The following is a 115,009-nucleotide window of genomic DNA, read 5'->3' on the forward strand; positions in this document are numbered from 1 at the left end:
TAGAAACCTAAGGGTTATTTCCGAGGAGTTGACAGAGTCTGCTGGCGCAACAGGGGAGTTTTACAAGATAATGCGACTTGTAATTGACGTCATAGCTTTGACGTGTCTTTGGCTTCCCCTTACATGAAGTGCAGTGGAGTGCATTTGTGCCTCCGCTCAGAGCCGGCTGTGAGCGTCAGCGGCTCGGCAGAACCTTGATATCGAACCGAAGAAACACCTTTGCAGGAGGCTTGGATGCACAACGACGGGAATGTAGTGCCTTTGCACAAGGTCGCTACAGATCAAGCGACGACCTCGCCGCTCGCCCGCCTGCCGGTGATTCTGCTTCAGGTTCGTGACAAGGCTGCCCAACAATTGCGCCACGGCCTGCAGGAGTTGTTCGATAACGCCGACGATACCCTGTTCGAGATGGCCGACCGGGCGCAGAACAATGTCGAGCAGAACATCCTGTTCGAGGCCATGCGCGACCTGCGGTTGAAGCGCAAGAGCATCGAGCGCGGCTTCCTCGAGAAGTTCTTCGAGGCCTTTGCTTGCCTGGTCCAGTACGACCCGGCCCAGGTCATCGCCCATGCCGCCTCCTATGACCCGAACCTGCAGCCGAGCCATGACGACCTGGAAAAAACCGTGGCCGTGGATGCCATGGTGGCCAAGGTGCTCAACCGCAGCGGTTTTGCCCTGGGCCACCTGAGTGCACGCCTGGGGATGCTGGTGGGGCGGCGTCTGGCCGACGCTGAAAACCCCTTGGGGCCCGCCATGCTCTGCGACTACTTCCTGCAGGCCGGACGCAACCTGGGGGTGGGGATCAAGGTCAAGCTGATCATCCTTAAGCTTTTCGAGCGCTACGTGCTCAGCGATGCCGAACAACTCTATGCCGAGGCCAATCAACTGCTGATCGCCACCGGCATTCTCCCGGACCTGCTTCCTGCTCCCGCCCGCCGGGCCTCGGACCGTGCCCGGGCCGAGATCCAGAGCGAGGCCGGGCCAGGCGGGCCAGGCAAGGCCGGGCAGCATCCCTTCGACGAGAGTGTCCAGGAAGTCTTCGCCGCCTTGCAGACGTTGCTGCTCCACGTGCGCGGTAGCGTGGCGCCGACCCTGGAGGCCAGCGCCGAAACCCAGCCGATCTCCACCCGCGACCTGCTGCGGCTGTTGTCGCATCTGCAGCAGTACGTGCCGGCCCCCAGCGTCCAGGATGACTTCGACCTGCGTAACCAGCTCGAGCAGCTGCTGACCCGGGTCAGCGTCAAGAGCGGTAAATCCCGGGTCGTGGATGTGGCCGACGAAGATGTGATCAACCTGATCGCCATGCTGTTCGAGTTCATCCTCGATGATCGCAACCTGCCGGATTCGCTCAAGGCGTTGATCGGGCGCTTGCAGATCCCCATGCTCAAGGTGGCGGTACTGGACAAGAGTTTCTTCAGTCGCGGCAGCCACCCGGCCCGGCGGTTGCTCAATGAGATTGCCGCTGCCGCCATGGGCTGGGGCAGTTGCGATGACCATCAGCGCGACAGCCTGTACCTGCGTATCGAGCAGGTGGTGCAGCGCCTGTTGAGCGAGTTCACCGACGATCCGGCGATCTTTTCCGAGCTGCTGGCCGACTTCCTGGCCTTTACCGCCGACGAGCGACGTCGAGCCGAACTGCTGGAGCAGCGCACCCGCGACGCCGAAGAAGGTCGCGCCAAGGCGGAGCTGGCCCGGCGCCGGGTGGAGCAGGCGCTCAATACCGCGTTGCTGGGCAAGGTACTGCCACAGGCAGTGGTGGACTTCGTCCGGGATACCTGGAGCCAGGTACTGCTGCTCAGCTACCTCAAGCACGGTGACGAGTCGCAGGAGTGGCGGGCTGGCGAACACACCATGGAGCAGTTGATCTGGAGCGTGCAGCGCCATGCCCAGCCGGACACCGCCATGCGCTTGCTGGCGGTGGTGCCGGGTTTGCTCAAGGGCCTGCGCGAGGGCTTGAGCGGCGCGGCGTTCGATCCGTTTGCCGCCAGCGAATTCTTCGCGCAGCTGGAGCTGCTGCACCTGCAGGCCTTCGAGCATCAAGCCCGGGAGGTGCAGCCACAGGTGTCCAGCCTGGCGCCCACAGGCACGGGAATGGTCGAAGTGGCCCAGGAGATCGTCCTGCCCAGTGCCGAGGAAGGCCCGCTGGAGGCCGCTCCCCTGGCGCTGCCGGCCAATGACGCCAGCCTGCAGGTGGTGGATCAGTTGCGCCTGGGGGCCTGGGTCGAGTTCCAGGAGGATGAAGACAGCGTCCTGCGTTGCAAGTTGGCGGCGGTCGTCCCCCATCCCGTGGCCAAGTATGTGTTCGTCAATCGCACCGGGATGAAGGTGCTGGAGCGCACGCGCATGGGCCTGGCCCTGGAATTTCAGCGTGGTGCGGTACGTACCCTGGACGACACCCTGTTGTTCGATCGCGCCTTGGAGTCGGTGATTGGCAATCTGCGGCGACTCAATCACGGCAAGTGATCGCAACCAGGGTAGGGATCGCGGCATACTGGGCTTCTCAAGGCTTTAGTTGAAGGAATCGGTATGCGGCTGGACCCTGCCACGGGTTGGTGTCATGGCGTACGTCACTGCCCGTCACCCAATTTCAATGAGCGTCCGGCAGGCGAGATCTCGCTGCTGGTGATTCATAACATCAGCCTGCCGCCGGGGCAGTTCGGCACCGGTAAGGTGCAGGAATTCTTCCAGAATCGCCTCGATGTCACGGAGCATCCGTATTTTGCCGGGATCGCCGACTTGCGCGTGTCCGCGCATTTTCTGATCGAGCGTGACGGCGCAGTCACCCAGTTTGTCTCCTGCCTGGACCGGGCCTGGCATGCCGGGGTGTCGAGTTTCGAAGGGCGCGAGACCTGCAATGACTTTTCCCTGGGCATCGAGCTCGAAGGCACCGACGAGTTGCCATTCACCGATGCCCAATACCAGGCGTTGAGCCTGTTGACCGGACAATTGCAGGCGGCGTTCAGCGCCATCACGCCACACAGGATTTGTGGCCATAGCGACATAGCGCCCGGACGCAAGACTGATCCGGGCCAGGCTTTCGATTGGGCGCGCTATCGTGTCGCCCTGGAAGAGGGGGAAGGACCATGAGTTTTCTGGTGTTGCTGCTGGCGGTGTGGATCGAGAAGTTCTCGGCCCTGCGCCAGAAAGTGCAGCGCGACGGCTGGTGGCTGACGCGCCTGGCACGATTGGAGTCGAGCCCGCGCACGGCCGGGCATCCCTGGGGGCAACTGGCGTTGCTGGTGCTGCTGCCGGCGGTGGTGCTCGGCCTGTTGTTGCTGGTATTGCAACCGCTGGCCTATGGCCTGTTGGCGCTGCCGGTGCACCTGCTGGTGGTGATCTATGCCCTGGGGCGGGGCGACCTGCTGGGTGGCTTGGGTCCCTTCCGCGATGCCTGGCGACGTGAAGACCTGCAAGCGGCGCTGCATGTGGCCAAGCGCGACCTGGACATCTGCGCCGACTCCGGCGAGCAGTTGCTGGAACGGGTCCAGGGCCACCTGCTGTGGCAGGCCTACCAGAGTTTCTTCGCGGTGATCTTCTGGTACTTCCTGCTGGGTCCGGTGGCGGCCCTGAGCTATCGCCTGCTGGCGCTGGCCGCCGAACATGGCAAGAGCCCGGCCCTGGTGGAGCGTGCCGCGCAGCTGCGGCATGCCTTCGACTGGCTGCCGGTGCGCCTGTTGGCGGCGAGTTTCGCCCTGGTGGGCAACTTCGTCGCCGTGGGCCGAGTGATGCTCCACGAGCTGCTCAACTGGCATATCAGTGCCGCACAACTGGTGGAAAAGGTCGGCCTGGTGGCCGGGGAAATCCCGGCACCGGTCACCGGCCCCGAGGGCATCAACAGCCTGGATCGCATCTGGGAGCTGCTGCTGCGCGCCGCCGTGCTCTGGTATGCCGGCTTTGCCCTGTACACCGTTCTGCTCTGAGGCACCTGGCGAGGGAATCCTCCCTCGCCACTCCCAACGGGCTTGGTCCCGGCGCGGTTAACTTTAAGTTACAAAACCTCCCCCGAAATTACGCTATACAGACGGAGCGCCGAATAGTGGCTATCTGCTGCCTTCGCCTGCCTGCCAATAAAAATAAAAGAAAGGGAGAATTCTTTGTGAAGAGCTTGCTCTATCCCTCCATAGCGCTGATGAATCGCCTGAGCTTCGGCATGAAGTTCAGCCTGATCAGCGTGCTGTTCTTTGTGCCCATGCTGGTGACCAATTTTTACCTGGTACGCGACTCCTATCGCGAATTCCAGGGCACCCGGATCGAACTGCAAAGCCTCGATCTATTGGGCAGTAGCCTGGCCCTGCGCCGCGATCTGGAAACCCTCAACAACCTGGTGCAGATCAACGCCGGCCTCGGCCAGTCCGGCAAGGCAGGGGATCTGGAGGGTAGGATCGTCGCCCTGGAACAATCCGTGCTCCAGCGCCTGCAAGCCATGCAGGCCGTGACTGCCGACCCCCAGCAGGTGGAGGTCTTCAACGCCAAGCGCGAGGAGCTGGTCGCAGCCTTCAAGGCCCAGCAAGTGGAGAATTCGCTGCTGAACAAGAGCGGGCTGATCGGCAAGCTGCTGAGCAGTGCACAGTTGTTCAGCCAGATCATTGCCAGCCAGTCGGGCCTCAGCCGTGACGGCCAGGGCGATATCCGCCAGCTCAGCGAACTGATCACCAGCATCACCCCACAGGTCACCCAGACCCTGGGCGAGGGGCGGGCCATGGGTGCCTTCTCCCTGGGCCAGGGTTTTCTCAATTCGTCTTCCAGCACCCGTTTCGATGAATTGCTGGTGCAGATCGAAAAACTCCAGGCCGAGTACGGCCTCAAGTTGCAGGATGCCCTGGGCTCCAGCCGTGCCGCCCACGATGCCCTCGACGGCGCGGCCAATGCCAGCAAGGCAAGCCTCAAGCAGGCCAGCGAGCTGTTCGAAGAGCAGGTGGTGATGGCCGAGACCCTGGAGGCGCCCTGGCCGGCGTTCTATGACCAGGCCAGCACGCTGATGGCCCAGACCTACCAGCTCAACGAAAGCACCCTGAAATTCCTCGATGTCGAACTGCAAAAGCGCCTGGCGCAGAACCGCAGCCACATGATGCTGCTGGTGGCGGCCCTGGCCCTGGTGTTCCTGTCGATCGTCTACTTGTATGGCGGTTTCTACGCCTCGACCCGCACCACCCTGCGTCGCCTGGGCGTGATGATGGACAAGGTCGCGGCCGGCGACATGACCGTCACCTTCACCGCCCACAGCCGCGACGAGTTGGGCGACCTGGGCAGCCTGTTCAACGGCACGGTGCTGAAGATCCACGATTTGATCGAGCGGGTCGGGCATACCGTCAGCGAGGTCGAGCGCCAGGCCGGGCAAGTGGAAAACGTCTCGGCCCAGAGCAACCAGGCAGTGGCTGGCCAGCGCAGCCAGATCGAGCAGGTGGCTACGGCAATGAACCAGATGTCCGCCACCTCCCAGGAAGTGGCCCGCAGCGCCGCGGCAGCGGTCAGCAGTGCCCATAGCGTCAACGACGAGACCATCAATGGCCGGGGCCTGGTGGAGTCGCAGCAGGGCAGCATTGCCCGACTGGCCAGCGAGATCGACCAGTCGGTGCGGGTGATCAACCAACTGGCCAGCGACAGCCAGTCCATCAGCCGGGTATTGGAGGTGATCAAGAGCATCGCCGAACAGACCAACCTCCTGGCCCTGAACGCCGCCATCGAGGCGGCGCGGGCCGGCGAGCAGGGGCGCGGGTTCGCGGTGGTGGCCGATGAAGTGCGCACCCTGGCCAAGCGCACCCAGCAGTCCACCGAAGAAATCGAAGACATGATCGGCAAGCTGCACGGCGGGGTCAGTGCGGCGGTCAAGGCCATGGGCAGCAGCCATGCCATGGCCAATGGCACGGTCGATCAGTCGGAGAAGGTCCAGCAGGCCCTGGAGAACATCCTCGGTGCGGTGGGCATGATCGTTGACCAGAACCAGCAGATCGCCGCAGCGGTAGAGCAACAGACGGCGGTGGCCCACGACATCGACCAGAACATCGTCGAGATCAATCGCGCTGGCGAGCGCACTGCTGAAGGCGCACACCAGACCGAGGATGCCAGTCGCCAGCTCTCGGCCCAGGTGGTCCAGCTCAAGCAGTTGATCGGCGCGTTCCGGGTCTGAGCCAGCCCTGCAGTGCAGCCCTGCCCAGGCCGGGCTGCCACAAGCTGTAGTAATTAATCGCTTTGTCTGGGGTGTTTTTCCTGCTTTCCTGCGCGTTTTTTCCGGGCGCCGCCTGCGCCCGGCCAGTCAGCCATGGCGTGTCCGTGGCCCTGAGGAAATACGCCGATGACCGTTTCTTCCGGAGTCCTGGGACGCTGCGCCCACTGCCAGGCTCTGCTCGATCTCGAACCCTGGCAACTCAACGCCATGGCCATGCAGGAACCCTTCGCCTGCAAGCACTGCCACAAGCCGCTCAAGCTCGACTGTCCGGAGCAGATCAAGCGCCTCAAGACCTTGGGCTCGTTCGCCACCCTGCGGGCGCTGTTGATCGTGCTCTGTGCCACGGTGCTGCTGGTGAGCCTGACATTGCAGTGGATCGGGCTGCTGGAGCGGAGCCTGCAACTGGGCATCTCGGCACTGGTGCTGGTGGGGTACCTGCTGGTGATGACCATCGCCCGGCGCCGGCAGCGCCGGCCCTTGCTGCTACAGGCCGGCTGAGGGCCAGCCGAACACTGCGCAGGCGTTACGGGTGCTGGTGCTGGCCAGGTGCTCGGCACTGACGCCGATGATTTCGGCCAGGGCTGCGCAGATCTCCGGCAGGTGCTGGGGGCTGTTGCGCTGATGGGGGTACATCGCTGGGGCCATGTCCGGCGCGTCGGTCTCCAGCACCAGGGCTTCCAGCGGCAGTTCGGCGAGTACCTTGCGCAGGCGCAGGGCCTGGGGCCAGGTCGCGGCGCCGCCCAGGCCCAGCTTGAAACCCAGCTTGAGGTATTCCCGGGCCTCCTCGCGGCTGCCAGCGAAGGCGTGGATGATCCCGCCGCGCTGGAGCTTGAAGCGCTTCAGGGTGGCGATCACCGCCGCATGGCTGCGCCGCACATGCAACAGCGCTGGCAGTTGGAAGTCCGCCGCCAGCTGCAGCTGGGCCTCGAACAGCGCCTGCTGGCGCTCGCGGTCCAGGTGCTGGAGAAAGTAGTCCAGGCCAATCTCGCCCACTGCGCACAATTGTGGATGCCCGGACAGGCGCGCCAGCCAATCGCCCAGGTGCTGCAGGTCGGCAGGCTGGTGATCGTCCAGGTACACCGGGTGCAGGCCGAAGGCCGCGTAGAGCTGCGGGTCGCCTTGCACCAGGTCCCAGACCCGCTGCCAGTTACCCTGGTAGACCCCCAGCACCACCATCCGGCCGACGCCCCGGGCGCGGCTGTCGGCCAGCAGCGCCCCACGATCGGCGTCGAAATCCGGAAAGTCCAGGTGGGTGTGGCTGTCGATCAGCTCCACGGTTCAGCCCTGCTGGATACGCTGTTTGAAGGTCCGCGGGATGGCCTGTACGCCGGGCTGGTACTGGCCTTCTTCAATGGCCGCCAGGGCCAGTTGCAGGGCGGTGTCGGCGATCAGCTGATGTTGCTGGGCCATGGCGTTGACCGGCAGCGGCAGGAAGTCCAGCAGCTGGGTGTCGCCGAAGGTCCCCAGGCGCAGTGGCCGGGACTTGAGCGGGAAGTCGTGCAAGGCATCGAACACCCCTTGCAGCAGCACATAGGAGGTGGTCACCAGGGCATCGGGCAGATGGCCCAGGCGCTGCAGCAACTCTTCCATCAACTGCCGGCCGCAATCGCGGCTGAAGGCCTCGCCGTGCTCGATCACCACGTCGCCGCCGAACCCCTCCAGGGCCTGGCGGAAACCCGCGGCCCGCTCCTGGCTGATACTCAGCTCCGGGCGGGCGCCGAGCAGCACGATCTGTCGGGGCTCGGGTTGCAGCAGGCTCTGGGTCAGGTGCAGGCTGGCTTGCAGGTCGTCGCTGATCACCGAGCAGAACTGCCCGGCCGGCATCATCCGGTCGATGGCGATGATCGGCAGCCCCTGGGCCTGCAATTGCTGGTAGCTGTCGTCTTCCGGTGGCAGGCAACTGGCGACGATCAAGGCATCGCAGCGGCGCGCGCGAAACAGCTGCAGCAGTTGCCGTTCGCTGTCCGGCGCATCGTCGGAGCTGGCGATCAGCAACTGGTAGCCCCGGGCCCGCGCGCCTTGCTCGAGCAACTTGGCGATCCGCGCGTAGCTGGGGTTCTCCAGGTCCGGGAGAATGAAGCCCAGGGTCCGGGTATGGCGGCTGCGCAGGCCGGCCGCCTGGGGATTGGGAGTGAAGCCGTGCTCTTCGACCACCGCCCGCACCCGTTCCACGGTGGCGTTGCTGATGCGCTGCTGTTCGGCCTTGCCGTTGATGACGTAACTGGCGGTGGTGACGGACACACCCGCCAGTCGAGCGATATCACTGAGTTTCAACCCGGGATTTCCTTATTTTTGGTGCTTGCCCCGACATTTTCGCCAATCCTACCTGATCTGGGCACGCGACCAACGTCGGAACCGGCAATCGACCAGCAGGACTTCAAGAGGCGAAGATTATCGAGTAACTTGCCGATCCTGCTAGATTAAACGTTTCAGCAGGCGTATTTTCTGGGCCAAAGCGTAAACGTTGAAGCACTTGCGCCCGCTGGCCAGTCCCATTTTTGGCCATGACAGCGCCTACGCTGCTGACTTAAAACAATACCTAGCGCTGCCCCCGCGCTAAATAGGAGAACCCATGCTCGAACTCACCGTAGAGCAGATATCCATGGGCCAGACGGCTGTGGATAAGTCCGCAGCATTGCGCTTGCTGGCCGACAAACTGGTGGCTGACGGCCTGGTGGCTGCGGGTTACCTGAGCGGCCTCGAACAGCGCGAGGCCCAGGGCTCGACCTTCCTCGGCCAAGGCATCGCCATTCCCCACGGCACCCCTGAAACTCGCGACCAGGTCTTCGCCACCGGCGTGCGCCTGCTGCAGTTTCCCGAAGGCGTGGACTGGGGCGACGGGCAGATCGTCTACCTGGCCATCGGCATCGCCGCCAAGTCCGACGAGCACCTGCGCCTGCTGCAACTGCTGACCCGCGCCCTGGGCGAGACCGACCTGGGCCAGGCCCTGCGTCGCGTCAGCTCGCCGCAGGCGTTGCTCAAGCTGTTGCAGGGCGCGCCCCAGGAACTGGCGCTGGATGCGCAGATGATTGGCCTCGGGGTGGCGGCGGAAGATTTCGAAGAGCTGGTGTGGCGCGGCGCACGCCTGCTGCGCCAGGCCGAGTGCGTGAGCAACGGCTTTGCCGCCGTACTGCAGCAGGTCGAGGCGCTGCCCCTGGGGGATGGCCTGTGGTGGCTGCACAGCGAACAGACCGTGTTGCGTCCGGGCCTGGCCTTCGTCACCCCGGACAAACCCATCCGTTACCTGGGCCAGCCGTTGAGTGGCCTCTTCTGCCTGGCCAGCCTCGGTGAAGCCCACCAGGCCCTGCTCGAACGCCTGTGCGCCCTGTTGATCGATGGGCGTGGCCAGGAGTTGTGGCGCGCCACCAGCACCCGCGCGGTGCTCGAAGTACTGGGCGGCGAATTGCCGGCGGACTGGCCCAGTGCCCGGATAGCCCTGGCCAACGCCCATGGCCTGCACGCGCGCCCGGCCAAGGAGCTGGCGCAACTGGCCAAGGGGTTTGACGGCGAGATCCGCATTCGTCTCGCCGACGGTCAGGAACCAGCGGTGTCGCTGAAGAGCCTGAGCAAGCTGCTCAGCCTCGGCGCCCGGCGTGGCCAGGTGCTGGAACTGATCGCCGAGCCGAGCATCGCCACCGAGGCCTTGCCGGTATTGCTGGCGGCCATCGAGCAAGGGCTGGGCGAAGAGGTCGAGCCCTTGCCGACCGTTGCGGCGCCCGTGGATGTACCGCAAGAACTCGCCGCCCCGTTCAGCGCCCCAGCTGCCGGTAGCCTGGTCCAGGCCGTACCGGCGGCCCCCGGGATCGCCATCGGCCCGGCCCATGTGCAGGTCCAGCAGGCCATCGACTATCCGCTGCGTGGTGAGTCCGCCGCCATCGAGCGCCAGCGCCTGCAGCAGGCCCTGGGCGAGGTGCGCGAGGACATCCAGGGCCTGATCCAGCGCAGCCAGGCCAAGGCCATCCGCGAAATTTTCATCACCCACCTGGAAATGCTCGACGACCCCGAGTTGGTGGATGAGGTACAGGCCCGTCTCAAGCAGGGCGAAAGCGCCGAGGCCGCGTGGATGAGCGTGATCGAAAGCGCCGCCCGGCAACAGGAGTCCTTGCAGGATGCGCTGCTGGCCGAACGCGCCGCCGACTTGCGCGACATCGGCCGCCGGGTGCTGGCCCAGCTGTGTGGTGTGCTGGCGCCGGTGGAGCCGGAGCAACCCTACATCCTGGTGATGGATGAGGTCGGCCCCTCGGACGTAGCTCGCCTGGACCCAGCCCGGGTGGCCGGGATTCTCACCGCCCGTGGCGGCGCCACGGCCCACAGCGCCATCGTCGCCCGGGCCCTGGGCATCCCGGCACTGGTGGGGGCCGGCGCCGGGGTACTGCTGATGGCCTCCGGCACCGCCTTGCTGCTGGATGGCCAGCGCGGCCGGCTGCATGTCGCCCCGGACCCGGCGACCCTGCAGCGGGCGGTCGAGGAACGCGATAATCGCGAACAGCGGCTCCAGGCCGCCGCCGAACAGCGCCACCTGCCGGCCCAGACCCGCGACGGTCACGCGGTGGAAGTGTTCGCCAACGTCGGGGAAAGCGCCGGCGTCGCCGCAGTGGTGGAGCAGGGCGCCGAAGGCATTGGCCTGCTGCGCACCGAACTGATCTTCATGGCCCATCCCCAGGCCCCGGACGAAGTCACCCAGGAAGCCGAATACCGCCGCGTGCTCGATGACCTGGGCGGGCGGCCGCTGGTGGTGCGCACCCTCGATGTGGGCGGCGATAAACCGCTGCCCTACTGGCCGATCGCCCAGGAGGAAAACCCCTTCTTAGGCGTGCGCGGCATCCGCCTGACCCTGCAACGCCCGCAGATCATGGAAGCGCAGTTGCGGGCGCTGCTGCGCTCGGCGGACAACCGGCCGCTGCGGATCATGTTCCCCATGGTCGGCAGCGTCGAGGAATGGCGCCAGGCCCGGGACATGACCGAGCGCCTGCGCCGGGAAATCCCCGTGGCCGACCTGCAACTGGGAATCATGGTCGAGGTGCCCTCGGCGGCCCTGCTGGCCCCGGTACTGGCCAAGGAAGTGGACTTCTTCAGCGTCGGCACCAACGACCTCACCCAGTACACCCTGGCCATCGATCGCGGCCATCCGACCCTTTCGGCCCAGGCCGATGGCCTGCACCCGGCGGTGCTGCAACTGATCGACATCACCGTGCGCGCCGCCCATGCCCAGGGCAAGTGGGTCGGCGTCTGCGGCGAGCTGGCGGCCGACCCGCTGGCGGTGCCGGTGCTGGTGGGCCTGGGCGTGGATGAACTGAGCGTCTCCGGACGCAGCATCGCCGAGGTCAAGGCGCGCATTCGCGAACTCAGCCTGGCCCAGGCCCGAACCCTTGCTCAACAGGCCCTGGCCGTCGGCAGCGCCAACGATGTGCGCGCCTTAGTGGAGGCCATGTAATGGCGAAGATTCTCACCCTGACCCTCAACCCGGCGCTGGACCTGACCGTGCCCCTGGCGCGCCTCGAGGTGGGGCAGGTCAACCGTAGCGAGGCCCTGCACGTGCATGCCGCCGGCAAGGGGGTGAACGTGGCCCAGGTCCTGGCCGACCTGGGCCATCGCCTGACCGTCAGCGGCTTTCTCGGGGCCGGCAATCCCCAGGCTTTCGATGAGTTGTTCGCCCGCCGTGGGTTCGTCGATGCCTTCGTTCGCGTGCCGGGGGAAACCCGCAGCAACATCAAGCTGGCCGAGGCCGATGGACGGGTTACCGACTTCAACGGCCCGGGCCCGCTGGTCGACGCCGTCGCCCAGCAAGCGCTGCTGGCGCGCCTGGAGCAGATCGCCCCCGGGCATGACGCGGTGGTGGTCGCCGGCAGCCTGCCCCAGGGCGTGAGCCCGCAATGGTTCCAGGCCTTGTTGCTGCGCCTGAAGGTCATGGGCCTGAAGCTGGCCCTGGACACCAGCGGCGCCGCCTTGCGTGCCGGGCTGGCGGCCGGGCCCTGGCTGGTCAAGCCCAATGGCGAGGAACTGGCCGATGCCCTGGGCCGGCCGGTGGCCACGCCGGACGACCAAGCCGCCGCTGCGCGCCAGTTGCAGGCCCAGGGTGTCGAGCATGTGGTGGTCTCCCACGGCGCCGAGGGCGTCCACTGGTTCGCCGCTGGCCAAGCCTTGCAGGCGCTGCCGCCCAAGGTCGCGGTGGTCAGCACCGTGGGCGCCGGCGACTCGTTGCTGGCCGGGGTGCTGCACGGCCTGCTCGCCGGCCAGGACGCCGCCCAGGCCCTGCGCACGGCCACGGCCATCGCCGCCATGGCGGTGACCCAGATCGGTTTCGGCATCGGCGACCGGGCACAACTGGCCCGGCTGGAACAGGGGGTGCGCGTGCAGCCCCTGGCAGAACAATAAGAGAGGTGCCCATGAAGTTAGCCATCGTTACCGCCTGCCCCAACGGCATGGTCACCAGCGTGCTCTGCGCACGCCTGCTGGACGCCGCGGCCCAGCGCCAGGGCTGGAGCACCAGCGTCGAGGTCCACGACCCGGCCCGTCCCGAGCGCCAGCTGTCGGCCGCGACCCTGGCGGCGGCCGAGTGGGTGCTGGTGGTCAGCAGCGGGCCTGTGGATCTGTCGCGTTTCGTCGGCAAGCGGGTCTATCGCAGCAGCCCGTCCCAGGCCCTGCAGGATGTGGATGCCTTGCTGCGCCGGGGCGCCGAAGACGCCCAGGTGCTGATGGCCGCGCAAGAGCCGGGTGAGCCCGCGCCCAGCATCGAACAATCAATGCCACGGTTGGTGGCGATCACCGCTTGCCCCACTGGGGTGGCCCACACCTTCATGGCCGCCGAGGCCTTGCAGCAGGCGGCCAAGCGCCTGGGTTACCAGCTGCAAGTGGAAACCCAGGGTTCGGTGGGCGCGCGCAATCCGCTGAGCGCCGAGGCCATCGAGCAAGCCGATGTGGTGCTGCTGGCGGCGGACATCGAAGTGGCCACCGAACGCTTTGCCGGCAAGCGCATCTATCGCTGCGGCACGGGGGTGGCGCTGAAGCAGGCCGAGGCGACCCTGCACAAGGCGCTGGCCGAAGGCCGGCCGGAGTCCGTGGCCAGTGGCGCCCAGGCACCGGCCAAGCCAGACAAGGCCGGGGTCTACAAGCACCTGCTGACCGGGGTTTCGTTCATGCTGCCGATGGTGGTGGCTGGCGGCTTGATGATCGCCCTGTCCTTCGTCTTCGGCATCACGGCCTACAAGGAGGAGGGCACCCTGGCTGCGGCCTTGATGCAGATCGGTGGTGATACCGCCTTCAAGCTGATGGTGCCGTTGCTGGCTGGCTACATCGCCTACTCCATCGCCGACCGGCCGGGGCTGGCCCCGGGGATGATCGGTGGCCTGCTGGCCAGCACCCTGGGCGCGGGGTTCATCGGCGGTATCGTCGCCGGGTTCCTGGCCGGGTACGCGGCCAAGCTGATCAACCGCTACCTGCAATTGCCCCAGGGCCTGGAGGCTCTGAAGCCGATCCTGATCATCCCGTTGCTGGCCAGCCTGTTCACCGGCCTGGTGATGATCTACGTGGTGGGCAAGCCGGTGGCGGGCATGCTCGGGGCCCTGACGCATTTCCTCGACAGCATGGGCACCACCAACGCGATCCTGCTGGGGGTGTTGCTGGGGGCGATGATGTGCGTGGACCTGGGCGGGCCGATCAACAAGGCGGCCTATGCGTTTTCGGTGGGGCTGCTGGCGTCCCAGAGTTATGCGCCGATGGCCGCGGCCATGGCGGCGGGGATGGTGCCGCCCATTGGCCTGGGCATTGCGACCTTCATCGCTCGGCGCAAGTTCGCCCAGACCGAGCGGGAGGCGGGCAAGGCGGCCCTGGTGCTGGGGTTGTGCTTTATCTCCGAGGGGGCGATTCCGTTCGCGGCCAAGGATCCGTTGCGGGTGATCCCGGCGAGCATTGCCGGTGGGGCGTTGACCGGGGCCTTGTCGATGTATTTTGGCTGCAAGTTGATGGCGCCCCATGGGGGGTTGTTCGTGATGTTGATTCCGAATGCGATCAATCATGGGGTGTTGTATTTGCTGGCGATTGTGGCGGGGAGTTTGTTGACGGCGGGGGTGTATGCGGTGGTGAGGCGGGGGGATATGGGGGGGGAGCCTGAGCCTGGGGCGGGGCAGGTGGGCGGGGCGGCCTGAGAGCCGGCCCGGGCTCTTGGGGTTTTGGGTACATATCCGTTGCTGCGGGTGTGGCGGCTGGCGGTTTCGCCCTTACGGCGAGTCCCTTTTGTCAGTCGACACAAAAGGAACCAAAAGGTCTTGCCCCCACGTCCGGCCACTCGCTGCGCTCGGGTTCCCTCGTTCCGGTACTTCTCAGGGGGCATCGCTTCCAGCGATGTCCTCGACTGCGTCGAGGGGCGCTGCGCGCCATTCCCCTGATAAGCACCTGCACTCGGCCTTCCCAGGGGGCGGGTGAATCAAGATCACCAGCGTACGGCGCGCCCTACCGGGCGGCGCATCGCGGGTGGGGTGTGCGTGTTTGGCATCGCTTTGTGTAGCCGCTGCCGCAGGCTGCGCACGGGCGCGCAGCGGCCGCTGGATCTTGAATCCGTCGAAGATTTTGTGGCCTTTTCATAACCTTCGACAGGCTCAACACCCATCCAAATCTCTTTCTTTTGTAAGGGGTTTCCGAGAGACTCCAGTGCGCTTGTGCCTGAAGAATCTGCTGGCTAGTCTCCGGTCGTCACTGATCATCAGTGACCGGGTTTAGCAGCCCGACCAAACTCAGGCACGCCAAGCTCCATCTCCATCCGACCAGCATGCGAATGCTGGTCAATGCGTTATGGCAGCTGTACGCGGGGCACCTTCGGGTGCGCTGGGCTTGCCTGACTGCCTGGTCTGCTAACCCGCGTCCAGCTGCCACCCTCCGTTTAGCAGCGATGGGTGAAAGCTCCATAGTCAGGAGTGCCACCATGAAAAAGCTCGTCCCCGATCCACCCGTTTTCTCTTCTGTTTCACGTCGCAACCCGGAGCATGACCGGGCCAACGAGGTGATTCTCCATGCGCTGGTGAACACCCGTACCGGCTCGCTGATCCGGACGCTTAAGCCCACGGTCGCCGCGCCGGTGGGGCGCGATTCATTGTTCGACGTTCGCTCCGGCATCAGCGCCGAGGAGGCGCTGGTCCATGTGTCCATGCTGCTCAAGGCCGCCGAGGAGGTGTCCGATGAGATCACCGAGCAGGCCAGCGGCGTCGAGCGTGGGTTGATCTGGTCCCTGGTGCATTCGGTGGAGATGGCGCGCGGCGTGGTGGATGCCTTGCTCGATGGCCATCGCCTTTCCCCTGACTGAATACGCATCACCTGTGGCGAGGGAGCGTGCTCCCGCTGGGGCGCATAGCGCCCCTAAACCTGATAGAGGCGGTCGCCTCGATTGCTCGGGTGGAGTTCAGCATCCTCGCCGCAGCTACAAACCGTATCAGGCATAGGCCTAGCGCTAAATTGCCGCTTATCGTTGTTGGAAAAGAACCACTAACCTAATGATGCCAAGACCACTAGAGCGCTATAACTACCCACATGGCGCCGACCCTCTTTTTGAGGTGCTGGGATACGCCTTGTAAAATCAATAAGTTACAAGCACCCACAAAAAGAGGGTTTAACACGCTGTAGAGTCGTATCTTTCTTTAAAATCTTGGGGTTAGAGTAGAAGTGCTCTAGTTCACTGCCGCATAGGCAGCTAAGAAACGGATCGGGACCAACTATGGCGCAGGGGATGGGTTCACTGCCGCATAGGCAGCTAAGAAAACCGGTATACGCCAGATTTGGCACCCATCAGTGTTCACTGCCGCATAGGCAGCTAAGAAAAACGCCGGTACGGTCGGACGTAACGTCACGCGGTTCACTGCCGCATAGGCAGCTAAGAAACTCAAGGCCGGCAAGCTGTTCCTCGACTACGAGTTCACTGCCGCATAGGCAGCTAAGAAAAGTGGGACGCCCTCATGAGCTTCACCTACAACGTTCACTGCCGCATAGGCAGCTAAGAAAGTGTGGCCGCCGAGCAGCGCGCAGAGCAGGAAGTTCACTGCCGCATAGGCAGCTAAGAAAAGTACCCCAGGACGCCGCCCAGGGTAACCAGGGTTCACTGCCGCATAGGCAGCTAAGAAATATGCCCGGTGGATCAACTCCAGCGGCGACTGGTTCACTGCCGCATAGGCAGCTAAGAAAAGCCGACCGTCCAACCTGCGGGGCCGTCAGGGGTTCACTGCCGCATAGGCAGCTAAGAAAGGCCAGACCTGCCTAAATATAGAGCGCTGGAAGTTCACTGCCGCATAGGCAGCTAAGAAAAGGATGGTTTTGTGCGAACGCTCAATCACGCCGTTCACTGCCGCATAGGCAGCTAAGAAACTGCTCTACCTCGCATGGAACATCTACAGGGGGTTCACTGCCGCATAGGCAGCTACACAGCCCTCAACGGGAATCTAGCCCCAGACACCAGATCAGAGAGGCAATTGCCCCCTACACCTCAGTTGCACGTCACTGGAAGGTACGTATGAATCACTCCCTCCTCTTGTCCTTCTGAGGCTATGCCTGGCTCCGAACTAGTCATGTGATAAATCTGAACTTCCAGTACGACATAGACGAACATCCGGACATTGCTTATAACCCTTACCGCCCAATGGACGACACAGCAGGCGGTTCTCTCTCATGGAAGACATCCGGTCCGCAGATCTAAAAACGATTCTTCATTCCAAGCGTGCCAATATCTATTACCTGCAGCACTGTCGGGTACTGGTTAATGGTGGCCGGGTCGAATATGTAACCGATGCCGGCAAACAGTCGTTGTACTGGAATATCCCGATCGCCAATACCACGACCGTACTACTGGGTACTGGCACGTCAGTCACTCAGGCAGCCATGCGCGAACTGGCCAAGGCGGGCGTGCTGGTGGGGTTTTGCGGGGGCGGTGGTACGCCGTTGTTCAGCGCCAATGAGATCGATATCGAAGTCGCTTGGTTTTCCCCGCAAAGCGAATATCGCCCCACTGAGTATCTGCAACGCTGGGTGCGGTTCTGGTTCGATGAGCAACTACGTCTAGAGGCGGCCAAGGCTTTCCAGAGGTTGCGTCTGGACTGCATTCGGCAACATTGGCGGTCGCAGTGGCCTCTGGCAAAAGCCGGTTTTGACGTCGACTCTTCGGCGCTGGAGTCCGCCTTGGCGCAGTCGTTGAAATCATTGAACGCGGCTCCGGACGTGACTTACCTGCTGACCGAAGAGGCTCGCCTGACCAAGCGCCTGTTCAAGTTGGCCGCTACGGCAACCGCTTATGGCGATTTCGTCCGGGCCAAAGGTGGCAGTGGCGTAGACCCAGCCAATCGATTTCTCGATCACGGTAACTACCTTGCCTATGGGTTGGCTGCGACGGCGACCTGGGTATTGGGCTTGCCCCATGGTTTGGCGGTACTGCATGGCAAGACTCGCCGTGGGGGCCTGGTTTTTGATGTGGCTGATTTGGTGAAGGATGCGCTGGTGTTGCCTCAGGCCTTTCTGTCGGCCAAGCGAGGCGACGACGAGCAGGCCTTTCGCCAGGCTTGCATTGACAACCTGACCCGTGGCGAAGCCCTGGATTTCATGATCGATAGTCTCAAGGCTGTCGCTCAGCAAATGGAGCAGCGGGCGTTATGAACGTCATGCTGATCTGTCAGTGCGATAAAATGGCCTTGGTGCAAAGCCGGCGAATTCTCGATCAGTTTGCCGAGCGACGTGGCGAGCGTACTTGGCAAACACCCATCACGCAGGCCGGCCTGGATACCCTTAGGCGCCTGCTCAAGAAAAGCGCCCGTCGCAATACTGCGGTGGCCTGCCACTGGATTCGCGGGCTGGATCACAGTGAGTTGCTGTGGATCGTCGGTGACGCCAAGCGTTTCAATGAACAGGGTGCGGTACCAACTCATACCACTGCGCGCAATGTGCTGCGCAAAGACGATGAAAATGATTGGCATTGTGCTGAAGACATCTCGCTGCTGACGCAGATGGCGGCGCTGCTGCACGACTTGGGCAAGGCCAGCATTGCCTTTCAGAAAAAACTACGCGTGCGCAGTCTGGAAAGGAATCTGTATCGCCACGAGTGGGTATCACTGCGTTTGTTCCTGGCGTTCGTTGGTTCTGATGATGATCCCAGCTGGTTGCGGCGGCTGGCGGCGCCCACTGACGAGGATGACCGCAGTTGGCTGGCGGCAGGCCGTTATCAGCGCGATGGGCTCGATGCCGCGACGACCCCGCCCTTCAAACAGCTTGCGCCGTTGGCGGCTGCCATTGCCTGGCTTGTGGTCAGTCACCACCGTTTGCCCACACTGCCCAGTTGGGATGAGAGCAACAACGCAGAACAGCAATGGCTGGGCAAGAAGTCTGTCCGCTTCAATCCGTCGATGCTGGACAACCTGATCGAGAGCATCACCCACGAGTGGAATGAGTGCAGCCGCCCAGCCGCTATCGAGGAGGTCGAGGTTTTTTGGCAGTTCGAACATGGGCTGCCGGTGACTTGGCCCAAATGGCGGGCGCAGGCTGCCAAGCTCGCCAATCGCCTGCTGACACTGCAAGCCAAGCCCGGTCGTGGTGATTGGCTGAACAACCCCTATGTCATGCATCTGGCTCGCATGAGCCTGATGTTGAGCGATCACTACTACTCCAGTTTGCCGCCCGAGTCGGGCCAACGGGTAAAGGGTGATGGTCAGCATCCTTCTTTGTTTGCCAACACGCACACCGATGGCCAACTCAAACAGCCCCTGGACGAACACTTGCTCGGGGTGGCGCGCATGGCCCGCAGCGTTGTTCACGGTTTGCCCGGTTTCGAGCGTCATTTACCCCGCTTGGCCCGTCATCCAGGTTTGCGCAAACGCAGCGGTGCCCCTCGTTTCAGTTGGCAGGATAAGGCTGCGGATGCCGCAACAAGCCTGCGTGCGGAGGCACAACAGCACGGCGCCTTTATCATCAATATGGCCTCTACCGGATGCGGCAAGACCCTGGCCAATGCACGGATCATGTACGCCCTGGCCGACCCACAGATCGGGATGCGTTGTACCTTCGCCCTGGGCTTACGCACCCTGACCCTGCAAACCGGTCACAGCTACCGCGAGGATCTGAACCTGGGTGAAGACGACCTGGCCATCAGGGTCGGAGGTTCTGCAAGCCGGGCCTTATTCGACTACCACCAAGCCGAGGCCGAAGCCTGCGGGTCGGCCTCTACCCAAGCCCTGATTGAAGAAGACAGCCATGTGCGTTATGAGGGCGCTATGGAAGCCCACGGCCTGTTGTCCAAAGTAATGAATAACCCCCAGATCACGGCTCTGCTCAATGCGCCGATGCTGGTGTGCACCATCGACCACCTGATGCCCGCGACCGAAGCACAGAGAGCCGGCCGGCAGATAGCGCCAATGTTGCGTCTGCTGAGCAGTGACCTGGTTCTCGATGAGCTGGATGACTTCGACCTCGTCGACTTGCCTGCTCTAACGCGCCTGGTGTATTGGGCCGGCCTGTTGGGCACCCGGGTGCTGCTATCGTCGGCGACCCTTCCTCCGGCTCTGTTGGAGGGGATGTTCCAGGCTTATCGTGCTGGCCGTCTGCATTACCGACGCAATCGAGGGGAACCGGGTTCTCCCGTCAGCGAAATCCCTTGCCTGTGGGTCGATGAGTTCGGTGCCCACAAGGGCACTTGCAACAGCGCCGAGAGCTTTGTTCAGCAACACCGCGTATTCGTTGGGCGCCGTGTACAGGCGCTTGAGGGTATCGAGCCACGCCGGCGCGGCGAGCTCATTCCTCTGAAGATCGATACGCAGCCCGTGGGTGCCATGCGTCGGGCTTTTGCTGAACACGTTCAGGCGGCGATGCTGCAAGCGCACGCACGCCATGCCGAGGCATGTCCGCACAGTGGCAAGAAAATCAGCGTTGGCCTGGTGCGCATGGCGAACATCGAACCCTTGTTCGACGTTGCCCAAGCCCTATTCGCATTGGGGGTTCCTGTGGGGCAGCGCATTCACTTGTGCGTTTATCACTCGCGTTTTCCGCTGCTGTTGCGTTCGGCCATCGAAGCTCAGTTGGACAGTTGCCTGAACCGTAGGCAGCCGAATGCACTGTATGCCCATCCGCAGATACGCCAGTTGATCGATCAGTACCCCGAGCAGGACCAGTTATTTGTGGTGCTGGGGTCGCCGGTCACTGAAGTAGGGCGCGACCATGACTACGACTGGGCAGTGGTCGAGCCCTCATCGATGCGTTCATTGATCCAGCTCGCCGGTCGTGTCCAGCGCCATCGTGATCGTCCCTGCCAGAGCGCCAATGTGTTGGTGTTCGATAGCAATCTGCGACATTTCGAGCAGCCAGGAGCCGCGGCCTTTGTCCGACCTGGATTCGAGAGTGAAAGTGGCCAGCGCGAGCACCCTTGGCGCTTGGCCAGCCATCGCCTTGCTCAACTGCTGGATCAGGCCGATTACCAGTGCATCAGTGCCCGTCCTCGAATCCAGCCCGGGGCCACCGAGACTTGGCGCCCAAGGCACAACCTGGTGGATCTGGAGCATGCGCGGATCAGTGCGCAGATGTTGCCCAAGGATCGGAGCAGCCTGGGCAAACCGACGCCACGCGGGGTCAAGCCTGGCTCCTTCGAACTGGATGCGGCCTGTGCGTGGCAGTACCCCCAGGCAGCCCTGACCTGGGCTCTGCCACAGCAGCAACCTTTCCGCGAAAGCTCCGTCAGGGAAATCGAGGTGCTCTGGTTGCCGGACGAGGATGAAGAAAACCTGGTGTTGCACCGCATCCATGAAAAATACGCCCCAGGATCAACCGGGGCGTATGTTCCCGTGACGAATCTGCTGGACGAGATCGATCTGGATAGCCTCTCAGGCCCGCGCATCGCCCCCTGGGGCCAGCACGACCTGATGCAACTGCTGACTCGACAGGCCGAGGTGCAGGGTATTTCGCTGCGGGCCTGTGCCGAGCGGTTTACCACCGCCAAGCTGATCGACAGCACCCAGGGCTGGCATTTTCATCCGGTGCTGGGGTTTGGCAGAAAACACTGACCTATGACGTATGTTCACGAGTAACAAGTTTCTTGAAGGATGATGGGCAGATTGTTAAAAGTGTGATAGCCAAGTGCTATCTCGAACCGTTACGGGCTTGCCATCGGCAAGTTCTCTCTGCAGGGAAGGGACATGAACGAAGGATCGAATCAAGCGGCACGCTCCACGCTTTTTCGCAACACAATCACCACGTTCATCAATGAGCGGCGCGACGCAAAACTCAAAGGTGATGAAGCAGGTGATGCAACGAAGTACGAATACAGCACCTGGCTCGCCGACGCCGCCCGCCGGGTAGCGCAAATCCAGGCCGTCACCCATGTCCTCAAAGCCACCCACCCCGATGCTCGCGGTAGCAGCCTTCATGCCGCTCCGCAAACGCTGACGCAACATCAGGAGATTGGTACCCATGTACTGGCCAGCGACTACGTTGAAGACATCGTAGGTAATGCCGCGGCGTTGGATGTGTACAAGTTTCTCAAGCTGGAGGTAGAAGGGCGCCGGTTGCTGGACTGGCTTCAGCAGGACGACGTCGATCTGTTGGCCGCCCTGAGCCCGGATCCGACCTTGGCCCAAAGCTGGGCCGGGGCCTTCAAGGGGTTGATTCGCTCGAACGAAACCCTGGTTTCCCACAGCTTGGCCAAGCAGGTTTTCTGGTGTGTTTCGGGCGAGCCAAGCGACGATGCCGGCTTTGAGTTACTGCAACCGATGTTTCCCAGCAGCCTGGTGCATGCCGTACACGCGGATATCAACGAGCGCCGCTTTGGCGAGGCCAACAAGGCAGCACGCCAGGCTCGGCGCAATCGCCAGCCCTACACAGGAACCTACGGCGATTACCCGCAACTGGTGGTGCGCAAACTCGGGGGCACCAAGCCGCAGAACATCAGCCAGCTCAACAGTGAGCGTGGGGGCGTGAATTATCTATTGGCTTCTCTTCCGCCGCTTTGGAAGCAGCAGCACCCCGGCAGCGCTCTGCACCTGGATTCGGCCTTCACCCGCCTGCGGCGTTTTGAGGACGTGGATGAGTTGGTCGAAGCCCTTTGCATACTGCTCCAGGCCGACTCTCCTCCCACCATGCACACCCGCCTGCGACGTGAGCGTATAGAACGCGCGTTGGGGCGTGCCCTGGCGGCCTTTGGCCTGAGCTTTCGTGCCTCTCTACCCGCCGGCTGGAGCCGTGATAACCAATGCCGGCTAGCGCTGTGCGAACAGCTTTGGCTCGATCCGCAACGGGCTCAATTGCCGCCGCGTGAGGAGTACATGGAAGCAGACCAGGCCTTTACTGCAGCCTTCGCCCGACAGGCCTGGGCGGAAGAGGTTGCCCACCGCTTTGGTAACTGGCTGAACGGTATTTTGCTGCAACGCGGCTTGCCGGTAGGCGATACCGAACAGGCGCATTGGGCCAGACAGGCGGTTATCGAAGCCGAAACATCACAGTCCTGGGTAGTTGATGAAACCGCTGTGGAGGTGATGCATGGCTGAGTGTCCACACTTTGAACACCTGCTGGTTATCCCTCATCTGTGGGTGCAAAACGCCAACAGCCTCTCCAGCCCCCTGACCCATGGTTTTCCCTCTATTACGGCTTTCCTGGGGTTGATGTGGGCACTGGAAAGGAAAACTCATGCAGCGGGCCTGGACTTGCAATTCAACGCTGTCAGCGTGGTTGCCCATCATCACGAAGAACAAGTGACCCAGGGCGACTTCGTCAACACCCTGCACCTGACCCGTAACCCACTCAACAGGGATGGCAGCACCGCGGCAATCGTTGAGGAAGGTCGGATCCACCTGCAGATCAGCCTGGTGTTTGCCGTACAAAGCCAAGCGCTCAATGACCAGAGCGATGGCAGAGCCATCGCGCATCAGGTACGTGAACTGTTGATGCAGATGCGCATCGCCGGAGGCAGTGTGCTCCCTTCGACTGCCCCGCATCGCAAGCAGCAGCCTTATGCCATTCCCATGACCGGTGATGAAGAGGCGCGTGAGCGACTGTTCTATCAGACCAAGCTGCGCCTGCTGCCTGGGTTTGTGCTGGTAGAGCGGCAAGACCTTCTGCAGCAGCGTCATCAAGACCTGCAAGCCAGCCAGCCCCAGGCCACGTTACTGGATGCCTGGCTGTCGCTGTCACGGATCAACTGGTCCAGCGTCACCCTCACGAGCGAATGCGAATCCCCACGCCACACTGAATGGACCAACGATCGCAAGGGCCTGGGGTGGATAGTGCCCATCCCTGTGGGTTATGGCGCGCTGACTCCACTTCAGGAAGCCGGTTCGGTTGCTCGCGCACGTGATGCCCAGATCCCGTTCCGTTTCGTAGAAAGCCTGTATGGCGTGGGCCAGTGGATCAGCCCCCATCGCCTGCAATCGGTGCAGCAGTTGCTCTGGTACGCCGACTACCAAAGTGACGAAGGTCTGTACCGCTGCCGCAACGACTACCGTGCGCAATTAGTGTCCCACTTCGACTGATAGCCCTTTTGAGCAAAGGAATACGAACATGAGCAATGACGCCCTGAAAACCGCTTCGGTCCTGGCCTTCGAGCGCAAGCTCGACCCATCCGATGCGCTGTTCCATGCCGGCGACTGGCAGTCGCGCAGTCAGTGGGAGCCGGTGGTGGTGCGGGAAAAATCCGTACGCGGAACCATTTCCAACCGACTCAAGGCCAAGGAGCTGGACCCAGCCAAGCTGGATGCCGCCATCGAGCATCCCAATCTGCAAACCGTGGACGTGGCCGCCCTGCCGCACGATGCCGATACCCTGCGGGTCTGCTTCACCCTGCGGGTGCTGGCCGGTACTGGCCAGCCTTCGGCCTGCAACGATTTCGCCTACCGGCAGAAACTGCTGGAGACTGTACAGGGGTATGTCCAGGCCAATGGCTTTGGCGAATTGGCCCGTCGTTACGCCCATAACCTGGCTAACGGCCGCTTCCTATGGCGCAACCGCATTGGCGCCGAGCAGGTCGAGGTGGAGGTCGAGCATCTGGTGGAGGGCCAGGCGGCGACTCAATGGCGCTTCGACAGCCTGAGCCTGTCCTTGCGCCAATTCGACGCTGCCGGTGAGCACGGCGAGGCCTTGCAGTCGTTGGCTGGCTTGATTGCCCGGGGCCTGGCCGGCGAACAGCATGTCTTGTTGCGCATCACTGCCTACGCGCGCATGGGCGCCGGACAGGAAGTGTTCCCGTCCCAGGAGCTGATCCTGGACCGTGGGCGCGGTGACAAGAGCAAGACGTTGTACAGCGTGGGCAACATCGCCGGCATCCACTCGCAGAAAGTCGGCAATGCCTTGCGCAGCATCGACACCTGGTACCAGGGCGCCGACAGCAACGGGCCGATCGCCGTGGAACCCTATGGTTCGGTGACCACCCAGGGCAAGGCTTATCGCCAGCCCCGCGGCAGCCAGGACGATTTCTACACCCTGCTGGACAGCTGGGTGCTCAAGGATCGAGTACCCGCGCTGGAACAGCAGCACTTCGTGATCGCCACCCTAATTCGCGGCGGTGTGTTCGGCGAGGCAGGCTGAGCCATGGACCATTACCTGGATTTGAAACTGCTGCCGGACCCTGAGTTTCCCGAGCCGCAGTTGATGAGCGCCTTGCTCAGTAAATTCCATCGGGCCCTGCATGACCTGCGGCGCAACGATATCGGCATCAGCTTTCCCGATACCCGGCGGCCGATCAGGCACCTGGGGTCGCACCTGCGCATCCACGGCAATCGCCAGGCCCTGGATCAGTTGCTGGCCATCGATTGGCTGACCGGCATGCGTGACCATGTACAGATCGGCCAGCCCTGCTCGGTGCCGACACCGGTGCAGCATCGCCATGTCAGCCGGGTACAGGTCGACAGCAGCCCGGCACGCCTGCGCCGCCGCCTGATCAAGCGCCATGGGCTGACCGAGGACCAAGCCCGCCAGCGCCTGCCCGACAGTGCGGCGAAACGTTGCGACCTGCCGTTCGCGGTGATGCGCAGCCATACCAGCCATCAGCTGTTCAACCTGTTCATCCGCCACGGCCCGTTGCTTGAACAACCACAGCCCGGCACGTTCAACGGCTATGGCCTGAGCTCCAGTGCGACAGTGCCCTGGTTCTGACCCTTTTTTCCGGGTGCTGTGGAGCGCTTTGTAAAATCAATGACTTACAAGGCGCTTCAAAAAAAGGGTGTACAGCAACTTTTAACGGCCTTTCTTTTGAAATTCAGGAGGTTATAGAGAAAGTGCTCTAGTTCACTGCCGTATAGGCAGCTAAGAAATGGAACATCTACAGGGGGCCAAGGCCATGAGCGTTCACTGCCGTATAGGCAGCTAAGAAAAGGTGGAGCCACCACGGCAGACAACAAATCAGGTTCACTGCCGTATAGGCAGCTAAGAAAATGAGTACGTTCGCAGTCTTCGGCATGACAGCGTTCACTGCCGTATAGGCAGCTAAGAAAAGAAGCAAGGCCGGCGTTCAGCTCTACACGCTGTTCACTGCCGTATAGGCAGCTAAGAAATGGGAGTCTTTCCCGCCGGAATGATTCGATACGTTCACTGCCGTATAGGCAGCTAAGAAAACTGACCGAGCGCGTCGTCGTGCGCACCGATGGTTCACTGCCGTATAGGCAGCTAAGAAAGCAACCCCGGCGACCATCGTGGCCAACGGGACGTTCACTGCCGTATAGGCAGCTAAGAAACATGGGTGCGGTGCTGACCAAGGCAATGACTGGTTCACTGCCGTATAGGCAGCTAAGAAACTTGGAACAGTCGGCTAACAGCGCCAGGACATGTTCACTGCCGTATAGGCAGCTAAGAAATACGGGATCACGTCCAACCCGCACCCCGGCGCGTTCACTGCCGTATAGGCAGCTAAGAAAAGCAACTGATGCTGGGCCTGGATGGGCAGAAGGTTCACTGCCGTATAGGCAGCTAAGAAATGGGAGATCTGTCGGCAGCCACTTCGGTGACTGTTCACTGCCGCACAGGCAGCTAAGAAACCAGGCCTTCAGCGTTCATCGGTGCTGTTCATCTCGATTGCCGAACAGGCAGGTAAAACACAATCCATCATCAATCCATCGGCACCCGTTACTGCCGTAAAGGCAGCTTGAGAGACTTGATGCACTAATCGCTGGCTGGCCTGGGACTCCCGGGCCAGGGCGCGGCTTTGTCACATCCCCTTCATCGGCGCTGGCTAAGGTGGCCTCTTTTGACCATGTCAGGGAGTCACCATGAGCGAGTTCAACCTCGGCCGTCGACGGATCATGCAAATCGCCGGGGCGGGGATGTTGATGCCCAGCCTGGCGCCGGCGGTGATCGCCTCGGTCAAGGATCGGCCCAAGCTCACCGATGGCGTGCAGTCCGGGGACTTGCAGGGCGATCGGGCGATTATCTGGAGCCGCAGCGACCGCCCGGCGCGGATGGTGGTGGAGTGGGACACCCGCAGCATGTTCACCAACCCGCGGCGCCTGGTCTCGCCGCTGGCCGATGCCCGCACCGACTTCACCGCCCGGGTGGACCTGAGCGGGCTGCCGGTCAACCAGGCGATCTTCTATCGGGTGACCTTCGAGGACGCTCGCACCGGGGTGGCCAGCGAACCCTGGTTCGGCCATTTGCGCAGTGCCCCGAGCCAGCGCCGGGATATTCGTTTCGTCTGGAGCGGCGACACCGTCGGCCAGGGTTTCGGCATCAACCCGGACATCGGCGGCATGCGCATCTACGAGGCAATGCGCCTGCGCCTGCCGGACTTTTTTATCCACAGCGGCGACACCATTTACGCCGACGGCCCGGTGCCGGCTCAATTGACCACCGAGGGTGGGCGCATCTGGCGCAATATCACCACCGAGGCCAAGAGCAAGGTGGCCGAGACCCTGGACGAGTATCGCGGCAACTACCGCTACAACCTGCTGGACGAGAACCTGCGCCGGTTCAACGCCGAGGTACCGCAGATCTGGCAGTGGGACGATCACGAGGTGGTCAACAACTGGTCGCCGAGCAAGCAGCTGGACGAGCGCTACATGGTCAAGGACATCCAGACCCTGGTGGGCCGTGCGCGCCAGGCCTGGCTGGAGTACGCGCCGATGCGCCGGCAGAGCGCCGATGGTGGCGGGCGGATCTATCGCAAGCTCAGCTACGGGCCGCTGCTGGATGTGTTCGTGCTGGACATGCGCAGCTACCGCGGGCCCAACGACGACAACCTCGGCGGCGAGAAGCCGTTCCTCGGCCGTGAACAGCTGGACTGGCTCAAGCGTGAGCTCAAGGACTCCCAGGCGCAGTGGAAGGTGGTGGCGGCGGACATGCCCATCGGCCTGGGTGTGCCCGACGGCGAGGTCAGCCCCGGCGTGGCGCGCTGGGAGGCCATCGCCAACGGCGACCCGGGCCCGGCCCAGGGTCGCGAGCTGGAGATCGCCGAGTTGCTGGCCTACCTGCGCAAGCACCGGGTGCGCAACCATGTGTGGCTGACCGCCGACGTGCATTACTGCGCGGCCCACCACTACCACCCGGACCGGGCAGCGTTCCAGGATTTCGAGCCGTTCTGGGAATTCGTCGCCGGCCCGTTGAATGCCGGCAGCTTCGGGCCCAACGTGCTGGACAAGACCTTCGGCCCCGAGGTGGTGTTCCAGAAGGCGCCGCCGACCCAGAACGCCTCGCCGTTCGCCGGGTTCCAGTTCTTTGGCGAGGTGCAGATCGATGGCCAGACGACGGAGATGAGCGTGATCCTGCGTGATCTCGATGGCGTGGCGGTGTTCGAGCGCAAGCTGCAACCGGCCTGATACACGCCTATGGCCCAGGGGTAGGTCAGTAGACGTCGCGGCGGTAGCGGCCTTGTTCGATCAGGCGCTCGACCTGTTCGGCGCCCAGCAGCTCGTTGAGCACCTGGTCCACCCCTGAGGCCATGCCTTGCAGGCTGCCGCAGATGTAGAGCGCGGCGCCGTCGTCGAGCCACTGTTGCAAGGTCCCGGCGGCTTCGCGCAGGCGATCCTGGACGTAGATCTTGTGTTCCTGATCGCGGGAGAAGGCCAGGTCCAGGCGGCTCAGGTCGCCCCGGGTCAGCCATTCCTGCAGCTCGTCCTTGCAGTAGAAATCATGCTCGGCATTGCGCTCGCCAAAGAGCAGCCAGTTGCGTTGCTGGCCCTCGGCGATCCGCGCCTTGAGCAGGCTGCGCAGCCCAGCCAGGCCGGTGCCGTTACCCAGCAGGATCAGCGGGCAGGGCTCGGCCGGCAGGTGGAAGCCGCTGTTGCGGCGCACCCGCAGGCTGATGCTCGCGCCTACCTGGACGTGCTCGGTAAGCCAGCCGGAGCCGATGCCCAGGCTGCCGTCGGCGTGGCGTTCCTGGCGCACCAGCAGTTCCAGGCAGCCGTCGGCGGCGATCGAGGCGATGGAGTATTCGCGCGGGGTCAGCGGCACCAGCGCATCCACCAGGGCCTGGGCATGCAGGCCCACCAGGTGGGCGCGGTTCTCCGGTAGCTGGCGGCTGCCCAGGGCCTGTTCCAGGCTCTCTTCCAGGCCGTCGAGCTGCACCGGGGTCTCGCCGGAAAGCCCCAGGCCTTCGAGGAAGTGCTCCACCAGCCACGGGCAGTTGCGCGGCATGACTTCCACCAGGTCGCCGGCCAGCCAGCTGCTGGTGCCGGGCGGTTGCAGTTGCAGCAAATAGACCCCGGAGCCGCTGCTCTCGGGGTTGAGCAGGCGGCGCTGGCTCAAGGTCCAGCTGGCGAAGGCCGGGGCTTGCCACAGGTCCACCGGGGCATGGCCGGTGAGTTGGCCCAGTTGTTGTTGCCAGTGGCGCAGGGCGTAGCTGTCGCCACTGTCGACTTCCACCGGGGTGAACAGGCTGCTGGCGCCCTGGCTCGACAGCCAGGTGTGCAGGCGCCGGGCGAAACCGCAGAACTGCGGGTACTGGCGGTCGCCCAGGCCCAGCACCGCATATTCCAGGCCGTCGAGGGCCAGTTCGCGGCCCAGCAGCTTGCGCTCGAAGCCCCGGGCGCTGTCCGGGGCCTCGCCATCGCCGAAGGTGCTGACCACGAACAACGCCCGCTGGGCACTGCGCAGGTCCTGCTCGCCAAGGCTCGCCAGCGGGCGGACCCGGGCGCCGATGCCGGCGGCCTGCAATTGCCCGGCGGTCTGCCAGGCCAGTTGTTCGGCGAAACCGCTCTGGCTGGCAAAGCCGATCAGCCAGCCGTTGGTATCGTCGGTGGCCTGTTCCAGGCCTTGGCGGGCGTCCTTGATCTGGCGTTTCTTGCGCCGCCGATCCAGGTACAGCAGCCAGCCGGTGATGAAGAACAGCGGCATGCACAGCGAGGCCAGGGTCAGCACGATGCGCCCCACCAGGCCGAAGTAGCTGCCCACGTGCAGGGCGTAGACGCTGGTCAGCAATTGCGCCTTGAAGCTCTTGTCGGCGTAGCGCTCATGCCGGCTGATGACGCCGGTGGCCGGGTCCAGGGTGATCTGGTTCAGGGCGCGCTCGTGGGGCGAGTCCTTGAGCAGGTAGAACACCGTCGCCGGCTGCCCGGCCACGGGCGGCATGCGCACGTTGTAGGCGCTAAGGTCCTTGCCGGCGGCGCTGTAGATGCTGCTCCACATGGCGTTGTAGTCGGCCACCGGGGCCGGGCCCTTGGCCGGCGGGCCGCCACGTCCGCCCCGGGCGCGCTCGCTGTGTGGCGAGTCGGACAGCAAACGGGTCAGGCCCTTGCTGTACCACTCGTACGACCAGTACAGGCCGGTAAGGGCGAACAAGAGGTAGAACAGCAAACACCAGGTGCCGAACACCGCGTGCAGGTCCCAGTTGAAGGCCCGGCCTTTCTTGGCCCAGTCCAGGGTCAGCCAGGCGCGCCAGCTGGCGACCTGGCGCGGCCAGCGCAGGTACAACCCGGACAGGCAGAAGAAGATCAGGATCAGGGTGCAGGCGCCGGTGATCTGCCGGCCGCTGTCGCCCATGGCCAGGAACCGGTGCAGTTGCAGCATGAAGCCGAAGAAGCCCTGGCCCACGGCCTCGCCGGTGAACTGGCCGGTGTAGGGGTCGAAGTAGCGCATCTGCCCACGGCGTTCCCCGGGCGGCGGGGTGTAGAACACCCGCGCGGCATTGCCGCTGTCGGTCTCGACCCAGAGCATGGACACGTCCTTGCCCTCGGCCGCCTGGAGCTTGGCCACCAGCTCGGCCGGCGGCAGGGTGCCGGCGGGCAGCTTGTCGACCTGCAGCACCGAGGGGTTGAGCGCGCGCAGGATCTCGTCCTCGAACGATACCGTGGCCCCGGTGATGCCCATCAGGGCCAGGACCAGCCCGGCGCTGATGCCGAAGAACCAGTGCAGCTGGAACAGGGTTTTCTTCAACACATCGACCGCCTTGTTCGTCCGAAGAGGTGAAACACGGCGCGCATTATGCCGTGTGTGAGCGAGAAGCATTCTTCTTTACATGCAAAAGCCCCAGGCAGCGGATGCATGGGGCTTGGGCACCTGTGGCCGGGACCACAGGGTGTTGCGATGGATCAGAAGTGGAAGTTGGCACTCATCAGGGCGGTACGGCCTGGGGCCTGGTTGGCGAAATGCGCCGCGTAGGCCTTGTCGTAGTAGGTCTTGTCCGTCAGGTTCTGCACGTTCAGTTGCAGGTCGACGTTCTTGGTCAGCTTGTAGCTGGCCATGGCGTCGTAGCGGGTGTAGGACGGTACATAGACAGTGTTCGCGGGGTCGCCATACACGTCGTCGACATAGAAGGCGCCGCCACCGACGGTGAACTTCGAGGTGACGTCGTAGGTTGTCCACAGGCTGAAGCTGTTCTTCGGCGTGTTGGGCATCTGGTTGCCTTTGTTCGAACCGGCGCTCACCACGCCGTTACGTCCGTTCAGGCCTGCATCCACCAGTTCGCTTTTCAAGTAGCTGTAACCGGCGAAGACCTGCCACTTGTCGGTGATCTTGCCGCTGGCGCCCAGTTCGATACCGTCGACGCGGGACTCACCAGCGTTCTGATAGGTCAGAGAGTCCACCAGGATGCGGGTGTTCTTTTTCTCGGTACGGAACACCGCGGCAGTCAGCGAGAGGCGGTTGTTGAGTACGTCCCACTTGGTGCCCAACTCGTAGTTGACTGTTTCCTCGGGTTTCAGGTCGCTGGTGGCCAGGCCTGCCGACAATGGGTTGTCGGCGGCGCCATCCAGTACACCACCGGCGGGGTTGGCCGAGGTGGCGTAGGAGGCGTAGATGCTGCCGTTATCAGCTGGTTTCCAAACCAGGCCGGCCTGCCAGTTCCAGAACTGGCTATCGCTTTTGAGTTTGGTCCGGCCGCTGGCGGCATTGGTGTTGGCTTCGGTGTCGAAGGTGTCGTAGCGCACACCCAGGTTCAACAGCCATTGCGGATCCAGCTCGATGGTATCGAAGGCATAGGCGGCACGGCTGGTGGCCTTGGTATTGGTGCCGTAGTAGTTGCGCGCGATGGAGCCGGTCCAGTCGTCATTCGGGTTTGGATTGCCCAGGGACGTACAGCTACCACCACTCGCCTTGCCAGGGGTGCAGGTGGGGTTGGAGTTGGGAGAAACGGTGTAGCTGCTGACCCGAGTTTCTTCGCCGGTGAACTCAAGACCGGTGGAGTAGTTGTGTTTGAAGCCCAGTGCATGGAATTCACCAAACAGATCGGTCTGGTTGGTGGTGGTTTCCGTGGTCGATACCCGGCTGTTGGCTCGACGCCAGACGGTGCCGTATTTGTTGACGTTGAACTTGCTGTCGTCCGGCTGGGTGAGGATGTAGTCCTGGCCGGTGTTGCCATGACGCAGGGTGTTTTTCAGCGTCATGTTGTCGTTCAGGTCATGCTCGATGGAGATAGTACTGATGTCAGCGCGGGTCTTGCGGAAGTCCCGATGCTTGAGACCATAGAAGTTGTTGCTGTCGCCGCCGTCAGTGGGTTTGTCGTGACCGTGGGCGGTGGCGGTTGCCGAGCTGTAGCCGTAGGGAATGCCCGAGTCCGGCAGGTCGTCGCTTTCCATATGGTAGTAGCTGAGGTTGACCCGGGTAGGGCTGCCCAGGCCGAAGGTCAGGGAAGGTGCGACACCCCAGCGGTCGTAGTTGATGGAATCACGACCCGCGACGTTCTGCTCGTGGCTCATCAGGTTCAGGCGGAACGCTGCGCCTTCGAGGAACTGGCGGTTGACGTCGAGGGTGTAGCGGCGAGTCTGGTCGGAACCGTAGGTGAAACCACCGTTGAGGAAGTCCTGCTGCTTGGGCAGCTTGCTCACCAGGTTCAGGCTGCCACCCGCCGAGCCGCGGCCACCGAACGAGGAGTTCGGGCCCTTGCTGACTTCCACCGATTCGATATCGAAGATTTCGCGGCTTTGGCCGCCAGCGTCACGCACGCCATCCAGGAAGGTGTCGCTCTGGGCATCAAAACCACGAATGAACGGGCGATCGCCCTGGGGGTTGCCACCTTCGCCAGCACCAAAGGTGATGCCGGGTACGGTGCGCAGCGCATCTTGCAATGAGGTCGCCGCCGTGTCCTTGAGAACTTGCTGGGGAATGACAGTCACCGAACGAGGAGTATCCACCAGCGGCGCGGTGTACTTCTGCGAGGAAGCCTTTTCCACCTGATAGGACGTCGCGTCCTGGGCTTCACCGGTGATGCTGGTGGCTTCCAGGGCAATCGCTCCCGAGGCTTTCTTGCCGGTGTCCTCGGCAGCCTGGACCATGTGCGCAGCAGAGCCGGCGGTGATGGCGACGCCGATGGCGGATGCCAGCAGGCGTGGCGAACTGACAGCGGATAGTGGTTGTTGGCGTGTCATGTTTTTTCCCCTCCCCGAGGATTTGAGGCCGCGGAATATAGGTGAAAGAAACATTCGTTATCAATTGCGAAACATTACTATTCGCAGTGAATTTACATTCTTTACAATTTCTCTTTACGGTTTTTGCGTTCTCGTTCGTCCCCGGCGTTTTACATGGGCAATAAGAATCAATACCATTGCCGGTCTTTCGCTTCCCAGGTACCTGGCCATGTTGCTGCACATTCCCGGCGTGTTCACCCGTGATGAAGTAGGGCGCATTCGCGAAGCCCTGGAGCAGGTGGATTGGGCCGATGGCAAGATCACCGCCGGTTACCAGTCGGCCAAGGCCAAGCACAACCTGCAACTGCCCGAGAGCCACCCGCTGGCCCGGGAGATCGGCGAGGCGATGCTCGAACGCCTCTGGCAGAACCCACTGTTCATGTCCGCCGCCTTGCCGCACAAGGTGTTCCCGCCACTGTTCAACTGCTACACCGCAGGGGGCAGTTTCGACTTCCATATCGACAATGCCGTACGCCAGCCCAAGGGCAGCGCCGAGCGGGTGCGCACCGACCTGTCCTCGACCCTGTTCTTCAGCGACCCGGAGGACTACGACGGCGGCGAGCTGGAGATCCAGGACACCTACGGCGTGCAGCGGGTCAAGCTGCCGGCTGGCGACCTGGTGCTGTACCCCGGCACCAGCCTGCACAAGGTCAACCCGGTGACCCGGGGTGCCCGCTACGCTTCGTTCTTCTGGACCCAGAGCCTGGTGCGCGAAGACAGCCAGCGGGCGCTGTTGTTCGAGATGGACGGGGCGATCCAGGAGCTGACCCGGGACCTGCCCGAACACCCCTCGCTGATCCGCCTGACCGGCACCTACCACAACCTGCTGCGTCGCTGGGTCGAGGTGTAGAGCGTGACTTTTCAACTACGCCGCGAGGAAAGCCTCGATGGCGGGCAACTGAGCGCCATGCTCGAAGAGAGCCCGGCCCGCGCGGCCCAGGCAATCCTGCTGGCTGCTGGCGAAGGCCTGGTGGATGCCCAGGCGCTGCTGGGGCAAATCCTCCTCGACGGCCGGGGTATCGAGCAGGACCAGGCCCTGGCCCTGCGCTGGTTCGGCATCGCCGCCCAGCGCGGCCACCTGATGGCGCGCAACATGCTCGGCCGCTGCCATGAACACGGCTGGGGCTGCCCGGCGGACGCCGGCATCGCCGCCGGGCATTACCACCAGGCCGCCACAGCCGGGCTGGACTGGGCCCTGTACAACTACGCCAACCTGCTGGCCACCGGTCGTGGCGTGGAGCAGAACCATGCCCAGGCCCTGGCCTGCTACCGCCGTGCGGCGCAGCTGGGCCATGCCAAGTCGATGAACCTGCTGGGGCGTTACCTGGAAGAGGGGCTGGTGTGCCCGGCCGATCCCGAAGCGGCGCGAGACTGGTATCGGCGTTCAGCCGAGGGTGGAGATTTCCGCGGACAGTTCAGCTATGCCGCGGTACTGGCCGATGCCGGGCGGATCGACGAGGCGGTGGATTGGCTGAAACAGGCCCTGGTGGGCGGCAATCTGAATTTCCTGCGAGTGGCTTGCGCCGAGTTGCTCAATGCCACGCATCCCGAGATTCGCCAACTGGCCCAGGCTTATCATCAGCGCGCCGCGCAATTGGGTGATGAACGGGATGCAGAGCGGCTTGCTGTGTTGGATTAAATCACTATGATTCAAAGCTAATCGCTTTTAATCATTCTGATGCAGGTCTGCCTCATGCCCGCGACAAAAGTACTGACCGCCCACATTCCCTTGGATCTGGCGGATAAGGTCGATCAACTGGCTTCTCGCCTGGAGCGCTCCCGTGCCTGGATCGTGAAGCAAGCATTGGTAGCCTGGGTTGACCAGGAAGAAGAGCGCCGCCGACTGACGCTTGAGGCCTTGGCAGATGTCGATGCTGGAAGGGTTGTCGATCATCAGTCCGTGCTGGCTTGGGCAGAGAGTCTGTCTGGCGACAACCCTCTGCCTTTACCAAAATGAGACAGCTGAAATGGACGAGCAAGGCGCTATCCGATCTGGCTCGGCTTTTTGAATTTCTCGCTCAGGTTAATCGCTCGGCTGCTGCTCGGACCGTGCAATCTCTCGTGCGGGCTCCAGATGCGCTGCTATCTAACCCTCGATTGGGAGAGCAGTTGGAGGAGTTCAAGCCGAAGGATGTTCGACGGTTGCTGGTGGGGCATTACGAGGTGCGTTATGAGATTCAAGGCATGGTCTTGTCCATCCTGCGTATTTGGCATATCCGGGAAGATCGTTGAGCCACTGAATCGCACGCATAAAAAAGCCCATGACAGGTCATGGGCTTTTTCTTGCCGCTTGTCGCTAGCAGCTGCCTTTAAACGTAGTAGGCCTTCAGCGGTGGGAAACCGTTGAACTCCACGGCGCTGTAGCTGGTGGTGTAGGCACCGGTGGACAGCCAGTACAGGCGGTCGCCGATGGCCAGGTTCAGCGGCAGGCCGTACTTGTAGTTCTCGTACATGATGTCGGCGCTGTCACAGGTAGGGCCTGCGATCACCACTTCTTCGGTCTCGCCTTTCTTCTCGGTCCAGATCGGGAACTTGATGGACTCGTCCATGGTTTCGATCAGGCCGGAGAACTTGCCCACGTCGGTGTAGATCCAGCGCTCCACCGCGGTACGCGACTTGCGGGCCACCAGGACCACTTCGCTGACCAGGATGCCGGCGTTGGCGATCAGTGAACGGCCCGGCTCGAGGATGATTTCCGGCAGGTCGTCACCGAAGTCTTCCTTGAGGAAGCGGATGATTTCCTCGGCGTAGGTTTCCAGGCTGTTGGTGCGGGTGATGTAGTTGGCCGGGAAGCCACCGCCCATGTTGATCAGCTTCAGTTCGATGCCGTCTTCTTCTTTAAGACGCTCGAAGATCACCTTGACCTTGGCGATGGCCGCGTCCCAGACGCTGATGTCGCGCTGCTGGGAGCCGACGTGGAACGACACGCCGTAAGGCACCAGGCCCAGGTCGCGGGCCAGGATCAGGAGGTCCATGGCCATGTCGGTCTGGCAGCCGAACTTGCGCGACAGCGGCCAGTCGGCGGTGGTGGAGCCTTCGGTGAGGATGCGCACGTAGACTTTGGAACCCGGGGCGGCCTTGGCGATGTTGCGCAGGTCGGCTTCGGAGTCGGTGGCATACAGGCGCACGCCCTTCTCATAGAAGTAGCGGATGTCCTTGGACTTCTTGATGGTGTTGCCGTAGCTGATATTGGCCGGGTTGACGCCGCGCCCCAGCACCTTGTCCAGCTCATAGATCGAGGCGATGTCGAAGCTCGAACCTTTTTCGTGCAGCAGGTCGATGATTTCCACGGCCGGGTTGGCCTTGACCGCGTAGTAGACCTTGGCGAACTCGAACCCGGCGCGCAGGTCGTCATAGGCCTGGGCGATCATCTGGGTATCGATCATCACGAACGGGGTTTCTTTCTGGTCGGCGAACGCCTTCATTTTCTGAAAGGTTTCGCGCGCGAAATAGTCTTCGACGTTAATCGACATGCGTGGAAGCTCCTGATGGCAAACGTTGGTAATCAATGGGTGGCAGGCAATGCCAGGGTCGACACCGCCTTGTGAACGTCCTCCGTATCCCCACTTTGGTTCGCCTACTTCCCAAGGCATTGCCGCCGAAAGCAAAAAGGCCATGCAGATCGCTTAAGAGCTGCTGCGCTTGGCAATACTGCGTTGGGAAGAGGCTCAGAATGCTCATTTACAGCTGTAAACTCCGCTTCTTCGCCTCTTCCCGCCTGGTATTGCCTGCGCTCGCTACGCTCTCAAGCGATCTGGGAATATTGCCCTTGGCCTTGCTGTCTCGTCGTCAGTACTTGAGCCGGATGGATCGTTTCCAGCATGGACGTTCGGCGCGAACTTTAGGCGGTGAGGGGGCTTAGATCAACAAAAAATGTCGCGTTTTTGCACTTGTCTGACGTGCGTCGCAGACGCCTCTCTTTGTAGCCGACACAGATGACGGACAGATGTTCCCGAAGAATTCCCAGGTGTTAAAAATACCTGCACGTTCGACTCTTTTGCCTGCCAAGTGGCTGGTAAGTATGAAGGCGTCAACATCGGCGACGTTAGCGGCGAGAGGGCGGTGCAAGGGGGATTTTGACTGTTTCGCAACCGCTCGCTGGAGGGCTGCCATAGGCGCGAGTGTTGATATTTTTTTTCGGCACGTGGGAGCGCCAAAAATAGGTTGGCGAGGGTGCTGGTTTTCGCTGGACCGCGCAGCGGTTCCCTTCCTTTATGAAAAGAAGGGTCGCTGCATGGTCCAGCGCGAGCAGGCCACCGCGCCATAGGGGCGCTGTTGGTTGTTTATTGATCAGGAGGCCGCTATTTCAGCCGGCGAGACGATATGGGTCTTCATCCCCCGGGAGCGGCCCGAGCTGAGGTAGGCGGCAATGGATTCCTGGGTCACTTCGCCGAGGAACACCCGCTCGGCGTCCATCACCGGCAGCCACGAGCGGTTGAACTCGTACATGCGTGACAGAAGAATCCGTAGATGCTCGTCGTAGACGGCGGTGGCATTGAATTCCCGCAGGAATTGGCCGCAGGTGCCGTTCTGACGGTGCAGGTCACGGCGTCGTACATAACCCAAGGCTTTGTTCTCGGTGCAGGTCACCACCACGTAGCGTCGGTCGTGCTCGTCCATCAGCTCCAGGGCCTCGGCCACCGGGGTGTCCGGGCTCACCGACGGCGCGTTGTCGGCCGCGTCCTCGGCCTTGACCAGCAGCAGGCGCTTGAGGGTGCTGTCCTGGCCGACGAAGTGGCTGACGAAGTCGTCCGCCGGGTGGGCCAGCAGGGTATCCGGGTGGTCGATCTGCAGCAGTTTGCCGGCGCGGAAGATGGCGATCTTGTCCCCCAGCTTGATGGCCTCGTCGATGTCGTGGCTGACCATGATCACGGTCTTGTTCAGTGCCCGCTGCATCTCGAAGAACTCGTTCTGGATCATCTCGCGGTTGATCGGGTCCACTGCACCGAAAGGCTCGTCCATCAGCAGCAGCGGAGCCTCGGCGGCCAGGGCGCGGATCACCCCGATCCGCTGTTGCTGGCCGCCAGACAGCTCGCGTGGGTAGCGATGCAGGTACTGCTTGGGTTCGAGCTTGATCATGCTCATCAGCTCGCGGGCGCGGTCGTGGCACTTCTGCTTGTCCCAGCCCAGCAGGCGTGGCACCACGGTGATGTTTTCCTCGATGGTCATGTTGGGAAACAGGCCGATCTGCTGGATCACGTAGCCGATGTTGCGGCGCAAGGTCACTTCGTCCAGGCCGGTGGTGTCCTCGCCGTTGATCAGCACCTTGCCCGAGGTGGGCATGATCAGGCGGTTGATCATCTTCAGCGTAGTGCTCTTGCCGCAGCCGGAGGGGCCGAGGAATACGCAGATCTCGCCTTCGTTGACGGTCAGGCTGACCGAGTCGACGGCTTTGACATCCTTGCCGTTGCTGCGAAAGGTCTTGCTCAGGTTCTGTAGTTCGATCATTTCAGGGCTCCTAGTGGGCTCAATCCTTTTGGCGTCAGCGAACGTTGCAGCCATTGCAGAAGCAGGTCGGCAAAGATGGCCAGGAGGCTGACCAGCACGGCGCCGACGATCAGCATCGACATGTCGCTGCGGCTGATGGAGGCCAGGATCAGCACCCCCAGGCCGCCGGCGCCGATGGTGGCGGCGATGGTCATGACGCCGATGTTCATCACCACCGCGGTGCGTACTCCGGCGAGGATCACCGGCACCGCGATGGGCAGCTCGACCATGCGCAGGCGCTGGCCGAAGGTCATGCCGATGCCCCGGGCGGCCTCGCGGATGCCCGGTTCGACGCCGGTCAGCGCCAGGTAGGTGTTGCGCATGATCGGCAACAGGGAATAAAGGAACACGGCGGTGATCGCCGGCAGCGGCCCCAGGCCCTGGCCGAACGTGGAGTAGAACGGCAGCAGCAGGCCGAACAGGGCGATGGACGGGATGGTCAGCAACACCGTGGCGCTGGCCTGCAAGGGCCCGGCGAGGCTGGGAAAGCGGGTCATCAGCACGCCCAGGGGCACGCCAAAGACGATGGCCAGGGTGACGGCGATGCCCACCAGGGTGATGTGTTGCCAGGTCAGGTGCAGCACCTGGGCCCAATCGAGATGGGAAAAGGCGTTCAAGAATTCCATGTCTTCTCCTCTTTAGTTGATCGGGTGCTGGCGCAGGAAATCTGCGGCCACGGCGGAGGGGCTTTCATGGTCGACGTCGACCCGCGCGTTCAGCTGGCGCATGGTTTCGTCGTCGAACAGCGCCGCCAGCGGCTCCAGTTCGGCGGCCAGTTGCGGGTGAGCTTCGAGGTAGGCCTGGCGCACCACGGGAGCGGCGGTGTAGTCCGGGAAGTAGTGCTTGTCGTCCTCCAGCAATTTGAGCTTGAAGGCGCTAAGACGCCCGTCGGTGGTGTAGACCAGGCCGGCAAACACCTGGCCATTGCGCAAGGCGGTGTAGACCAGGCCGGCGTCCATCTGCCGGGTGTTCTTGCGGGTCAGGGCCATGTCATACAGCTTGACCATCCCGGCCATGCCGTCGGAACGGTTGGCGAACTCGGTGTCCAGGGCTACCAGGCGGTTTTCCCGGGTGTTTTCGGCCAGGGCCCGGGTCAGGTCGCTGATGCTGTTGATTTGTGGATGTTCCTTGGCCACGTTTTCCGGCAGCGCCAGGGCATAGGTGTTGCTGAACTTGGACGGCGACAACCAGACCAGGCCTTTTTTCGCGTCGAGTGCTTTCACCCGGGCGTACGACTGCTGCTTGTCGAGCTTTTCGTCGATGTGGTTGTAGGCCACCAGCGACACCCCGGTGTATTCCCAGATCAGGTCCAGCTGGCCGCTTTCCTGGGCACTGCGGGCCAGGTTGCTGCCCAGGCCGCCGGTGACCCGGGTGTCGTAGCCCTTGCTGCGCAGGTACTGGGAGGTGATTTCCGCCAGCAGGGTCTGTTCGGTGAAGACCCGGGCGCCGATGCGGATCAGCGGTTTTTCCGCGGCGTGGGCCAGGCTGGCAAACAGCAGGACGCAGCCGAGTAACAGGCTTGTTTTCTTCATGTTCACTCCAAGGCTCGTGCTGGTCAGGACGGACGCAGGCCGCGTTCCAGCCAGAGGCGGCTGGCCAGGGTCACCAGGCCGTCCAGAAGCAGCGCCAGCAGCGCGGTGCAGGCGGCGCCGAGCAGCAGTTGCGGCTGGTTGTTCAGGGCGATGCCGGGGAAGATCAGGCTGCCCAGGCTGTTGGCGCCGATCAGGAAAGCCAGGGGCGCGGTGCCGACGTTGATCGCCAGGGCTACCCGCACGCCGCCGACGATGATCGGCACGGCATTGGGCAATTCGACTTTCCACAGCACCTGGCGCGGGGTCATGCCGATGCCGATAGCGGCTTCCTTGAGCGAGCCCTGGACGTTCTTCAGGCCTTCATAGGTATTGCGCACGATGGGCAGGAGGGAGGCGAGGAACAGGGCGAAGATCGCCGGTCCGCTGCCGATGCCGAGGACCCCGAGGGCGATGGCCAGGACGGCCAGGGGAGGCACGGTGTTACCGATGTTGAACACTTGCATGAAGCGCTCGGCGCGCCTGGCCATGGCAGGGCGGCTGAGGAGGATGCCGGCGGGAATGCCGACCAGCAGGGCGGCGCACATGGACGCCAGGACCAGGAACAGATGAGCTTGCAGGTAGAACAGTAGATCGTCGCGGTAGTGTTCGATCGTCTTGATGCCGATCCAGTGGACCAGCAGGGCCAGGAGGGCAATGACCGCAACCCCTCCTATCAGCCCTTTGCCATAGCGAATAGCCACGGGCGGACTCCTTCTTCTTATCGGTCGGCGGGCGCTTTCCCCTGTGGCAGGGCCGTGGCCGACTGCCGGGAAAATCCCCGCGAAAAGCAGTTCGTCGAGTGCCGGCAGGGCGGCGGCGAACGAACCATGAGCGCAGCTTCGTCAAGCTAACTTGCTGATATTCCAGGCATCTGATGAGCACCTGGCAGGGAAGTGGACGTCTCCACCTTTTAAAAGGTTCCATAGTTAACGGCGTTTGGCCACCCTTGTGGCCGCTACCTTGCGGCGCGAGGCGGTGATCCAGGGGAGGGATGGCCGGGTTGCGGGCGCTGCGCGCCGGGTCGCAGTCTGCGCTAGCGCTAGACAGCGGCTACAGGGGGGGGCGGGGCTGAACGGTGGTTCGGGGAGTGTGCTTTGCGCTATACTCGCCGCCCTTTTTTGATCACCGCCAGGCGATTTCCCATGACCCAACAGGCCGCCGAAGTCGCGAAACGCCGCACTTTCGCCATTATTTCCCACCCGGATGCGGGTAAGACCACCATCACCGAAAAGCTGTTGCTGATGGGCAAGGCCATTGCGGTGGCGGGTACCGTCAAGTCGCGTAAGTCCGACCGCCACGCCACCTCCGACTGGATGGAGATGGAGAAGCAGCGCGGCATTTCCATCACGACGTCGGTCATGCAGTTCCCCTATCGCGAACACATGATCAACCTGCTGGACACCCCCGGCCACGAAGACTTCTCGGAAGACACCTACCGCACCCTGACCGCGGTGGACTCGGCGCTGATGGTGCTCGACGGCGGTAAGGGCGTAGAGCCGCGGACCATTGCCCTGATGGACGTCTGCCGCCTGCGGGATACGCCGATCGTCAGCTTCATCAACAAGCTGGACCGCGACATCCGCGACCCGATCGAACTGCTGGACGAAATCGAGGCGGTACTGAAGATCAAGGCCGCGCCGATTACCTGGCCGATCGGTTGCTACCGCGACTTCAAGGGCGTGTACCACCTGGCGGGCGACTACATCATCGTCTACACCCCGGGCCACGGCCACGAGCGCACCGAGACCAAGATCATCGAGAAGCTCGACTCCGCCGAAGCCCGTGCCCACCTGGGCGACGAGTACGAGCGTTTCCTCGAGCAGCTGGAACTGGTGCAGGGCGCCTGCCACGAGTTCGACCAGCAGGAGTTCCTCGACGGCCACCTGACCCCGGTGTTCTTCGGCACCGCCCTGGGCAACTTCGGGGTCGACCATGTGCTCGACGCCGTAGTGGACTGGGCCCCGCTGCCGCTGCCACGGGCGGCCAACGAGCGCAGCGTGGCGCCCCAGGAAGAGAAGTTCTCGGGCTTTGTGTTCAAGATCCAGGCGAACATGGACCCCAAGCACCGCGACCGCATCGCCTTCATGCGCATCTGCTCGGGCAAGTACGAGAAGGGCATGAAGATGCGCCACGTGCGCACCGGCAAGGACGTGCGCATCGGCGACGCCCTGACCTTCTTCTCCTCCGAGCGTGAGCAACTGGAAGAAGCCTATGCCGGCGACATCATCGGCCTGCACAACCACGGCACCATCCAGATCGGCGACACCTTCACCGAAGGCGAGGCCCTGGGTTTCACCGGTATCCCGCACTTCGCCCCGGAACTGTTCCGCCGTGTGCGCCTGAAGGACCCGCTCAAGTCCAAGCAACTGCGCCAGGGCCTGCAACAGCTGGCCGAAGAGGGTGCGACCCAGGTGTTCTTCCCCGAGCGCAGCAACGACATCATCCTCGGCGCCGTCGGTGTGCTGCAGTTCGATGTGGTGGCCAGCCGCCTGAAGGAGGAATACAAGGTCGAATGCGCCTACGAGCCGATCACCGTGTGGTCCGCTCGCTGGATCAGCTGCGACGACAAGAAGAAGCTGGAGGAGTTTTCCAACAAGGCGGTGGAAAACCTGGCGCTGGACGGCGGCGGTCACCTGACCTACCTGGCGCCGACCCGGGTCAACCTGGCGCTGATGGAAGAGCGCTGGCCGGACGTGAAATTCCGCGCGACCCGCGAACACCACTAAGTTCGCCTGCCACACCCCAAGCCCCGCGGTGCAGACCGCGGGGCTTTTTTGTGCCTGCTGGCAAGCTCATGGCACCCCTCACCGTTAGTCGGGCGGGGGCTCCTGGCGAGGGGATCGATAGCTGGCTATCTGGAAAGTCCCGGGTATCGCGACTAGGTTTCAGGTTGTGCTGTGGCCGTTGCAAGGCACGGTTTGCAGCCTTCGATGATTCACCTTTGAAGGGATGGAATCGGCTATGAGAATTTTTCAACGCGTGGTGTTGCTGATCAAAGTGCTGGTGCTGCTATCGCTGGGCATGTCGGCGGCCTGGGCCAACAACCTGTTGCAGGTCAAGGAGCCCGGATACTCGTCGAGCCAGGGCACGCCCGTGCAGATGCTGGCCAAGTCCGAGTCGGAGCCGGGGGATGAAGGGCAGGGCGGCAGCTCGGGCGATGACGACCAGACCACCGACGACGGCGAGCCTGACCAGGGCTGAAAAAAAGCCCCTCGCAACGGATCGATGCGCAATCCGTCGGGAGGGGCCGGTGCAACAAGGTTCAGGCGCTCCCGCAGGTTCCGGGGGGCGCCTTTTTCATGCTCGTTACAAGAACTGCTCGGCGTAGTGGCAGGCCACCTGGCGGCTGTCGAGCTGGCGCAAGGCCGGCTCTTCGGTGCTGCAACGCTCGGTGGCGTACGGGCAGCGCTTGTGGAAGGCGCAGCCGGGCGGCGGGTTCAGAGGGTTGGGCAGCTCGCCGGCGATCTTGATCTTCGGCTTGTCCGGGTCCGGATGGATGGCCGGGGTGGCCGAGAGCAGGGCCTGGGTGTAGGGGTGCAGGGGACGGGTGTAGATGTCCTCCTTGGGGCCCATTTCCACTGGCCGGCCCAGGTACATCACCAGCACCTGGTCAGCGACGTGGCGCACCACCGCCAGGTTGTGCGAGATGAACACGTAGGCAGTATTGAATTCCTGCTGCAGGTCCATGAACAGGTTCAGCACCTGGGCCTGGATCGATACGTCCAGGGCCGAGGTCGGTTCATCCGCCACCAGCACTTTGGGTTGCAGCATCATCGCCCGGGCCAGGGCGATACGCTGGCGCTGGCCGCCGGAGAACATATGCGGGTAGCGCTGGTAATGCTCGGGGCGCAGGCCCACCTGCTTCATCATCGCCTGGACTTTCTCGCGGCGCTCGGTGGCCGACAGCTTGGTGTTGATCAGCAATGGCTCGGCCAGCTGGTCACCGATCTTCTGCCGTGGGTTGAGCGAGGCGTAGGGGCTCTGGAACACCATCTGCACGTCGCGGCGCAGTTGCTTGCGCTGCTCCTTGGTGGCGCCCTTGACCTCATGGCCGGCGATCTGCAGCGAGCCCGAAGATGGCTCCTCGATCAGGGTCAGGGCCCGGGCCAGGGTGGACTTGCCGCAACCGGATTCGCCCACCACGGCCAGGGTCTTGCCGGCCTCGAGTTCGAAGGACACGCCATTGAGTGCGCGAACGGTGGCGTGGCCCTTGAACAGGCCCCGGGACACTTCGTAGTGACGGGTCAGGTCGCGGGCGGTTAGAACGACGGCCATCACGCCACCTCCTGGTTCAGCGGGTAGAAGCAGCGCACCAGGCTGGCGGCTTGCGGATCGAGACTAGGCCGCTGCTGGCGGCAGTTTTCCTGGACGTAGGGGCAGCGTGGCGACAGCAGGCAGCCTTGGGGCCGGTCGTAGCGACCGGGAACGATGCCCGGCAGGGTCGAGAGCCGCGAGGCGCCCAGGCTGTGCTCGGGAATCGCCGCCAGCAGGGCTTCGCTGTAAGGGTGCGCGGGGATGTCGAACAGCTCCGGCACCTTGCCCACTTCCACCGTCTGGCCGGCGTACATCACGCAGACGCGCTGGGCGGTCTCGGCCACCACGGCCAGGTCGTGGGTGATCAGCACCAGGCCCATGTTCTGCTCTTTCTGCAGGCTCAGCAGCAGGTCCATGATCTGTGCCTGGATGGTCACGTCCAGGGCGGTGGTGGGTTCGTCGGCGATCAGCAGCTTGGGTTCGCCGGCGATGGCCATGGCGATTGCCACGCGCTGGCTCATGCCCCCGGACAGCTGGTGCGGGTAGGCGTCCATGCGGCTGGCGGCGCCGGGGATCTCGACCTTCTCCAACAGTTCGATGGCGCGCTTGCGGGCGGCCTTGCCGGACATCTTCAGGTGCAGGCGCAGCACTTCCTCGATCTGGAAGCCCACGGTGTAGCTGGGGTTCAGCGCGGTCATCGGGTCCTGGAAGACCATGGCCAGGTCCTTGCCGACGATCTGCCGGCGCTGGCGGGCGCTGAGCTTGAGCATGTCCTTGCCGTCGAAGTTCATGGCGTCGGCGGTGACGATGCCGGGGTGCTCGATCAGGCCCATCAGGGCCATCATGGTCACCGACTTGCCGGAGCCGGACTCGCCGACGATGGCCAGTACTTCGCCCTTATCGACCTTGAGGTCCAGGCCGTCCACCACGGGAACAGCCTTGGCGTCGCCAAAACGGACATTGAGATTCTTGATTTCTAACAGTGACATGGGAATCTCCTCAGGCGGCATTCTTGAGTTTCGGGTCCAGCGCATCGCGCAGGCCGTCGCCCATCAGGTTGATTGCCAGCACGCTGAGCAAAATGGTCAGGCCGGGCAGGCTCACTACCCACCAGGCGCGTTCGATGTAGTCGCGGGCCGAGGCCAGCATGGTGCCCCACTCAGGGGTAGGCGGCTGCACGCCGAGGCCGAGGAAGCCCAGGGCGGCGGCGTCGAGGATCGCCGAAGAGAAGCTCAAGGTGGCCTGGACGATCAGTGGTGCCATGCAGTTGGGCAGCACGGTGATGAACATCAGGCGCGGCAGGCCGGCACCGGCCAGGCGTGCGGCGGTCACGTAGTCGCGGTTGAGTTCGCCCATCACCGCGGCGCGGGTCAGGCGCACGTAGGACGGCAGCGAGACCACGGCAATGGCGATCACGGTGTTGATCAGGCCTGGGCCGAGGATGGCGACGATGGCCACGGCCAGCAGCAGCGAAGGCAGGGCCAGCATGATGTCCATCAGGCGCATGATGCTTGGGCCCAGCAGGCGCGGGAAGAAGCCGGCGAACAGGCCCAGCAGGATCCCCGGGATCAGCGACATCACCACCGACGACAGGCCGATCAGCAGCGACAGGCGCGAACCCTGGATCAGGCGCGAGAGCAGGTCGCGGCCCAGCTCGTCGGTGCCCAGTAGGAACTGCAACTGCCCGCCTTCGAGCCAGGCCGGTGGGGTCAGCAGGAAGTCGCGGTATTGCTCGCTGGGGTCATGGGGGGCCACCCAGGGTGCGAAGATCGCGCAGAACACGATCAGCAGCATGAACATCAGGCCGGCGACGGCGCCCTTGTTGTGGGAGAAGTGTTGCCAGAATTCTTTGTAGACGGACGGATAGAGCAGGCTTTGATCGACTGCTACCGAGGAAGTTGGAGTACTCATGTGTCTTGGCCTCAGCGCTGATGACGGATGCGTGGGTTGGCAAAGCCGTAGAGGATGTCCACCACGAAGTTGACCATGATCACCAGGCAGGCGATCAACAGGATGCCGTTCTGCACCACGGGATAGTCCCGGGCGCCGATGGCTTCGATCAGCCATTTACCGATGCCGGGCCAGGAAAAGATGGTTTCGGTCAGGACCGCACCGGCCAGCAGGGTGCCGACTTGCAGGCCGACCACGGTCAGTACCGGGATCAGCGCGTTGCGCAGGCCATGGACGAAGACCACCCGGTTGGGCGACAGGCCCTTGGCCTTGGCGGTACGGATGTAGTCCTCGCGCAGCACTTCGAGCATCGAGGAGCGGGTCATCCGCGCGATCACCGCCAGGGGGATGGTACCCAGCACGATGGAAGGCAGGATCAGGTGCTTCAGTGCGTCGAAGAAGGCACTGGTGTCGCCGGCCAGCAGGGTGTCGACCAGCATGAAGCCGGTCTTGGGCTCGATGTCGTAGAGCAGGTCGATACGTCCGGAAACCGGGGTCCAGCCCAGGCTCACCGAGAAGAACATGATCAGGATCAGGCCCCACCAGAAGATCGGCATCGAGTAGCCGGCGAGGGAAATCCCCATCACCCCGTGGTCGAACAGCGAGCCGCGCCTGAGGGCGGCGATGACCCCGGCCAGCAGGCCGATGACGCCGGCGAACAGCAGGGCGGACATGGCCAGCTCCAGGGTCGCGGGGAACAGCGAGGAGAACTCGCTCCATACGCTGGTACGGGTACGCAGGGATTCGCCCAGGTCACCGTAGGCCAGCTTGCCGATGTAGTCCAGGTACTGGGCGTACAGCGGTTTGTTCAATCCAAGGCGTTCCATTGCCTGGGCATGCATCTCGGGGTCGACCCGACGTTCGCCCATCATGACTTCCACGGGATCGCCGGGGATCATGCGTATCAAGGCGAATGTCAGCAAGGTGATGCCGAAAAATGTGGGGATCAGCAACCCCACACGGCGGGCAATAAAACTAAACATCTTCTGAAGTACCTCAGTCAGCCGGTTAGGCGTTTCCGCCGCCCCTGGGTCAGGGACGGCGGGCGTTTCTTATTACTTCACCTGGGTGGTAGCGAAGTTATTGGTGGTCAGGGGGCTCTGGTGATACCCCTCGACGTTCTTGCGCATGGCGGTGAACATTTTCGGATAGGCCATGGGGATCCAGGGTTGATCCTGCTCAAAGACCAGCAGGGCCTTTTCATAGAGTTCGGCGCGCTTGGCCGAGTCGGCGTCGGAGCGAGCCTGGTCGATCAGGTCCTGGAAGGTCTTGTTGCACCAGCGGGCATAGTTTTCGCCGTTTTTCGCCGCGTCACAACTCAGGTTCGGCGTCAGGAAGTTATCCGGGTCACCGTTATCCCCGGCCCAGCCGGCCGAGACCATGTCGTGCTCGCCGTTCTTGGCGCGCTTGAGCATCTCGCCCCATTCCATCACGCGAATATCCAGCTTCAGGCCGATCTTGGCCAGGTCGGCCTGCATCATCTGGGCCCCGAGCAGCGGGTTGGGGTTGGTCGGGCCGCCGCCGTTGCGGGTGAACAGGGTGATCACGGTGCCTTCGGGCACGCCGGCTTCCTTGAGCAGGGCGCGGGCCTTGTCCAGGTCCCGTGGCGGGTTCTTCAGGCTGGTGTTGAAGCCCAGCAGGGTCGGTGGGTACGGGCCGGTGCCGACCAGGGCGTTGCCCGGGCCATACAGGCTGTTGACGTAGGCTTCCTTGTCGAAGGCGATATTGATCGCCTTGCGTACCCGCACGTCGCTCATGTACTTGCGGGTGGTGTTCATGGCGATGTAGCCGGTGGTCATGGCCGCCAGCTCATGCACCTGCAGGTTCGGGTCGGCCTTGATGCTGGGGATGTCATCGGGCTTGGGATACAGGGCGACCTGGCACTCGTTGGCCTTGAGCTTTTGCAGGCGCACGTTGTTGTCGGTGGTGATCGCCAGGATCAGTGTTTCGGCTGGAGGCTTGCCGCGGAAGTAGTCCGGGTTGGCCTTGAAGCGCACCTGGGCGTCCTTGGCATAGCGGGTGAAGATGAACGGACCGGTGCCGATCGGCTTGCTGTTGAGCTCAGAGGTCTTGCCTTCCTTGAGCAGCTTGTCGGCGTATTCGGCCGGGAAGATCGAGGAGAAGGCCATGGCCACGTCGGCCAGGAACGGAGCTTCGCGGCGGGTCAGTGTGAAGACCACGGTGTGGTCGTCGACTTTCTCTACGCTCTTGAGCAGTTCCTTGAAGCCCATGCTTTCGAAATAGGGGAAACCCACGCTGGACTTGTCATGCCAGGGGTGTTTCGGGTCCAACTGGCGCTGGAAACTCCAGAGCACGTCGTCGGCGTTCAGGTCGCGGGTCGGGGTGAAGTAGTCGGTGCTGTGGAACTTGACGCCCTTGCGCAGGTGGAAGGTGTATTGCAAGCCGTCTGGGCTGATGTCCCAGGATTCGGCCAGGGCTGGCTCGATGTCCGTGGTCCCCGGCTTGAAGTCCACCAGCCGGTTGAAAATGGTTTCCGCCACTGCGTCGGCAGTGACCGCGGTCGTGTACTGGACCATATCGAAACCTTCCGGGCTGGCTTCGGTACAGACCACCAAGGGTTTGGCCGCGGCGCTTATGGCGACGCTCAACAATGCGGCGCTCAAGGCCGCTTTCATGGGAAGCATTTTCATCATGGACCCCCTGCAAAGGAATGAACCAGAGTAGCTTGAACGGCGGATTCGTCATGAACCCGCCCTTCAACTGGCGGGTTAGAGAATGTTGAACGGAACCGTGGTCACCAGGCGGAACTCGTTGATGTTGCCATCGGCCTGGTACTTGCTCGCGCGGTGGGTGGTGTAGGTCGCGCGGATCGCGGTGGCCTTGAGCGGGCCGCTCTGCACGGCGTAGCTGGCGCCGATGCCGTATTCGTAGTGGGTTTCGCCGTCCATGGTGTTGACGCCGACCAGTTTGCCTTCGGAGTTCAAGCCACCGTAGGCGGTGCCCTTGTAGTGAGTACCGTCGATGCCCCAGCCGCGGGCCTGGTAGATGTTGAACTTGAGGCCGGGCACGCCGTATTCGGCCATGTTCAGGCCGTAGGCGATCTGGAACGACTTTTCGTTCGGTCCGTTGAAGTCCGAGAGCAGGGAGTTGGCCAGGTAGATGCCGTTGGTTTCGTGCAGGTAGTCGAAGTACTCGTTACCGTTCACCGCCTGGTAGGAGAAGGTCAGGCTGTGGGCCTGGTGGGCCAGGCCCAGGGACAGGGAGTAGGTATCGTTGTCGATCTCGCCCATCTCTTTCTTGCCGGTATCGACGGTCTTGTAGTAGTTCAGGCCGGTGGTCAGGGCCAGTACCGAGCTGTCACCCAGTTCGTGGGTGGCACCGAAGTAGTACTGGTTCCAGAAGTCTTCCACCTTGGAGGCGTAGAGGCTGGTCTTCAGGCTCTTGAGCGGCTGGTAGTTGGCACCAACTAGGCTGACACGATCGGTCTCGGCGTTGTTGTTGGTGTATTCGGAGCGGAATTTCGACAGGCTCTGCTCGGTCCGTGGCGATACCCGGTCGAAGGTGCCGGCGTCGAACGACAGGTTGTTGAATTCTTCACTGTGGATGCTGGCCCCTTCGAAGCTCGAAGGCAGTGGGCGGTTGCCGATGACGTCGACGATCGGCGTGCTGAAGTTCTGCCGGCCGACGGTCAGGGTGGTGTTGGATACGCGGAACTTGACGTTGGCCAGGCCCAGCTTGCTCCACTGGCCTACGGCGTCGCCGTCGGAGTGGGTCAGGGTACGGTTGTTCTTGCCGGCGATGTCCTTGCGGTCACGGTCCAGAGCAATGGCGTTGTAGGCGGCGACTTCGGTGCTGACCCCAACGGTGCCTTCGGTAAAGCCGGAGGTGTAGTTGAGGATGGTGCCCTGGACCCAGTTGATACGGCGTGGGGTCGAGGTCGGCTGGCCGTTGTGGTTGTAGGAGAAGCGGTCGTTGCGACGCTTCAACTCGTTGGCGTACCAGTTACGGGTGCTCCCGGACAGGCTCTGGCCTTCGATGAACCCCTTGGACTCAGCCTGGGCATTGGTGCTGTTCAGTTCAGTCGGGACGAAGTCCTGGCTGACGTTCTCTGCATAGGCCGTAGCAGTGATGCTGCTGATGGCCAGGGCTAACAACGCGCTGTTGCTCAGTTTCATGGGTGACGCTCCTTTGTTTTCTTTTTTACATGCCGGTTTTTTTCGGCCGGCTGGTTTTTGGAACTCATTCAAGGCATCGCAAACGTTTGCATTCGGTTCGTTCGCCGAATTCAGGCAATACGCCTGCATGAGGACGAAAATCGTCCTCGCGGTTCTAGGCTCGTCGGTTATGGGGTCAGGCTGACACCGGAGAAGGAATTGCGTCCAAAGGGGCTGACCTTGAAGTCTTCGACTTTCGCGCTCAGCGGTTGGTTGATCGTCGAATGGGCCACCGGGGTGATCGGCACTTGCTGCTTGAGCAATTGCTGGGCCTGCTTGTACAGCACGCTGCGTTGTTCATGATCGGTGACGATCTTGGCTTGCTTGATCAGCTTGTCGTACTGCGGGTCGCACCACATGGAGTAGTTGTTGCCGCCAATGGCGTCGCAGCTATACAGAGTGCCCAGCCAGTTGTCCGGGTCACCGTTGTCGCCGGTCCAGCCGATCAGGCTGATGTCGTGCTCACCGTTCTTGGTGCGCTTGATGTACTCGCCCCATTCGTAGCTGACGATCTTCACCTTCAGGCCGATCTTCGCCCAGTCCGCTTGCAGCATTTCAGCCATCAGCTTGGCATTGGGGTTGTAGGGGCGCTGCACGGGCATGGCCCAGAGGTTGATTTCGGTGCCTTCCTTGACGCCGGCGGCCTTGAGCAGTTCGCGGGCCTTTTCCGGGTTGTAGGCGGCGTCCTTGATGCTGTCGTCGTAGGACCACTGGGTGGGGGGCATGGCGTTGACCGCCAGTTGCCCGGCGCCCTGGTACACGGCGTTGAGGATGGCCGGTTTGTTCACCGCCATGTCCAGCGCCTGGCGTACTTCGAGGCGATCGAAGGGCTTGTGCTGCACGTTGTAGGCGATGTAGCCGAGGTTGAACCCGGGCTTTTCGATCACCTGCAGTTTCGGATCGTTTTTCAAGGCCTCGATATCCGCAGGGCGCGGATGCAGGGTGATCTGGCATTCGCCGGCGCGCAGCTTCTGCACCCGTACCGAGGCGTCGGTGTTGATGGCGAAGATCAGCCGATCGAGCTTGACCCGGCTCGGGTCCCAGTAGTGTGGGTTGGCGGCGTAGCGGATCTGCGAATCTTTCTGGTAGCGCTGGAACACGAAGGGCCCGGTGCCGATGGGCTTCTGGTTGATCTGGCTGGGCGTGCCGGCCTTGAGCAGTTGCTCGGCGTATTCGGCGGAGAGGATCGCGGCGAAGCTCATGGCCAGGTTCTGGATGAACGCTGCATCCACAGTGTTGAGGGTCATGACCACGGTCAGTGGGTCGGTTTTCTCGACCTTGGCGATGTTCTTGTTCAGGCTCATGCCGTTGAAGTAGGGGAACTCGGTCGGGTAGGCCTTACGGAACGGGTGTTCGGCGTCGAGCATGCGGTTGAAGGTAAACAGCACGTCGTCGGCATTGAAGTCACGGGTCGGCTTGAAGTACGAGGTGCTGTGGAACTTCACGCCCTCGCGCAGGTGGAAGCTGTACTTGAGGCCATCCTCGGAGATGTCCCAGCGGGTGGCCAGGGCGGGCAAGACGTTGGTCGCGCCTCTCTCGAATTCCACCAGGCGGTTGTACAGCGGCTCGGCGGCATCGTTGTCGGTGGCGGTGGTGTATTGCGCGGTATCAAAGCCGGCCGGGCTGCCTTCGGAGCAGAACACCAGGCTGCGCTCGGCAGCGACGCTTGAAGCGGTGGCAGCCAACAGGCCGCAGCCCAGCAAAGCCGGGAGAATCAAGGAGTGACGCATGATGATCCATCTCCATTTTTTGTTGTGATGATCAATGGGCCATGGCTCCTTCCTGGAGCCTGTATAGGCCATTGATGCCAAACCATGTCAGCTACTGCCCGCTGGCAGGCACGGTCTTGCCTCGCGTCGAGGTTCGAGGGCGAAAACGAGGGCCGTGGTCGGCTCCATGCCTGCAGCTTTGTTCGAATCGCCTTGGAGTTCACTGGGCTGGGTGTCGATTGACACCTTCCCTGGTCCGGGTTGGATTCTTTCAATGGGCCAGTCCAGCCATGGCGACGTCAGGGACGTCGCCATGGCCGCGCTTTATTTGGCGATGCTCACGCCGTAGAAAGCGTTCAGACCGAACGGGCTGATCTTGAAGTCCTGCACGTTGGCGCGCATGGGTTGGAACACCGTCGAGTGTGCGATCGGTGTCATCGGGACTGCATCTTTGAGGATATGTTGCGCCTGCTTGTACAGCTCGGTGCGCTTGGCCACGTCCGAGGTGGCCCGGGCTTGCTTGATCAGTGCGTCGTATGGCTTGTCGCACCACTTGGAGAAGTTGTTGCCGTTCATGGCATCGCAGCCGAACAGGGTGCCCAGCCAGTTGTCCGGGTCACCATTGTCGCCGCTCCAACCGATGATCATCGCCTGGTTCTCACCGCCTTTGGAGCGCTTGATGTACTCGCCCCACTCGAAGCTGACGATGTTCACCTTCAGGCCGATCTTCGCCCAGTCGGACTGCAGCATCTCGGCCATCAGCTTGGCGTTCGGGTTGTATGGACGCTGGACCGGCATGGCCCACAGGGTGATCTGGGTGCCTTCCTTGATGCCGGCTTCCTTGAGGAGTTGGCGGGCCTTCTCAGGATCGTACTTGGCATCCTTGATGGTGGTGTCGTAGGACCACTGGGTCGGCGGCATGGCGTTGACTGCCAGTTGGCCGGCGCCCTGGTAGACCGAGTCGATGATCTGCGGCTTGTTCACTGCCATGTCCAGCGCCTGGCGGACCCGCAGGTCGGCCAGTGGGTTGGCATCGGTGCGGTCCTTGAGGACCGGCATCACGTTGTAGGCGACGTAGCCCAGGTTGAAGCCTGCCTGTTCAGGCATCTTCAGGTCCTTGTCTTCCTTGAGCGCCTTGAGGTCGGCCGGACGTGGGGAAAGGGTGACCTGGCACTCGTTCTTCTTCAGCTTCTGGATGCGCACCGACGGATCGGTGGTGATGGCGAAGATCAGGTTGTCGATCTTCACGTCTTCAGGCCGCCAGTAGTCCTTGTTGCCGGTGTAGCGAATGTTGGAGTCTTTCTGATAACTCTTGAAGACGAACGGACCGGTGCCGACCGGCTTCTGGTTGATGTCGCTGGTCTTGCCTTCCTTGAGCAGCTTGTCGGCGTACTCGGCGGACTGGATGGAGGCGAAGCTCATGGCCAGGTTCTGGATGAACGCGGCATCAACCGACTTGAGGATGAACTTGACGGTCTTGTCGTCGATCTTCTCGATCTTGGTGATGTTGGTATCCATCCCCATGTCGGTGAAGTACGGGAATTCGGTTGGGTACGCCTTACGGAACGGCATGTTCTTGTCGATCATGCGGTTGAAGGTGAACAGCACGTCGTCGGCGTTGAAGTTGCGAGTGGGAGTGAAGTACGGCGTGGTGTGGAACTTGACGCCTTCGCGCAGGTGGAAGGTGTAGGTCAGGCCGTCTTCCGAGATGTCCCAGCTGGTGGCCAGGCCTGGGACGACCTTGGTGCCGCCACGTTCGAACTGGCTCAGGCGGTTGAAGATGGTTTCCGCAGAGGCGTCGAAGTCGGTTCCGGTGGTGTACTGGCCCGGGTCGAAACCGGCAGGGCTGCCTTCGGAGCAAAACACCAGGTTAGTCGCGGCCTGGGCGAAGGGGGCGCTGGCCAGCAGACCGGCGCTGACTAAAAACGGAATGACTGCTTGTTTGAACATGGTGGCCTCATGATTTGTTGTCATTGTTTGTGTTGAGGGCGACCTTGTGAGTCGACCCGCCGATACTTATGCAGGCCCCATACCCAATGCAAGGTGCGGGGCCGACACAAGCCTCAAAGAGTGGCACGAACGTACAGGAATGACGCATTTGTATAAAACTTGACGCATTTGACCGTTTGCGCCGGTTCTTTATGGTGCATTTGCTGCCTTTTTAGCGTGCAGCCAGGGGCGATTACGCCTCGTGTTGGTGCGTTATCCAGGCGGATGCCGAGCTGTTTCTGCCCGAGCTGGCGGGGCTGGCCGGCCAGGTGGCGATGACGGGGAATACGGGTGGCGCGGGGGCGCGGAGAGTCGAAAGACGGGCCTGTTGCCTGCCAGGACTGGTGCTGGAAAATCTTACACATGCAAACCTCTTTTTTTCTTTTTCTAGGGCGCATCTGAGGATTGGCCTTGTGGGCCGTGGTCACTCGCCTTTCTATCTCGATGGGGATGGATGGAGCCCCACGGACCCTATGCGGCGATGGCGAGTACTTGTTGTGTTCTTGATCGACGACTCGCTGGTGCGGAAATTAAGTCATGCTGAAATTGTGGTCAACGAAAATTAAGCATGACTAACATTTCTATCGTGTGAAGGTTTGCCCAGGATGTTCGGCAAGCCCTTGTATGTAGGGATCAGGAGGCCGGGCGGTCGTCGAAAAGGCCCATGGTGGTAATGGTCAGGACTTCTGCCGGACCGTCGCCGACGTTGGCCAGGCAGTGGGTCTTGGTGGCGTCGAAGTGCACCGAATCGCCAGGGCCCAGGGGGTATTGGCGACCTTCGATGGTGTAGACGATTTGTCCCGAAAGAACGTAAGAAAATTCTGAGCCGTCGTGGGAAATCAATTCCGATTGGTAGCCCACCGAGATGTTCATCTTCACGGCGTTGATCAAGTTGCCGGGAAAGGAACTGGAGAGTCGTTCGTAGGCCAGGGGCTGGCCCTCAATGGTATAGCGCACTCGCTCGCCATCATGGGAGTCGGGCTGGGCCTGGCTCGGTTGGTCGAACAGGGCATTGAGTGGCACGTTCAACGACTTGGCGATGTTGACCAGGGAAGAGATGGATACGCCTGTCAGATTACGCTCTGCCTGGGATAGGAAACTGGCTGTCAGACCGGATTCACTAGCAATCTGGCGCAGGGTTTTCTTGGCGGCGCGGCGATAGCGACGCAGGCGTTCGCCGATGCGGTCAGCGGTCATTGAGGAGACTCTTATAGGAAAAAAGCAATTTACCTGTCAGGCGTCAGTAATACCTGACAGGCGCAATACTAAGGTTCGACACTTTAACATCCAGAACTCGCCAAACTCATGGGCAGCAAGGTGAATTCTCCTGAGCTGGCTTGAAACAGTCTGTAACGAAAAACGGCGGTAACCTCGCTTTGGAGGTTACCGCCGTTTGCAGGAAGGCCGGAAGCGTTTTACTGCATCAGCACTTCGATGGCGCCGTCGGCGGTCATGTTGACCTTGCTGGTGCCGGCCTCGACTTGCGGGGTGACGGAGGAGGACGCGTCTTCGCTGGCAGCCTTAATCATCATGGGGCCACGCATGTAGGGCTGCGGGTAACCATCGGCGTTGAGATTCAGGTTGACGATCTTGTAGCCCTTGCCGCCCAAGGCTTCGGTCGCCAGTTGTGCCCGGGCCTTGAACGCCTGTACGGCATCCTTGAGCAGGGCATCCTCGCTGGCCTTGCGGGTCGCGGGGGCGATGGCGAAGTCCATGCCGTCCATCTTCAGGTTGGTCAGCAACTCGCCGGTGAGCTTGGACAGGGCGGCGAAGTCGGCGCTTTCCAGGCGCAGTTCGGCACGCTCGCGCCAGCCGGTGATCTTCTGGCCCTTGCTGTCGTAGATCGGATAGCTGTTGCGGCTGCCCTGGCTCAGGGTGATGCCCTTGACTTGGCGTGCCTGTTCCAGGGCCTTGTTCATGGTGGTGCTGATTTCTGCCGCCAGCTTGGCCGGATCGGCGTTCTGCGACTCGCTGTAGAGGGTCACGATCATCAGGTCGCGGGCCACTTCCTGGCTGGCCTCGGCGCGCAGGGAAACCTGGTTGTAGTGCAGCTCATCGGCGGCCTGCGCTGGAAGGCTGGCGAGGGAGGCGACGCCGAGGGCGAGAAGGGCGAGGTTGCGACTGAAAGGCTGCATGGGATCTCCTTGAGTACGGTTCGCAAGCCAAAGGTTCGCGCTTGCGTTGAGCGATAAGACTCTAGCTTTTACTCCCAGTTGCACCCATTACAACTTTGATACACCTTGGCCTCCCTTATCCCGGGGCTTCTGCTTGTAGCTGAAAGCTTGCCACTTGCCGCTGCTTTTTCCTGTGGCGCTTTGCCGCAGTTTTGCCTGTGTCGGGGGCGGCATGGTTATACTCCCGCCGATTATCCTGGAGCGCTCATCAGGAGAGCTCATGCTCGCCCCCGTAAAATTGCTGTCTGCGACCCGCCAGAACCTCTGGCGCCTGACCTTCATCCGCACCCTGGTTCTGGCCGCTCAGGCCGGTTCGGTGGGGCTTGCCTATTGGCTCGAACTGCTGCCGCTGCCCTGGCTGCAACTGGGGATTACCCTGGTCTTCTCCATGGTGCTGTGCGCCTTTACGGCCATCCGCCTGCGCACCTCCTGGCCGGTGACGGAACTGGAATATGCCCTGCAGCTGGCCTGTGACCTGTTTATCCACAGCGTGCTGCTGTATTTCTCCGGCGGCTCCACCAACCCCTTCGTGTCCTATTACCTGGTGCCCCTGACGATCGCTGCGGTGACCTTGCCCTGGCGTTACTCCGTGGCGCTCTCGGGGATCGCCCTGGCCCTCTATACCTTGTTGCTGGCCTGGTTCTACCCGTTGCAGACCTTGCCCATCGCCCGGGAAAACCTGCAGGTCTACGGCATGTGGCTGAGCTTTGCCCTGGCTGCGGCGGTGATCACTTTCTTCGCGGCGCGGATGGCCGAGGAGTTGCGGCGCCAGGAAGAACTACGGGCGATCCGCCGCGAGGAGGGCCTGCGTGACCAGCAATTGCTGGCCGTGGCTACCCAGGCCGCCGGCGCCGCCCATGAGTTGGGCACGCCCCTGGCGACCATGAGCGTGCTGCTCAAGGAAATGCGCCAGGACCATCCCGATCCGCTGCTGCAGGACGACCTCAGCGTGCTCCAGGACCAGGTGAAGCTGTGCAAGGAAACCTTGCAACAACTGGTGCGCGCCGCCGAGGCCAACCGGCGGATGGCGGTAGAGATGCAGGATGTCACCCAGTGGCTCGACGAGGCCCTGAACCGCTGGCACCTGATGCGCCCGGAAGCCAGCTATCGCTTCCATTTGCTGGGGCAGGGTGAAATGCCGCGCCTGGCGCCGCCACCGGACCTGACCCAGGCCCTGCTCAACCTGCTCAACAATGCTGCCGATGCCTGCCCGGAGGGCCTGGAGGTGCGCCTGGACTGGGATGCCGAAGACCTGACCATCAGTATTCGCGATCACGGTGCTGGAGTACCCTTGGCTATCGCCGAGCAGATTGGCAAACCGTTTTTTACCACCAAGGGCAAAGGCTTCGGCCTGGGCCTGTTCTTGAGCAAGGCCAGCGTGACCCGCGCCGGTGGCTCAGTAAAACTCTACAGTCATGAGGAAGGCGGTACGCTCACCGAGCTGCGCCTGCCCCGTGCCGCCCGAGGAGACGACCATGAGTGAAGAGATCCAAGTCGAAGGTGAAGAACTGCCGCATCTGTTGCTGGTGGATGACGACGCTACCTTTACCCGAGTGATGGCCCGTGCCATGAGCCGCCGGGGCTTTCGCGTCAGCACCGCAGGTTCCGCCGAGGAGGGCCTGGCCCTGGCCCAGCAGGACTTGCCGGACTATGCCGCGCTGGACCTGAAGATGGATGGCGATTCCGGACTGGTTCTGCTGCCCAAGCTGCTGGAGTTGGACCCGGAGATGCGTGTACTGATCCTCACCGGTTATTCGAGCATCGCCACCGCCGTGGAGGCCATCAAGCGCGGTGCCTGCAACTACCTGTGCAAGCCGGCGGACGCCGATGACGTGCTGGCTGCGCTGCTGTCCGAGCATGCCGACCTGGATAGCCTGGTGCCGGAAAACCCGATGTCGGTGGACCGCCTGCAATGGGAGCATATCCAGCGGGTCCTGACCGAGCATGAAGGCAACATCTCCGCCACTGCCCGTGCCCTGGGCATGCATCGCCGCACCTTGCAGCGCAAATTGCAGAAGCGTCCGGTTCGTCGCTGATACGCGATTGAATCCCTCTCTTCTCGACAGGAAAAAGCGAGCCGTTCGACTATGATCGGCTCAACGCTTCTTCGCTTCCCAATAGAGCCTCGATAATGAATCAGAACGCTGAATACTCCGCGGTCAACGATGTTGTGCGCGGGCAATTCTTCCGTCGGGTGTGGGCCATGATCACGCCTTACTGGCGCAGCGAGGAGAAGGGCAAGGCCTGGCTGCTGTTGGCCGCGGTGATCGGCCTGTCGTTGTTCAGTGTGGCGATCTCGGTGTGGATCAACAGCTGGTACAAGGATTTCTACAACGCTTTGCAGAAGAAGGACGAAGCGGCGTTCTGGCATCTGATCCTGTATTTCTGCGGCATCGCCGCAGTGGCGATCCTGGGCGCGGTGTACCGCCTGTACCTGACCCAGATGCTGACCATCCGCTGGCGGGCCTGGCTCACCGAGAAGCACTTCGCCCGTTGGCTGGGCAGCAAGAACTATTACCAGCTGGAGCAGGGCGGTTACACCGACAACCCCGACCAGCGGATCTCCGAAGACCTCAACAGCTTCACCACCAACACCCTGGCGCTGGGCCTGGGGCTGATCCGCAACCTGGTCAGCCTGGTGTCCTTCTCCATCATTCTCTGGGGCGTGTCCGGCAGCATCGAGGTGCTGGGCTATACCATTCCCGGCTACATGTTCTGGTGCGCCCTGGTGTATGCCCTGGTCGGCAGTTGGCTGACCCATCTGATCGGGCGGCGCTTGATCGGGCTGAACAACCAGCAGCAACGCTTCGAGGCCGACCTGCGTTTCTCCATGGTACGGGTCCGGGAGAACGCCGAGAGCATTGCCTTGTATGACGGCGAGAAGAACGAGAACCAACGCCTGAGCGGCCGTTTCAGCAAGGTCTGGCACAACTTCTGGGACATCATGAGGGTGTCCAAGCGCCTGACGTTCTTTACCGCCGGTTATGGCCAGATCGCGATCATCTTTCCGTTCATCGTGGCTGCTCCCCGTTACTTCTCCGGCAAGATCGAGCTGGGCGAGCTGATGCAGATCAACTCGGCTTTCGGCAACGTCCAGGAGAACTTCAGCTGGTTCATCACGGCCTATTCGGACCTCGCCGCCTGGCGTGCTACCTGCGACCGTCTGCTGAGCTTTCGCCAGGCCATGAGCGATAACGAGGAGCGTCCGGCAGCCATTGACGTACAGGCCGAAGGTGAGCAGTTGCAGGTGCGTGACCTGGGTCTGGACCTGGCCGATGGCCGGCATTTGCTGGCCGGCGCACAGTTGACCGTGAACCCCGGCGAGCGCCTGATGCTCAGTGGCCGCTCCGGCAGTGGCAAGAGCACCTTGCTGCGCGCCATGGGCCGGCTATGGCCCACGGGCCACGGCAATATCCGCCTGCCGAACCAGCGTTCCCTGTTCCTGCCGCAGAAGCCCTACTTGCCTATCGGTAGCCTACGCGACGCCTTGAGTTATCCACAGTCGGGCGACAGCTATCCCCAGGAGCGCTACGACCAGGTACTGCAGACCTGCCGCTTGCCGCACCTGGTGGCACGCCTGGACGAGCGCAATCACTGGCAGCGCATGCTGTCGCCGGGGGAACAGCAACGCCTGGCCTTTGCCCGTGCCCTGCTTTATGCACCGCAGTGGTTGTACATGGACGAGGCCACTTCAGCGATGGACGAGGAAGACGAAGCCACGTTGTACCAGGCGTTGATCGATCAACTGCCGGGATTGAGTATCGTCAGTGTCGGGCACCGCAGTAGCCTCAAGCACTTCCATCCACGGCATATCCGCATCGACCAGGGGCATCTGGTCGAGCAGGCACAGAACGCCTGACCTGCGGTTACATGGACAAAGACCCGCCACGGCAGTATTGCCGGGCGGGTCTTTTTTTGGGGATGAGTCAGGCGTTCTTCAGGATCGAGCGGTCGACCCTTACCGCCAGTTGGCCCTTGCCCGGCTTGGCGTTGAAGGCGACGTTGCCGCGCTCATCGACGCTGGCACGGGCGATGGGGGTGCCATTGAGCAGTAGCTCCAGTGGCGCGTCCTTGAGGGACTGGCCGGAGGCCAGTTGCAGATTCAGAGTGATAGCCATGGTGATTTCCTTATCAAGCGTTGCGGTCGATGAAGCGAGTGGCGTTCTTGTCGATGGAGCCGATCAGCTCCGGTGAGCCGCCACGGAACTGGCGGAAGACATTACGCCCGCTGGCCGCACTGTTGGTGATGCCGGCCGGGATGGCCAGGGTCGGCTGGAAGCTGTCGCCGAGTTCGACATAGCTAGACCAGGGACCGATGTAGGACTCGTTGAGGCCGTTGGTTTCGCTGACGGCATAGCGCACCGCATGCCCGGGCAGCCAGTTGGGCTCGCTGGGAGCATGGCTCTGCCAGCCGTCGGCGAGGATCGAAGGTACGGCGCTTGGCGTATCCAGGTAGCCTGCCGGTTTGTTCGGGCTGTAGTTCTTGAGCAGCAGGTAGGTGCTCCAGCCCCACCAGTTGTCGATGGTCTTGCTGTCATTGAGGTTATTGACGTCGCTGCGGCGCAGGACCTCACTGCCCTTGGTCACGAACAGCGGCGAGAAGTTGCCGGTCTTGGCGGCGTTCAGGTCGGGAGCCACTTTCAACGCAGCGTAGCTGGCCGGGGCCGGCAGGCTGCCGCTCAGGTAACTGGCGAAGATTTCGTCCGCCGAGCGTTGTACCGCGAGCTTCACCTGTTGGCGATTGCGGTGGTCGACGCTATCGAAGTAGCGCTTGTCGCCATAGGAATGCCAGCGATCGCCCTGGGCGTTGCTGACATTGAGGCCGAACTTGCTGTCTTCATCGTGCATGAAGCGGGTGATCAGCGAGCCCAGGTCGCTGGGTGTGACCACTGCGGCCACCTGTTTGCGCGGTACGCGCACATGGCCGGCGGAGAACAGGTCGGTCAGGAAGTGGTCGGCGAAGGCGTTCATCGCATAGGCCAGCTCCAGCTGCTTGTCGTCCGCGCTCTTGCCTGCCAATACCGCTTGTTGCAGCGCGGCGGTATGGCCGGCGATGTAGGCCGCCAGGGCCCACTCGCCAAAGTGGTCGGCGTTGTTGGCTGCAAGCTTGAGATAGCGGCCCAGGGGGAACAGGGCGGAAACGGCGCTGCCGCCACCGGTGATCCTGTTCCACTCTTCGGACAAGGTATCGCCCAGGGCGTCATAGGCTTCGTGGGGCTGCTTGCCATCACGGATGGCCTGGTTGGCGGCGACGATTTCCTTTTGCATCACGGCCAGGATTTGCCGGGCCTCGTCCTTGGCGCCAGGGAGTACCGCCAGGGAGTTGAAGGCGGCGCTGAAGCGCTGTATCCGATCCACCGGCGTCGCACCATCGCAGATCGGCTGGTCGGGAATGCCGTAGAAGTCACCGCCCAGGGCGATCACCTGGCCGTAGGTCAGGGCCAGGCCATTGGGCAGGTGCAGCTCGACCTGCCAGGCCGGGACGGGGGCGGCATCCTTTACGAAGCGCAACAGCGTGCTGTCGCCAATCGCGGTGTGCTCACCGCCTTCGAAGCGCAACGGGGGGGCGTTGCCGAGCGGTTTCTGCGGGTTGTGGGGCAGGTGTTCCGGACGATGGTACTTGATGGTGTGGTGACCGTCGGCGACCAGTACCAGGGCATCGCCGTCGCCAGTGATGGCGATGCCTTGTTCGCTGAACAGGCGATCCAGATCGGCGACGATCTTGCCTGCATGTTGAGGTTGTTGCTGCGTCTGTGCAGAGAGTCCTGACATTTCTAGCTCCTTGATATGTCATTGGATATTCATATTTAACTGTATATATATACAGTTGTTTTGAGGATAAACGAAAACCATTTCCCGTCAAGGCAGGAATGATCTGGCCGGCGGTTTTCTTCGTGGCACGCAGGTGCCGTTGATCGGGGGATGTTCCCCCGGGGATTGGATTATCATTAGCGCCCTAACGACAGGCTCAAGGTTCCCTGCGCATGCTGGCTATTTTTCTCGAAACGCTGACGATCACGGCGCCGGTCTTTGCCATGCTGTTCCTTGGCCTGATGCTCAAGCGCGTGGGCTGGATCAATGACAACTTCATCCATACCGCCTCGGCCCTGGTGTTCAACGTCACCATGCCGGCGCTGTTGTTTCTGGGCATCGTGCACGCCGACCTGCATTCGTCGCTCAAGCCTGGGGTGCTGGTCTATTTCTCGGTAGCGACCCTGGCGTGTTTCGCCCTGGCCTGGCTCTGGGCGATCTGGCGTTGTCCGCGGGAGGATCGCGGCATCTATACCCAGGGCGCCTTTCGCGGCAACAACGCGATCATCGGCCTGGCCCTGGCGGCCAGCATGTATGGCAGCTACGGCATTTCCCTAGGGGCGGTGCTGGCGGCACTGGTGATCCTTTTCTACAACACCCTGTCGACCATCGTCCTGGCCGTGTACAGCCCGGTGATCAAGTCCGACCCCTGGAGCATCTTCAAGAACGTGATCAGCAACCCGCTGATCGTCAGCGTGCTGGTGGCAGGGCCATTCGCCTATTGGCAGATCGGCCTGCCTGGCTGGCTCGAGACTTCAGGGCAGTACCTGGCCCAGATGACCCTGCCGCTGGCGCTGATCTGCATCGGCGGCACCCTGTCCATGGCGGCCTTGCGCAACAGTGGGCGGATGGCCGTCAGTTCCAGCCTGATGAAGATGATCAGCTTGCCGACACTGGCGACTTTCGGTGCCTGGTTGTGCGGCTTTCGTGGTGCCGAACTGGGGATCCTGTTCCTGTACTTCGCCAGCCCCACCGCGGCGGCAAGCTTCGTCATGGCCCGGGCGGCCAATGGCAACCATGAACTGGCAGCGGCGATCATCGTCATCACCACGGTGATGGCGGCGGTGACCACCAATATCGGGATTTTCCTGTTGCAGTGGGGCGGCTGGATCTAAGGTGGCTCGCCGGCCAGGGTGGCCGGCGAGGAGTTGTCACTGGTCTTGCTGGTAGGCGTCTATCACTTCCTGGGCGGCGCGAAATGCATCGACGGCCGCTGGCACTCCGGCATACACCGCGCAGTGCAGCAGCGCTTCGCGAATCTCTTCGACCGTGCAGCCGTTGTTCAGCGCGCCGCGTACGTGGCCCTTGAGTTCTTGCGGGCACTTGAGGGCGGTCAGGGCCGCCAGGGTGATCAGGCTACGGGTCTTGAGCGGCAGGCCTTCGCGGTTCCACACCCCGCCCCAGGCATGTTCGTTGACGAAGTCCTGCAAGGGTTGGCTGAACTCGGTGGCGTTACCCAGGGCACGGTCGACGAAGGCATCGCCCATTACCTGGCGACGCATCTTTAGACCGCTTTTATTGTTCTCGCTCATGGCGTTTCCTTCTTGTGTTGGCGGCGCCAGGCCCGTAGCGAACTGAACAGCAGGAACGCCACCAGCGCCGGCAGGATGAAAAACAGCATCAGGTGTTCCAGCTTGCCCGCCAGGGGCATGCCGGTCGTGAAGGACATCACGTGCAGCCCATAGGCCAGGTACAGGCCAAGAAACAGCAAGCCTTCGGCACGGGTCACGCGATAGCCGGAATAGAACACCGGCAGGCACAACAGGGCCACGCCAAGCAGTACCGGCAGGTCGAAGTCCAGGGCGTTGGGTGAGACCGAGAGCGGCGTGGGGGCTACCAGCGCGGTGAAGCCCAGGACGCCCAGCAGGTTGAATAGATTGCTGCCGATCACGTTGCCCACGGCGATATCGCGCTGGCCCCGCAGGGCAGCAAGCAACGAGGTGGCCAGTTGGGGTAGCGAAGCGCTGATGGCGATCACGGTCAGGCCCATGACCCGTTCCGACAGGCCCAGGTCGTCGGCCACGGTCACGGCGGCGCCCAGCAGCAAGTGCCCGGCAAATACCAGCAGGCCCAGGCCGAGGAGGATCAGCAGCAGGCTGCTGAACCATGGCGCGGCCTTGCGGCGGCCGGTGGGTTCGCCAGTGTGCTGACGTGTGGAGTGACGTGACTGGCGCAGCAACAGGCCCAGGTACAGCACCAGGGCTGCCAGCAGTACAGCGCCGTCGAGGGGCGTGAGGTGTTCGTTGTAGGCGAGGGCGAATACCAGCAGGCTGGCGCCGATCATCAGTGGAATATCCAGGCGTACCAATTGCCGGGAAACCCGCAGCGGAATGATCAGTGCCGAGAGGCCCAGGGTCACCAGGATGTTGAAGATGCTGCTGCCGATCACGCTGCCTACGGCGATATCGGTGCTGCCGCCCAGCGTCGCTTGCAGGCTGATGGCCATTTGTGGGGCGCTGCTGCCGAAGGCCACGATGGTCAGGCCGATGAGCAGTGGGCGCACATGCAGGCGGGCCACCAGGCGCACGGCCGCGCGGACCAGCAGCTCGGCGCCGGCGATCAACATCAGCAAACCGCTGATGAGCTGGATCAGGCTGAGCAGGGGCAGTTCGGCAAAGGCAGTGATGGCTAGGCTCCGGAAAGGTCAGTCGCTGAGGGCTTGGACGCGCACTTTGGCGGTGCCGCTCTGTAGCATGTCCAGCTGCTGTGCTGCCGCGCGGGACACGTCGATCAGGCGTCCACGGGTATGCGGGCCCCGGTCGTTGATGCGCACCACGACACTTTTGTCGTTGGCCAGGTTGGTGACTTGCACCCGGGTGCCGAATGGCAATTGGCGGTGGGCGGCGGTCAGGCCGTGCTGGTCGAATGGCTCGCCACTGGCAGTGTGCTTGCCGTGATGGCGGGCGCCGTAATAGGAGGCGATTCCGGTCTCGTCATAACCCCTGGGGTCGATGATGTGACGGTTGGCGCAACCGCTGAGCAGGACGAGCAGGGCGCAGGCGCCGAGCAGGTACTGCCTTAAAAATCGTAGGGGAGAAAAGCTGGCAGGCATCGATGGAAGAGGCGGGCTTGCCAGCGAAGACGGCGGTACGCGGACCGCGTTTCGACTGGCAAGCCACGGCTTCATGCCCGATCAGCCCTCGAGCTTGCTTTTCAGCAGCTCGTTGACCTGTTGCGGGTTGGCCTTGCCCTTGGACGCCTTCATCGCCTGGCCGACGAAGAAGCCGAACATCTTGCCGCGCTTGGCTTCGTCCGCGGCGCGATATTGTTCGACCTGCTCGGCGTTGGCCGCGAGCATCTCGTCCAGCACCGCGGAGATCGCGCCGGTATCGGTGACCTGCTTGAGACCGCGCTTGTCGATGATTTCGTCGGCGCTGCCTTCACCGTTGGCCATGGCTTCGAACACGGTCTTGGCGATCTTGCCGGAGATGGTGTTGTCCTTGATGCGCAGGAGCATGCCGCCCAGTTGCTCGGCCGATACCGGTGCTTCGTCGATCTCCAGGCCCTGCTTGTTCAGCAGGCTGCCCAGCTCGACCATGACCCAGTTGGCCGCCAGCTTGGCGTCGCCGGCGATGTTGGCGACCTTCTCGAAGTAGTCCGCCTGCTCGCGGCTGGAGGCCAGCACGCTGGCATCGTAGACCGACAGGCCGAACTGCTGCTGGAAGCGCTCGCGCTTCTGCGGTGGCAGCTCTGGCAGGGTGGCGCGCACCTGGGCGAGGAAGGCGTCCTCGATGACCACTGGCAGCAGGTCCGGATCGGGGAAGTAACGGTAGTCGTTGGCTTCTTCCTTGCTGCGCATCGGACGGGTCTCGTCCTTGTTCGGATCGTACAGGCGCGTCTGCTGGATCACCTTGCCGCCGTCCTCGATCAGGTCGATCTGGCGCTGGATCTCGGAGTTGATCGCCTTCTCGATAAAGCGGAACGAGTTGACGTTCTTGATCTCGCAGCGGGTGCCGAATTCGACCTGGCCCTTGGGGCGGATCGAGACGTTGCAGTCGCAGCGCAGGGAGCCTTCGGCCATGTTGCCGTCGCAGATGCCCAGGTAGCGCACCAGGGCGTGGATCGACTTGACGTAGGCCACGGCCTCCTTGGCGCTGCGCAGGTCAGGCTCGGAAACGATTTCCAGCAGCGGCGTGCCGGCCCGGTTCAGGTCGATGCCGGAGGCACCGCTGAATTCCTCGTGCAGGCTCTTGCCGGCGTCTTCTTCCAGGTGCGCCCGGGTGATGCCGATGCGCTTGACGGTGCCGTCTTCCAGGGGGATGTCCAGGTGGCCCTTGCCGACGATCGGCAGGTCCATCTGGCTGATCTGGTAGCCCTTGGGCAGGTCCGGATAGAAGTAGTTCTTGCGGGCGAACACGTTGTGCTGGCCGATCTGGGCGTCTACCGCCAGGCCGAACATCACCGCCATGCGCACCGCTTCCTGATTCAGCACCGGCAGTACGCCAGGCATGCCCAGGTCCACCAGGCTGGCCTGGGTGTTGGGCTCGGCACCGAAGGCGGTGGAGCTACCGGAGAAAATCTTCGATTGGGTGGTGAGCTGGGTATGAATCTCCAGCCCGATCACGACTTCCCATTGCATGTGTGTCTCCTCAGAAGCCGGTTGGGGTGCGGGTGTGCCAGTCGGTGTTCAACTGGTACTGGTGCGCAACGTTGAGCAAGCGGCCTTCCTGGAAATACGGGGCAAGCAGTTGCACGCCTACCGGCAGGCCATCGACGAAACCTGCCGGCATGGACAGGCCCGGCAGACCGGCGAGGTTGGCGGTGATGGTGTACACGTCTTCCAGGTACGCAGCGACCGGGTCGCTGTTCTTGGCGCCGAGTTTCCAGGCCGGGTTCGGCGTGGTCGGGCCGAGGATGACGTCGACTTCGTTGAAGGCATTCATGAAGTCGTTCTTCACCAGGCGACGGATCTTCTGCGCCTTGAGGTAGTAGGCGTCGTAGTAGCCGGCGGACAGCGCGTAGGCACCGACCATGATCCGGCGCTGTACTTCGCTGCCGAAGCCTTCGCCACGGGAGCGGGTGTACAGGTCTTCCAGGTCCTTGGGGTTCTCGCAGCGGTAGCCGAAGCGCACGCCGTCGAAACGCGACAGGTTGGAGGAGGCTTCCGCCGGGGCGATCACGTAGTACGCCGGAATCGCGTGCTGCATGTTCGGCAGGCTGATTTCCTTGATGACCGCGCCGAGCTTCTCCAGCTCCTTGATACTGGCGTGGATCAGGTCGGCGATGCGCGGGTCGAGGCCGGCGCTGAAGTACTCCTTCGGCACGCCGATGCGCAGGCCCTGCAACGAGCCATTGAGGCCGGCGCTGTAGTCCGGTACCGGTTCATCGATGCTGGTGGAGTCGTTCGGGTCGAAGCCGGCCATGCCTTGCAGCAGGATCGCGCAGTCTTCGGCGGTGCGTGCCAGCGGGCCGCCCTGGTCCAGGCTGGAGGCGTAGGCGATCATGCCCCAGCGGGACACGCGACCATAGGTCGGCTTCAGGCCGGTGAGGTTGGTGAAGGCCGCAGGCTGGCGGATCGAGCCACCGGTGTCGGTGGCGGTAGCGGCGGGCAGCAGGCGCGCGGCCACGGCAGCGGCGGAACCACCGGACGAGCCGCCCGGTACGTGCTCCAGGTTCCACGGGTTCTTCACCGCGCCATACCAGCTCGACTCGTTGGCCGAACCCATGGCGAATTCGTCCATGTTGGTCTTGCCCAGGGTCACCGTGCCGGCGGCGGCCAGCTTGGAGACCACGGTGGCGTCGTAGGGTGCCTTGAAGTTGTCGAGCATCTTCGAGCCACAGCTGGTGCGGATGCCCTGGGTGCAGAACAGGTCCTTGTGGGCGATTGGCGCGCCCAGCAGGGCACCGTTCTCACCGTTTGCGCGACGGGCATCGGCGGCCTTGGCCTGGGCCAGCGCGAGGTCTTCGGTGAGGCTGATGAAGCTGTTGATCTGCGGGTCGAGCTGGGCGATGCGCGCCAGCAGGGTCCGGGTCAGTTCTTCGGAGGAGAATTTCTTGTCGGCGAGTCCGCGGGCGATCTCGGCCAGGGTCATGTGGTGCATTGCAGGCTCTTTCCCTTTAGTCGATGACTTTCGGAACCAGGTACAGGCCGTTTTCGACCGCTGGCGCGATGGACTGGTAGGCCTCGCGATGATTGGACTCGGTCACAACGTCTGCGCGCAGGCGCTGGCTGGCTTCCAGGGGGTGGGCCAGGGGCTCGATACCGTCGGTATCGACTGCCTGCATTTCATCCACCAGCCCCAGAATGCTGTTCAGGGCGGAGGTGATGTGTGGAAGATCGCCTTCATTGAGCTTGATGCTGGCCAAATGAGCGATTTTTTCCACATCGGAGCGTTCAAGCGCCATGGGATTCTCCAGTGGAAAACAAAAGCGGATATCGTCCGCGTGTCAGATTGTCGGAACACTACCGCAGTTCTACGGTCTTACGGCCGCGATTGTGGGCTTTGGTGCACAGAAAAGCGGCCAATTTAACATATTGGCGCCTTGCCCAAAATCCCTGTCGTTGTTAGAGTTTGCCGCACTTTTTTACCCACGCGTTGCCTAGGGTCCCTTTCCCATGTTCAAGAAACTGCGTGGCATGTTTTCCAGTGATCTCTCCATTGACCTGGGCACTGCCAACACCCTTATTTACGTGCGCGAGCGCGGTATTGTCCTTAATGAACCCTCTGTCGTTGCCATCCGGACCCACGGTAATCAGAAAAGTGTTGTGGCGGTTGGTACCGAAGCCAAGCGCATGCTCGGTCGTACTCCGGGCAACATTGCTGCCATTCGTCCGATGAAGGACGGCGTGATCGCCGACTTCAGCGTCTGTGAAAAGATGTTGCAGTACTTCATCAACAAGGTTCATGAAAACAGCTTCCTGCAGCCCAGCCCTCGTGTGCTGATCTGCGTTCCATGCAAGTCCACCCAGGTTGAGCGTCGCGCCATCCGTGAATCGGCCCTCGGCGCCGGTGCTCGCGAAGTGTTCCTGATCGAAGAGCCGATGTCCGCCGCTATCGGTGCCGGCCTGCCGGTCGAGGAAGCCCGTGGCTCGATGGTCGTGGATATCGGCGGTGGTACCACCGAGATCGCCCTGATCTCCCTGAACGGTGTGGTCTACGCCGAATCCGTACGTGTGGGCGGCGACCGTTTCGACGAAGCCATCATCACCTACGTACGCCGCAACTACGGCAGCCTGATTGGCGAATCCACCGCCGAGCGCATCAAGCAGGAAATCGGCACCGCCTACCCAGGTGGCGAAGTGCGTGAAGTCGACGTGCGCGGCCGTAACCTGGCCGAAGGCGTGCCACGTGCCTTCACCCTGAACTCCAATGAAGTACTGGAGGCTCTGCAGGAGTCCCTGGCCGCTATCGTTCAGGCAGTGAAGAGCGCCTTGGAGCAATCGCCTCCAGAGTTGGCGTCGGATATCGCCGAGCGTGGCCTGGTGCTGACCGGTGGTGGCGCCTTGCTGCGTGACCTGGACAAGCTGCTGGCCCAGGAAACCGGCCTGCCGGTGATCGTTGCCGAAGATCCGCTGACTTGTGTTGCGCGTGGCGGTGGCCGTGCATTGGAAATGATGGACAAACACACCATGGACCTGCTCTCCAGCGAGTAACTTCGCTGTTGGCATCTATGCTGTTGCGCTCACAGGCAGCACTTTGCAGTGCTGCCTGTGGCGTTTATCTTCTGTCAATCTGCATCCAGGCCGGTTCGACGCCTTATGAATAGACACAACATTTGCCTGGGAGGAGCGGCTTATTAAACCGCTTTTCGCCAAAGGCCCCTCACTGGGCGTGCGCCTGTTGGTGCTGGTCGTGTTGTCGATCACACTGATGGTGGTCGACGCGCGCTTCACGCTGCTCAAGCCGGTGCGTAGCCAGATGTCGCTGGTGCTGATGCAGTCCTACTGGATCACCGATCTGCCGCAACGGCTATGGCAAGGCGTGGCCAGCCAATTTGGCAGCCGCACCGAACTGGTCGCCGAGAACGAAAAACTCAAGACCGAGAACCTGCTGCTGCAGGGCCGCCTTCAGAAGCTTGCGGCCCTGACCGAGCAGAACGTACGCCTGCGTGAGCTGCTCAATTCCTCAGCACTGGTCAACGAGAAGGTCGAAGTGGCCGAGTTGATCGGCATGGACCCCAATCCCTTCACTCACCGCATCCTGATCAACAAGGGAGAGCGTGACGGCGTGTTCCTCGGCCAGCCGGTGCTCGACGCCCGTGGCCTGATGGGCCAGGTGGTGGAGCTGATGCCCTATACCTCGCGCGTGCTGCTGCTGACCGATACCACCCACAGCATTCCCGTCCAGGTGAACCGCAATGGCTTGCGCGCCATTGCCAGTGGTACTGGCAACCCCGAGCGCCTGGAGCTGCGGCATGTGGCCGATACCGCCGACATCAAGGAAGGCGACCTGTTGGTCAGTTCCGGCCTGGGGCAGCGTTTTCCTGCCGGGTATCCCGTGGCCACGGTCAAGGAAGTGATCCACGACTCGGGCCAGCCGTTCGCTATCGTCCGTGCAATTCCCACTGCCGCATTGAATCGCAGCCGTTACCTGCTGCTGGTTTTCAGCGACTCGCGCACCGCCGAAGAGCGCGCCAATGATGCCGCCCAGGCCCAAGAGGCCCAGGACCAGCAAGGAGGCAATACCGCCCCCGCAGCACCGGCCACGGCGCCCAAGCCTGTGGCTGCGCCGAGTGCTCAAGCAGCCCCGGCGGCCCCGGCCAAGCCTGCGTCCCATGCCCCGGCCAGGCCGGTTCATAAACCTGTGAAACCGGCCGCCGCCAAGCCGCCGGTGGCAGCACCGGCCACCACCGGAGGAAGAGAATAATGGCGGGCACGACCTATTCGAGTAATGGCTGGATCGTTTGGTTGACGTTCCTGGTGGGCATCCTGCTCAGCGTGTCGCCGATGCCTCAGTTCATGGAAATCCTGCGCCCGCTGTGGCTGGCCCTGCTGCTGGCGTTCTGGACCTTGGCCCTGCCGCACAAGGTGGGGATGGCGACCGCCTGGTGCCTGGGGTTGCTCGAGGATGTGCTCTACGGAACCCTGCTGGGGCAGAACGCGCTGATCCTCACCTTGATCACCTTCCTGGTGCTGTCCTTGCAGCAGCGCCTGCGAATGTTCCCCATGTGGCAGCAGAGCCTGGTGATCCTCGTGATATTCGGCCTGGCCCAGCTGGTGCAGCTATGGCTCAGTGCCCTGACGGGCAACCGCCAGCCTACTCTGGCGGTGGTGCTCCCGGCCCTGGTCAGCGCTTTGCTGTGGCCATGGGTCAGTTTCGGCCTGCGCGGCCTGCGCCGACGTTTCAAGATCAACTGAGCCGGTCAGGCATTGGCCCGCACCTCGACAGGGAGATGTCTTGATGAATCCGCTCTACCTCGCTTCCGGTTCGCCGCGTCGGCGTGAGTTGCTCACGCAGATCGGTGTGCCATTCACTGTCATTGGCGCGGACATCGACGAGACTCCGCTCGCCGATGAGTCTCCCGTTGCCTATGTCGAGCGCCTGGCCCGGGGCAAGGCCGCAGCCGGTCGTGCGCTGCTGGTCGGTCAACCCACGGCCTGCGTGCTGGGGGCCGACACTGCGGTGGTCCTGGATGGCCAGATCCTTGGCAAGCCGCTGGACCAGGCCCATGCCCTGGCAATGCTGATGGCTCTTTCAGGGCGTGAGCACGAGGTGCTGACGGCCGTTGCCTTGCTCGATGGTGAGCGTTGCCAGTCGCGAGTGGTGCGCAGCCTGGTGCGGTTCAGAGCGATCGACGAACAGGAGGCGACGCGCTACTGGGCTAGCGGCGAACCCCGGGACAAAGCTGGCGGTTATGCGATCCAGGGGCTTGCAGCGGTGTTTGTGGCAGGGCTCAATGGGAGTTATTCCGCCGTGGTCGGCTTGCCGGTATGTGAAACCGCAGAACTGCTCGGTGAGTTCGGCATTTCCTGCTGGCAAGACATTCCAGCGCACTAAGGCATTCAACCCGACCCATGCGGCCCTCCATGAACACGTCCGAACGAGACCTTGCCATGAGCGAAGAGATTCTGATCAACATCACGCCGATGGAGTCACGGGTGGCGGTGGTTGAAAACGGAGTGCTGCAAGAGGTCCATGTCGAGCGCACCCAGCGCCGAGGCATCGTCGGCAACATCTACAAGGGCAAGGTGGTACGGGTCCTGCCGGGGATGCAGGCGGCCTTCGTCGACATTGGCCTGGATCGCGCGGCTTTCATCCATGCCTCGGAAATCTCCACTCGTGAAGGGACGGCGGTGGAAAGCATCAGCGCCCTGGTGCACGAAGGGCAGAGCCTGGTGGTGCAAGTCACCAAGGACCCCATCGGCACCAAGGGCGCGCGCCTGACCACCCAGCTGTCGATTCCCTCGCGCTACCTGGTGTACATGCCGCGCACCGCCCATGTCGGTATCTCGTTGAAGATCGAGGATGAAGCCGAGCGCGAACGCCTCAAGCAGGTGGTCAGCGATTGCGTGGCCCAGGAAGGTATCCAGGAGGCAGGCGGCTTCATCCTGCGCACCGCGGCCGAAGGCGCCGGAGCCGATGAAATCCTGATGGACATCCGCTACCTGCGCAGGCTGTGGGACCAGATCGGCACGCAGATCAAGACCATTGGTGCGCCCAATGTGATCTACGAAGACCTGGGCCTGGCCCTGCGTACCTTGCGCGACCTGGTGAGCCCGAAGATCGAGAAGATCCGCATCGACTCTCGCGAAACGTTCCAGAAGACCACGCAGTTCGTTGCCGAGCTGATGCCGGAGATCGCCGATCGCCTGGAGCATTATCCTGGCGAGCGCCCGATTTTCGACCTGTATGGGGTCGAGGACGAAATCCAGAAAGCCCTTGAACGCAAGGTGCCGCTCAAGTCCGGAGGCTACCTGGTGGTGGACCCGGCCGAGGCGATGACCACCATCGACGTCAACACGGGGGCCTTCGTCGGGCATCGCAATCTCGAAGAGACTATCTTCAAGACCAATCTGGAGGCGGCTACCGCCATTGCTCGGCAACTGCGCCTGCGCAACCTGGGCGGGATCATCATCATCGACTTCATCGACATGGAGGACGAGGAGCACCAGCGCCAGGTGTTGCGGACCCTGGAAAAGCAGCTGGAGCGCGATCATGCCAAGACCAACATCATTGGCATTACCGAGCTTGGGCTGGTGCAGATGACCCGCAAGCGCACTCGGGAAAGCCTGGAGCAGGTGCTCTGTGAGCCCTGCAGCAGTTGCCAGGGGCGGGGTAAGTTGAAGACTCCGGAAACCGTATGTTACGAAATATTCCGTGAAATCCTTCGCGAGGCCCGGGCGTACCAGGCGGAAGGATATCGGGTGCTGGCCAATCAGAAAGTGGTCGATCGACTGCTGGACGAAGAGTCAGGCAATGTTGCGGAATTGGAGGGTTTCATCGGCCGAACCATCAGGTTCCAGGTCGAAACCATGTATTCCCAGGAACAATACGACGTGGTGCTGCTCTGATTCCGCGTGTTCTACATGATTGGAAACGGCTGGCTTCAGCTTTTTGCATGACTTTTGCCATGGGAGCCAACTGAAATGGAGCGGCTGATGCGCTTGTTCACCACACTGACCCGCTGGGGGCTGGGCCTCTGTGCGTTGGCGCTGGTGATGACAGCCCTGTATGTCAGCCTGGGGCGGGAGCTGACCCCGTTGGTGGCTGAGTACCAGGCCGAGGTCGAGACCCGGATCCAGGACGCCGTCGGCCTGCCCGTACATATCGGCAGCCTGGAAGGACGCTGGAGCGGTTTCTCGCCGATCCTGCTGGCCCATGATGTGATGGTGGGCGAGGGCGCCAATGCCCTGCGCCTGGATCGGGTGAGCGTAGTGCCGGACGTGCTTGGCAGCCTGCTGGCCCGCGATCTGCGAGTCGGTCACCTGGAACTCAGCGGGTTGAGCCTGAGCCTCAAGGAGAATCCGGACGGCCAGTGGCAGCTCGAAGGCTTGCCGACGCAGCAGGACGAGCCGATGGACCCCGGCCAGTTGCTGACCCGCCTGCAGCAAGTGGCGGAACTCTCGGTGCTGGACAGCCAGGTCACCCTGTCGCCGCAGAAGCATCCGCCCATGACCCTGACTTACGTCGGCCTGAATGTGCGCAGTGGCCCGAGTCGCCAGCGCCTGGACCTGCGGCTGACCCTGCCGGATGGCCAGCCCTTGGCCTTGAACCTGCGTAGTCGGGTCCGCGCCGATGCCTGGCGGGACGCCCAGGCTGATCTCTACCTGAGCTTGCCGCAAAGCGACTGGTCGCGTTGGCTGCCGGCTGGCCTGACCCAGCAATGGAAGCTGTCCGAACTCAAGGCGGGCGGCGAGCTCTGGCTCAGTTGGGGCCAAGGCACGGTGCAAAGCGCGACCCTGCGCCTGAATGCCCCGCAACTGACCGGCGCTTATGCCGAGCGCACTCCGGCCACCGTGAAGAACCTGGCCCTCAATGCTTACTTCCAGCGCAGCGCCGAGGGCCTGCAGGTACAACTCGATTCCCTGGCCCTGAACTTCGGGCAAACGCGCTGGGAGTCACGCTTGTTGTTGCAACAGCGCAACGCTTCCGCGCAGAGCGAGGAGCTATGGCATGTCCAGGCTGACCGCCTGGACCTGACTCCCATCACCCCGATCCTCGATTCGCTGGCGCCACTGCCCGAAGGCCTGGCTACGGCCATCGATCACCTCAAGGTCACCGGTGGCTTGCGCAACGTATTGCTTGACTACCGGCCCCAGGTGACGGGCGACGAGCGCTTGAGCTTTGCCGCCAATCTCGACCGGGTGGGCTTCGATGCCTATCACGGTGCCCCCGCAGCCCGTAACGTCAGTGGCAGCATCAGCGGCAACCTGGGCAAGGGTGAGTTGCGCATGGACAGCAAGGATTTTTCCTTGCACCTGTATCCGATCTTCGCCAAGCCCTGGCAGTACATCCAAGCCAATGCCACCCTGACCTGGAAGCTCGACAAGGAAGGCTTCACCCTGATCGCGCCGTACCTGAAGGTGCTGGGCGAGGAAGGCAAGATCGCCGGCGATTTCCTGATCCGCCTGCACTTCGAGCATGACCAGGAAGACTACATGGACTTGCGGGTCGGCCTGGTGGATGGCGATGGGCGCTATACCGCCAAGTACCTGCCCCAGGTGCTCAACCCAGCGGTGGACGAGTGGCTGCGCACGGCGATCCTCAAGGGCGCGGTGGACCAGGGCTTCTTCCAGTACCAGGGATCGTTGAACCACGACGCCATCGAGGCGGCTCGCAGCATCAGCCTGTTCTTCAAGGTGCATGACGCCGAACTGGCTTTCCAGCCGGGCTGGCCCCACCTGAGCAAGGTCGATGGCGATGTGTTCATCGAAGGTAGCCGGGTGCGCATCGTCGCCAGCAAGGGGCAGTTGCTGGACACCAAGGTGCGCGACGTCTTCGTCAACATCCCCCATGTGCCGGAGGGGCAGAGCTCCCACATGTACATCGACGGCGATTTCGCCGGGGGCCTTGGCGATGGCCTGAAGATTCTCCAGGACGCGCCCATCGGTACGGGCTCGACCTTTGCCGGTTGGCAGGGCGAGGGTGACCTGCGTGGCCAGGTGGATCTGGATATTCCACTGGCCAAGGGCGAAGAGCCGAAGATCGTGGTGGATTTCAAGACCGACAAGGCCCGCCTCAAACTCAGTGAGCCAGAGCTGGAACTGACCCAGCTCAAGGGCGATTTTCGCTTTGACAGCAGCAAGGGCCTGAGCGGCGATGGCATCAGTGCCCAGGCCTTCGAGCGGCCGCTGACGGCGCAGATCTTTGCCGATGGCCGGCCTGGAAAGCCCAATACCCGGGTGGTGGCCAAGGGGCAGGTGACGGTCAAGAAACTCACCGACTGGCTCAAGGTAGGCCAGCCATTGCCGGTCTCCGGTGAGTTGCCGTTCCAGTTGCAGTTGAACCTCGATGGCGCCGATAGCCAGCTGATGGTCAGTTCCAGTCTCAAGGGCGTTGCGGTGGATTTGCCCGCGCCGTTCGGCATGCCTGCCAGTACCGGGCGCAACAGCGTGTTGCGCATGACCCTGCAAGGCGCCGAGCGCCGCTACTGGTTCAGCTATGGCGACCTGGCCGGCTTCACCTTCGCTGCGCCCAGCGGCAAGTTCGCCGAAGGCCGGGGCGAGTTGTTCCTGGGAGGCGGCGAAGCCCAGTTACCGACCGTCAAGGGCCTGCGGGTGCGGGGCGTGCTGTCCGAACTGGATGTCGAGCCCTGGAAGGCCCTGGCCGATCGCTACGCTAGCCAGGACCCGGGAGGCAGCGCCAAGCAGTTGCTCAGCAGCGCGGACTTCAAGGTCGGCAAGCTCAGTGCCTTCGGTACCACCCTGGATCAGGTCAACCTGCTGCTGACCCGCAAGCCTTCGGCATGGGAGCTGCAGATCGATAGCCAGCAGGCCAAGGGTAATGTCGGCATTCCTGACGCCAAGGCCGCGCCAATGGCCATCGACATGCAGTATGTGCGCCTGCCGGCTGTCGACCCGACGGTACAGGCCGATGAGAATGCACCCGATCCGTTGGCATCGGTGGACCCGAAGAACGTGCCGCCACTGGATATTTCCATTGTCCAGCTGTTCCAGGGGCCGGACCTGATCGGCCGTTGGGCACTCAAGGTTCGGCCGACGGCCAAGGGCATGGCGTTCAATGGCCTGAACCTCGGGCTCAAGGGCATGCTGCTCGAGGGTGAAGGGGGCTGGGAAGGCCAGGCGGGTGCCAGCACCAGTTGGTACCGGGGCCGCATTGGCGGCAAGAACCTGGCCGATGTGCTCAAGGGCTGGGGCTTTGCACCCACGGTGACCAGTGAAGACTTCCATCTGGACGTCGATGGCCGTTGGCCCGGCTCACCGGCCTGGGTGGGCCTCAAGCGTTTCTCCGGCAGCCTGGACGCCACGTTGAACAAGGGCCAGTTCGTCGAGGTCGAGGGCGGTGCCCAGGCATTGCGAGTGTTCGGCCTGCTCAACTTCAACTCCATTGGCCGGCGCTTGCGCCTGGACTTTTCCGACCTGTTCGGCAAGGGCCTGAGCTATGACCGGGTACGCGGAGTACTGGCGGCGAGCAATGGTGTGTATGTCACCCGCGAGCCGATCACGCTCACCGGCCCATCGAGCAACCTGGAGCTCAACGGCACACTGGACATGGTGGCCGACCGGGTAGACGCCAAGCTGCTGGTGACCTTGCCGGTGACCAACAACCTGCCGATTGCCGCGCTGATCGTCGGAGCGCCGGCGGTGGGCGGGGCGTTGTTCCTGATCGACAAGCTGATCGGTGACCGCGTGGCCCGTTTCGCCAGCGTCAAGTACAACGTCAAGGGCCCGTGGAAAGAGCCGAAAATCACCTTCGACAAGCCATTTTGAGAATCCTCGTTCCATGTCCATGGAGTAGCATGGCGACCTACCCAACACGGAGTTCGCCATGTCTCTTGCGGTGATTCAAATGGTCAGCCAGAGCGATGTGCTGGCCAATCTGGCACAGGCTCGTCGCCTGTTGGAGCAAGCCGCCGCCGGTGGTGCGAAGCTGGCGGTGCTGCCGGAGAACTTCGCCGCCATGGGCCGCCGGGACATGGCGGCCATCGGTCGCGCCGAGGCGCTGGGTGAGGGGCCGATCCTGCCCTGGTTGAAACAGGCCGCCCGCGACCTCAAGTTATGGATAGTTGCCGGTACCCTGCCACTGCCGCCAAAGGATCAGCCCGAAGCCAAGTCCAATGCGTGCTCGTTGCTGGTGGATGACCAGGGGCAGGTGGTGGCGCGCTACGACAAGCTGCACCTGTTCGATGTCGATGTTGCGGACAATCGTGGGCGCTATCGCGAATCCGATGACTATGCTCATGGCAACCGGGTGGTGGTGGCGGACACGCCAGTGGGGCGCCTGGGGCTCACGGTCTGCTATGACTTGCGCTTTCCCGAGCTCTACAGCGAGCTTCGGTCTGCCGGAGCGGAGCTGATCACTGCGCCCTCGGCCTTTACCGCCGTGACGGGGGCCGCCCATTGGGAGGTGCTGGTACGAGCCCGGGCCATCGAGACCCAGTGCTACTTGCTGGCGGCAGCGCAGGGCGGGGTCCACCCCGGTCCTCGCGAGACCTACGGGCATGCGGCTATCGTCGATCCCTGGGGACGGGTGTTGGCAGAGCAGGATCAGGGTGAAGGCGTGCTGCTGGCCGAGCGTGACAGCAGCGAACAGGCGTCCATCCGGACGCGGATGCCGGTGTTCAGCCACCGGCGCATTTTCTCGCAAGGCGTTCAACGGCTTGCATAAGTACGACGAATTTAAGGCCAAAGCATATGAGCGGGTTGTTGTCCTCAGTCAGTGAACACCTTCTAGCCCCTGGCGGCGTGACCATCGAAAGCCTGCAAGGCGTGCTGGGCGATCTGGCCGGTCCGGGCATCGATGCTGCCGACCTGTATTTCCAGGGGCAGATCTCCGAGTCCTGGTCCCTGGAGGACGGGATCGTCAAGGAAGGCAGCTTCAACCTCGACCAAGGGGTCGGGGTGCGCGCCCAGTCCGGTGAGAAGACCGGGTTCGCCTACAGCAATGCCATCACCCTGGAAGCCCTCGGGCAGGCGGCGCGGGCTGCGCGTTCGATTTCCCGGGCCGGGCAGAACGGCAAGGTGCAGGCTTTCAGTGCCCAGGATGTGGCGCAGCTGTATGCCCCGGACAATCCGCTGGAAGTCATTAGCCGTGCCGAGAAGGTCGAGCTGCTCAAGCGGGTGGACGCTGCGACCCGGGCCCTGGACCCACGTATCCAGCAGGTCAGCGTGAGCATGGCCGGGGTCTGGGAGCGAATCCTGGTGGCCTCCACCGATGGTGGCCTGGCGGCGGATGTACGGCCCTTGGTGCGCTTCAACGTCAGCGTCATCGTCGAGCAGAACGGCCGGCGCGAGCGCGGCGGTCATGGCGGCGGCGGGCGTACCGACTACCGCTATTTCCTCAGCGAGGACCGGGCCATGGGTTACGCTCGCGAGGCGCTGCGCCAGGCGCTGGTCAATCTGGAAGCAGTACCGGCTCCAGCCGGTACCTTGCCGGTGGTGCTGGGCTCCGGTTGGTCCGGGGTGCTATTGCACGAAGCCGTGGGGCACGGCCTGGAAGGCGACTTCAACCGCAAGGGCAGCTCGGCCTATAGCGGACGCATTGGCGAGAGGGTCGCCTCCAAACTCTGCACCATCGTCGACGACGGTACCCTGGCCGGGCGTCGTGGCTCGCTGAGCGTGGACGATGAGGGCACTCCCACCCAATGCACCACCTTGATCGAGAACGGCGTGCTCAAGGGCTATATGCAAGACAAGCTCAATGCCCGCCTGATGGGCGTGGCGCGTACCGGCAATGGTCGTCGTGAGTCTTATGCCCACTTGCCCATGCCGCGCATGACCAACACCTACATGCTGGGCGGCGAAAGCGATCCGGCGGAAATCATCGCCTCGGTGAAGAAGGGCATCTACTGCGCCAACCTGGGGGGCGGCCAGGTGGACATCACCAGCGGCAAGTTCGTGTTCTCCACCAGCGAGGCGTACCTGATCGAGGACGGCAAGATCACCGCTCCAGTCAAGGGCGCGACCTTGATCGGCAATGGTCCGGAAGCCATGAGCCGGGTGTCGATGGTGGGTAATGACCTGGCCCTGGACAGTGGCGTCGGCACCTGTGGCAAGGACGGGCAGTCCGTACCGGTAGGCGTCGGCCAGCCGACCCTGAAGATCGATGCGATCACGGTAGGCGGCACGGGGGCGTGATTGCAGGACGAGCGGCGCAGGGGCTGCGTGGGCAGCCCCTGCGCAGCAAGGCTCAGCGCAGGCCGCGCTGGGTCTCGTCCACGTCGCGGATGTACTTGAAGATCTTGCGGCTGGTAGCGGGTGGCTTGTTATGGGCCACCTCGTGCTGGGCCTGGCGGATCAGCGAGCGCAGTTGCTGGCGATCGGCCTCGGGGTATTCGCTGACGAACTTGTCCAGTACGTCATCGCCGCCGCCGATCAGGCGGTCGCGCCAACGCTCCAGGTTATGGAAGCGTTCGTTGTACTGGCGAGTGGAGGCATCGAGTTGATCGAGCAACTGCAAGATGGCGTCGATGTCCTGGTCCCGCATCAGCTTGCCAATGAACTGCAAGTGGCGTTTACGGGCGATATGGGCGACATGCTTGGGCGCCTCCGCCAGGGCCCGGCGCAAAGCGTCGGTCAATGGCAGTTTGGCCTGCAAGTCGGGCTTGAGAGTGGTAAGGCGCTCGCCGAGATCAACCAGAGCATGCAGCTCGCGTTTGACCTGGGATTTGCTTTTCTCCCCATCGAGGGAGTCGTCGTAAGAATCAACCATGGTGGCAGTCCGCAAAGAAACGCCGCCATGATAACCAGTCGAGGGCCGCTTGTCCGGCCCGGTCGCTCGCCGGCCTTAATCGAAAGCAGAATTTGAGTGGAGAACACCATGAGTGCAGCACAAAGCGTCGGCCCACAGGCTTTGCCGGCATTGCAGGAGCAGGTCGAGCAGATCATCGCCGAAGCACGACGCCAGGGAGCCAGCGCCTGTGAAGTGGCGGTATCCCTGGAGCAGGGCCTGTCGACCTCGGTGCGCCAGCGGGAAGTGGAGACGGTGGAGTTCAACCGCGACCAGGGCTTTGGCATCACCCTCTATGTGGGCCAGCGCAAGGGCTCGGCCAGTACCTCCGCCAGTGGCCCGGACGCCATCCGTGAAACCGTGGCCGCGGCCCTGGCAATTGCCAAGCACACCTCCGAAGACGAAGCCTCGGGCTTGGCCGATGCGTCCCTGATGGCCCGTGAGTTGATGGATTTCGACTTGTTCCATGCGTGGGATATCACCCCTGAGCAGGCGATCGAACAGGCCCTGGCCTGCGAAGCAGCGGCGTTCGCCGCGGATGCGCGGATCAAGAATGCCGACGGCACCACGCTGAACACTCACCAGGGCTGTCGGGTGTATGGCAACAGCCACGGTTTTATTGGTGGCTACGCGTCCACCCGCCACAGCCTGAGTTGCGTGATGATCGCCGAGGCCGACGGCCAGATGCAGCGCGACTACTGGTATGACGTCAATCGCCAGGGCCAACTGTTGGCGGACCCGGTGAGCATCGGCCAGCGTGCGGCCCAACGTGCTGCCAGCCGCCTGGGCGCCCGTCCGGTACCTACCTGCGAAGTACCGGTGCTGTTTTCTGCCGAGCTGGCTGGCGGCTTGTTCGGCAGCTTCCTGGGGGCGATTTCCGGCGGCAACCTGTATCGCAAGTCGTCGTTCCTCGAGGGCGCCCTGGGCCAGCAGTTGTTCCCGCAATGGCTGACTATCGATGAGCGCCCGCACCTGCTGCGTGCCATGGGCAGCTCGGCATTCGACGGTGATGGCCTGGCCACCTACGCCAAGCCCTTCGTCAAGGATGGCGAGCTGGTGTCCTATGTATTGGGCACTTATTCGGGACGCAAGCTGGGCATGCCAAGCACCGCCAACGCCGGTGGGGTGCACAACCTGTTCGTCACCCATGGCGATGAAGACCAGGCAGCCCTGCTGCGACGCATGGGGCGCGGGCTGTTGGTCACCGAGCTGATGGGGCAGGGCTTGAACATGGTCACTGGGGATTACTCCCGTGGCGCCGCAGGGTTCTGGGTCGAGAATGGGGAAATCCAGTTCCCGGTGCAGGAAGTGACCATTGCCGGCAACCTGCGGGATATGTTCAAGCAGATCGTGGCCGTGGGTAATGACCTGGAGCTGCGCAGCAACATCCGCACCGGCTCGGTGCTGATCGAGCGCATGACCGTCGCCGGTAGTTGATTGCGGCAAGCCTCGATAAACAAACGCCACCTTTGCAGGTGGCGTTTTTTATTCGCCCCGGCTCAGGCTATTTATATTCGATGGTGAAGGAGGCTGTGCCCTTTGCCTCACCGGGTGAAATTGAGCTGAGTGTTTGAATGTACTTTGCGGTGTAGTTGAGCTCGTATGTGTTGACTGTGGACGAGCCAACTAGAATATCCTGCCCAAACCTGATGGGGATCTGTTGGGCGTCTGATATTTGAATTCCCACGCCTTTTGCACTTGCTTGGCTGTCATCCAGCAAGATAACGCCATCCCTGCCGTTAGGGTCTTTTTTATTGGCATCGAATTTTAAGTAGACCGTGCTGATGACCGCGCTGGAGTTGGTGTTGCACTGTAAGCGGATTTTAAAGTTGCTTCCTCCGGCGGTACTGTTCACACCATTGAACGCGGACTGAGGAACCTTACCTAGCGGAACTGAAACAAATTTTGAACCGTCTGGAACAGTGCACGCGGGTGTGACGATAACTGATGAGGTTCCGCCTCCCAGCATTAAACGTACAGCGATTTTATTGTCACCATTGCCGAATTGCTCTGCATATACACCTGCGGCTAATGAGCCAGAGCCGGTTTGGTTTGAGGTTTTAATGATCTCGATGCCCGTAGTAATAGATGAATAGTAGTAGTAGTTGTTGCTGTTGACGCTAAGTCTATATGGTACTGATCGCATCATGTCAGCAGTAAACCAAGAAAGTCGTACTCCAATGCCAGGGATATCTGTCGTGTAAACATCTTGAAAGCCTGGAGCCAATCCGTAGTTTTTAGTTAGCCTGAATATTATGTAGCTATTTGTGCCGCAGTTGAATACTGTTTGGGATGAAGTAAAAGGGTTAAAGGTTTTCTTCAATAAAACATCCCCTACCCTGGCAGAGGGCGGAACATTCAATCTGCCAATATCCATGGTTACGGTCCTCATGGTCCATGCTGGGTCCAAATAGCACTCCGCATTAGCGGTAGACATGCCAGTAAATATCAAGAATAAAGTGGCTAATACTCTTGGGTACCTAGGGAGTAATCTAGTCATTAATGTCATGCCTTGGTATAGGTTTTATAGATTTTTAATCGATTTTAAATAATCTAGTGCTGAAGATTTTTTATCGTTTAATAGCAGGAGGTGGTTAACCACATTGTCCTTTCAATTCACGAATGGGTAATGGGCTCTTTTCTTTGGGTAGTTGGTATGACACCGTGCACTGGTCTGTTTCGCTGCGACCCCACATCACCCGCAGGTTGCCTTTTTCACCTGCACCGGTAATGAAGGCCTGTCCCTCTGGACCGACGATGCCGACTTCCTGCCCGAGTTCATTCTCGATCTTGGAGCCGAATGGCAACGGCGAGCCGTCCTTGTTTGCCAGTGTCATCATCAGGCGGTAGCCGACCGATGTAGCGAACTTGGCCTTCACCACGGCGCCTCGGGTCGGTACAACGTCCAGGGCCGCATTCTTGACTTCTACCTCGTCGCCCAAATCGCCGGTCAGCAGTGCCAGGCGGTTGACTCGGTATGGACTCAGGTTGGGAATCACGGCATCACCGGACTTGTCGGTACGCACGCCAGGGCGGATCTCGAAGCCGACATCATTGGCCTTGGGGGCCTGGGCCAATGCAATGGTTTCACCCAGTGGCTGGGAAAGAGTCAGGCCATCGCCATGCACCAGCACACCTCCGGCCATACCTACGGTGGTCTGGCCGTAGCCACGGCCTTGCGAGCGTCCAAGGTCAAGGCGGCCAATGGATGAGAGGTAGCTCATGTTCGCGCTACTGCTGGTGCCCGATTGATTCGAGTCGTCGCCCGTCACGTTGTAGGTCAGGCGATTATCGTCAAGGGCCGAGCCGTACACGCTCGCCTGTTGGACGAGCTGGTCGTTGTTGTCCTTCATCACCATGTACTGCGCGCTGGCACGTGTATCGCCCAGTGGAAGGGACAGCGTCAGCATGAGCTGGCGATTGGAGGCAGCGTCCAGGTTGGTACTGTGGTTATAGAACAGGTTGAAGTTCAGCTTCTGGTAGGAGCCGGAATAACCGATCTGGACCAGGCGATCCCTGGAGCTGCTGTTCCAATAGCTCTGCTGGCGAGCCGAGGTGTGGAGCGTTCCCCATTGGCCCAGCGATTGCGCCAGTTCAAAACGCAATTCGTTGCGACGGTTGTTGAAGGGGCGCCCATCCAGCATATCCTGCATCTGAACCGCTTCCTGGAGCGTGCGGTAGTCACTGGTGGAATATCGATAGCCGGCCACGCGGAAGTTGGTATTGGTCTTCTCGAACGTCTTGGCGTACAAGAAACGCACCGACTGGCCGTTGAATGTTTGGTCATCTCGGTCAGTGGTGCGGGCATGGGAGATGTCGAACGAGAGCGCGCCGAAACTGCGCAGGTTCTTACCTACCCCAGATAGTGCGGATTGATATTTATCCGCGAGGATGGTCCCACCATAGATTGAGAAGTCCTGTGCCAGGCCGCGGGCCAGAGTGCCCTGTACGAGAGACGGGCGTTCTTTGCCTCGCGATGATCCGTAGCCACTCCGATACTGGCCCGCTGTGGCGCTGTAGCGCCAGGTGCCTTCGCGTAGCAGTGTTGGCACGGCGGAGAAGGCCTGTGCATAACGCGTTTCGCGCCCATCGGATTCAGTGATGATGACTTCGAGGTCACCACTCGACGAAGTAGGGTAGAGGTCGTCCAGGACGAAAGGTCCGGGGGCGACATAGGTGCTGTAGATGAGATAGCCGTTCTGGCGTACCTCTACCCGCGCATTGGTTTGTGCCACGCCTCGAATGGTCGGTGCGTACCCCTGTTGACTGTCCGGCAGCATCGCGTCATCGGAACTCAGTTGCACGCCACGAAACTGTACGCTGTCAAAGAAGTTGCCGGGCGTGTTGCCGTCGCCAATGAGCAACTGACCGCGAATTGATGCGATATCACGTTGCAAATAGGTATTGATGGCTTGCCAGCGACCCTGCCCATCCAGGCTGCGGTTATAAGTAGAGAAATGCCGGAAGCGCCAATCATCTATATTGAAGCCGCCACGCAATCCGCCGAAGTAAGTATCGCGCTCCAACTTGTTAGGCGCCGATGTACTGTCGAAAACATTTTGCTGCACAGGGCTTACTGTATTTCCGCGCAGGTTGTTCCCGTCGTAGCGCGAGAAGCTGAGCTGATAATCCAACATGGCCGCATTGATGCCTTTATCCCAGCGATCCGGGCTGATGGCACCGCGTGCAGAGCGTTTGAGGGCTGCCTGCGGGATGCTCAGGAAAAGACGCTGGTTACCTGCGTCGTAACTTACAGTGGCTTGTGCAATGACCTTGTCCAGATCAACGCAGGTCTCTGGCGAGCTGTTTGCCAATGCGGGGAAGACACTCGTCTTCACGCCCCAACCGTCGAGCAGGGCTGGCGTCAGGCAAGGCGTCGCATCTTGTGCGTCGTCCGCCTGTTTGTTGAAGCGCACTTCGTTTTGCCCGATGTTGCTGTCGTTGAGCACCGTATCCACGGTGTAGGTGCCCGGTAGGACGCGGTTGCCAAATGAGAACACCGACAGGTCGGCACTTGGCTGGTCGCCACCGATGTTGAGGAACTGTTCGTTGAATACAGTTCCTGCCTGATTCTTGCCGAATGCACCTTGGCTGGCCATTGCGACGACGAGGGCACATAGCGGCAATCCCACCGTGCGTGAGGAGCAAGGGCTGAGATAAGAGGTCATCGCCATGACCTTGCAAGCCGTCATTGTTTAACGGTCAGTGTCGTGACCGGCTCTAGTGGTAGGACAATCGGATGGACTGCAACAGGTACTGTTGCCCGTTCTTCGGGTGTTTCTCCTCCATAGTCATTAATGGTGGTAAATCTGACGTCGATGTCTTTTTGTATGTTTACGGAACTTAATGAATAAACAGACTCCCCTTTTGGTGGCACCATCTGCGCATTGATTTCCTGCTGCCCCTGATTGATCTTCAAACTGGTGAATGTAATGTAGTAAGGGGTCGGGTTTTCTATTTTAAGTACTGAGCCAGTGCTGCTATTCCCGGGAATGACTGCCCACTTTAATTGATGGCGTGATTCTGCAGGTTTTCCTTCTAGTGCTGATGGTCGGTAGAACAATTTGATACGTGTGCGCATTGCAATTTGAAGAACGTTGTCTTCCTTTGCTTTTTCTGGAATTTCCTTGACGTTCAACCAGAATACGGACTCTCGATCGGTTGGCAGGTTATTTGAGATCCGCATGATCCGTAGAATGTTCTCCATTCCTGGATCAAGGCGTGACAGCGGAGGGGTGACTACGAATGGAGTCTTGGTCTTTCCTTCGCCGGCATCGACCCATGCCTGTATCACATAGGGTGCTCGACCAGCGTTCTTCACAGGAATGGAGGCTTCTCGATCCTGCTCGCCGAGAATCACTCGTGTACCGCCAAGCGTCACGCTTGCGAAAACAGGTGCTGCTGCACAAACTACTAAGCCAGCAGCAAATAAAAGTTTGTTGGCCAATCTCAAGCCATTCTTGTTCAGCATGAATCTATCCCGATAGTTGCTGGCCGCCAAACACGCGTCATCGCAGGAGTTAAAATTCCTGGGTTGCTATATATGCACTTGTTAAAGCGATCTGGCGAAAGTATGTACTTGTTAATGCGCAAAAAATCGCCCAGTCGTCTGCGAGACAACTGGGCGAATACGGTATTACTTGTAGTTAACTGTGAACTGCGCCGTTGCGTTACCAGTACCGACCGTTACTTTTTCGGCAGTGGAAACATAGACCGCTTGGAACTTCAGAGGGTTGTCACCCTGGACCAGGGTGTATTGGGCCGATTCGGAACCTACCGGGATTTTGGTACCAGCGGAGTCACCGAGTTCTATCGCTACACCAGTGGCTGCCCCGCCTGCCGCTTCACCGACGCCAACGCGCAGATTGTCTGTTACGGTCGTATCGGTGGTGCCGTTAAAGGTCAGTGTCGCCCCTTTGGCACTTGCGCCGCAATTCAGCAGCTCAATGTTGAAGCGTGCCGGTGTGGCTTTCTTACCCGCACCGCCATCCAGGGTAGTACGTGAAACTTTGCCTAGTGGGACAGTCATGACTTGGCTGTTGGGAGAGATCGAGCATGGGGCATCGACGATTTCTCCAAAGAAGTTGATCGTTCCGTCGGCAGCAAAGGCTGCTTGTGACAAGAGAGCAATCACTGCGGTGGCGGAAAGTTTGGTGATAAGGAGCTTTTTCATTTTTTTCTCGATGTATTAAGTTCTTGGGGTGGGTTGTGAAGGGTAAGTTCTATGGCGTGTACTTCTCCTAGGAAATGGCTTGTTTTCGTTGGTGGGAATGACTCTGTAGGCAGGGATTTAAATGTCTTTTTAGTATTGATTCGGTAATGGAGGTGGCTGGATTTTTAGTGTGTTTTGAATTGCCTGTCTGGATGCGGTGAAAGAATCGGGGTTTTATTATTTTATCGATATGAGGCGATTCTTTATGTTTGAGTAGAACTTTCCTCGAAAGGCTGTAAGCAACGTAGGGCAAAACTAAAGCGGATGTTTCACAGCAAACTCAGGTTGAACTTTTGCGTCGCGCATCAAAATTCATCGAGCCAGAAGTTGCCTTGATAAGCCTCTAGCCCCTGCTCTGAATAACGTCGTTGGTGTGGGTGTCCTGACGCAGGCATTGAATCGGTGGTCTGCTCGGCTGCGTGCTCTGTTGCAGGATGTTGGGATGGGAGGGGCGTAGGGCTCAGCGTGGCGGCATGAATCGAGGGGCTTCAGCCGCCAGGCCAATCACGAGGGTGGCGGTTGCAAACATGGACAAAATTCGTACAGCCAGATTGCGTTGATTCTCAATATCATTTAATAATGAAAATCATTATTCAATGGGCCCAGGTCATGAGCACTGCCTTGCACGAGCAGCCGTACCTTGAAAGCTGGCGCTGGATGAGCCGCCAGATCCGCTGCGCACTGGATCCCGACGAGCCGCGTCTGATCGAGCATTACCTGGCCGAGGGACGATACCTGGCCTGTTGCACTGCCATGTCCGCCTGGACCGTTGCCGAAACCTCCTTCCGTTTATTGATCGATACCGCTACCGATACCGCGTTGCCTTGGCATTGGCGCAGCCTGTGCCTGGACCAGGCCTGGCGTCCGCTGCGCGATATGGAGCGTTTCTCGCTGTGCAAGTGCCGACTTGAGCGTTGGCAAAGCCATGCCTGGCGATTGGCGACGTGTTCGCTGTTGCCTTCCATTCCTCTGATTGAACTGGTGCAAGGATTTCCCGATGAGTAATACCCGTATCGAACGCGACAGCATGGGCGAATTGCAGGTCCCGGAGCAGGCGCTGTATGGCGCACAGACCCAGCGTGCAGTGGATAACTTTCCCATCAGTGGGCAACGGATGCCGGCGGCCTTCATCCGGGCGCTGATCCTGGCCAAGGCTGCCGCGGCGAAGGCCAACGTCGAACTCGGGCAGCTCAGCGAGTCCCAGGGCAAGGCCATCGTCGATGCCGCCCAAGGGTTGCTGGAGGGGGACTTCATGCAGCACTTCCCGGTGGATATCTTCCAGACCGGGTCCGGCACCAGCTCCAATATGAACGCCAACGAAGTGCTGGCAACCCTGGCCAGTCGCCTGCTGGGTGAGGCAGTCAACCCCAATGACCATGTCAATTGTGGCCAGAGCAGTAACGACATCATTCCCACCACCATCCATGTCAGTGCTGCGTTGACCCTGCATGAGCAGTTGTTGCCAGCGTTGGTGCATCTGGTGGAGGTCATCGAGCACAAGGCGCTGCAGGTGCACCCCTTTATCAAGACAGGGCGTACTCACCTGATGGATGCCATGCCCGTGCGCATGAGCCAGGTCCTTGAGGGCTGGGCGCAGCAGCTCAAGGCCAATATCGCGCACCTGCAGGACTTGCTGCCGAGCCTGCAGTCCCTTGCCCAGGGCGGCACGGCGGTAGGTACCGGGATCAATGCGCATCCGGAGTTCGCCAGGCGCTTCAGCCAGCAGTTGAGCAAGCTCACCCAGGTGCAATTCACTCCGGGCAAGAACCTGTTCGCCCTGATTGGCTCCCAGGACACTGCGGTGACTGTCTCCGGGCAGCTCAAGGCTACGGCGGTATCGTTGATGAAGATCGCCAACGATCTGCGCTGGATGAACTCAGGGCCATTGGCCGGGTTGGGGGAAATCGAGCTGGAAGGGTTGCAGCCGGGCTCGTCGATCATGCCAGGCAAGGTCAACCCGGTGATCCCGGAAGCCACGGCGATGGTGGCGGCCCAGGTCATTGGCAACGACAGCACCATCACGGTGGCAGGGCAGTCGGGCAACTTCGAGCTCAATGTGATGTTGCCGATCATTGCCCAGAACCTGCTGAGCAGCATCGAGTTGCTGGCCAACTCCAGCCGCCTGCTGGCGGACAAGGCGATTGCCAGTTTCAAGGTCAACGAACCCAAGCTCAAGGAAGCACTGTCGCGCAATCCGATCCTGGTGACGGCCTTGAACCCGATCATTGGTTACCAGAAGGCAGCGGAAATCGCTAAGACCGCCTACAAGCAGGGGCGCCCGGTGATAGACGTTGCGCTTGAGCATACCGACCTGCCCCGCAGCCAGCTTGAAGTCCTGCTGGACCCGGAGAAGCTTACGGCGGGTGGCGTGTAACCCCCTTACTGCTCTGGAGGCTCACCATGGAACATTGGAAACGCACGATCGAAAGGGCCAATCGCCTGTTCATGCAGGGCGAGCTGGTCGATGCCCGTGAGTGCTATCTGCAGGCACTGGCCTTGGCCCAGGTGTTGTTCGAGCGCTGGCCCAATGCCGACGAAGCGGTGGCGGCCTGTGTGATTTCCCATCACAACCTGGCGGACTTGCATTTGCAGTTGAACCAGCCGGAGGAAAGCGCGGAATACCTCTGTGCGATCCACCAGCGCCTGTTGCAGACGATGCAGGACGGCCGGTTACCCCTGATGTTGCGCGAGGCTGCCCTGCGCCAAAGCAGCAAGACCTATGTCGAGCTGCTCAATTTCATTGGTGAGCACGGCGAATACCCACGTTCCCACCGTTTGCTGGAGAGCAGCATCGTGCGCCTGTCGTGCGATGGCACGCTTCCCGGCAGCCCCTCTTATGGAGTGCACTGATATGTCCTTTACCTTGCCTGCCTTGCCTTATGCCTACGATGCCCTGGAGCCGCACATCGATGCGCAAACCATGGAGATTCACTACACCAAGCACCACCAGACCTATATCAACAATCTCAACGCTGCGGTGGAAGGTACTGAGTGGGCCGAGTGGGAAGTGGAGAAGCTGGTGGCCAGTGTCCAGCAGCTACCAGAGCAACTGCAGGCCGCAGTGGTCAATCAGGGAGGAGGGCATGCCAACCATTCGCTATTTTGGGCGGTCATGACCCCGACGGGAGGCGGCAAGCCCGGTGGCGCGCTGGCGCAAGCGATCGAACAGGATATCGGTGGTTTCGAGCGTTTCAAGGAGGCCTTCACCAAGGCCGCACTGACTCGCTTTGGTAGTGGCTGGGCCTGGCTCAGCGTGACTCCTGAGAAAACACTGGTGGTCGAGAGCAGTGGCAACCAGGACAGCCCCCTGATGAAGGGTAATACGCCAATTCTTGGCCTGGACGTCTGGGAGCATGCCTATTACCTGCGTTATCAGAACCGTCGGCCGGAATACATCAATGCGTTCTATAACGTCATCAATTGGCCGGAAGTCGCCCTGCGCTATCAGGCAGCGGTGGCCTGATCCCTCCTTGGAAAACAATCAATAAGGCCGACTATGGGCACTGAGACATTGGCGATCAGCAGTGGGCGAATGTTTCGCTACGCCTTCGGTTCGCTCCTGTTATTGGCGGGCACCGCGTTGCTGGTGGCTCAAGGATTGAGCTGGTTGAACCTGGAGCCCAGGCTGCTGCGAGCCTTGCAGGGCGGCTCGATCTGCGCGCTGGGTACGGCGCTGGGGGCCGTTCCGGTGTTGGTGATTCGCAAGATGCCCATCGCCGTAGGCGACACCTTGCTGGGTTTTGGGGCTGGGGTGATGTTGGCCGCAACGGCATTCTCGTTGATCGTACCGGGCATTGCTGCGGCACAGGGGTTGGGGCTGTCCGCCTGGGGAGCTAGCGGCCTGGTCTGCGTGGGTATCATGCTCGGGGCTTTTGGCCTGTTTCTCGTGGACCTCAAGGTGTCCGGCGGCAACCCGGAAACTCTTGTTGGGACACCTGAGCATCCAGTGATTGCCCCACGTATCTGGTTGTTTGTCTTTGCCATCATTGCCCATAACATTCCTGAAGGCATGGCGGTGGGGGTGTCGGCCGGAGGAGGCATGCCGGATGCGGATAGCCTGGCCATGGGCATCGCCTTGCAGGATGTGCCGGAAGGCTTGGTTATTGCCCTGGTGTTGGCAGGGGCAGGAATGTCGCGCGCCAAGGCGTTCTTGATCGGCGCTGCCTCAGGCCTGGTAGAGCCGGTATTCGCGTTGCTCTGTGCGTGGCTGGTGAGCCTGGCGGAGCTGCTTCTACCCTTGGGGCTGGCACTGGCCGCTGGTGCCATGTTGCTGGTGGTGACTCACGAGGTGATTCCCGAGTCCCGACGCAACGGTCACGAAAAACTGGCCAGTCTCGGCTTGTGTATCGGCTTCTGCCTGATGATGGTGATGGATACGGCGCTCTCTTGAGTGCCGTACGAAGACGTCATTCGCCTTCGTCAAAGTAGTTGTTGATCAGGGCTACCAGTGCGTCCAGTGCTTCCTGCTCTTGCTCACCTTCGGTCTTGAGATGAATCTTGGTGCCCTTGCCGGCGGCGAGCATCATCATGGCCATGATGCTCTTGCCATCGACCATGCTCTCAGGCGTTCTACCGGCGCGGATCTGGCAGGGGAACTGGCCGGCCACGCCGACGAACTTGGCCGAGGCACGGGCATGCAGGCCCAGTTTGTTGATGATCTCGATTTCCAAAGCTGGCATCGCGGGGTAGGTCCTTTCAGCTAAGGTCGCGGTGGCGAACCTGGACGTTCTTCAGGGATTTTTGCAGGACCTGGCCCAGGCGCTCCGTCAGGTAGACGGAGCGGTGGTGCCCACCGGTGCAGCCGATGGCAATGGTCACATAGGCACGGTTGCTGGCGGCAAATCGTGGCAGCCATTTGAGCAAATAGCTGGAGATATCCTGGAACATCTCCTCGACATCAGGTTGGGCGGCCAGGTACTCGGCTACGGGGGCATCCAGCCCTGATTGGGCGCGCAGCTCGGGTTTCCAGTACGGGTTGGGCAGGCAGCGCACGTCGAACACCAGGTCGGCATCCACGGGCATGCCACGCTTGAAACCGAAGGACTCCACCAGAAAGGCGGTGCCGGGTTCTGGCTGGTTCAACAGCCGCAGCTTGATGGTGTCGCGCAGTTGATAGAGGTTCAGGTTGGTTGTGTTGACCTTGAGGTCGGCCAGGTCGACGATGGGGCCCAGCAGATGGGTCTCGTCGCGAATGGCCTCGGCCAGGGAACGGTTGGCGCTGCTGAGTGGATGGCGGCGCCGGGTTTCCGAGAAGCGCTTGAGCAGGGTTTCTTCGTCGGCGTCCAGATAGAGCACATCACACTGGATATGCCGACTGCGCACTTCCTCGAGCAACTCGGGGAAACGTGACAGATGGCTGGGCAAGTTGCGGGCATCGATGGAGACCGCGACCAACGGCTGGGCCAGCTCGGTGTGGATCAAGGCACGTTCGGCCAACTCTGGGAGCAGGCCGGCGGGCAGGTTGTCGATGCAGTAGTAGCCGTGGTCCTCAAGAACATCGAGGGCGGTGCTTTTGCCTGAGCCGGAACGGCCACTGACGATGATCAAACGCATGGTTACTGCCTGTTTTGCTCGTCCAGGACGACCTGATACAAGGCTTCGTTGCTGGTAGCACTGCGCAACCGGTCACGAACTTCCTTGCGATCGAGCATGCTGGCGATCTGCCGAAGCAGCTCCAGGTGCGCATCGGTCGCAGCTTCCGGGACCAGCAGAACGAACAGCAGGTCCACCGGAGCGCCATCGATGGCGTCGAAGTCGATCGGAGCGTCCAGGTGCATCAGTGCGCTGATGGGCGATTCGCAACCCTTTAGGCGGCAGTGAGGAATGGCGATGCCGTTGCCAAAACCGGTGGAGCCGAGTTTTTCGCGGGCAATCAGGCTCTCGAAGACATCCTGCATCTCCAGATCGGGCACTTCACGGCTGATCAGGTTGGCAATTTGTTCGAGGGCACGTTTTTTACTGCCTCCCGGCACGTTCACCAGGGAACGGCCGGGGGTCAGGATGCTTTCAAGTCGGATCATGGGAGGGGAGTATCAGCGACCCGTGCCTTGGAGAAGGTGGAGTTGCTTTTCCTTGTGCTTTTTCAGTTGGCGGTCAAGCTTGTCCGTGAGCAGGTCGATTGCGGCATACATATCGTCATGTTCTGCATTGGCGACGACCTCCCCACCGTGAATGTGCAGCGTAGCCTCGATCTTCTGCTTCAGCTTCTCGACGGCCATGGTGACCTGCACATTGGTAATCTTGTCAAAATGGCGTTCCAGTCGGTCGAGTTTTTCGCCGATGTAAACGCGCAGAGGTTCAGTCACTTCGAGTTGGTGTCCACTGATGTTGACTTGCATACAGCTTCTCCTTCGTTGCCAGTGCATGACGCGGCAGGCCATTTTACCTGCCACCTGGACCGTGTCTGAAGCCTGCTGCGCATCGATCAGGCGGTTTGCCTGGTCGCCGTTTGGCGAGCATTCAGACACACTCCGAAACGCTGTGGCCAGCCCTACGGCTACATCAGCCGCTTACGTTCGCTAGAAGGCGCGATCCCAAGGGATTCGCGGTACTTGGCGACGGTACGGCGGGCTACCTGAATACCTTGTGCCTCCAGTAAACCAGCGATCTTGCTGTCACTCAACGGCTTTTTCTGATTTTCCGCCGCCACCAGTTTTTTGATGATTGCGCGGATCGCGGTGGATGAGCATTCACCGCCTTCCGAGGTGCTGACGTGGCTGGAGAAAAAGTATTTCAGTTCATATATACCCCGTGGGGTGTGCATGAATTTCTGCGTAGTGACCCGGGAAATCGTCGATTCGTGCATGCCCACCGCTTCGGCGATGTCATGCAGGACCAGGGGCTTCATCGCCTCGTCGCCATACTCTAGAAAGCCGCGCTGATGCTCGACGATCTGGGTGGCGACTTTCATCAGGGTTTCGTTGCGACTTTGCAGGCTCTTGATGAACCAGCGGGCCTCCTGCAGCTGATTGCGCATGAAGGTGTTGTCTGCGCTGGTGTCGGCACGACGTACAAAGCCCGCATATTGGGCATTGACTCGCAGGCGTGGTACCGACTCCTGGTTCAGCTCCACCAGCCAGCGTTCGTTGTCCTTGCGCACAATGACGTCCGGGACCACGTACTCGGCTTCGCTGGATTCGATCTGCGAGCCCGGGCGCGGGTTGAGGCTTTGCACCAGTTCGATGACCTGGCGCAGTTCGTCTTCCTTGAGCTTCATGCGCCGCATCAGTTGGCTGTAATCGCGGCTGCCCAGCAGGTCTATGTAGTCGCTGACCAGGCGCTGAGCTTCGCTCAGCCAAGGCGTCTTGGTCGGTAGCTGGCGCAGTTGCAACAGCAGGCATTCACCCAGGTTGCGAGCACCGATGCCGGCGGGTTCGAATTGCTGGATGCGATGCAGGACTGCTTCGATTTCGTCCAGCTCGATATCCAGTTCGGGGTCGAAGGCCTCGAGGACTTCTTCAAGGGTCTCGTCGAGGTAGCCCTGGTCGTTGATGCTGTCGATCAGGGTCACCGCGATCAAGCGGTCGGTGTCCGACATCGGGGCCAGGTTCAGTTGCCAGAGCAGGTGGCTCTGCAGGCTTTCGCCAGCGGAGGTGCGGGTGGTGAAGTCCCACTCGTCATCATCGCTGCTGGGCAGGCTGCTGGCGCTGGTCTGGTAGACATCTTCCCAGGCGGTATCCACCGGGAGTTCGTTGGGAATGCGTTCGCTCCATTCGCCATCCTCGAGGCTGTCCACCGTTGGGGCGGTTTCCTGGTAGGAGGGTTCCTGGATTTCGGTATTGGGTTTGGACTCGGTGTTGTCGGCCAGGGGGTCGCTGTTGTCGAAGTCGTCGCCATCTTCCTGGCGTTCGAGCATCGGGTTGGACTCCAGGGCTTCCTGAATTTCCTGTTGCAGGTCCAGGGTCGACAATTGGAGCAGGCGGATGGCCTGTTGCAGCTGCGGTGTCATCGTCAGCTGCTGGCCCATTCTCAGGACTAGCGATGGTTTCATGGCAGGGGCTTAACACCTTAATTGCCGGCGCACATGCGCCATCCACTACAGGGCGCCGAAGCGCCAAACATAAGCAAATTATATGCCTGAAACTGAAGTGTTTGCCTAGAGCGCCGTAACAATAAACTTTGTAGGGATTTACTGTTTTCGGCGCCCTGGCTACTAGCCCAACACGTCAGCCTTTACAGGCGGAATTCGTGGCCCAGGTAGACTTCCTTGACCAGCTCATTGGCCAGGATAGTCGCAGAATCGCCTTCGGCGATCAGTTGCCCGTCATTGACGATGTAGGCGGTTTCGCAGATGTCCAGCGTTTCGCGGACGTTGTGGTCGGTGATCAGTACCCCGATGCCCTTGGCTTTGAGGTGATGGATGATCTGCTTGATGTCGCCGACCGAGATCGGGTCCACGCCTGCGAACGGTTCGTCCAGCAGGATGAACTTGGGTGCGGTGGCCAGCGCGCGGGCAATCTCCACGCGACGACGCTCGCCGCCGGACAGGCTCATGCCGAGGTTGTCGCGGATATGGTTGATGTGGAACTCCTGCAGCAGGCTTTCCAGTTCCTGGCGACGACCTGCTTTATCGAGTTCCTTGCGGGTCTCGAGGATAGCCATGATGTTGTCGGCCACCGACAGCTTGCGGAAGATCGAGGCTTCCTGGGGCAGGTAGCCGATGCCGGCGCGAGCGCGCCCGTGCATGGGCTGATGGCTGACATCCAGGTCGTCGATCAGCACCCGGCCCTGGTCGGCCTGGACCAGGCCGACGATCATATAGAAACAGGTGGTCTTGCCTGCACCGTTGGGGCCAAGGAGGCCGACGATCTGGCCGCTGTCGATGGACAGGCTGACGTCGCGCACGACCTGTCGGCTCTTGTAGCTCTTGGCCAGGTGCTGGGCTTTCAGAGTTGCCATTACTGGGCCTTTTGCTCGTCGGTTTTCTTTTTCGGCTGGATGACCATGTCGATCCGCGGACGGGGAGCGGTAATCGAGCTGCCGTTGGCGCGACCGGCATTGGCCACTTGCTTGACGGTGTCGTAGATGATCTTCTCGCCTTCGGTGGTATTACCGTCGTTGATGACCTTGGCCTTGTCGATCAGTACGACGCGGTTTTGCTGGGCGTGGTACTGGATGGTCACGGCGTAGGCCTGGACCGGCTTGGGATCGGTCTGCTTCTGCAGTTGCTCGAAGTAGGCCAGGTTGCCCACCGAGGTCACGACGTCGATTTCACCACTCTTGGCCCGGGTGATGGTCACGGTGTTGCCGGTAATCTTCATCGAGCCCTGGGTGATGATCACGTCGCCTTTATAGGTGGCTACGCCATTCTTGTCATCGAGCTGGGCATCGTCGGCCTGGATGCGGATCGGCTGTTGGCTATCGTTCGGCAGAGCCCAGGCGCTCACGCTTCCCAGTGCTGCGCCCAGACTGAGCAAAATAGGGAGGGTTTTAATGAGCCTCATACTGTCCTCTTACGTTCGATAGCAGGTCCATCCTGCCGTCTTTCAAATACGCTTTCATTCCCGTAGCCGTGGTCACGCCGTCGGCGCCGTCGATTCTAACGGCTTGCTCGGTTTGCGCATATTGCTTCTGTGGGAATACTGTCATGCGACTGCTGGTGATCAGCAGGTTGCGATTCTTCTCGTCAGTGCGCGAAACCCGTACCGAGTCGATGAGTTCGACCTGAGTGCCATCCGGGTTGACCTCGCCGCGTTCGCTCTGGACGTGCCACGGATAGGCGGTGCCACGGTACATGTGCAGGTCCGGCTGGGTCAGCAGGGTTACCTGGCTGGCCTTGATGTGCTCGACCTTGTCCGAGGTCATCTCGTATTGCAGCTTCCCATCGGGCAGGTACTGCACGCTGTGGGCATTGATCGCGAAATAGTCGATGGCGCTTTCATCGACCTGGACCACCGGCTTGTCGAGGAAGCGCTCGGGGCTGATATTCCAGTAGCCCACCGCCGCGAATAGCAAGGCAATGGTCCCGAAGATCAGTATGTTGCGAATCTTTTTACTCAGCATTGGCGGACTCTATAGATAAGCGGCATTGGCTGCTTCGAGGCGGCCCTGGGCATGCAGGATCAGTTCGCAAAATTCGCGAGCCGCTCCTTCGCCGCCGCGGGCCACGGTGATGCCGTGGGCGTGCTCGCGAACGAAGGCGGCGGCATTGGCGACTGCCATGCCCAGGCCGACACGACGGATCACGGGTAGGTCGGGCAGGTCGTCGCCCAGGTAGGCGACCTCTTCATAGCTTAGGCCCAGTTGTGCAAGAAGCTCGTCCAGTACGACCAGCTTGTCTTCGCGGCCCTGGTAGAGGTGGGGGATTCCCAGGTTCTTGGCCCGGCGCTCGACCACGGGGGTCTTGCGCCCGGTGATGATCGCGGTTTGTACTCCGGCGGCCATGAGCATCTTGATGCCCTGGCCGTCGAGGGTACTGAAGGATTTGAATTCGCTGCCGTCCTCGAGGAAGTACAGGCGACCGTCGGTCAGCACGCCGTCGACGTCGAAAACCGCCAGCTTGATGTTCTTGCCGCGCTGCAGCAGGTTCTCATTCATTTACATCACTCCTGCGCGCAACAGGTCGGACAGGTTGAACGCGCCTATGGGGCGGTCCTCCTGGTCGACGACGACCAGTGCGTTGATTCGATTGTCTTCCATGATTTTCAGGGCTTCGGCCGCCAGCATCTCGGCACGTGCGGTCTTGCCGTGGAGGGTCATGACTTCGTCTATGGTGGTGTGGTGGATATCGATGCTGCGGTCCAGGGTGCGGCGCAGGTCGCCGTCAGTGAAGACCCCGGCCAGGCGCCCGTCCGCCTCGACAATGACGGTCATGCCCAAGCCCTTGCGGCTCATCTCCATCAGGGCATCGCGAAGCAGGGTGCCACGCTGGACCTGAGGCAGTTGTTCGCCGGCGTGCATGACGTTCTCGACCTTCAGCAGCAGGCGACGTCCCAGGGCGCCACCGGGGTGCGAGAAGGCGAAGTCTTCGGCGGTGAAGCCGCGGGCCTCCAGCAGTGCCACGGCCAGGGCGTCGCCCATGACCAGGGCGGCGGTGGTCGAAGAGGTGGGGGCCAGGTTCAGCGGGCAGGCTTCTTGCTCGACATGCACGTTGAGATTGACGTCGGCGGCCTTGGCCAGCGGTGAGTCCGGGTTGCCGGTGATGCTGATCAACTGGATGCCCAGGCGCTTGATCAGCGGCAACAGGGTCACGATTTCATTGGTGGAGCCGGAATTGGAGAGGGCCAGGATCACGTCTTCGCGGGTAATCATGCCCATGTCGCCATGGCTGGCTTCAGCCGGGTGGACAAAAAAAGCCGTGGTTCCCGTACTGGCCAGGGTGGCGGCGATCTTGTTGCCGATATGTCCGGACTTACCCATTCCGACCACTACCACTCGGCCTTTGCTGGCCAGAATCATCTCGCAGGCGCGCACGAAATCTGCGTCGATATGGGGCAGCAAGCCTTCTACGGCCTGTATTTCGAGGCGGATGGTGCGCTGTGCTGATTGAATCAGGTCGCTGGTTTGGCTCATGTCTGAAATCGTATAGCCCGATGAAAAGGCGGCGATTATAGCGGTAATGAACAAATCCCTCACGCAAGTTCGTCAGCCTTTGCCGACTGTTGCCAGGAATCGAACTATTTTGCCTGTCGTCGACCTGAACGGTGACGGCTTCGGCCTTGGGGGCTAAGCATCAGCAGTGATATAGTTCGCCGCCAGTTCGGCCTGCCCAGAGGCACGAGCTCCCGGGAGGGAGCCTAGAGCGTCCGAGTGTTAGGCTGCATCGCAAGGAGTTTAGATGAGTGCCGATAACGCTTACGCGGTCGAGCTGAAGGGTGTTTCCTTCAAGCGCGGTACGCGCAGCATATTCAATAACGTGGATATCCAGATTCCGCGGGGCAAGGTCACCGGCATCATGGGACCTTCCGGCTGCGGGAAAACAACCCTGCTGCGCCTGATGGGCATGCAATTGCGGCCTAGTGCTGGTGAGGTGTGGGTCAACGGCCAGAATCTGCCGAAGCTTTCGCGCAGTGACCTGTTCGATGCTCGCAAGCAGATGGGCGTCCTGTTCCAGAGCGGTGCGCTGTTCACTGATCTGGATGTCTTCGAAAACGTAGCCTTTCCGCTGCGGGTGCATACCCAGCTGCCTGACGAAATGATTCGCGACATCGTCCTGCTCAAGCTACAGGCTGTGGGGTTGCGAGGAGCCATCGACCTGATGCCCGACGAGCTGTCGGGTGGGATGAAGCGTCGGGTCGCCTTGGCTCGCGCCATTGCCCTGGACCCGCAGATCCTCATGTACGACGAACCGTTCGTGGGCCAGGACCCTATTGCCATGGGGGTGCTGGTACGCCTGATCCGGCTGCTCAACGATGCCTTGGGTATCACCAGTATCGTGGTCTCCCATGACCTGGCCGAGACCGCAAGCATCGCCGACTACCTCTATGTAGTGGGTGATGGCCAGGTACTGGGCCAGGGAACTCCTGCCGAGCTCATGGACTCCGACAATCCGCGTATTCGTCAATTTATGAAGGGCGATCCCGACGGTCCCGTGCCGTTTCATTTTCCAGCGCCGGATTACCGCGCAGATCTTCTGGGGAAGCGCTGATGCGCAAGATATCGCTAATCGAAAGGGTTCGTCTCTTCGGTCGCTCAGGCATCGATGTCCTGGCGGTACTGGGGCGTTCCACCCTGTTCCTGTTTCACGCGCTGCTCGGGCGCGGCAGCATCGGCGGCGGATTCGGCCTGCTGGTCAAGCAACTGCATTCAGTGGGCGTGATGTCACTGGTAATCATTGTCGTGTCCGGGATCTTCATCGGCATGGTGCTGGCACTGCAGGGATTCAATATCCTTTCCAGCTACGGTTCGGAGCAGGCGGTGGGTCAGATGGTTGCCCTGACCCTGCTGCGTGAGCTGGGGCCGGTGGTGACTGCGTTGCTGTTCGCCGGGCGAGCCGGTTCGGCGCTGACGGCCGAAATCGGCAACATGAAGTCCACCGAGCAACTCTCCAGCCTGGAGATGATCGGTGTCGATCCGCTCAAGTACATCATTGCCCCGCGCCTCTGGGCTGGCTTCATTTCCCTGCCGCTGTTGGCGATGATCTTTTGTGTCGTGGGTATCTGGGGCGGTTCGTGGGTGGCTGTCGACTGGCTGGGGGTCTATGAAGGTTCCTACTGGGCGAATATGCAGAACAGCGTGAACTTCAGCAGCGACGTGCTCAATGGTGTGATCAAGAGCATTGTCTTTGCATTTGTAGTGACCTGGATCGCCGTATTCCAAGGCTACGACTGTGAGCCCACCTCAGAGGGGATCAGCCGTGCCACTACCAAGACCGTGGTGTATGCCTCGTTGGCCGTACTCGGCTTGGACTTTATTCTGACCGCCTTGATGTTTGGAGATTTCTGATGCAAAACCGCACCCTGGAAATCGGTGTCGGCCTTTTCCTGCTGGCTGGCATCCTGGCTTTGCTGTTGCTTGCCCTGCGAGTCAGTGGCCTGTCTCCGACGGCTAGCACCGATACCTATAAACTTTACGCCTACTTCGACAATATCGCCGGTTTGACGGTCAGAGCCAAAGTGACCATGGCCGGCGTGACCATCGGCAAGGTCACGGCGATCGATCTGGACCGTGACAGCTTCACCGGCCGGGTGACGATGCAACTGGAAAAGCGCGTGGATAACCTGCCGACCGACTCCACTGCATCTATCCTGACTGCTGGCCTGTTGGGTGAGAAATACATCGGTATCAGCGTGGGTGGGGAAGAGGCTCTGCTCAAGGATGGTGGAACCATCCACGACACCCAGTCGTCGCTGGTGCTGGAGGACCTGATCGGTAAATTCCTGCTCAATACCGTTAGCAAAGACGCCAAATGAGGAGTTTTTCGATGATTTCTATCTTGCGACGTGGCCTGTTGGTGCTGCTCGCTGCCCTGCCGTTGCTGGCAAATGCGGCGAGCCCCACGTCCGCCCATGACCTGGTGCAGGACACTACCAATCGGTTGTTGGCCGATCTGGCAGCCAATAAAGAGAAGTACAAGCAAAGCCCATCCGACTTCTATAATGCCCTGAACGGCATTGTCGGCCCGGCGGTGGATGCCGACGGGATTTCCCGCAGCATCATGACGGTGAAGTATTCGCGCAAGGCCACCCCGGAGCAGATGTCGCGCTTCCAGGAGAACTTCAAGCGCAGCCTGATCCAGTTCTATGGCAATGCGTTGCTGGAGTACAACAACCAGGGCATCACCATTTCTCCTCCCAAGGATGAAAGCGGCACCCGTACCAGCGTCGACATGCAGGTGAAAGGCAATAACGGGGCGATCTACCCGGTGTCCTACACCTTGGAGAAGATCAACGACGAATGGAAGATTCGTAACGTGATCATCAATGGCATCAATATCGGCAAGCTGTTCCGCGATCAGTTCGCCGATGCGATGCAGCGCAACGGCAACAACCTGGACAAGACCATCGACGGCTGGGCCGGCGAAGTGGCCAAGGCCAAGGAAGCCACCGATAACGCTGCGCCAAAGGCCGAGCAATGAGCGAGGCGGGCGTACGTTTGGGTGAGGCCGGAGAGCTGCTGATCAGCGGCGTGCTGGACTACCGCAGTGGCCCGGGCCTGCGCAAGCAGGGCCAGACACTGATCAAGTCGAGCAAGGCGCCAGCCTTGGTGCTCGATTGCTCGGCGGTCCAGCGCTCCAGCAGTGTCGGCCTGGCCTTGCTGCTGGCCTTCATGCGCGATGCCCAGGGCCTGGGCAAGAATGTCAGCATTCGTGCATTGCCCGATGGCATGAAGGAGATTGCCGAGGTTTCCGGCGTTACCGAGATTCTCGCGCAACCCCAGTGACTCCAGAAACATGGAAGCCCCCCGTCAGAGTCCTGCTATGCGGGGTTCGCAGGCGCGGGGCTTTTTTGTATGATGTCCGACCCGCGCGCACAGGGCGCCGATTGAGGTTGAGCATGCAGGCCAACGAAGTGAAGAGCTTTCTCGAGGGAAAACTGCCCGGAACTCAGGTAGAAGTTGAGGGCGAAGGCTGCAACTTTCAGCTGAACGTGATTAGCGACGAACTGTCGGCCTTGAGCCCGGTTAAGCGTCAGCAGAGCATCTATGCCCATTTGAACCCATGGATTGCCAATGGCAGCATCCACGCGATCACCATGAAATTTTTCAGCCGCGCGGCCTGGGCCGAGCGCACCTGAGCCCAAGGGCGTCGAGACTCTTATGGATAAATTGATTATTACCGGCGGCGCTCGCCTTGATGGCGAGATCCGCATTTCCGGGGCCAAGAACTCCGCGCTGCCTATCCTGGCGGCAACCCTGCTGTGCGATGGCCCGGTTACCGTGGCCAACCTGCCGCACCTGCACGACATTACCACCATGATCGAGCTGTTCGGTCGCATGGGCATCGAGCCTGTGATCGACGAGAAGCTCAGCGTCGAGATCGACCCGCGCAGCATCAAGACCCTGGTGGCGCCTTACGAGCTGGTCAAGACCATGCGCGCCTCGATCCTGGTGCTGGGCCCGATGGTCGCGCGCTTCGGTGAAGCCGAAGTGGCGCTGCCAGGCGGTTGCGCCATTGGTTCGCGTCCAGTGGACCTGCACATCCGCGGCCTGGAGGCCATGGGCGCGCAGATCGATGTCGAAGGTGGCTACATCAAGGCCAAGGCGCCAGAAGGCGGCCTGCGCGGCGCTAACTTCTTCTTCGATACCGTGAGCGTGACCGGTACCGAGAACATCATGATGGCGGCTGCCCTGGCCAAGGGCCGCAGCGTACTGCAGAACGCCGCTCGCGAACCTGAAGTGGTGGACCTGGCGAACTTCCTGATCGCCATGGGCGCGAAGATTTCCGGCGCCGGCACCGACACCATCACCATCGATGGCGTCGAGCGTCTGCACTCGGCCATCTACAAAGTCATGCCCGACCGTATCGAGACCGGTACCTACCTGGTAGCTGCCGCTGTCACCGGCGGCCGGGTCAAGGTCAAGGACACCGATCCGACCATCCTTGAGGCCGTTCTGGAGAAACTCAAGGAAGCCGGGGCCGAGATCACCACCGGTAGCGACTGGATCGAGCTGGACATGCACGGCAAGCGCCCCAAGGCGGTCAACGTGCGTACCGCTCCATACCCGGCGTTCCCGACCGACATGCAGGCGCAGTTCATTTCCCTGAACGCGATTGCCGAAGGCACTGGCGCTGTGATCGAGACCATCTTCGAAAACCGCTTCATGCACGTGTACGAGTTGCACCGCATGGGCGCCAAGATCCAGGTCGAAGGCAACACGGCCATCGTTACCGGCGCTGAAATCCTCAAGGGTGCGCCCGTGATGGCGACCGACCTGCGGGCATCGGCCAGCCTGGTGATCTCGGCCCTGATGGCCGAAGGCGACACCCTGATCGATCGCATCTACCACATCGACCGTGGCTACGAGTGCATCGAAGAGAAACTGCAGATGCTGGGCGCGAAGATTCGCCGCGTACCGGGCTAACCTGCCAAGGGCACAGGGAGGTGCCACACGATTTTGTTTCACGTCGAGCCTGTCTTCAGGCTCGACGCATGTCTGGCGCCATTTGCGTCCGGGCATCAGTCGCCGCATAAGGACTTACGTTACTCATGTTGACCATCGCACTGTCCAAGGGCCGTATCCTCGACGACACGCTGCCGCTTCTGGCTGAAGCGGGCATCGTGCCAACCGAGAATCCGGACAAGAGCCGCAAACTGATCATTCCCACGACCCAGGAAGATGTACGCCTGTTGATCGTGCGTGCCACTGATGTGCCGACCTACGTCGAGCATGGCGCTGCCGACCTCGGCGTGGCTGGCAAGGACGTCCTGATGGAGTACGGTAGCCAGGGCCTGTACGAGCCGCTGGATCTGCAGATCGCCAAGTGCAAGCTGATGACCGCCGGTGCCATCGGCGCCGAGGAGCCCAAGGGCCGCCTGCGGGTCGCCACCAAGTTCGTCAACGTGGCCAAGCGTTACTACGCAGAACAAGGCCGGCAAGTGGACATCATCAAACTCTACGGTTCCATGGAGCTGGCCCCGCTGATCGGCTTGGCGGACAAGATCATCGACGTGGTCGATACCGGCAACACCCTGCGGGCCAACGGCCTGGAACCCCAGGAAATGATCGCCACCATCAGCTCCCGCCTGGTGGTCAACAAAGCATCCATGAAGATGCAGCACGCGCGTATCCAAACGCTGATCGATACCCTGCGCAAGGCAGTGGAATCGCGACACCGCGGCTGACTCACATGCGTGGCCCCGAGCCGCGCCCATCTATCCGCGTCATAACCAGAATGCTCAGGTGCCCACGCGGATGGCCTGGTAGTCTTGCGGCGCCTGAGTCATGCAAAACCAAGCTTGTCCTTTTGTGCATTCGCCAATCAATGAGGCCTTCGCTATGACCGCTCCCACTGCAATTCGCCGACTCAACGCTGCCGATGCGGATTTCGCCCGACATCTGGATCATCTGCTGAGCTGGGAAAGCGTGTCCGACGACGCGGTCAACCAGCGTGTGCTCGATATCATCAAGGCCGTACGCGAGCGCGGTGACGCGGCGCTGGTGGAATTCACCCAGCGCTTCGATGGCGTCGAGGCCAAGGTCATCGGTGACCTGATTCTCGATCGTGCCCGCCTGGAACTGGCCCTGACCCGCATCACCCCGGTACAGCGCGAGGCCCTGGAAAAGGCCGCCAATCGCGTGCGTGTCTATCACGAGCGCCAGAAGCAGGACTCCTGGCAGTACACCGAGGCCGATGGCACCGTGCTTGGCCAGAAGGTCACGCCCCTGGACCGCGCCGGCTTGTACGTGCCAGGCGGCAAGGCGTCGTATCCGTCCTCGGTGCTGATGAACGCGATCCCGGCGAAAGTCGCCGGTGTCTCCGAGGTGGTGATGGTGGTGCCGACTCCTCGTGGCGAGGTCAACGAGCTGGTGCTGGCCGCTGCTTGCATTGCAGGGGTCGACCGGGTCTTCACCGTTGGTGGTGCGCAGGCTGTCGCCGCGCTGGCTTATGGCACCCAGAGCGTGCCCCAGGTGGACAAGATCGTCGGCCCGGGCAACATCTATGTGGCCACCGCCAAGCGTCATGTATTCGGCCAGGTCGGTATCGACATGATCGCCGGTCCCTCGGAGATCCTCGTGGTGTGCGACGGCCAGACCGATCCGGACTGGATCGCCATGGACCTGTTTTCCCAAGCCGAGCACGACGAAGATGCCCAGGCGATCCTGGTCAGTCCGGATGCCGAGTTCCTCGATCGGGTAGCTGCCAGCATCGCCAAGCTGCTGCCGACCATGGAGCGCGCCGAGATCATCAACACCTCGATCACTGGCCGGGGCGCACTGATCCAGGTCCGCGACATGCAGCAAGCCATCGAAGTGGCCAACCGCATCGCTCCCGAGCACCTGGAGTTGTCGGTGGCCGACCCGCAAGCCTGGCTGGGGCAGATCCGCCACGCCGGGGCGATCTTCATGGGGCGCCACACTTCGGAAGCCTTGGGCGACTACTGCGCCGGCCCGAACCACGTGCTGCCGACTTCCGGCACCGCGCGTTTCTCCTCGCCGCTGGGGGTGTATGACTTCCAGAAGCGCTCGTCGATCATCTTCTGTTCCGAGCAGGGCGCATCCGAACTGGGCCGCACGGCCTCGGTGCTGGCCCGTGGCGAGTCGCTGACCGCCCACGCCCGCAGCGCCGAATACCGCATCGTCGACGACCAAGATCAGGGGCAATGAGCATGAGCAAATTCTGGAGTCCGTTCGTCAAGAACCTGGTGCCCTACGTGCCGGGCGAACAACCCAAGCTGACCAAGCTGGTCAAGCTCAACACCAACGAAAACCCCTATGGCCCGTCGCCCAAAGCCCTGGCCGCGATGCAGGCCGAGCTCAATGACAACCTGCGGCTGTACCCCGATCCCAACAGCGACCTGCTCAAGCAGGCGGTGGCCAGCTACTACGGGGTGCCGGCGAACCAGGTGTTCCTCGGCAACGGCTCCGACGAAGTCCTGGCGCATATCTTCCATGGCTTGCTGCAACAGGACCTGCCGCTGCTGTTCCCGGACATCAGCTACAGCTTCTATCCGGTGTATTGCGGCCTGTATGGCATCGATTTCGAAGCGGTGCCGCTGGACGAGCAATTCCAGATCCGCGTGGCCGACTACGCCAAGCCCAATGGCGGCATCATTTTCCCCAACCCGAACGCGCCGACTGGCTGCCTGCTGGCCCTGGAGGCGGTGGAGCAAATCCTCAAGGCCAGCCCCGATTCGGTGGTGGTCGTGGATGAGGCCTACATCGACTTCGGCGGCCAGACGGCCATCAGCCTGGTGGACCGCTACCCGAACCTGCTGGTGACCCAGACCCTGTCCAAGTCCCGTTCCCTGGCGGGGTTGCGGGTGGGCCTGGCGGTAGGGCATCCGGACCTGATCGAGGCCCTGGAGCGGGTCAAGAACAGCTTCAACTCCTACCCCCTGGATCGCCTGGCGATCGTCGGTGCGGCCGCGGCCTTCGAGGACCGCGAATACTTCCAGAAGACGTGCCAGCAGGTAATTGAAAGTCGCGAATGGCTGGTGGCGCAGTTGCAGGCCAAGGGCTTCGAGGTGTTGCCTTCGGCGGCCAACTTCATCTTTGCCCGCCACCCGCAACACGATGCCGCGGGCCTGGCCGCCAAGCTGCGGGAGCAAGGCGTGATCGTGCGTCACTTCAAGCAGCAGCGGATCGCCCAGTTCCTGCGGATCAGCATCGGCACGCCGGAGCAGAACCAGGCCCTGGTCGACGGATTGGGGCAGCTCTAAGCGGCAAGCTGGAAGCCCTGAGCATGTGCCTGGGGCTTCTCCCTTGCAGCTAAAGGCTTGCCGCTTGCCACGGCAGCCTGCGGCTGCGCTTATTCGTGGTGCGGTTCTCCCAGGAAGGTCAGGGAGCTGAACAGGCCACGGGAGGCAGCGTCGGGGTTGTCCTTGAGGGGCACCTCGACCTGCGCGGCGATCACATTCAAGCCCTCGTTGCGCACCAACACCTGGGCGCGACCCTGGGCATCGGTCTCGGTGCCCAGGGTATTGGGTGCATTGCGGTAATCCCCCACCAGCTTCACTCCCGCAGCAGGTCGGCCGTCGAGCAGGACTCGGACCGGCAGGCTCTTGCCAGGCCCCACCAACAGCGGTTCGGTCTCGGGCAGGATCACCCGCTTGAGTTGCCTGAGGTTGGGCAGCTTCGCACCAGGCTGATGGATCGCCTACGACGTGCTGGTCGAGTGCTATGCCTTCAATCCGGGGGGGGGACGGCGGGGCAGGGCGTCGGCGCGGCTACCGCATTCCTCGGACAAGCCCTGGATCTCGACCTTCTTCGGCCGGGGTGTGGACGGTGGCGAAGGCACCTGCAATCACGCGCAATTCCTGTCGGCCGACGGTGGCCGTAAACGCTTCAGCCGTGCCAACCGGGTAGGGAGAAAATGCCCCGGGACACGCTTACCCACAGCGGACGTTCGAGAGTGCTGAAGCAGCCGCCCGATCAACTCTGGCGCAGTTGCCGTGGGGTCGAGTTCAGCAGTCGGCGTATCAAGCGCCGGAGAGCTGTCGCGTCCTGATAGCCGACCTGCGCCGAGACCGCTTCGACGGAATATTCGCCGGATTCGAGCAGCGCTCGGGCCTTGTTCAGTTGCACTCGCTGGATCAACTGCCGAGTAGAGTGCCCCGTCGCCCTGTGGACGTGACGCGACAGGGTCCGCTCGGACATGCCGACGCTCGCAGCGAGTGCCTTGACGCCGGGTAGGTCCGGCAGCGAGTCCTCGATCTGTGAGGTCAGGCGCGAGACCAGGGCATTGCCCTGCACCAGCATGGCGGGGATCACGAACGGCGACTGCAGCTGTCGGCGGTCGAGGAGCAGAGCCTTGCTCACGGAGTTGGCGATTTCGGGCGACAAGCGTCGGCGAAGCAGATGCAGCATGAGGTCTGTTTGAGCGAAGGCGGCCCCCGCGGTGGTCAACGGAGGGTCGGCCAGTACCATGAAGTCAGGGTCGACACGGCAGCCCGGAGCGATTTTCTGCAGGTGTGGTGCCAGCCACCAGGAGGTAGTCACCCGCCGCCCCTCCAGCAGTCCGGCTGCATGCAGCAGGAAGACCGCAGAGCATGACGCGGCGATCTCCTGGCCGTTTGCGACGTGAGTATTTAGCGCCGAGAGCAGAGAGCTCGCCCAGGGTTCTTCGAGGCGCTGCTGAAGCAGGTCGATGTCGCCGACGCCAATACCCGGTATGACCCAGCAGGAGTTGTCCTGAACGTCATGCTCGATCGGTTCCACCGGCAGTTGCAGACCATGCGCCAGCGTCACCGAGCCGGGGCGAGGACCACATATCCGCCAGCGTGGCGTGGCCAGGCCGCGCCGCTCGCCGACGCTTGCCGCGGTGGCGAGTATGTCCAGAGTAGAGGCCACGCTCGAGGCGAATGTTCCCGGTATGACCACAATGGTGAAATCGTACATTGTCTGATTATGCTCGAAAGAGGACGGATCAGACACTTTTGCCAGAGGTGGACGCCAGGCTCAATAGCGGCTCAATCCATTGCCAAGGTTTCAGCCATGCCCAACATCCTGATCAAGGTACCCACCGGAGCTTTCAGCGATCAGCAACGAAAGCGACTATTGACGTGCGTCAGCGAGGCAGCCATCGCTCATGAGCACATGGGAAGCGATCCTCGACAGCGCAGCCTGTGCTGGGTGCTCGTCGAGGAAGTGCGGGCTGCCGACTGGCTCTGTGGGGGAATCAGCGTGCACGCTCATGCGATTCCCTGCATCGTTCTGGTCAAGGTGCCTGCTGGCGTCCTTGATGAGCAGATGCGCAAGGACTACGTGTTGGGCCTGCACCAGGCCATCGAAAAAAGTACAGAGCCGGATGACGGTCGCATGCTGATGACTTCGATACAGCTAACGGACGTTGCCGATGGCACATGGGGGGCGAATGGCAGTCTTTGGAGACTTGCCGATTTCACTCGAGCTGCCGGGTACGGGCATTTCCTTCCTAGTACCTGATCGGGGCGGGAGGCTAGAAGCGGCTGCAATCTTTGCTCCCGCATAAGTGCGCCATTGGCCGTACACCCCTCGATGTTGCCGCGTCGCTGTTCGGTCCACAGGCCATGGGCCACGGCCTGGTTGGTGCCCAGGGGGCCGAGCGGGCGCGGCAGGGCAATGGTTTGCGAAGGTTGCCTGGCGGTTCTCTTCTACAGGTTGAGTGTCAGGCTGACGGTGAAGTTGCGTGGCTCTCCCGGGGTGACCCAGTAGTTGCTGTAGGAGCGCTCGTAGTACTTCTCGTCGAACAGGTTGTTCAGGTTCAGGCCCAGGGTCAGGTTGTCGCTGGCCTTGTAGTGGGCCAGCAGGTCCAGGGTGCGGTAGGCGGGAAGTTCGAAGCGGCCTCCGGCCTCGCCCGAACGGTCGCCGACGTAGGTCAGGGCCGCGCCGATATCCGAGCCCTTGAGGCGACCGTCCTGGAATTCATAGACCCCCAGCAGGCTGCCACTGTGCTTGGCCACCCCGAGAATGCGGCTGCCGGCGGGAATTGCCTGGTCGCCCTTGGTGACTTCGGCGTCGATCAGCGCATAAGCGCCAATCACCCGTACGGCGTCGGTCAACTGCCCACTGAATTGCAGATCGAAGCCCTGGCTGCGGGCCTTGCCCATGGCGCGACTGGAGTCGGTACCCGGGTCCAGGGCGAGCACGTTCTCCTTGTCGATATGGAAAGCGGCGAGGGTCGCGCTCAAGCGGTCGTCGAACAGTTCGCTCTTGATCCCCACTTCATATCCGGCACCTTCTTCTGGCTTGAATGATTTGCCGGCGGCGTCCAGGCCGTTGTTGGGCTTGAACGAGGTGGAGGCGTTGGCGAACAGGCCGAGCTGCGGAGTCAGTTGATACAGGAGCCCGGCGCGTTGGGTCAGGGCATCGTGATCCTGGCGGCTGCGCTGGCCGGAGACGTGGTCGTCGATCCGTTGCTCGAAATGTTCAAAACGCGCGCCCAGCATGCCGCGCAGGCGTTCGCTGAAGATGATCTGGTCCTGGAGGTTCAGGGCGCGGCTTTCGACGTGCTCGAAAAAGTCAGTGCCGGAACGTTTGCCGTTGGGCTTGGCCTGGCCGTAGATCGGGTTGTAGATATCGATGGCGTAGGGGCTGCCGGCAATGGCGGTGACTCGCTCGTTCTTGCGGTAGTTTTCGTATTCGCTGCCGAGCAGCAGTTCGTGCTGCCAACTGCCGAGGTCGAACAGGCCATGCAGTTCCAGTTGGGTGATGCTGTCGTGCCAGTTGTTGTCGCGTTCGCGGTAGCGCCGGTCAACGGTATGCCGGTCGGCATTCAGGGGGCGGGTTTCCGAGGCGAAGCCCCACAGCTTGCCCTCCTTGTAGTGGCTGGCCAGGCGCAGCTTCCAGTTGTCGTCGAGGTGATGTTCCAGGCTGGCCTGGAGCATGTTGTTGTGGTTGTCGATGTTGCCGTCGCTGGGCTCGCCGAGGAAGGTCGAGCGCGATACGCCACTCCAGCGGTTGCCGGGGGCGACGATGCCGCGGTCGAAGGTCGAGCTGTGGCGGACGAACTCGCTTTCCACCAGCAGGCTGGTGTCCGGGTTCAACTGCCAGATCAGGGAAGGGGCGACGAACACCCGGCGACTGTCGACGTGGTCTCGGAAGCTGTGGTTGTCCTCTACCGCCAGGTTGACCCGCGACAGCAGGTCACCCTGCTGGTCGAGGGGGCTGTTGAGGTCCAGTTCGGTGCGGTAGCGATCCCAGCTACCGGCGCGGGTGCGCAGGGTAGCGAATGCTTGTGGCTGGGGCTTCTTGGTGACGATGTTGACCATGCCTCCGGGATCGCCGCGTCCGTAGAGGCTGGCGGCCGGGCCCTTGAGCACTTCGATACGTTCGATGCTGGCCGCGTCCGGGGTGCTGGGGTAGCCACGATTGGCGCTGAAACCATCCTTGTAGAACTCCGAGGTGGTGAAGCCGCGGAGGCTGTACTCATACAGGGTCAGGCCGCCGAAATTGTTCTGCTTCGACACGCCGCCGGCGAAGTCCAGGGCCCGCTCGACATTGCTGCTGCCCAGATCCTGGAGCACGCTGGCAGGGATCACGCTGATGGATTGCGGGATTTCGCGAATCGCCGTATCGGTCTTGGTGGCGCTGGCGGAGCGAGTGGCTCGGTAGCCCTTGATCGGGCCCGTGGCGGATTCTGATTCGCCGCTGATGCGAATAGCCTCCAGTTCCACCGGCTGCGGTTCTTCGGCGTACACAGGATCGGTCAGCAGGCCCAGGGCCAGGCCTGCCAGGGGGAGGATTCTTCGGGACGTCATGGGTTGTTCCAATAGCGATATTGAAACAATATAACATGACCAATGAGAATGTATATTGTTAGCCCGGCATGGCCGGGCTCACGTCATTCCTCTTCCTTGACGGGCGCGGGGGGTGGTCGCAGGCCGATCTCGGCAGTCAACTTGAGCTCCTTGCCATTACGCATGACCTGGATCGCCACCTTCTCGGTGGGCTTGATCCGGGCTACCTGGTTCATCGAGCGGCGACCGTCGCCGGCGGGTTCGCCATCGATGCTGAGGATCACGTCGCCCAGTTGCATACCGGCCTTTTGCGCCGGGCCATCACGTAAGATGCCCGCCACCACGATGCCCGGGCGTCCGGCCAGCCCGAAGGACTCCGCCAGCTCCTGGGTCAGGGGTTGCACCTCGATGCCCAGCCAGCCACGGATGACCTGGCCGTGTTCGATGATCGATTTCATCACTTCCATGGCCAGCTTGATCGGGATGGCGAAGCCGATGCCCTGGGAGCCACCGGACTTGGAAAAGATCGCGGTGTTGATACCGGTCAGGTTGCCGTTGGCGTCCACCAGCGCACCACCGGAGTTGCCCGGGTTGATCGCTGCGTCGGTCTGGATGAAGTCTTCATAACTGTTCAGGCCCAGTTGGTTGCGGCCAGTGGCGCTGATGATGCCCATGGTTACGGTCTGGCCCACCCCGAACGGGTTGCCAATGGCCAGGGCGACATCGCCGACGCGGATGTTTTCCGAGTGACCGACAGTGATCGAGGGCAGGTTCTTCAGGTCGATCTTGAGCACCGCCAGGTCGGTTTCCGGGTCGCTGCCGATGACCCGAGCCAGGGTTTCCCGGCCGTCCTTGAGGGCCACCACGATTTGCTCGGCGCCGGACGTCACGTGGTTGTTGGTCAGCAGGTAGCCTTCGGGGCTCATGATCACCCCGGAACCCAGGCTCGACTCCATGCGTTGCTGCTTGGGCAGGTTGTCACCGAAGAAGCGCCGGAACTGCGGGTCCTCGAACAACGGGTGGGCCGGTTTATTGATCACCTTGGTGGTGTACAGGTTGACCACCGCAGGGGCAGCGATGACCACCGCATCGGCGTAGGACACCGGCCCCTGCTGGGTGCTGGTGGTTTGTGGCGCTTGTTGCAGATTCACATCCAGGCTGGGCAGGCCGACCCATTGCGGGTAACGCTGAATAATCAATAACGCGATAAGCACGCCGGCCAGTAATGGCCAGCCGAAAAAACGCAGAGCCTTGAGCATCGGGCAAGTCCTGGGTGGTTACGAAGGGCTGCGCACGGCCCCATAATGTCGCGCATTATACGAGGCCGCACGTGCCTCTGGACGGGATATTTAGGAGTCTTTCATGGCCGTTGCCCTGAGCACACTGGTAGAAGAAGCGGACCGCTACCTGGGCAGTTCGCGAATCGCCGACTATTGCCCCAATGGCCTGCAGGTCGAAGGGCGCCCGCAGGTGATGCGTATCGTCAGCGGCGTGACTGCCAGCCAGGCCCTGTTGGATGCTGCGGTGGAGGCCAAGGCCGACCTGGTACTGGTGCACCACGGTTACTTCTGGAAGGGGGAAGACCCCTGCGTCACGGGTATGAAGCAGCGTAGGTTGAAAACCCTGCTCAAGCACGATATCAGCCTGTTGGCCTACCACCTGCCCCTGGATCTGCACCCTGAGGTGGGTAACAACGTGCAGTTGGCCCGGCAGTTGGATATCACCGTGGAAGGCCCGCTGGACCCGGAAAATCCCAAGGTCGTCGGTCTGGTCGGGTCTCTGGAAGAACCCATGAGTCCGCGGGACTTTGCCCGGCGGGTACAAGAGGTGATGGGCCGCGAACCGCTGCTGATCGAAGGCAGCGAGATGATTCGTCGGGTCGGCTGGTGTACCGGTGGCGGCCAGGGCTACATCGACCAGGCGGTACTGGCCGGTGTCGACCTGTACCTGAGTGGCGAGGCCTCGGAGCAGACGTTCCACAGTGCCCGGGAAAACGACATCAGCTTCATCGCCGCGGGGCATCACGCCACCGAGCGCTATGGCGTTCAGGCGCTGGGTGACTACCTGGCCCGGCGCTTTGCCCTGGAGCACCTGTTCATCGATTGCCCGAACCCGATCTGAGGGCGCTTCATCGCCGCTGCGCCGGGGCTTCGAAGGAGCGTCCTTGCGCAGCCAGGGGCGCTGTTGCAGGGCGTGAATCCAGCAAACAGGCGGGTATATTCATATATCGTTTCGTTCTAGTTGGCTCCCTGATTAGAAGCAGGTCGCTGTGCTAGCATGCCCCGCTCGAACACGGCCCGCAGGCCGTCCATAAGAAAGCTTTCGTGAGTAGCCATGGTCGACAAACTGACGCATCTGAAACAGCTGGAGGCGGAAAGCATCCACATCATCCGCGAGGTGGCGGCCGAGTTCGACAATCCGGTGATGCTGTATTCCATCGGCAAGGACTCAGCGGTGATGTTGCATCTGGCCCGCAAGGCGTTCTTCCCCGGCAAGCTGCCGTTCCCGGTGATGCACGTCGATACCCGGTGGAAATTCCAGGAGATGTACAAGTTCCGCGATCGCATGGTCGAGGAAATGGGCCTGGACCTGATCACCCACGTCAACCCCGATGGCGTGGCCCAGGGCATCAACCCCTTCACCCACGGCAGCGCCAAGCACACCGATATCATGAAGACCGAGGGCCTCAAGCAGGCCCTGGACAAGCACGGTTTCGACGCCGCGTTCGGCGGGGCTCGCCGCGATGAAGAGAAGTCCCGCGCCAAGGAGCGCGTCTACTCGTTCCGCGACAGCAAGCACCGCTGGGACCCGAAGAACCAGCGTCCCGAGCTGTGGAACGTGTACAACGGCAAGGTCAACAAGGGCGAGTCGATCCGCGTGTTCCCGCTGTCCAACTGGACCGAGCTGGACATCTGGCAATACATCTACCTGGAAGGTATCCCGATCGTGCCACTGTACTTCGCCGCCGAGCGCGAAGTGATCGAGAAGAATGGCACCCTGATCATGATCGACGACGAGCGCATCCTCGAGCACCTCAGCGACGAGGAGAAGGCGCGCATCGTCAAGAAGAAAGTGCGTTTCCGTACCCTGGGCTGCTACCCGTTGACGGGCGCGGTCGAGTCCGAAGCCGAGACCCTGACCGACATCATCCAGGAAATGCTCCTGACCCGTACGTCGGAGCGCCAGGGCCGGGTCATCGACCACGATGGCGCAGGCTCGATGGAAGACAAAAAACGCCAAGGGTACTTTTAAGCTTCGAGTTACAAGCGGCAAGCAGCAAGTTAAAGGCGGTATGCGTAACGTCGTGGTTTGTTGCTTGCAGCCGGTTGTTGCGAGCCGGAATCGGAACACTCGTCATGGATTTCGAGAAACTGATTGTTTGGCAGCGAAGCAAAGCTTTGGCGGTGGGGATTTATAAAGAGTTTGCGCAGTGTGGGGACTTTGGATTCAAGGACCAGATCACTCGCTCTGTTCTTTCGGTGCCTTCCAATATTGCCGAGGGCATGGAGCGTCGTAGCAATAGAGAAAAAGTCCATTTTCTCTGGATTGCGAAAGCTTCTTGCGGCGAACTCCGGACTCAAATCCTTATCGCTCGTGAAATTGCCTACATCGCGAACCCGCTGGCTGAGAATTGGATTAAAGAAACCCGCGAGCTATCGAAGATGCTCAGCGGCTTGATCAAAAAAATTTCTGACTAGCTG

General features: G+C 61.7%; 99 protein-coding genes, 1 pseudogene and 2 CRISPR repeat arrays. Of the genes and pseudogenes, 54 read left to right on the plus strand and 46 right to left on the minus strand.

Annotation, left to right across the window (positions count from 1 at the left end):
- Positions 1–234 precede the first annotated feature (234 nt).
- From I9018_RS04320 to I9018_RS04340, 5 genes are all read left to right on the plus strand, one after another.
- Entirely contained in the window at positions 235–2,463 is a 2,229-nt protein-coding gene (locus I9018_RS04320) for a DUF1631 domain-containing protein (protein ID WP_241108812.1), read from the plus strand.
- 63 nt (positions 2,464–2,526) lie between these two features.
- Entirely contained in the window at positions 2,527–3,087 is a 561-nt protein-coding gene (gene ampD / locus I9018_RS04325) for a 1,6-anhydro-N-acetylmuramyl-L-alanine amidase AmpD (RefSeq protein ID WP_068585425.1), read from the plus strand.
- A complete protein-coding gene (gene ampE, locus I9018_RS04330) occupies positions 3,084–3,920 on the plus strand; it encodes a regulatory signaling modulator protein AmpE (RefSeq protein ID WP_124345722.1) in 837 nt (278 codons plus the stop codon). Before ampD ends, ampE begins: the two co-directional genes overlap by 4 nt.
- 176 nt (positions 3,921–4,096) lie before the next feature.
- The gene (locus I9018_RS04335) at positions 4,097–6,127 is read left to right on the plus strand and encodes a methyl-accepting chemotaxis protein (protein WP_241108813.1); all 2,031 of its coding nucleotides are present in this window, start codon (positions 4,097–4,099) and stop codon (positions 6,125–6,127) included.
- A gap of 165 nt (positions 6,128–6,292) precedes the next feature.
- Positions 6,293–6,664 (plus strand): hypothetical protein, encoded by a 372-nt coding sequence (locus tag I9018_RS04340; RefSeq protein ID WP_068585417.1) that lies wholly within the window; start codon positions 6,293–6,295, stop codon positions 6,662–6,664.
- Here the strand turns inward: I9018_RS04340 and I9018_RS04345 are convergent.
- Both I9018_RS04345 and cra read right to left on the minus strand, forming a co-directional pair.
- Entirely contained in the window at positions 6,650–7,441 is a 792-nt protein-coding gene (locus tag I9018_RS04345) for a TatD family hydrolase (RefSeq protein ID WP_241108814.1), read from the minus strand. The genes I9018_RS04340 and I9018_RS04345 overlap by 15 nt on opposite strands.
- A 3-nt stretch (positions 7,442–7,444) precedes the next feature.
- Positions 7,445–8,440: a catabolite repressor/activator gene (cra, locus tag I9018_RS04350; RefSeq protein WP_241108815.1), complete on the minus strand. Its 996-nt coding sequence runs from the start codon at positions 8,438–8,440 to the stop codon at positions 7,445–7,447.
- A gap of 298 nt (positions 8,441–8,738) precedes the next feature.
- On the opposite strand from cra, the gene ptsP reads away from it, so the two are divergent.
- The 11 genes from ptsP (at position 8,739) to I9018_RS04405 (ending at position 27,907) form a co-directional block, all read left to right on the plus strand.
- The gene (gene ptsP, locus I9018_RS04355) at positions 8,739–11,600 is read left to right on the plus strand and encodes a phosphoenolpyruvate--protein phosphotransferase (RefSeq protein ID WP_241108816.1); all 2,862 of its coding nucleotides are present in this window, start codon (positions 8,739–8,741) and stop codon (positions 11,598–11,600) included.
- The gene (gene pfkB, locus I9018_RS04360) at positions 11,600–12,541 is read left to right on the plus strand and encodes a 1-phosphofructokinase (RefSeq protein WP_241108817.1); all 942 of its coding nucleotides are present in this window, start codon (positions 11,600–11,602) and stop codon (positions 12,539–12,541) included. Before ptsP ends, pfkB begins: the two co-directional genes overlap by 1 nt.
- An 11-nt stretch (positions 12,542–12,552) precedes the next feature.
- Positions 12,553–14,310, plus strand: a complete 1,758-nt coding sequence (locus tag I9018_RS04365) for a PTS fructose-like transporter subunit IIB (RefSeq protein WP_241108818.1) — start codon at positions 12,553–12,555, stop codon at positions 14,308–14,310.
- Between the two features lie 773 nt (positions 14,311–15,083).
- Positions 15,084–15,461, plus strand: a complete 378-nt coding sequence (locus I9018_RS04370; RefSeq protein ID WP_103325045.1) for a hypothetical protein — start codon at positions 15,084–15,086, stop codon at positions 15,459–15,461.
- A gap of 364 nt (positions 15,462–15,825) precedes the next feature.
- Positions 15,826–16,573: a CRISPR direct-repeat array (repeat unit 28 nt; unit sequence GTTCACTGCCGCATAGGCAGCTAAGAAA).
- Positions 16,574–16,813: 240 nt separating this feature from the next.
- Positions 16,814–17,791 carry a type I-F CRISPR-associated endonuclease Cas1f gene (gene cas1f, locus I9018_RS04375; RefSeq protein WP_241108819.1) on the plus strand — a complete coding sequence of 326 codons (978 nt, stop codon included), beginning with the start codon at positions 16,814–16,816 and terminating at the stop codon, positions 17,789–17,791.
- Positions 17,788–21,177, plus strand: coding sequence for a type I-F CRISPR-associated helicase Cas3f (cas3f, locus tag I9018_RS04380; RefSeq protein WP_241108820.1), 3,390 nt, complete (start codon positions 17,788–17,790; stop codon positions 21,175–21,177). Before cas1f ends, cas3f begins: the two co-directional genes overlap by 4 nt.
- 132 nt (positions 21,178–21,309) lie before the next feature.
- Positions 21,310–22,656: a type I-F CRISPR-associated protein Csy1 gene (gene csy1 / locus I9018_RS04385; protein WP_241108821.1), complete on the plus strand. Its 1,347-nt coding sequence runs from the start codon at positions 21,310–21,312 to the stop codon at positions 22,654–22,656.
- Positions 22,649–23,638 (plus strand): type I-F CRISPR-associated protein Csy2, encoded by a 990-nt coding sequence (csy2, locus tag I9018_RS04390; RefSeq protein WP_241108822.1) that lies wholly within the window; start codon positions 22,649–22,651, stop codon positions 23,636–23,638. The genes csy1 and csy2 overlap by 8 nt, the downstream gene beginning before the upstream one ends.
- Before the next feature lie 28 nt (positions 23,639–23,666).
- Positions 23,667–24,689 (plus strand): type I-F CRISPR-associated protein Csy3, encoded by a 1,023-nt coding sequence (gene csy3, locus I9018_RS04395; protein WP_241108823.1) that lies wholly within the window; start codon positions 23,667–23,669, stop codon positions 24,687–24,689.
- A 3-nt stretch (positions 24,690–24,692) separates the two neighbouring features.
- Entirely contained in the window at positions 24,693–25,256 is a 564-nt protein-coding gene (gene cas6f / locus I9018_RS04400; RefSeq protein ID WP_124345735.1) for a type I-F CRISPR-associated endoribonuclease Cas6/Csy4, read from the plus strand.
- Positions 25,257–25,386: 130 nt separating this feature from the next.
- A CRISPR array of direct repeats spans positions 25,387–26,194; the repeat unit is 28 nt; unit sequence GTTCACTGCCGTATAGGCAGCTAAGAAA.
- A 171-nt stretch (positions 26,195–26,365) separates the two neighbouring features.
- Positions 26,366–27,907: an alkaline phosphatase D family protein gene (locus tag I9018_RS04405; RefSeq protein ID WP_241108824.1), complete on the plus strand. Its 1,542-nt coding sequence runs from the start codon at positions 26,366–26,368 to the stop codon at positions 27,905–27,907.
- A 25-nt stretch (positions 27,908–27,932) separates the two neighbouring features.
- On the opposite strand, the gene I9018_RS04410 is transcribed toward I9018_RS04405, so the two are convergent.
- Both I9018_RS04410 and I9018_RS04415 read right to left on the minus strand, forming a co-directional pair.
- A complete protein-coding gene (locus I9018_RS04410) occupies positions 27,933–30,464 on the minus strand; it encodes a sulfite reductase flavoprotein subunit alpha (RefSeq protein WP_241108825.1) in 2,532 nt (843 codons plus the stop codon).
- A gap of 152 nt (positions 30,465–30,616) precedes the next feature.
- A complete protein-coding gene (locus I9018_RS04415; protein ID WP_241108826.1) occupies positions 30,617–32,890 on the minus strand; it encodes a TonB-dependent siderophore receptor in 2,274 nt (757 codons plus the stop codon).
- 208 nt (positions 32,891–33,098) lie between these two features.
- Between I9018_RS04415 and I9018_RS04420 the strand changes: the two genes are divergently transcribed.
- Genes I9018_RS04420 through I9018_RS04435 form a run of 4 tightly spaced genes read left to right on the plus strand, consistent with a single transcriptional unit; the run spans position 33,099 to position 35,161 of the window.
- Positions 33,099–33,779, plus strand: coding sequence for a Fe2+-dependent dioxygenase (locus tag I9018_RS04420; RefSeq protein ID WP_241108827.1), 681 nt, complete (start codon positions 33,099–33,101; stop codon positions 33,777–33,779).
- Positions 33,780–33,782: 3 nt separating this feature from the next.
- The gene (locus I9018_RS04425; RefSeq protein WP_241108828.1) at positions 33,783–34,568 is read left to right on the plus strand and encodes a tetratricopeptide repeat protein; all 786 of its coding nucleotides are present in this window, start codon (positions 33,783–33,785) and stop codon (positions 34,566–34,568) included.
- 54 nt (positions 34,569–34,622) lie between these two features.
- Entirely contained in the window at positions 34,623–34,886 is a 264-nt protein-coding gene (locus tag I9018_RS04430) for a ribbon-helix-helix domain-containing protein (protein ID WP_083236103.1), read from the plus strand.
- A complete protein-coding gene (locus I9018_RS04435) occupies positions 34,883–35,161 on the plus strand; it encodes a type II toxin-antitoxin system RelE/ParE family toxin (RefSeq protein ID WP_241108829.1) in 279 nt (92 codons plus the stop codon). Before I9018_RS04430 ends, I9018_RS04435 begins: the two co-directional genes overlap by 4 nt.
- A 77-nt stretch (positions 35,162–35,238) precedes the next feature.
- On the opposite strand, the gene I9018_RS04440 is transcribed toward I9018_RS04435, so the two are convergent.
- From I9018_RS04440 to I9018_RS04460, 5 genes are all read right to left on the minus strand, one after another.
- Positions 35,239–36,402: a type III PLP-dependent enzyme gene (locus tag I9018_RS04440; protein ID WP_068575730.1), complete on the minus strand. Its 1,164-nt coding sequence runs from the start codon at positions 36,400–36,402 to the stop codon at positions 35,239–35,241.
- A gap of 817 nt (positions 36,403–37,219) precedes the next feature.
- Complete coding sequence (locus I9018_RS04445) at positions 37,220–38,377, minus strand: ABC transporter ATP-binding protein (RefSeq protein WP_241108830.1); 1,158 nt, start codon at positions 38,375–38,377, stop codon at positions 37,220–37,222.
- The gene (locus I9018_RS04450) at positions 38,374–39,042 is read right to left on the minus strand and encodes an ABC transporter permease (RefSeq protein WP_068575734.1); all 669 of its coding nucleotides are present in this window, start codon (positions 39,040–39,042) and stop codon (positions 38,374–38,376) included. Before I9018_RS04450 ends, I9018_RS04445 begins: the two co-directional genes overlap by 4 nt.
- A 12-nt stretch (positions 39,043–39,054) precedes the next feature.
- Positions 39,055–39,948 (minus strand): glycine betaine ABC transporter substrate-binding protein, encoded by an 894-nt coding sequence (locus I9018_RS04455; RefSeq protein ID WP_241108831.1) that lies wholly within the window; start codon positions 39,946–39,948, stop codon positions 39,055–39,057.
- A 23-nt stretch (positions 39,949–39,971) separates the two neighbouring features.
- The gene (locus I9018_RS04460; protein ID WP_241108832.1) at positions 39,972–40,688 is read right to left on the minus strand and encodes an ABC transporter permease; all 717 of its coding nucleotides are present in this window, start codon (positions 40,686–40,688) and stop codon (positions 39,972–39,974) included.
- 441 nt (positions 40,689–41,129) lie between these two features.
- On the opposite strand from I9018_RS04460, the gene I9018_RS04465 reads away from it, so the two are divergent.
- Positions 41,130–42,713 (plus strand): peptide chain release factor 3, encoded by a 1,584-nt coding sequence (locus I9018_RS04465; protein WP_022642288.1) that lies wholly within the window; start codon positions 41,130–41,132, stop codon positions 42,711–42,713.
- Between the two features lie 235 nt (positions 42,714–42,948).
- Positions 42,949–43,188, plus strand: coding sequence for a hypothetical protein (locus I9018_RS04470; RefSeq protein ID WP_068575742.1), 240 nt, complete (start codon positions 42,949–42,951; stop codon positions 43,186–43,188).
- Positions 43,189–43,293: 105 nt separating this feature from the next.
- Here the strand turns inward: I9018_RS04470 and I9018_RS04475 are convergent, their stop codons facing one another.
- The 10 genes from I9018_RS04475 to I9018_RS04520 form a co-directional block, all read right to left on the minus strand.
- Positions 43,294–44,262, minus strand: coding sequence for a peptide ABC transporter ATP-binding protein (locus I9018_RS04475; protein WP_068575744.1), 969 nt, complete (start codon positions 44,260–44,262; stop codon positions 43,294–43,296).
- Complete coding sequence (locus I9018_RS04480; RefSeq protein ID WP_068575745.1) at positions 44,262–45,230, minus strand: ABC transporter ATP-binding protein; 969 nt, start codon at positions 45,228–45,230, stop codon at positions 44,262–44,264. Before I9018_RS04480 ends, I9018_RS04475 begins: the two co-directional genes overlap by 1 nt.
- A 10-nt stretch (positions 45,231–45,240) precedes the next feature.
- Positions 45,241–46,152: an ABC transporter permease subunit gene (locus I9018_RS04485; protein WP_068575747.1), complete on the minus strand. Its 912-nt coding sequence runs from the start codon at positions 46,150–46,152 to the stop codon at positions 45,241–45,243.
- An 11-nt stretch (positions 46,153–46,163) separates the two neighbouring features.
- On the minus strand, positions 46,164–47,174 hold the full coding sequence (locus I9018_RS04490) for an ABC transporter permease subunit (RefSeq protein WP_241108833.1): 1,011 nt from the start codon (positions 47,172–47,174) through the stop codon (positions 46,164–46,166).
- 72 nt (positions 47,175–47,246) lie between these two features.
- Entirely contained in the window at positions 47,247–48,842 is a 1,596-nt protein-coding gene (locus tag I9018_RS04495) for an ABC transporter substrate-binding protein (protein WP_124345741.1), read from the minus strand.
- Positions 48,843–48,920: 78 nt separating this feature from the next.
- Positions 48,921–50,327 carry an OprD family porin gene (locus I9018_RS04500; protein WP_241108834.1) on the minus strand — a complete coding sequence of 469 codons (1,407 nt, stop codon included), beginning with the start codon at positions 50,325–50,327 and terminating at the stop codon, positions 48,921–48,923.
- A gap of 167 nt (positions 50,328–50,494) precedes the next feature.
- Positions 50,495–52,096, minus strand: coding sequence for an ABC transporter substrate-binding protein (locus I9018_RS04505; RefSeq protein ID WP_241108835.1), 1,602 nt, complete (start codon positions 52,094–52,096; stop codon positions 50,495–50,497).
- A gap of 303 nt (positions 52,097–52,399) precedes the next feature.
- Entirely contained in the window at positions 52,400–54,025 is a 1,626-nt protein-coding gene (locus tag I9018_RS04510) for an ABC transporter substrate-binding protein (RefSeq protein ID WP_068575754.1), read from the minus strand.
- Between the two features lie 672 nt (positions 54,026–54,697).
- Positions 54,698–55,261, minus strand: a complete 564-nt coding sequence (locus I9018_RS04515) for a cupin domain-containing protein (protein ID WP_068575755.1) — start codon at positions 55,259–55,261, stop codon at positions 54,698–54,700.
- A 218-nt stretch (positions 55,262–55,479) separates the two neighbouring features.
- Positions 55,480–56,199 carry an SIMPL domain-containing protein gene (locus tag I9018_RS04520; protein ID WP_241108836.1) on the minus strand — a complete coding sequence of 240 codons (720 nt, stop codon included), beginning with the start codon at positions 56,197–56,199 and terminating at the stop codon, positions 55,480–55,482.
- A 259-nt stretch (positions 56,200–56,458) separates the two neighbouring features.
- On the opposite strand from I9018_RS04520, the gene I9018_RS04525 reads away from it, so the two are divergent.
- From I9018_RS04525 to I9018_RS04535, 3 genes are all read left to right on the plus strand, one after another.
- Entirely contained in the window at positions 56,459–57,721 is a 1,263-nt protein-coding gene (locus I9018_RS04525) for an ATP-binding protein (RefSeq protein ID WP_068575758.1), read from the plus strand.
- Entirely contained in the window at positions 57,714–58,274 is a 561-nt protein-coding gene (locus tag I9018_RS04530) for a response regulator transcription factor (protein ID WP_068575759.1), read from the plus strand. Before I9018_RS04525 ends, I9018_RS04530 begins: the two co-directional genes overlap by 8 nt.
- 95 nt (positions 58,275–58,369) lie before the next feature.
- Complete coding sequence (locus I9018_RS04535) at positions 58,370–60,097, plus strand: ABC transporter ATP-binding protein/permease (protein WP_068575760.1); 1,728 nt, start codon at positions 58,370–58,372, stop codon at positions 60,095–60,097.
- Between the two features lie 67 nt (positions 60,098–60,164).
- Here the strand turns inward: I9018_RS04535 and I9018_RS04540 are convergent, their stop codons facing one another.
- Both I9018_RS04540 and I9018_RS04545 read right to left on the minus strand, forming a co-directional pair.
- Entirely contained in the window at positions 60,165–60,356 is a 192-nt protein-coding gene (locus I9018_RS04540) for a hypothetical protein (RefSeq protein WP_124345745.1), read from the minus strand.
- Positions 60,357–60,369: 13 nt separating this feature from the next.
- Positions 60,370–62,010, minus strand: a complete 1,641-nt coding sequence (locus tag I9018_RS04545; protein WP_241108837.1) for a phospholipase — start codon at positions 62,008–62,010, stop codon at positions 60,370–60,372.
- Positions 62,011–62,222: 212 nt separating this feature from the next.
- Here I9018_RS04545 and I9018_RS04550 point away from each other — a divergent pair, with 212 nt between their 5' ends.
- Positions 62,223–63,164 (plus strand): AEC family transporter, encoded by a 942-nt coding sequence (locus I9018_RS04550; protein WP_068575765.1) that lies wholly within the window; start codon positions 62,223–62,225, stop codon positions 63,162–63,164.
- A 36-nt stretch (positions 63,165–63,200) separates the two neighbouring features.
- Here the strand turns inward: I9018_RS04550 and I9018_RS04555 are convergent, their stop codons facing one another.
- From I9018_RS04555 to gatC, 6 genes are all read right to left on the minus strand, one after another.
- Complete coding sequence (locus tag I9018_RS04555) at positions 63,201–63,581, minus strand: carboxymuconolactone decarboxylase family protein (RefSeq protein WP_124345747.1); 381 nt, start codon at positions 63,579–63,581, stop codon at positions 63,201–63,203.
- Positions 63,578–64,642, minus strand: coding sequence for a calcium/sodium antiporter (locus I9018_RS04560; RefSeq protein WP_241110108.1), 1,065 nt, complete (start codon positions 64,640–64,642; stop codon positions 63,578–63,580). The genes I9018_RS04555 and I9018_RS04560 overlap by 4 nt, the downstream gene beginning before the upstream one ends.
- Positions 64,643–64,693: 51 nt before the next feature.
- Positions 64,694–65,101, minus strand: a complete 408-nt coding sequence (locus I9018_RS04565; protein WP_241108838.1) for a septal ring lytic transglycosylase RlpA family protein — start codon at positions 65,099–65,101, stop codon at positions 64,694–64,696.
- Between the two features lie 81 nt (positions 65,102–65,182).
- Positions 65,183–66,628 carry an Asp-tRNA(Asn)/Glu-tRNA(Gln) amidotransferase subunit GatB gene (gene gatB / locus I9018_RS04570; RefSeq protein WP_241108839.1) on the minus strand — a complete coding sequence of 482 codons (1,446 nt, stop codon included), beginning with the start codon at positions 66,626–66,628 and terminating at the stop codon, positions 65,183–65,185.
- Positions 66,629–66,638: 10 nt separating this feature from the next.
- On the minus strand, positions 66,639–68,090 hold the full coding sequence (gatA, locus tag I9018_RS04575; protein ID WP_068575776.1) for an Asp-tRNA(Asn)/Glu-tRNA(Gln) amidotransferase subunit GatA: 1,452 nt from the start codon (positions 68,088–68,090) through the stop codon (positions 66,639–66,641).
- A gap of 16 nt (positions 68,091–68,106) precedes the next feature.
- A complete protein-coding gene (gene gatC, locus I9018_RS04580) occupies positions 68,107–68,394 on the minus strand; it encodes an Asp-tRNA(Asn)/Glu-tRNA(Gln) amidotransferase subunit GatC (protein ID WP_022642307.1) in 288 nt (95 codons plus the stop codon).
- Between the two features lie 211 nt (positions 68,395–68,605).
- On the opposite strand from gatC, the gene mreB reads away from it, so the two are divergent.
- The 8 genes from mreB to tldD all read left to right on the plus strand — a co-directional run bounded on the left by mreB (position 68,606) and on the right by tldD (position 79,747).
- Positions 68,606–69,643, plus strand: a complete 1,038-nt coding sequence (gene mreB / locus I9018_RS04585; protein WP_068575778.1) for a rod shape-determining protein MreB — start codon at positions 68,606–68,608, stop codon at positions 69,641–69,643.
- A gap of 142 nt (positions 69,644–69,785) precedes the next feature.
- Complete coding sequence (gene mreC / locus I9018_RS04590; protein WP_277398110.1) at positions 69,786–70,856, plus strand: rod shape-determining protein MreC; 1,071 nt, start codon at positions 69,786–69,788, stop codon at positions 70,854–70,856.
- Positions 70,856–71,347 carry a rod shape-determining protein MreD gene (mreD, locus tag I9018_RS04595; protein WP_068575782.1) on the plus strand — a complete coding sequence of 164 codons (492 nt, stop codon included), beginning with the start codon at positions 70,856–70,858 and terminating at the stop codon, positions 71,345–71,347. Before mreC ends, mreD begins: the two co-directional genes overlap by 1 nt.
- Before the next feature lie 43 nt (positions 71,348–71,390).
- Positions 71,391–71,987, plus strand: a complete 597-nt coding sequence (locus tag I9018_RS04600) for a nucleoside triphosphate pyrophosphatase (RefSeq protein ID WP_241108841.1) — start codon at positions 71,391–71,393, stop codon at positions 71,985–71,987.
- Positions 71,988–72,043: 56 nt separating this feature from the next.
- Entirely contained in the window at positions 72,044–73,501 is a 1,458-nt protein-coding gene (gene rng / locus I9018_RS04605) for a ribonuclease G (RefSeq protein ID WP_068575787.1), read from the plus strand.
- 75 nt (positions 73,502–73,576) lie between these two features.
- Entirely contained in the window at positions 73,577–77,380 is a 3,804-nt protein-coding gene (locus I9018_RS04610) for a YhdP family protein (RefSeq protein ID WP_241108842.1), read from the plus strand.
- Positions 77,381–77,438: 58 nt separating this feature from the next.
- Complete coding sequence (locus I9018_RS04615; RefSeq protein WP_241108843.1) at positions 77,439–78,278, plus strand: carbon-nitrogen hydrolase family protein; 840 nt, start codon at positions 77,439–77,441, stop codon at positions 78,276–78,278.
- A gap of 26 nt (positions 78,279–78,304) precedes the next feature.
- Entirely contained in the window at positions 78,305–79,747 is a 1,443-nt protein-coding gene (gene tldD, locus I9018_RS04620; protein ID WP_068575792.1) for a metalloprotease TldD, read from the plus strand.
- 52 nt (positions 79,748–79,799) lie between these two features.
- Here tldD and yjgA read toward each other — a convergent pair whose 3' ends face one another.
- Entirely contained in the window at positions 79,800–80,321 is a 522-nt protein-coding gene (gene yjgA, locus I9018_RS04625) for a ribosome biogenesis factor YjgA (protein WP_068575794.1), read from the minus strand.
- A gap of 108 nt (positions 80,322–80,429) precedes the next feature.
- Between yjgA and pmbA the strand changes: the two genes are divergently transcribed.
- Positions 80,430–81,776 (plus strand): metalloprotease PmbA, encoded by a 1,347-nt coding sequence (gene pmbA / locus I9018_RS04630; protein WP_068575796.1) that lies wholly within the window; start codon positions 80,430–80,432, stop codon positions 81,774–81,776.
- Positions 81,777–81,843: 67 nt separating this feature from the next.
- Here the strand turns inward: pmbA and I9018_RS04635 are convergent, their stop codons facing one another.
- From I9018_RS04635 to I9018_RS04650, 4 genes are all read right to left on the minus strand, one after another.
- Positions 81,844–82,716: a fimbrial protein gene (locus I9018_RS04635; protein ID WP_241108844.1), complete on the minus strand. Its 873-nt coding sequence runs from the start codon at positions 82,714–82,716 to the stop codon at positions 81,844–81,846.
- A 217-nt stretch (positions 82,717–82,933) separates the two neighbouring features.
- A complete protein-coding gene (locus I9018_RS04640) occupies positions 82,934–85,507 on the minus strand; it encodes a fimbria/pilus outer membrane usher protein (protein ID WP_241108845.1) in 2,574 nt (857 codons plus the stop codon).
- 20 nt (positions 85,508–85,527) lie between these two features.
- A complete protein-coding gene (locus I9018_RS04645) occupies positions 85,528–86,310 on the minus strand; it encodes a molecular chaperone (RefSeq protein WP_241108846.1) in 783 nt (260 codons plus the stop codon).
- 165 nt (positions 86,311–86,475) lie between these two features.
- Positions 86,476–87,012 carry a fimbrial protein gene (locus tag I9018_RS04650; RefSeq protein ID WP_241108847.1) on the minus strand — a complete coding sequence of 179 codons (537 nt, stop codon included), beginning with the start codon at positions 87,010–87,012 and terminating at the stop codon, positions 86,476–86,478.
- Positions 87,013–87,660: 648 nt separating this feature from the next.
- Here I9018_RS04650 and I9018_RS04655 point away from each other — a divergent pair.
- The 5 genes from I9018_RS04655 to I9018_RS04675 are packed head-to-tail and all read left to right on the plus strand — an operon-like array spanning position 87,661 to position 91,441.
- Positions 87,661–88,056: a FagA protein gene (locus I9018_RS04655; RefSeq protein WP_241108848.1), complete on the plus strand. Its 396-nt coding sequence runs from the start codon at positions 87,661–87,663 to the stop codon at positions 88,054–88,056.
- Positions 88,049–89,425 (plus strand): class II fumarate hydratase, encoded by a 1,377-nt coding sequence (locus I9018_RS04660; protein ID WP_241108849.1) that lies wholly within the window; start codon positions 88,049–88,051, stop codon positions 89,423–89,425. The genes I9018_RS04655 and I9018_RS04660 overlap by 8 nt, the downstream gene beginning before the upstream one ends.
- 26 nt (positions 89,426–89,451) lie before the next feature.
- Entirely contained in the window at positions 89,452–89,901 is a 450-nt protein-coding gene (locus I9018_RS04665) for a hypothetical protein (protein ID WP_241108850.1), read from the plus strand.
- A gap of 1 nt (position 89,902) precedes the next feature.
- Entirely contained in the window at positions 89,903–90,514 is a 612-nt protein-coding gene (locus I9018_RS04670; RefSeq protein ID WP_068584241.1) for a superoxide dismutase, read from the plus strand.
- A gap of 33 nt (positions 90,515–90,547) precedes the next feature.
- Positions 90,548–91,441 (plus strand): ZIP family metal transporter, encoded by an 894-nt coding sequence (locus tag I9018_RS04675; RefSeq protein ID WP_068584238.1) that lies wholly within the window; start codon positions 90,548–90,550, stop codon positions 91,439–91,441.
- 16 nt (positions 91,442–91,457) lie between these two features.
- Here the strand turns inward: I9018_RS04675 and I9018_RS04680 are convergent, their stop codons facing one another.
- From I9018_RS04680 to I9018_RS04725, 10 genes are all read right to left on the minus strand, one after another.
- A complete protein-coding gene (locus tag I9018_RS04680) occupies positions 91,458–91,730 on the minus strand; it encodes an HPr family phosphocarrier protein (RefSeq protein ID WP_060837549.1) in 273 nt (90 codons plus the stop codon).
- 16 nt (positions 91,731–91,746) lie between these two features.
- Positions 91,747–92,604: an RNase adapter RapZ gene (gene rapZ, locus I9018_RS04685; protein ID WP_068584234.1), complete on the minus strand. Its 858-nt coding sequence runs from the start codon at positions 92,602–92,604 to the stop codon at positions 91,747–91,749.
- A gap of 2 nt (positions 92,605–92,606) precedes the next feature.
- Positions 92,607–93,071 (minus strand): PTS IIA-like nitrogen regulatory protein PtsN, encoded by a 465-nt coding sequence (ptsN, locus tag I9018_RS04690; protein ID WP_068584232.1) that lies wholly within the window; start codon positions 93,069–93,071, stop codon positions 92,607–92,609.
- A 12-nt stretch (positions 93,072–93,083) separates the two neighbouring features.
- The gene (gene raiA, locus I9018_RS04695) at positions 93,084–93,389 is read right to left on the minus strand and encodes a ribosome-associated translation inhibitor RaiA (protein ID WP_011059268.1); all 306 of its coding nucleotides are present in this window, start codon (positions 93,387–93,389) and stop codon (positions 93,084–93,086) included.
- Between the two features lie 158 nt (positions 93,390–93,547).
- Positions 93,548–95,041, minus strand: a complete 1,494-nt coding sequence (locus tag I9018_RS04700) for an RNA polymerase factor sigma-54 (protein ID WP_068584229.1) — start codon at positions 95,039–95,041, stop codon at positions 93,548–93,550.
- A gap of 182 nt (positions 95,042–95,223) precedes the next feature.
- Positions 95,224–95,949 (minus strand): LPS export ABC transporter ATP-binding protein, encoded by a 726-nt coding sequence (lptB, locus tag I9018_RS04705; protein ID WP_058436531.1) that lies wholly within the window; start codon positions 95,947–95,949, stop codon positions 95,224–95,226.
- Positions 95,949–96,494: a lipopolysaccharide transport periplasmic protein LptA gene (lptA, locus tag I9018_RS04710; RefSeq protein ID WP_068584226.1), complete on the minus strand. Its 546-nt coding sequence runs from the start codon at positions 96,492–96,494 to the stop codon at positions 95,949–95,951. The genes lptB and lptA overlap by 1 nt, the downstream gene beginning before the upstream one ends.
- A complete protein-coding gene (gene lptC / locus I9018_RS04715) occupies positions 96,481–97,053 on the minus strand; it encodes an LPS export ABC transporter periplasmic protein LptC (RefSeq protein ID WP_068584223.1) in 573 nt (190 codons plus the stop codon). Before lptC ends, lptA begins: the two co-directional genes overlap by 14 nt.
- A 9-nt stretch (positions 97,054–97,062) precedes the next feature.
- Positions 97,063–97,587: an HAD family hydrolase gene (locus tag I9018_RS04720; RefSeq protein ID WP_068584220.1), complete on the minus strand. Its 525-nt coding sequence runs from the start codon at positions 97,585–97,587 to the stop codon at positions 97,063–97,065.
- On the minus strand, positions 97,588–98,562 hold the full coding sequence (locus I9018_RS04725) for a KpsF/GutQ family sugar-phosphate isomerase (protein ID WP_068584217.1): 975 nt from the start codon (positions 98,560–98,562) through the stop codon (positions 97,588–97,590).
- A gap of 265 nt (positions 98,563–98,827) precedes the next feature.
- On the opposite strand from I9018_RS04725, the gene I9018_RS04730 reads away from it, so the two are divergent.
- The 10 genes from I9018_RS04730 to hisC all read left to right on the plus strand — a co-directional run bounded on the left by I9018_RS04730 (position 98,828) and on the right by hisC (position 106,811).
- A complete protein-coding gene (locus I9018_RS04730; RefSeq protein ID WP_068584214.1) occupies positions 98,828–99,637 on the plus strand; it encodes an ATP-binding cassette domain-containing protein in 810 nt (269 codons plus the stop codon).
- Entirely contained in the window at positions 99,637–100,434 is a 798-nt protein-coding gene (gene mlaE, locus I9018_RS04735; protein ID WP_068584211.1) for a lipid asymmetry maintenance ABC transporter permease subunit MlaE, read from the plus strand. The genes I9018_RS04730 and mlaE overlap by 1 nt, the downstream gene beginning before the upstream one ends.
- Positions 100,434–100,901 (plus strand): outer membrane lipid asymmetry maintenance protein MlaD, encoded by a 468-nt coding sequence (mlaD, locus tag I9018_RS04740; protein ID WP_011059277.1) that lies wholly within the window; start codon positions 100,434–100,436, stop codon positions 100,899–100,901. Before mlaE ends, mlaD begins: the two co-directional genes overlap by 1 nt.
- Before the next feature lie 11 nt (positions 100,902–100,912).
- On the plus strand, positions 100,913–101,566 hold the full coding sequence (locus tag I9018_RS04745) for an ABC transporter substrate-binding protein (RefSeq protein ID WP_068584209.1): 654 nt from the start codon (positions 100,913–100,915) through the stop codon (positions 101,564–101,566).
- Positions 101,563–101,871 carry an STAS domain-containing protein gene (locus I9018_RS04750; protein ID WP_068584206.1) on the plus strand — a complete coding sequence of 103 codons (309 nt, stop codon included), beginning with the start codon at positions 101,563–101,565 and terminating at the stop codon, positions 101,869–101,871. The genes I9018_RS04745 and I9018_RS04750 overlap by 4 nt, the downstream gene beginning before the upstream one ends.
- Positions 101,872–101,984: 113 nt before the next feature.
- Positions 101,985–102,224, plus strand: a complete 240-nt coding sequence (locus tag I9018_RS04755; RefSeq protein WP_022642333.1) for a BolA family protein — start codon at positions 101,985–101,987, stop codon at positions 102,222–102,224.
- Between the two features lie 22 nt (positions 102,225–102,246).
- Positions 102,247–103,512 carry a UDP-N-acetylglucosamine 1-carboxyvinyltransferase gene (gene murA, locus I9018_RS04760; protein WP_241108851.1) on the plus strand — a complete coding sequence of 422 codons (1,266 nt, stop codon included), beginning with the start codon at positions 102,247–102,249 and terminating at the stop codon, positions 103,510–103,512.
- 125 nt (positions 103,513–103,637) lie between these two features.
- Positions 103,638–104,273 carry an ATP phosphoribosyltransferase gene (hisG, locus tag I9018_RS04765; protein ID WP_068584199.1) on the plus strand — a complete coding sequence of 212 codons (636 nt, stop codon included), beginning with the start codon at positions 103,638–103,640 and terminating at the stop codon, positions 104,271–104,273.
- A 154-nt stretch (positions 104,274–104,427) separates the two neighbouring features.
- Positions 104,428–105,756 (plus strand): histidinol dehydrogenase, encoded by a 1,329-nt coding sequence (gene hisD, locus I9018_RS04770; protein ID WP_241108852.1) that lies wholly within the window; start codon positions 104,428–104,430, stop codon positions 105,754–105,756.
- A gap of 2 nt (positions 105,757–105,758) precedes the next feature.
- Positions 105,759–106,811, plus strand: a complete 1,053-nt coding sequence (gene hisC / locus I9018_RS04775; RefSeq protein ID WP_068584193.1) for a histidinol-phosphate transaminase — start codon at positions 105,759–105,761, stop codon at positions 106,809–106,811.
- A gap of 89 nt (positions 106,812–106,900) precedes the next feature.
- Here hisC and I9018_RS04780 read toward each other — a convergent pair.
- Together I9018_RS04780 and I9018_RS04785 are read right to left on the minus strand one after the other, a co-directional pair.
- Positions 106,901–107,248, minus strand: a pseudogene (locus I9018_RS04780) (DUF4198 domain-containing protein); the annotation flags it as partial.
- Between the two features lie 275 nt (positions 107,249–107,523).
- On the minus strand, positions 107,524–108,489 hold the full coding sequence (locus I9018_RS04785) for a helix-turn-helix domain-containing protein (protein WP_241108853.1): 966 nt from the start codon (positions 108,487–108,489) through the stop codon (positions 107,524–107,526).
- Between the two features lie 96 nt (positions 108,490–108,585).
- Between I9018_RS04785 and I9018_RS04790 the strand changes: the two genes are divergently transcribed.
- Entirely contained in the window at positions 108,586–109,035 is a 450-nt protein-coding gene (locus I9018_RS04790) for a tautomerase family protein (protein WP_241108854.1), read from the plus strand.
- Positions 109,036–109,223: 188 nt separating this feature from the next.
- Here I9018_RS04790 and I9018_RS04795 read toward each other — a convergent pair whose 3' ends face one another.
- Positions 109,224–111,329, minus strand: coding sequence for a TonB-dependent siderophore receptor (locus I9018_RS04795; RefSeq protein WP_241108855.1), 2,106 nt, complete (start codon positions 111,327–111,329; stop codon positions 109,224–109,226).
- Between the two features lie 83 nt (positions 111,330–111,412).
- Positions 111,413–112,567 carry a Do family serine endopeptidase AlgW gene (gene algW / locus I9018_RS04800; protein ID WP_068584184.1) on the minus strand — a complete coding sequence of 385 codons (1,155 nt, stop codon included), beginning with the start codon at positions 112,565–112,567 and terminating at the stop codon, positions 111,413–111,415.
- 103 nt (positions 112,568–112,670) lie between these two features.
- On the opposite strand from algW, the gene I9018_RS04805 reads away from it, so the two are divergent.
- From I9018_RS04805 to I9018_RS04815, 3 genes are all read left to right on the plus strand, one after another.
- On the plus strand, positions 112,671–113,429 hold the full coding sequence (locus tag I9018_RS04805) for a Nif3-like dinuclear metal center hexameric protein (RefSeq protein ID WP_124345764.1): 759 nt from the start codon (positions 112,671–112,673) through the stop codon (positions 113,427–113,429).
- 213 nt (positions 113,430–113,642) lie between these two features.
- A complete protein-coding gene (gene cysD / locus I9018_RS04810; protein ID WP_022642340.1) occupies positions 113,643–114,560 on the plus strand; it encodes a sulfate adenylyltransferase subunit CysD in 918 nt (305 codons plus the stop codon).
- Positions 114,561–114,664: 104 nt separating this feature from the next.
- Complete coding sequence (locus tag I9018_RS04815) at positions 114,665–115,006, plus strand: four helix bundle protein (protein ID WP_022642341.1); 342 nt, start codon at positions 114,665–114,667, stop codon at positions 115,004–115,006.
- Positions 115,007–115,009 lie beyond the last annotated feature (3 nt).

Origin of the sequence: Pseudomonas sp. MPFS, from assembly GCF_022537035.1 — a bacterium.
Taxonomy (GTDB): Bacteria; Pseudomonadota; Gammaproteobacteria; order Pseudomonadales; family Pseudomonadaceae; genus Aquipseudomonas; species Aquipseudomonas sessilinigenes.

What these genes read in the sequence shown, in the direction of transcription:
- I9018_RS04320 (WP_241108812.1), top strand. Translation starts at nt 235, where the DNA reads ATGCACAACGACGGGAATGTAGTGCCTTTGCACAAGGTCGCTACAGAT.
- ampD (WP_068585425.1), top strand. Translation starts at nt 2,527, where the DNA reads ATGCGGCTGGACCCTGCCACGGGTTGGTGTCATGGCGTACGTCACTGC.
- ampE (WP_124345722.1), top strand. Translation starts at nt 3,084, where the DNA reads ATGAGTTTTCTGGTGTTGCTGCTGGCGGTGTGGATCGAGAAGTTCTCG.
- I9018_RS04340 (WP_068585417.1), top strand. Translation starts at nt 6,293, where the DNA reads ATGACCGTTTCTTCCGGAGTCCTGGGACGCTGCGCCCACTGCCAGGCT.
- ptsP (WP_241108816.1), top strand. Translation starts at nt 8,739, where the DNA reads ATGCTCGAACTCACCGTAGAGCAGATATCCATGGGCCAGACGGCTGTG.
- pfkB (WP_241108817.1), top strand. Translation starts at nt 11,600, where the DNA reads ATGGCGAAGATTCTCACCCTGACCCTCAACCCGGCGCTGGACCTGACC.
- I9018_RS04365 (WP_241108818.1), top strand. Translation starts at nt 12,553, where the DNA reads ATGAAGTTAGCCATCGTTACCGCCTGCCCCAACGGCATGGTCACCAGC.
- I9018_RS04370 (WP_103325045.1), top strand. Translation starts at nt 15,084, where the DNA reads ATGAAAAAGCTCGTCCCCGATCCACCCGTTTTCTCTTCTGTTTCACGT.
- cas1f (WP_241108819.1), top strand. Translation starts at nt 16,814, where the DNA reads ATGGAAGACATCCGGTCCGCAGATCTAAAAACGATTCTTCATTCCAAG.
- cas3f (WP_241108820.1), top strand. Translation starts at nt 17,788, where the DNA reads ATGAACGTCATGCTGATCTGTCAGTGCGATAAAATGGCCTTGGTGCAA.
- csy1 (WP_241108821.1), top strand. Translation starts at nt 21,310, where the DNA reads ATGAACGAAGGATCGAATCAAGCGGCACGCTCCACGCTTTTTCGCAAC.
- csy2 (WP_241108822.1), top strand. Translation starts at nt 22,649, where the DNA reads ATGGCTGAGTGTCCACACTTTGAACACCTGCTGGTTATCCCTCATCTG.
- csy3 (WP_241108823.1), top strand. Translation starts at nt 23,667, where the DNA reads ATGAGCAATGACGCCCTGAAAACCGCTTCGGTCCTGGCCTTCGAGCGC.
- cas6f (WP_124345735.1), top strand. Translation starts at nt 24,693, where the DNA reads ATGGACCATTACCTGGATTTGAAACTGCTGCCGGACCCTGAGTTTCCC.
- I9018_RS04405 (WP_241108824.1), top strand. Translation starts at nt 26,366, where the DNA reads ATGAGCGAGTTCAACCTCGGCCGTCGACGGATCATGCAAATCGCCGGG.
- I9018_RS04415 (WP_241108826.1), bottom strand. Translation starts at nt 32,890, where the DNA reads ATGACACGCCAACAACCACTATCCGCTGTCAGTTCGCCACGCCTGCTG.
- I9018_RS04420 (WP_241108827.1), top strand. Translation starts at nt 33,099, where the DNA reads ATGTTGCTGCACATTCCCGGCGTGTTCACCCGTGATGAAGTAGGGCGC.
- I9018_RS04430 (WP_083236103.1), top strand. Translation starts at nt 34,623, where the DNA reads ATGCCCGCGACAAAAGTACTGACCGCCCACATTCCCTTGGATCTGGCG.
- I9018_RS04435 (WP_241108829.1), top strand. Translation starts at nt 34,883, where the DNA reads ATGAGACAGCTGAAATGGACGAGCAAGGCGCTATCCGATCTGGCTCGG.
- I9018_RS04440 (WP_068575730.1), bottom strand. Translation starts at nt 36,402, where the DNA reads ATGTCGATTAACGTCGAAGACTATTTCGCGCGCGAAACCTTTCAGAAA.
- I9018_RS04445 (WP_241108830.1), bottom strand. Translation starts at nt 38,377, where the DNA reads ATGATCGAACTACAGAACCTGAGCAAGACCTTTCGCAGCAACGGCAAG.
- I9018_RS04450 (WP_068575734.1), bottom strand. Translation starts at nt 39,042, where the DNA reads ATGGAATTCTTGAACGCCTTTTCCCATCTCGATTGGGCCCAGGTGCTG.
- I9018_RS04455 (WP_241108831.1), bottom strand. Translation starts at nt 39,948, where the DNA reads ATGAAGAAAACAAGCCTGTTACTCGGCTGCGTCCTGCTGTTTGCCAGC.
- I9018_RS04465 (WP_022642288.1), top strand. Translation starts at nt 41,130, where the DNA reads ATGACCCAACAGGCCGCCGAAGTCGCGAAACGCCGCACTTTCGCCATT.
- I9018_RS04470 (WP_068575742.1), top strand. Translation starts at nt 42,949, where the DNA reads ATGAGAATTTTTCAACGCGTGGTGTTGCTGATCAAAGTGCTGGTGCTG.
- I9018_RS04475 (WP_068575744.1), bottom strand. Translation starts at nt 44,262, where the DNA reads ATGGCCGTCGTTCTAACCGCCCGCGACCTGACCCGTCACTACGAAGTG.
- I9018_RS04480 (WP_068575745.1), bottom strand. Translation starts at nt 45,230, where the DNA reads ATGTCACTGTTAGAAATCAAGAATCTCAATGTCCGTTTTGGCGACGCC.
- I9018_RS04485 (WP_068575747.1), bottom strand. Translation starts at nt 46,152, where the DNA reads ATGAGTACTCCAACTTCCTCGGTAGCAGTCGATCAAAGCCTGCTCTAT.
- I9018_RS04490 (WP_241108833.1), bottom strand. Translation starts at nt 47,174, where the DNA reads ATGTTTAGTTTTATTGCCCGCCGTGTGGGGTTGCTGATCCCCACATTT.
- I9018_RS04495 (WP_124345741.1), bottom strand. Translation starts at nt 48,842, where the DNA reads ATGAAAATGCTTCCCATGAAAGCGGCCTTGAGCGCCGCATTGTTGAGC.
- I9018_RS04500 (WP_241108834.1), bottom strand. Translation starts at nt 50,327, where the DNA reads ATGAAACTGAGCAACAGCGCGTTGTTAGCCCTGGCCATCAGCAGCATC.
- I9018_RS04505 (WP_241108835.1), bottom strand. Translation starts at nt 52,096, where the DNA reads ATGCGTCACTCCTTGATTCTCCCGGCTTTGCTGGGCTGCGGCCTGTTG.
- I9018_RS04510 (WP_068575754.1), bottom strand. Translation starts at nt 54,025, where the DNA reads ATGTTCAAACAAGCAGTCATTCCGTTTTTAGTCAGCGCCGGTCTGCTG.
- I9018_RS04515 (WP_068575755.1), bottom strand. Translation starts at nt 55,261, where the DNA reads ATGACCGCTGACCGCATCGGCGAACGCCTGCGTCGCTATCGCCGCGCC.
- I9018_RS04520 (WP_241108836.1), bottom strand. Translation starts at nt 56,199, where the DNA reads ATGCAGCCTTTCAGTCGCAACCTCGCCCTTCTCGCCCTCGGCGTCGCC.
- I9018_RS04525 (WP_068575758.1), top strand. Translation starts at nt 56,459, where the DNA reads ATGCTCGCCCCCGTAAAATTGCTGTCTGCGACCCGCCAGAACCTCTGG.
- I9018_RS04530 (WP_068575759.1), top strand. Translation starts at nt 57,714, where the DNA reads ATGAGTGAAGAGATCCAAGTCGAAGGTGAAGAACTGCCGCATCTGTTG.
- I9018_RS04535 (WP_068575760.1), top strand. Translation starts at nt 58,370, where the DNA reads ATGAATCAGAACGCTGAATACTCCGCGGTCAACGATGTTGTGCGCGGG.
- I9018_RS04540 (WP_124345745.1), bottom strand. Translation starts at nt 60,356, where the DNA reads ATGGCTATCACTCTGAATCTGCAACTGGCCTCCGGCCAGTCCCTCAAG.
- I9018_RS04545 (WP_241108837.1), bottom strand. Translation starts at nt 62,010, where the DNA reads ATGTCAGGACTCTCTGCACAGACGCAGCAACAACCTCAACATGCAGGC.
- I9018_RS04550 (WP_068575765.1), top strand. Translation starts at nt 62,223, where the DNA reads ATGCTGGCTATTTTTCTCGAAACGCTGACGATCACGGCGCCGGTCTTT.
- I9018_RS04555 (WP_124345747.1), bottom strand. Translation starts at nt 63,581, where the DNA reads ATGAGCGAGAACAATAAAAGCGGTCTAAAGATGCGTCGCCAGGTAATG.
- I9018_RS04565 (WP_241108838.1), bottom strand. Translation starts at nt 65,101, where the DNA reads ATGCCTGCCAGCTTTTCTCCCCTACGATTTTTAAGGCAGTACCTGCTC.
- gatB (WP_241108839.1), bottom strand. Translation starts at nt 66,628, where the DNA reads ATGCAATGGGAAGTCGTGATCGGGCTGGAGATTCATACCCAGCTCACC.
- gatA (WP_068575776.1), bottom strand. Translation starts at nt 68,090, where the DNA reads ATGCACCACATGACCCTGGCCGAGATCGCCCGCGGACTCGCCGACAAG.
- gatC (WP_022642307.1), bottom strand. Translation starts at nt 68,394, where the DNA reads ATGGCGCTTGAACGCTCCGATGTGGAAAAAATCGCTCATTTGGCCAGC.
- mreB (WP_068575778.1), top strand. Translation starts at nt 68,606, where the DNA reads ATGTTCAAGAAACTGCGTGGCATGTTTTCCAGTGATCTCTCCATTGAC.
- mreD (WP_068575782.1), top strand. Translation starts at nt 70,856, where the DNA reads ATGGCGGGCACGACCTATTCGAGTAATGGCTGGATCGTTTGGTTGACG.
- I9018_RS04600 (WP_241108841.1), top strand. Translation starts at nt 71,391, where the DNA reads ATGAATCCGCTCTACCTCGCTTCCGGTTCGCCGCGTCGGCGTGAGTTG.
- rng (WP_068575787.1), top strand. Translation starts at nt 72,044, where the DNA reads ATGAGCGAAGAGATTCTGATCAACATCACGCCGATGGAGTCACGGGTG.
- I9018_RS04610 (WP_241108842.1), top strand. Translation starts at nt 73,577, where the DNA reads ATGGAGCGGCTGATGCGCTTGTTCACCACACTGACCCGCTGGGGGCTG.
- I9018_RS04615 (WP_241108843.1), top strand. Translation starts at nt 77,439, where the DNA reads ATGTCTCTTGCGGTGATTCAAATGGTCAGCCAGAGCGATGTGCTGGCC.
- tldD (WP_068575792.1), top strand. Translation starts at nt 78,305, where the DNA reads ATGAGCGGGTTGTTGTCCTCAGTCAGTGAACACCTTCTAGCCCCTGGC.
- yjgA (WP_068575794.1), bottom strand. Translation starts at nt 80,321, where the DNA reads ATGGTTGATTCTTACGACGACTCCCTCGATGGGGAGAAAAGCAAATCC.
- pmbA (WP_068575796.1), top strand. Translation starts at nt 80,430, where the DNA reads ATGAGTGCAGCACAAAGCGTCGGCCCACAGGCTTTGCCGGCATTGCAG.
- I9018_RS04635 (WP_241108844.1), bottom strand. Translation starts at nt 82,716, where the DNA reads ATGGATATTGGCAGATTGAATGTTCCGCCCTCTGCCAGGGTAGGGGAT.
- I9018_RS04640 (WP_241108845.1), bottom strand. Translation starts at nt 85,507, where the DNA reads ATGACCTCTTATCTCAGCCCTTGCTCCTCACGCACGGTGGGATTGCCG.
- I9018_RS04645 (WP_241108846.1), bottom strand. Translation starts at nt 86,310, where the DNA reads ATGCTGAACAAGAATGGCTTGAGATTGGCCAACAAACTTTTATTTGCT.
- I9018_RS04650 (WP_241108847.1), bottom strand. Translation starts at nt 87,012, where the DNA reads ATGAAAAAGCTCCTTATCACCAAACTTTCCGCCACCGCAGTGATTGCT.
- I9018_RS04655 (WP_241108848.1), top strand. Translation starts at nt 87,661, where the DNA reads ATGAGCACTGCCTTGCACGAGCAGCCGTACCTTGAAAGCTGGCGCTGG.
- I9018_RS04660 (WP_241108849.1), top strand. Translation starts at nt 88,049, where the DNA reads ATGAGTAATACCCGTATCGAACGCGACAGCATGGGCGAATTGCAGGTC.
- I9018_RS04665 (WP_241108850.1), top strand. Translation starts at nt 89,452, where the DNA reads ATGGAACATTGGAAACGCACGATCGAAAGGGCCAATCGCCTGTTCATG.
- I9018_RS04670 (WP_068584241.1), top strand. Translation starts at nt 89,903, where the DNA reads ATGTCCTTTACCTTGCCTGCCTTGCCTTATGCCTACGATGCCCTGGAG.
- I9018_RS04675 (WP_068584238.1), top strand. Translation starts at nt 90,548, where the DNA reads ATGGGCACTGAGACATTGGCGATCAGCAGTGGGCGAATGTTTCGCTAC.
- I9018_RS04680 (WP_060837549.1), bottom strand. Translation starts at nt 91,730, where the DNA reads ATGCCAGCTTTGGAAATCGAGATCATCAACAAACTGGGCCTGCATGCC.
- rapZ (WP_068584234.1), bottom strand. Translation starts at nt 92,604, where the DNA reads ATGCGTTTGATCATCGTCAGTGGCCGTTCCGGCTCAGGCAAAAGCACC.
- ptsN (WP_068584232.1), bottom strand. Translation starts at nt 93,071, where the DNA reads ATGATCCGACTTGAAAGCATCCTGACCCCCGGCCGTTCCCTGGTGAAC.
- raiA (WP_011059268.1), bottom strand. Translation starts at nt 93,389, where the DNA reads ATGCAAGTCAACATCAGTGGACACCAACTCGAAGTGACTGAACCTCTG.
- I9018_RS04700 (WP_068584229.1), bottom strand. Translation starts at nt 95,041, where the DNA reads ATGAAACCATCGCTAGTCCTGAGAATGGGCCAGCAGCTGACGATGACA.
- lptB (WP_058436531.1), bottom strand. Translation starts at nt 95,949, where the DNA reads ATGGCAACTCTGAAAGCCCAGCACCTGGCCAAGAGCTACAAGAGCCGA.
- lptA (WP_068584226.1), bottom strand. Translation starts at nt 96,494, where the DNA reads ATGAGGCTCATTAAAACCCTCCCTATTTTGCTCAGTCTGGGCGCAGCA.
- lptC (WP_068584223.1), bottom strand. Translation starts at nt 97,053, where the DNA reads ATGCTGAGTAAAAAGATTCGCAACATACTGATCTTCGGGACCATTGCC.
- I9018_RS04720 (WP_068584220.1), bottom strand. Translation starts at nt 97,587, where the DNA reads ATGAATGAGAACCTGCTGCAGCGCGGCAAGAACATCAAGCTGGCGGTT.
- I9018_RS04725 (WP_068584217.1), bottom strand. Translation starts at nt 98,562, where the DNA reads ATGAGCCAAACCAGCGACCTGATTCAATCAGCACAGCGCACCATCCGC.
- I9018_RS04730 (WP_068584214.1), top strand. Translation starts at nt 98,828, where the DNA reads ATGAGTGCCGATAACGCTTACGCGGTCGAGCTGAAGGGTGTTTCCTTC.
- mlaE (WP_068584211.1), top strand. Translation starts at nt 99,637, where the DNA reads ATGCGCAAGATATCGCTAATCGAAAGGGTTCGTCTCTTCGGTCGCTCA.
- mlaD (WP_011059277.1), top strand. Translation starts at nt 100,434, where the DNA reads ATGCAAAACCGCACCCTGGAAATCGGTGTCGGCCTTTTCCTGCTGGCT.
- I9018_RS04745 (WP_068584209.1), top strand. Translation starts at nt 100,913, where the DNA reads ATGATTTCTATCTTGCGACGTGGCCTGTTGGTGCTGCTCGCTGCCCTG.
- I9018_RS04750 (WP_068584206.1), top strand. Translation starts at nt 101,563, where the DNA reads ATGAGCGAGGCGGGCGTACGTTTGGGTGAGGCCGGAGAGCTGCTGATC.
- I9018_RS04755 (WP_022642333.1), top strand. Translation starts at nt 101,985, where the DNA reads ATGCAGGCCAACGAAGTGAAGAGCTTTCTCGAGGGAAAACTGCCCGGA.
- murA (WP_241108851.1), top strand. Translation starts at nt 102,247, where the DNA reads ATGGATAAATTGATTATTACCGGCGGCGCTCGCCTTGATGGCGAGATC.
- hisG (WP_068584199.1), top strand. Translation starts at nt 103,638, where the DNA reads ATGTTGACCATCGCACTGTCCAAGGGCCGTATCCTCGACGACACGCTG.
- hisD (WP_241108852.1), top strand. Translation starts at nt 104,428, where the DNA reads ATGACCGCTCCCACTGCAATTCGCCGACTCAACGCTGCCGATGCGGAT.
- hisC (WP_068584193.1), top strand. Translation starts at nt 105,759, where the DNA reads ATGAGCAAATTCTGGAGTCCGTTCGTCAAGAACCTGGTGCCCTACGTG.
- I9018_RS04785 (WP_241108853.1), bottom strand. Translation starts at nt 108,489, where the DNA reads ATGTACGATTTCACCATTGTGGTCATACCGGGAACATTCGCCTCGAGC.
- I9018_RS04790 (WP_241108854.1), top strand. Translation starts at nt 108,586, where the DNA reads ATGCCCAACATCCTGATCAAGGTACCCACCGGAGCTTTCAGCGATCAG.
- I9018_RS04795 (WP_241108855.1), bottom strand. Translation starts at nt 111,329, where the DNA reads ATGACGTCCCGAAGAATCCTCCCCCTGGCAGGCCTGGCCCTGGGCCTG.
- algW (WP_068584184.1), bottom strand. Translation starts at nt 112,567, where the DNA reads ATGCTCAAGGCTCTGCGTTTTTTCGGCTGGCCATTACTGGCCGGCGTG.
- I9018_RS04805 (WP_124345764.1), top strand. Translation starts at nt 112,671, where the DNA reads ATGGCCGTTGCCCTGAGCACACTGGTAGAAGAAGCGGACCGCTACCTG.
- cysD (WP_022642340.1), top strand. Translation starts at nt 113,643, where the DNA reads ATGGTCGACAAACTGACGCATCTGAAACAGCTGGAGGCGGAAAGCATC.
- I9018_RS04815 (WP_022642341.1), top strand. Translation starts at nt 114,665, where the DNA reads ATGGATTTCGAGAAACTGATTGTTTGGCAGCGAAGCAAAGCTTTGGCG.